The sequence below is a fragment of the Cryptosporangium phraense genome (assembly GCF_006912135.1).
In the GTDB taxonomy this organism is placed as follows: Bacteria; Actinomycetota; Actinomycetes; order Mycobacteriales; family Cryptosporangiaceae; genus Cryptosporangium; species Cryptosporangium phraense.
The window spans coordinates 56,034-169,013 of sequence record NZ_VIRS01000019.1 but is presented as its reverse complement, the minus strand read 5'-3'; the positions used below and the strand labels follow the sequence as shown (position 1 = coordinate 169,013).

The 112,980-nt window shown below is 71.3% G+C and carries 112 protein-coding genes, 1 tRNA gene and 3 pseudogenes (2 of these 116 running past the window's edge); 55 read left to right on the top strand and 61 right to left on the bottom strand.

All coding sequences use genetic code 11. The features are described from left to right. A protein-coding gene (locus FL583_RS25715) for an ATP-dependent helicase (protein ID WP_142707381.1) crosses the window boundary here: on the top strand, window positions 1–2,302 show its 3' portion. The gene continues 989 nt to the left of window position 1, outside the view; the window shows 2,302 of its 3,291 coding nt (coding positions 990–3,291); its start codon lies off the left edge, out of view; the stop codon is at window positions 2,300–2,302. Here FL583_RS25715 and FL583_RS25710 read toward each other — a convergent pair. Continuing rightward, the gene (locus tag FL583_RS25710) at window positions 2,299–3,135 is read right to left on the bottom strand and encodes a hypothetical protein (RefSeq protein WP_142707380.1); all 837 of its coding nucleotides are present in this window, start codon (window positions 3,133–3,135) and stop codon (window positions 2,299–2,301) included. The genes FL583_RS25715 and FL583_RS25710 overlap by 4 nt on opposite strands. A gap of 135 nt (window positions 3,136–3,270) precedes the next feature. Beyond that, on the bottom strand, window positions 3,271–3,516 hold the full coding sequence (locus tag FL583_RS25705; RefSeq protein WP_142707379.1) for a hypothetical protein: 246 nt from the start codon (window positions 3,514–3,516) through the stop codon (window positions 3,271–3,273). A gap of 285 nt (window positions 3,517–3,801) precedes the next feature. Between FL583_RS25705 and FL583_RS25700 the strand changes: the two genes are divergently transcribed. Both FL583_RS25700 and FL583_RS25695 read left to right on the top strand, forming a co-directional pair. Further along, window positions 3,802–4,515, top strand: a complete 714-nt coding sequence (locus tag FL583_RS25700) for a VOC family protein (protein ID WP_142707378.1) — start codon at window positions 3,802–3,804, stop codon at window positions 4,513–4,515. Beyond that, window positions 4,512–5,342, top strand: a complete 831-nt coding sequence (locus FL583_RS25695; RefSeq protein WP_142707377.1) for an alpha/beta fold hydrolase — start codon at window positions 4,512–4,514, stop codon at window positions 5,340–5,342. The genes FL583_RS25700 and FL583_RS25695 overlap by 4 nt, the downstream gene beginning before the upstream one ends. A gap of 2,256 nt (window positions 5,343–7,598) precedes the next feature. Here the strand turns inward: FL583_RS25695 and FL583_RS25685 are convergent. Further along, complete coding sequence (locus FL583_RS25685) at window positions 7,599–9,422, bottom strand: AMP-dependent synthetase/ligase (protein ID WP_142707375.1); 1,824 nt, start codon at window positions 9,420–9,422, stop codon at window positions 7,599–7,601. 163 nt (window positions 9,423–9,585) lie between these two features. Between FL583_RS25685 and FL583_RS25680 the strand changes: the two genes are divergently transcribed. The 4 genes from FL583_RS25680 to FL583_RS25665 all read left to right on the top strand — a co-directional run bounded on the left by FL583_RS25680 (window position 9,586) and on the right by FL583_RS25665 (window position 13,887). After that, complete coding sequence (locus FL583_RS25680) at window positions 9,586–10,911, top strand: M16 family metallopeptidase (RefSeq protein WP_142707374.1); 1,326 nt, start codon at window positions 9,586–9,588, stop codon at window positions 10,909–10,911. Next, on the top strand, window positions 10,908–12,245 hold the full coding sequence (locus tag FL583_RS25675) for a M16 family metallopeptidase (RefSeq protein ID WP_142707373.1): 1,338 nt from the start codon (window positions 10,908–10,910) through the stop codon (window positions 12,243–12,245). Before FL583_RS25680 ends, FL583_RS25675 begins: the two co-directional genes overlap by 4 nt. Beyond that, window positions 12,242–13,273, top strand: coding sequence for an NAD(+) diphosphatase (gene nudC / locus FL583_RS25670; RefSeq protein ID WP_205752446.1), 1,032 nt, complete (start codon window positions 12,242–12,244; stop codon window positions 13,271–13,273). Before FL583_RS25675 ends, nudC begins: the two co-directional genes overlap by 4 nt. Window positions 13,274–13,407: 134 nt before the next feature. Beyond that, window positions 13,408–13,887, top strand: a complete 480-nt coding sequence (locus FL583_RS25665) for a hypothetical protein (protein ID WP_142707372.1) — start codon at window positions 13,408–13,410, stop codon at window positions 13,885–13,887. On the opposite strand, the gene FL583_RS25660 is transcribed toward FL583_RS25665, so the two are convergent. Beyond that, window positions 13,835–14,461 carry a nucleoside/nucleotide kinase family protein gene (locus FL583_RS25660; RefSeq protein ID WP_142707371.1) on the bottom strand — a complete coding sequence of 209 codons (627 nt, stop codon included), beginning with the start codon at window positions 14,459–14,461 and terminating at the stop codon, window positions 13,835–13,837. The genes FL583_RS25665 and FL583_RS25660 overlap by 53 nt on opposite strands. 107 nt (window positions 14,462–14,568) lie before the next feature. Here FL583_RS25660 and FL583_RS25655 point away from each other — a divergent pair, with 107 nt between their 5' ends. Beyond that, window positions 14,569–15,894, top strand: a complete 1,326-nt coding sequence (locus FL583_RS25655) for an MFS transporter (RefSeq protein WP_142707370.1) — start codon at window positions 14,569–14,571, stop codon at window positions 15,892–15,894. Here FL583_RS25655 and FL583_RS25650 read toward each other — a convergent pair. Next, window positions 15,841–16,092, bottom strand: a complete 252-nt coding sequence (locus FL583_RS25650; RefSeq protein WP_142707369.1) for a mycoredoxin — start codon at window positions 16,090–16,092, stop codon at window positions 15,841–15,843. The genes FL583_RS25655 and FL583_RS25650 overlap by 54 nt on opposite strands. A gap of 102 nt (window positions 16,093–16,194) precedes the next feature. On the opposite strand from FL583_RS25650, the gene FL583_RS25645 reads away from it, so the two are divergent. The 3 genes from FL583_RS25645 to FL583_RS25635 all read left to right on the top strand — a co-directional run bounded on the left by FL583_RS25645 (window position 16,195) and on the right by FL583_RS25635 (window position 19,194). Then, window positions 16,195–18,309, top strand: coding sequence for an ATP-dependent DNA helicase UvrD2 (locus FL583_RS25645; protein WP_142707368.1), 2,115 nt, complete (start codon window positions 16,195–16,197; stop codon window positions 18,307–18,309). 193 nt (window positions 18,310–18,502) lie between these two features. Further along, window positions 18,503–18,793: a hypothetical protein gene (locus FL583_RS25640; RefSeq protein WP_142707367.1), complete on the top strand. Its 291-nt coding sequence runs from the start codon at window positions 18,503–18,505 to the stop codon at window positions 18,791–18,793. Window positions 18,794–18,906: 113 nt separating this feature from the next. Next, a complete protein-coding gene (locus FL583_RS25635) occupies window positions 18,907–19,194 on the top strand; it encodes a WhiB family transcriptional regulator (RefSeq protein WP_142707366.1) in 288 nt (95 codons plus the stop codon). Window positions 19,195–19,468: 274 nt separating this feature from the next. On the opposite strand, the gene FL583_RS25630 is transcribed toward FL583_RS25635, so the two are convergent. The 3 genes from FL583_RS25630 to FL583_RS40335 all read right to left on the bottom strand — a co-directional run bounded on the left by FL583_RS25630 (window position 19,469) and on the right by FL583_RS40335 (window position 22,254). Continuing rightward, the gene (locus FL583_RS25630) at window positions 19,469–20,806 is read right to left on the bottom strand and encodes an ABC1 kinase family protein (RefSeq protein ID WP_142707365.1); all 1,338 of its coding nucleotides are present in this window, start codon (window positions 20,804–20,806) and stop codon (window positions 19,469–19,471) included. Window positions 20,807–20,810: 4 nt separating this feature from the next. Then, window positions 20,811–21,824 (bottom strand): TOMM precursor leader peptide-binding protein, encoded by a 1,014-nt coding sequence (locus tag FL583_RS25625; RefSeq protein WP_142707364.1) that lies wholly within the window; start codon window positions 21,822–21,824, stop codon window positions 20,811–20,813. A gap of 277 nt (window positions 21,825–22,101) precedes the next feature. Continuing rightward, the gene (locus FL583_RS40335; RefSeq protein WP_169745129.1) at window positions 22,102–22,254 is read right to left on the bottom strand and encodes a DUF5679 domain-containing protein; all 153 of its coding nucleotides are present in this window, start codon (window positions 22,252–22,254) and stop codon (window positions 22,102–22,104) included. 592 nt (window positions 22,255–22,846) lie between these two features. Between FL583_RS40335 and FL583_RS25620 the strand changes: the two genes are divergently transcribed. Continuing rightward, window positions 22,847–23,398: a M48 metallopeptidase family protein gene (locus FL583_RS25620; RefSeq protein WP_142707363.1), complete on the top strand. Its 552-nt coding sequence runs from the start codon at window positions 22,847–22,849 to the stop codon at window positions 23,396–23,398. 1,180 nt (window positions 23,399–24,578) lie between these two features. Here the strand turns inward: FL583_RS25620 and FL583_RS25615 are convergent. Continuing rightward, window positions 24,579–25,787, bottom strand: coding sequence for a zinc-dependent metalloprotease (locus FL583_RS25615; protein ID WP_142707362.1), 1,209 nt, complete (start codon window positions 25,785–25,787; stop codon window positions 24,579–24,581). Between the two features lie 44 nt (window positions 25,788–25,831). Between FL583_RS25615 and FL583_RS25610 the strand changes: the two genes are divergently transcribed. Both FL583_RS25610 and FL583_RS25605 read left to right on the top strand, forming a co-directional pair. After that, a complete protein-coding gene (locus FL583_RS25610; RefSeq protein ID WP_142707361.1) occupies window positions 25,832–26,920 on the top strand; it encodes an NAD-dependent epimerase/dehydratase family protein in 1,089 nt (362 codons plus the stop codon). A 26-nt stretch (window positions 26,921–26,946) separates the two neighbouring features. Then, complete coding sequence (locus FL583_RS25605; RefSeq protein ID WP_170323866.1) at window positions 26,947–27,966, top strand: YlbL family protein; 1,020 nt, start codon at window positions 26,947–26,949, stop codon at window positions 27,964–27,966. Here FL583_RS25605 and FL583_RS25600 read toward each other — a convergent pair. Next, a complete protein-coding gene (locus tag FL583_RS25600; protein WP_142707360.1) occupies window positions 27,963–28,517 on the bottom strand; it encodes a PPA1309 family protein in 555 nt (184 codons plus the stop codon). The genes FL583_RS25605 and FL583_RS25600 overlap by 4 nt on opposite strands. Window positions 28,518–28,632: 115 nt before the next feature. On the opposite strand from FL583_RS25600, the gene FL583_RS25595 reads away from it, so the two are divergent. Continuing rightward, on the top strand, window positions 28,633–31,656 hold the full coding sequence (locus FL583_RS25595) for a UPF0182 family membrane protein (RefSeq protein WP_170323861.1): 3,024 nt from the start codon (window positions 28,633–28,635) through the stop codon (window positions 31,654–31,656). Between the two features lie 37 nt (window positions 31,657–31,693). Here the strand turns inward: FL583_RS25595 and FL583_RS25590 are convergent, their stop codons facing one another. After that, window positions 31,694–32,107: a hypothetical protein gene (locus FL583_RS25590; protein ID WP_142707359.1), complete on the bottom strand. Its 414-nt coding sequence runs from the start codon at window positions 32,105–32,107 to the stop codon at window positions 31,694–31,696. After that, window positions 32,104–32,313, bottom strand: a complete 210-nt coding sequence (locus FL583_RS25585; RefSeq protein WP_142707358.1) for a hypervirulence associated TUDOR domain-containing protein — start codon at window positions 32,311–32,313, stop codon at window positions 32,104–32,106. The genes FL583_RS25590 and FL583_RS25585 overlap by 4 nt, the downstream gene beginning before the upstream one ends. 138 nt (window positions 32,314–32,451) lie before the next feature. Here FL583_RS25585 and FL583_RS25580 point away from each other — a divergent pair. Together FL583_RS25580 and FL583_RS25575 are read left to right on the top strand one after the other, a co-directional pair. Beyond that, window positions 32,452–32,528 (top strand) — tRNA-Met (locus FL583_RS25580). A 105-nt stretch (window positions 32,529–32,633) separates the two neighbouring features. Further along, a complete protein-coding gene (locus tag FL583_RS25575) occupies window positions 32,634–33,047 on the top strand; it encodes a hypothetical protein (RefSeq protein WP_142707357.1) in 414 nt (137 codons plus the stop codon). Window positions 33,048–33,111: 64 nt separating this feature from the next. Here FL583_RS25575 and FL583_RS25570 read toward each other — a convergent pair whose 3' ends face one another. The 8 genes from FL583_RS25570 to FL583_RS25535 form a co-directional block, all read right to left on the bottom strand. After that, window positions 33,112–33,315 carry a cold-shock protein gene (locus tag FL583_RS25570; RefSeq protein ID WP_142707356.1) on the bottom strand — a complete coding sequence of 68 codons (204 nt, stop codon included), beginning with the start codon at window positions 33,313–33,315 and terminating at the stop codon, window positions 33,112–33,114. A 188-nt stretch (window positions 33,316–33,503) separates the two neighbouring features. Then, window positions 33,504–33,842, bottom strand: coding sequence for a hypothetical protein (locus FL583_RS25565; protein WP_142707355.1), 339 nt, complete (start codon window positions 33,840–33,842; stop codon window positions 33,504–33,506). An 82-nt stretch (window positions 33,843–33,924) separates the two neighbouring features. Continuing rightward, window positions 33,925–34,722: an ABC transporter permease gene (locus tag FL583_RS25560; RefSeq protein ID WP_205752443.1), complete on the bottom strand. Its 798-nt coding sequence runs from the start codon at window positions 34,720–34,722 to the stop codon at window positions 33,925–33,927. Further along, window positions 34,704–35,453: an ABC transporter permease gene (locus tag FL583_RS25555; RefSeq protein WP_142707354.1), complete on the bottom strand. Its 750-nt coding sequence runs from the start codon at window positions 35,451–35,453 to the stop codon at window positions 34,704–34,706. The genes FL583_RS25560 and FL583_RS25555 overlap by 19 nt, the downstream gene beginning before the upstream one ends. After that, window positions 35,450–36,217 (bottom strand): ABC transporter ATP-binding protein, encoded by a 768-nt coding sequence (locus FL583_RS25550; RefSeq protein WP_142707353.1) that lies wholly within the window; start codon window positions 36,215–36,217, stop codon window positions 35,450–35,452. Before FL583_RS25550 ends, FL583_RS25555 begins: the two co-directional genes overlap by 4 nt. Before the next feature lie 3 nt (window positions 36,218–36,220). Then, the gene (locus FL583_RS25545) at window positions 36,221–37,294 is read right to left on the bottom strand and encodes an ABC transporter substrate-binding protein (RefSeq protein WP_142707352.1); all 1,074 of its coding nucleotides are present in this window, start codon (window positions 37,292–37,294) and stop codon (window positions 36,221–36,223) included. Window positions 37,295–37,407: 113 nt separating this feature from the next. Then, window positions 37,408–37,590, bottom strand: coding sequence for an antitoxin (locus FL583_RS25540; RefSeq protein ID WP_142707351.1), 183 nt, complete (start codon window positions 37,588–37,590; stop codon window positions 37,408–37,410). A gap of 14 nt (window positions 37,591–37,604) precedes the next feature. Beyond that, a complete protein-coding gene (locus FL583_RS25535; RefSeq protein WP_170323860.1) occupies window positions 37,605–38,486 on the bottom strand; it encodes an SCO6745 family protein in 882 nt (293 codons plus the stop codon). Window positions 38,487–38,573: 87 nt separating this feature from the next. On the opposite strand from FL583_RS25535, the gene FL583_RS25530 reads away from it, so the two are divergent. Then, entirely contained in the window at window positions 38,574–39,065 is a 492-nt protein-coding gene (locus tag FL583_RS25530; RefSeq protein WP_240746802.1) for a winged helix-turn-helix transcriptional regulator, read from the top strand. A gap of 29 nt (window positions 39,066–39,094) precedes the next feature. After that, entirely contained in the window at window positions 39,095–39,859 is a 765-nt protein-coding gene (locus FL583_RS25525; RefSeq protein WP_142707350.1) for a GntR family transcriptional regulator, read from the top strand. Here FL583_RS25525 and FL583_RS25520 read toward each other — a convergent pair. The 5 genes from FL583_RS25520 to aroA form a co-directional block, all read right to left on the bottom strand. Then, window positions 39,848–40,825, bottom strand: coding sequence for a hypothetical protein (locus FL583_RS25520; RefSeq protein WP_205752442.1), 978 nt, complete (start codon window positions 40,823–40,825; stop codon window positions 39,848–39,850). The genes FL583_RS25525 and FL583_RS25520 overlap by 12 nt on opposite strands. Before the next feature lie 73 nt (window positions 40,826–40,898). Further along, window positions 40,899–41,684, bottom strand: a complete 786-nt coding sequence (hisN, locus tag FL583_RS25515) for a histidinol-phosphatase (protein WP_142707349.1) — start codon at window positions 41,682–41,684, stop codon at window positions 40,899–40,901. Window positions 41,685–41,702: 18 nt separating this feature from the next. Further along, a complete protein-coding gene (locus tag FL583_RS25510; RefSeq protein WP_142707348.1) occupies window positions 41,703–42,041 on the bottom strand; it encodes a hypothetical protein in 339 nt (112 codons plus the stop codon). A gap of 228 nt (window positions 42,042–42,269) precedes the next feature. Then, a complete protein-coding gene (gene rsgA / locus FL583_RS25505) occupies window positions 42,270–43,283 on the bottom strand; it encodes a ribosome small subunit-dependent GTPase A (protein ID WP_240746801.1) in 1,014 nt (337 codons plus the stop codon). Next, window positions 43,256–44,524 carry a 3-phosphoshikimate 1-carboxyvinyltransferase gene (gene aroA, locus FL583_RS25500; protein WP_142707347.1) on the bottom strand — a complete coding sequence of 423 codons (1,269 nt, stop codon included), beginning with the start codon at window positions 44,522–44,524 and terminating at the stop codon, window positions 43,256–43,258. Before aroA ends, rsgA begins: the two co-directional genes overlap by 28 nt. A gap of 49 nt (window positions 44,525–44,573) precedes the next feature. Here aroA and FL583_RS25495 point away from each other — a divergent pair, with 49 nt between their 5' ends. From FL583_RS25495 to FL583_RS25485, 3 genes are all read left to right on the top strand, one after another. Next, window positions 44,574–45,278, top strand: a complete 705-nt coding sequence (locus tag FL583_RS25495; protein ID WP_142707346.1) for an SOS response-associated peptidase — start codon at window positions 44,574–44,576, stop codon at window positions 45,276–45,278. Window positions 45,279–45,432: 154 nt separating this feature from the next. Then, window positions 45,433–45,831: a WhiB family transcriptional regulator gene (locus tag FL583_RS43105; protein ID WP_142707345.1), complete on the top strand. Its 399-nt coding sequence runs from the start codon at window positions 45,433–45,435 to the stop codon at window positions 45,829–45,831. Beyond that, window positions 45,828–46,454, top strand: coding sequence for an alpha/beta hydrolase family protein (locus FL583_RS25485; RefSeq protein WP_420843191.1), 627 nt, complete (start codon window positions 45,828–45,830; stop codon window positions 46,452–46,454). Before FL583_RS43105 ends, FL583_RS25485 begins: the two co-directional genes overlap by 4 nt. Here the strand turns inward: FL583_RS25485 and ybaK are convergent. Next, on the bottom strand, window positions 46,447–46,926 hold the full coding sequence (ybaK, locus tag FL583_RS25480) for a Cys-tRNA(Pro) deacylase (protein ID WP_142707344.1): 480 nt from the start codon (window positions 46,924–46,926) through the stop codon (window positions 46,447–46,449). The two genes, FL583_RS25485 and ybaK, sit on opposite strands and share 8 nt — an antisense overlap. 330 nt (window positions 46,927–47,256) lie before the next feature. Here ybaK and FL583_RS25475 point away from each other — a divergent pair, with 330 nt between their 5' ends. Both FL583_RS25475 and rsrA read left to right on the top strand, forming a co-directional pair. Continuing rightward, the gene (locus FL583_RS25475) at window positions 47,257–47,847 is read left to right on the top strand and encodes a sigma-70 family RNA polymerase sigma factor (protein ID WP_142707343.1); all 591 of its coding nucleotides are present in this window, start codon (window positions 47,257–47,259) and stop codon (window positions 47,845–47,847) included. Then, window positions 47,844–48,155, top strand: a complete 312-nt coding sequence (gene rsrA, locus FL583_RS25470; protein WP_142707342.1) for a mycothiol system anti-sigma-R factor — start codon at window positions 47,844–47,846, stop codon at window positions 48,153–48,155. Before FL583_RS25475 ends, rsrA begins: the two co-directional genes overlap by 4 nt. A 40-nt stretch (window positions 48,156–48,195) precedes the next feature. On the opposite strand, the gene FL583_RS43100 is transcribed toward rsrA, so the two are convergent. From FL583_RS43100 to bioD, 3 genes are all read right to left on the bottom strand, one after another. Continuing rightward, window positions 48,196–48,270, bottom strand: coding sequence for a 50S ribosomal protein bL37 (locus FL583_RS43100; RefSeq protein ID WP_376981713.1), 75 nt, complete (start codon window positions 48,268–48,270; stop codon window positions 48,196–48,198). A 33-nt stretch (window positions 48,271–48,303) separates the two neighbouring features. Further along, a complete protein-coding gene (locus FL583_RS25465) occupies window positions 48,304–48,825 on the bottom strand; it encodes a GNAT family N-acetyltransferase (RefSeq protein ID WP_142707341.1) in 522 nt (173 codons plus the stop codon). A 101-nt stretch (window positions 48,826–48,926) separates the two neighbouring features. After that, window positions 48,927–49,742, bottom strand: a complete 816-nt coding sequence (bioD, locus tag FL583_RS25460; RefSeq protein ID WP_205752440.1) for a dethiobiotin synthase — start codon at window positions 49,740–49,742, stop codon at window positions 48,927–48,929. Between the two features lie 123 nt (window positions 49,743–49,865). Between bioD and FL583_RS25455 the strand changes: the two genes are divergently transcribed. From FL583_RS25455 to FL583_RS25445, 3 genes are all read left to right on the top strand, one after another. Beyond that, window positions 49,866–50,729: a helix-turn-helix domain-containing protein gene (locus tag FL583_RS25455; RefSeq protein ID WP_142707339.1), complete on the top strand. Its 864-nt coding sequence runs from the start codon at window positions 49,866–49,868 to the stop codon at window positions 50,727–50,729. Window positions 50,730–51,477: 748 nt separating this feature from the next. Continuing rightward, window positions 51,478–51,690 (top strand): DUF397 domain-containing protein, encoded by a 213-nt coding sequence (locus FL583_RS25450; RefSeq protein ID WP_142707338.1) that lies wholly within the window; start codon window positions 51,478–51,480, stop codon window positions 51,688–51,690. 164 nt (window positions 51,691–51,854) lie between these two features. Continuing rightward, entirely contained in the window at window positions 51,855–52,058 is a 204-nt protein-coding gene (locus tag FL583_RS25445) for a DUF397 domain-containing protein (RefSeq protein WP_142707337.1), read from the top strand. Between the two features lie 95 nt (window positions 52,059–52,153). Here the strand turns inward: FL583_RS25445 and FL583_RS25440 are convergent, their stop codons facing one another. Continuing rightward, entirely contained in the window at window positions 52,154–52,783 is a 630-nt protein-coding gene (locus tag FL583_RS25440) for an SMI1/KNR4 family protein (RefSeq protein WP_142707336.1), read from the bottom strand. 269 nt (window positions 52,784–53,052) lie between these two features. Between FL583_RS25440 and FL583_RS25435 the strand changes: the two genes are divergently transcribed. Together FL583_RS25435 and FL583_RS25430 are read left to right on the top strand one after the other, a co-directional pair. Then, complete coding sequence (locus FL583_RS25435) at window positions 53,053–55,470, top strand: lysylphosphatidylglycerol synthase transmembrane domain-containing protein (protein WP_142707335.1); 2,418 nt, start codon at window positions 53,053–53,055, stop codon at window positions 55,468–55,470. A gap of 138 nt (window positions 55,471–55,608) precedes the next feature. Further along, the gene (locus tag FL583_RS25430; RefSeq protein WP_142707334.1) at window positions 55,609–56,052 is read left to right on the top strand and encodes a hypothetical protein; all 444 of its coding nucleotides are present in this window, start codon (window positions 55,609–55,611) and stop codon (window positions 56,050–56,052) included. Between the two features lie 102 nt (window positions 56,053–56,154). Here FL583_RS25430 and FL583_RS25425 read toward each other — a convergent pair whose 3' ends face one another. Beyond that, window positions 56,155–57,318, bottom strand: coding sequence for an 8-amino-7-oxononanoate synthase (locus FL583_RS25425; RefSeq protein ID WP_142707333.1), 1,164 nt, complete (start codon window positions 57,316–57,318; stop codon window positions 56,155–56,157). Between the two features lie 270 nt (window positions 57,319–57,588). Between FL583_RS25425 and FL583_RS25420 the strand changes: the two genes are divergently transcribed. Beyond that, window positions 57,589–59,064: a sensor histidine kinase gene (locus FL583_RS25420; protein ID WP_142707332.1), complete on the top strand. Its 1,476-nt coding sequence runs from the start codon at window positions 57,589–57,591 to the stop codon at window positions 59,062–59,064. 1,345 nt (window positions 59,065–60,409) lie between these two features. Here the strand turns inward: FL583_RS25420 and FL583_RS25410 are convergent. Both FL583_RS25410 and FL583_RS25405 read right to left on the bottom strand, forming a co-directional pair. Beyond that, the gene (locus FL583_RS25410) at window positions 60,410–60,658 is read right to left on the bottom strand and encodes a WhiB family transcriptional regulator (protein WP_073258619.1); all 249 of its coding nucleotides are present in this window, start codon (window positions 60,656–60,658) and stop codon (window positions 60,410–60,412) included. Window positions 60,659–61,099: 441 nt separating this feature from the next. Continuing rightward, window positions 61,100–62,035, bottom strand: coding sequence for a diacylglycerol/lipid kinase family protein (locus FL583_RS25405; RefSeq protein ID WP_142707330.1), 936 nt, complete (start codon window positions 62,033–62,035; stop codon window positions 61,100–61,102). A 33-nt stretch (window positions 62,036–62,068) separates the two neighbouring features. Here FL583_RS25405 and FL583_RS25400 point away from each other — a divergent pair, with 33 nt between their 5' ends. Further along, window positions 62,069–62,470 carry a hypothetical protein gene (locus tag FL583_RS25400; protein WP_142707329.1) on the top strand — a complete coding sequence of 134 codons (402 nt, stop codon included), beginning with the start codon at window positions 62,069–62,071 and terminating at the stop codon, window positions 62,468–62,470. A 21-nt stretch (window positions 62,471–62,491) separates the two neighbouring features. Here FL583_RS25400 and FL583_RS25395 read toward each other — a convergent pair whose 3' ends face one another. From FL583_RS25395 to sodN, 5 genes are all read right to left on the bottom strand, one after another. After that, entirely contained in the window at window positions 62,492–63,484 is a 993-nt protein-coding gene (locus FL583_RS25395) for a SigB/SigF/SigG family RNA polymerase sigma factor (protein ID WP_240746799.1), read from the bottom strand. Beyond that, a complete protein-coding gene (locus FL583_RS25390; RefSeq protein WP_142707328.1) occupies window positions 63,481–63,873 on the bottom strand; it encodes an ATP-binding protein in 393 nt (130 codons plus the stop codon). Before FL583_RS25390 ends, FL583_RS25395 begins: the two co-directional genes overlap by 4 nt. A 236-nt stretch (window positions 63,874–64,109) precedes the next feature. Continuing rightward, window positions 64,110–64,595, bottom strand: coding sequence for a GNAT family N-acetyltransferase (locus FL583_RS25385; protein ID WP_142707327.1), 486 nt, complete (start codon window positions 64,593–64,595; stop codon window positions 64,110–64,112). After that, window positions 64,586–65,209: a histidine phosphatase family protein gene (locus tag FL583_RS25380; RefSeq protein WP_240746798.1), complete on the bottom strand. Its 624-nt coding sequence runs from the start codon at window positions 65,207–65,209 to the stop codon at window positions 64,586–64,588. The genes FL583_RS25385 and FL583_RS25380 overlap by 10 nt, the downstream gene beginning before the upstream one ends. Continuing rightward, the gene (gene sodN / locus FL583_RS25375; protein WP_142707326.1) at window positions 65,206–65,610 is read right to left on the bottom strand and encodes a superoxide dismutase, Ni; all 405 of its coding nucleotides are present in this window, start codon (window positions 65,608–65,610) and stop codon (window positions 65,206–65,208) included. The genes FL583_RS25380 and sodN overlap by 4 nt, the downstream gene beginning before the upstream one ends. Before the next feature lie 23 nt (window positions 65,611–65,633). On the opposite strand from sodN, the gene FL583_RS25370 reads away from it, so the two are divergent. Both FL583_RS25370 and FL583_RS25365 read left to right on the top strand, forming a co-directional pair. Next, window positions 65,634–66,050, top strand: a complete 417-nt coding sequence (locus tag FL583_RS25370; RefSeq protein WP_142707325.1) for a S26 family signal peptidase — start codon at window positions 65,634–65,636, stop codon at window positions 66,048–66,050. Window positions 66,051–66,193: 143 nt separating this feature from the next. Then, on the top strand, window positions 66,194–67,399 hold the full coding sequence (locus tag FL583_RS25365; protein WP_420843189.1) for an NAD(P)-dependent malic enzyme: 1,206 nt from the start codon (window positions 66,194–66,196) through the stop codon (window positions 67,397–67,399). Window positions 67,400–67,518: 119 nt separating this feature from the next. Here FL583_RS25365 and FL583_RS25360 read toward each other — a convergent pair whose 3' ends face one another. After that, a complete protein-coding gene (locus FL583_RS25360) occupies window positions 67,519–67,779 on the bottom strand; it encodes a cell division protein CrgA (RefSeq protein WP_170323859.1) in 261 nt (86 codons plus the stop codon). 111 nt (window positions 67,780–67,890) lie between these two features. Between FL583_RS25360 and FL583_RS25355 the strand changes: the two genes are divergently transcribed. From FL583_RS25355 to FL583_RS25345, 3 genes are read left to right on the top strand one after another with little or no spacing between them, the layout of a single operon-like run. Beyond that, entirely contained in the window at window positions 67,891–69,033 is a 1,143-nt protein-coding gene (locus FL583_RS25355; RefSeq protein ID WP_142707323.1) for an alkane 1-monooxygenase, read from the top strand. Then, window positions 69,026–69,646, top strand: coding sequence for a TetR/AcrR family transcriptional regulator (locus FL583_RS25350; RefSeq protein WP_142707322.1), 621 nt, complete (start codon window positions 69,026–69,028; stop codon window positions 69,644–69,646). The genes FL583_RS25355 and FL583_RS25350 overlap by 8 nt, the downstream gene beginning before the upstream one ends. Before the next feature lie 9 nt (window positions 69,647–69,655). Next, on the top strand, window positions 69,656–70,603 hold the full coding sequence (locus FL583_RS25345) for a zinc-binding dehydrogenase (RefSeq protein ID WP_142707321.1): 948 nt from the start codon (window positions 69,656–69,658) through the stop codon (window positions 70,601–70,603). A 4-nt stretch (window positions 70,604–70,607) separates the two neighbouring features. Here FL583_RS25345 and FL583_RS25340 read toward each other — a convergent pair whose 3' ends face one another. The 7 genes from FL583_RS25340 to FL583_RS25310 form a co-directional block, all read right to left on the bottom strand. After that, window positions 70,608–71,312 (bottom strand): hypothetical protein, encoded by a 705-nt coding sequence (locus tag FL583_RS25340; protein ID WP_142707320.1) that lies wholly within the window; start codon window positions 71,310–71,312, stop codon window positions 70,608–70,610. Between the two features lie 99 nt (window positions 71,313–71,411). Then, window positions 71,412–72,131, bottom strand: coding sequence for a hypothetical protein (locus FL583_RS25335; protein ID WP_142707319.1), 720 nt, complete (start codon window positions 72,129–72,131; stop codon window positions 71,412–71,414). A gap of 40 nt (window positions 72,132–72,171) precedes the next feature. After that, window positions 72,172–72,351 (bottom strand): DUF6104 family protein, encoded by a 180-nt coding sequence (locus FL583_RS25330; protein WP_142707318.1) that lies wholly within the window; start codon window positions 72,349–72,351, stop codon window positions 72,172–72,174. Further along, entirely contained in the window at window positions 72,351–76,226 is a 3,876-nt protein-coding gene (locus FL583_RS25325) for a multifunctional oxoglutarate decarboxylase/oxoglutarate dehydrogenase thiamine pyrophosphate-binding subunit/dihydrolipoyllysine-residue succinyltransferase subunit (protein ID WP_142707317.1), read from the bottom strand. Before FL583_RS25325 ends, FL583_RS25330 begins: the two co-directional genes overlap by 1 nt. 179 nt (window positions 76,227–76,405) lie before the next feature. After that, window positions 76,406–77,197 (bottom strand): ABC transporter permease, encoded by a 792-nt coding sequence (locus tag FL583_RS25320; RefSeq protein WP_142707316.1) that lies wholly within the window; start codon window positions 77,195–77,197, stop codon window positions 76,406–76,408. Next, complete coding sequence (locus FL583_RS25315; protein WP_142707315.1) at window positions 77,194–78,093, bottom strand: ABC transporter ATP-binding protein; 900 nt, start codon at window positions 78,091–78,093, stop codon at window positions 77,194–77,196. Before FL583_RS25315 ends, FL583_RS25320 begins: the two co-directional genes overlap by 4 nt. Beyond that, a complete protein-coding gene (locus FL583_RS25310; protein ID WP_142707314.1) occupies window positions 78,090–78,494 on the bottom strand; it encodes a DUF3052 domain-containing protein in 405 nt (134 codons plus the stop codon). The genes FL583_RS25315 and FL583_RS25310 overlap by 4 nt, the downstream gene beginning before the upstream one ends. A 184-nt stretch (window positions 78,495–78,678) precedes the next feature. Between FL583_RS25310 and FL583_RS25305 the strand changes: the two genes are divergently transcribed. The 7 genes and pseudogenes from FL583_RS25305 to FL583_RS41120 all read left to right on the top strand — a co-directional run bounded on the left by FL583_RS25305 (window position 78,679) and on the right by FL583_RS41120 (window position 88,134). Next, window positions 78,679–79,380 carry a hypothetical protein gene (locus FL583_RS25305; protein WP_142707313.1) on the top strand — a complete coding sequence of 234 codons (702 nt, stop codon included), beginning with the start codon at window positions 78,679–78,681 and terminating at the stop codon, window positions 79,378–79,380. A 102-nt stretch (window positions 79,381–79,482) separates the two neighbouring features. Further along, window positions 79,483–81,354 carry an MFS transporter gene (locus FL583_RS25300; protein WP_142707312.1) on the top strand — a complete coding sequence of 624 codons (1,872 nt, stop codon included), beginning with the start codon at window positions 79,483–79,485 and terminating at the stop codon, window positions 81,352–81,354. Further along, the gene (locus FL583_RS25295) at window positions 81,351–81,791 is read left to right on the top strand and encodes a MarR family winged helix-turn-helix transcriptional regulator (protein ID WP_142707311.1); all 441 of its coding nucleotides are present in this window, start codon (window positions 81,351–81,353) and stop codon (window positions 81,789–81,791) included. Before FL583_RS25300 ends, FL583_RS25295 begins: the two co-directional genes overlap by 4 nt. A gap of 146 nt (window positions 81,792–81,937) precedes the next feature. Then, window positions 81,938–83,368, top strand: coding sequence for a cytochrome ubiquinol oxidase subunit I (locus FL583_RS25290; protein WP_142707310.1), 1,431 nt, complete (start codon window positions 81,938–81,940; stop codon window positions 83,366–83,368). A 9-nt stretch (window positions 83,369–83,377) separates the two neighbouring features. Then, entirely contained in the window at window positions 83,378–84,394 is a 1,017-nt protein-coding gene (cydB, locus tag FL583_RS25285; protein ID WP_142707309.1) for a cytochrome d ubiquinol oxidase subunit II, read from the top strand. Then, a pseudogene (gene cydD / locus FL583_RS43095) lies at window positions 84,391–87,733 on the top strand (thiol reductant ABC exporter subunit CydD). The gene cydB and the pseudogene cydD overlap by 4 nt, the downstream one beginning before the upstream one ends. A 5-nt stretch (window positions 87,734–87,738) precedes the next feature. Further along, the gene (locus FL583_RS41120; protein ID WP_205752437.1) at window positions 87,739–88,134 is read left to right on the top strand and encodes a hypothetical protein; all 396 of its coding nucleotides are present in this window, start codon (window positions 87,739–87,741) and stop codon (window positions 88,132–88,134) included. Here FL583_RS41120 and FL583_RS25270 read toward each other — a convergent pair. The 5 genes from FL583_RS25270 to FL583_RS25250 all read right to left on the bottom strand — a co-directional run bounded on the left by FL583_RS25270 (window position 88,094) and on the right by FL583_RS25250 (window position 94,360). Continuing rightward, window positions 88,094–91,438 (bottom strand): ATP-binding protein, encoded by a 3,345-nt coding sequence (locus FL583_RS25270; protein WP_142707308.1) that lies wholly within the window; start codon window positions 91,436–91,438, stop codon window positions 88,094–88,096. The genes FL583_RS41120 and FL583_RS25270 overlap by 41 nt on opposite strands. Before the next feature lie 96 nt (window positions 91,439–91,534). Further along, on the bottom strand, window positions 91,535–92,914 hold the full coding sequence (locus FL583_RS25265) for an FAD-binding oxidoreductase (RefSeq protein ID WP_142707307.1): 1,380 nt from the start codon (window positions 92,912–92,914) through the stop codon (window positions 91,535–91,537). A gap of 134 nt (window positions 92,915–93,048) precedes the next feature. Continuing rightward, on the bottom strand, window positions 93,049–93,498 hold the full coding sequence (locus tag FL583_RS25260) for an SRPBCC family protein (protein WP_142707306.1): 450 nt from the start codon (window positions 93,496–93,498) through the stop codon (window positions 93,049–93,051). An 11-nt stretch (window positions 93,499–93,509) separates the two neighbouring features. Continuing rightward, the gene (locus FL583_RS25255; protein ID WP_142707305.1) at window positions 93,510–93,875 is read right to left on the bottom strand and encodes an ArsR/SmtB family transcription factor; all 366 of its coding nucleotides are present in this window, start codon (window positions 93,873–93,875) and stop codon (window positions 93,510–93,512) included. A 23-nt stretch (window positions 93,876–93,898) separates the two neighbouring features. Then, the gene (locus FL583_RS25250; RefSeq protein ID WP_142707304.1) at window positions 93,899–94,360 is read right to left on the bottom strand and encodes an SRPBCC domain-containing protein; all 462 of its coding nucleotides are present in this window, start codon (window positions 94,358–94,360) and stop codon (window positions 93,899–93,901) included. A 147-nt stretch (window positions 94,361–94,507) separates the two neighbouring features. Here FL583_RS25250 and FL583_RS25245 point away from each other — a divergent pair, with 147 nt between their 5' ends. Both FL583_RS25245 and FL583_RS25240 read left to right on the top strand, forming a co-directional pair. Continuing rightward, window positions 94,508–94,921 (top strand): hypothetical protein, encoded by a 414-nt coding sequence (locus FL583_RS25245; RefSeq protein WP_142707303.1) that lies wholly within the window; start codon window positions 94,508–94,510, stop codon window positions 94,919–94,921. A 63-nt stretch (window positions 94,922–94,984) separates the two neighbouring features. After that, the gene (locus FL583_RS25240) at window positions 94,985–95,566 is read left to right on the top strand and encodes a Type 1 glutamine amidotransferase-like domain-containing protein (RefSeq protein ID WP_142707302.1); all 582 of its coding nucleotides are present in this window, start codon (window positions 94,985–94,987) and stop codon (window positions 95,564–95,566) included. Window positions 95,567–95,950: 384 nt separating this feature from the next. Here the strand turns inward: FL583_RS25240 and FL583_RS25235 are convergent, their stop codons facing one another. The 4 genes and pseudogenes from FL583_RS25235 to FL583_RS25225 form a co-directional block, all read right to left on the bottom strand. Next, window positions 95,951–96,139, bottom strand: a complete 189-nt coding sequence (locus FL583_RS25235; RefSeq protein ID WP_142707301.1) for a hypothetical protein — start codon at window positions 96,137–96,139, stop codon at window positions 95,951–95,953. A 397-nt stretch (window positions 96,140–96,536) separates the two neighbouring features. After that, a pseudogene (locus FL583_RS43090) lies at window positions 96,537–96,752 on the bottom strand (IS110 family transposase); the annotation flags it as partial. A gap of 512 nt (window positions 96,753–97,264) precedes the next feature. After that, window positions 97,265–97,453 carry a hypothetical protein gene (locus FL583_RS25230; protein ID WP_142707300.1) on the bottom strand — a complete coding sequence of 63 codons (189 nt, stop codon included), beginning with the start codon at window positions 97,451–97,453 and terminating at the stop codon, window positions 97,265–97,267. Window positions 97,454–97,492: 39 nt separating this feature from the next. Further along, window positions 97,493–98,446: a YihY/virulence factor BrkB family protein gene (locus FL583_RS25225; RefSeq protein ID WP_142707299.1), complete on the bottom strand. Its 954-nt coding sequence runs from the start codon at window positions 98,444–98,446 to the stop codon at window positions 97,493–97,495. A gap of 116 nt (window positions 98,447–98,562) precedes the next feature. Here FL583_RS25225 and FL583_RS25220 point away from each other — a divergent pair, with 116 nt between their 5' ends. Next, the gene (locus FL583_RS25220) at window positions 98,563–99,546 is read left to right on the top strand and encodes an ABC transporter ATP-binding protein (RefSeq protein ID WP_240746796.1); all 984 of its coding nucleotides are present in this window, start codon (window positions 98,563–98,565) and stop codon (window positions 99,544–99,546) included. 5 nt (window positions 99,547–99,551) lie between these two features. Then, window positions 99,552–100,328: an ABC transporter permease gene (locus FL583_RS25215; protein ID WP_142707398.1), complete on the top strand. Its 777-nt coding sequence runs from the start codon at window positions 99,552–99,554 to the stop codon at window positions 100,326–100,328. A gap of 14 nt (window positions 100,329–100,342) precedes the next feature. Here the strand turns inward: FL583_RS25215 and FL583_RS25210 are convergent, their stop codons facing one another. Beyond that, window positions 100,343–101,119 carry a helix-turn-helix transcriptional regulator gene (locus tag FL583_RS25210; protein WP_142707298.1) on the bottom strand — a complete coding sequence of 259 codons (777 nt, stop codon included), beginning with the start codon at window positions 101,117–101,119 and terminating at the stop codon, window positions 100,343–100,345. Between the two features lie 62 nt (window positions 101,120–101,181). On the opposite strand from FL583_RS25210, the gene FL583_RS25205 reads away from it, so the two are divergent. The 7 genes from FL583_RS25205 to valS all read left to right on the top strand — a co-directional run bounded on the left by FL583_RS25205 (window position 101,182) and on the right by valS (window position 108,402). Beyond that, complete coding sequence (locus FL583_RS25205) at window positions 101,182–101,817, top strand: dienelactone hydrolase family protein (protein ID WP_142707297.1); 636 nt, start codon at window positions 101,182–101,184, stop codon at window positions 101,815–101,817. 3 nt (window positions 101,818–101,820) lie between these two features. Next, window positions 101,821–102,024: a DUF3072 domain-containing protein gene (locus tag FL583_RS25200; RefSeq protein WP_142707296.1), complete on the top strand. Its 204-nt coding sequence runs from the start codon at window positions 101,821–101,823 to the stop codon at window positions 102,022–102,024. 74 nt (window positions 102,025–102,098) lie between these two features. Further along, window positions 102,099–102,803, top strand: a complete 705-nt coding sequence (locus tag FL583_RS25195; RefSeq protein WP_142707295.1) for an ABC transporter ATP-binding protein — start codon at window positions 102,099–102,101, stop codon at window positions 102,801–102,803. Beyond that, entirely contained in the window at window positions 102,800–104,083 is a 1,284-nt protein-coding gene (locus FL583_RS25190) for an FtsX-like permease family protein (RefSeq protein ID WP_142707294.1), read from the top strand. The genes FL583_RS25195 and FL583_RS25190 overlap by 4 nt, the downstream gene beginning before the upstream one ends. Further along, window positions 104,080–105,279, top strand: coding sequence for a sensor histidine kinase (locus FL583_RS25185; RefSeq protein ID WP_142707293.1), 1,200 nt, complete (start codon window positions 104,080–104,082; stop codon window positions 105,277–105,279). Before FL583_RS25190 ends, FL583_RS25185 begins: the two co-directional genes overlap by 4 nt. 3 nt (window positions 105,280–105,282) lie before the next feature. Beyond that, entirely contained in the window at window positions 105,283–105,924 is a 642-nt protein-coding gene (locus tag FL583_RS25180; protein ID WP_142707292.1) for a response regulator transcription factor, read from the top strand. Window positions 105,925–105,945: 21 nt separating this feature from the next. Beyond that, window positions 105,946–108,402: a valine--tRNA ligase gene (gene valS / locus FL583_RS25175; RefSeq protein WP_205752436.1), complete on the top strand. Its 2,457-nt coding sequence runs from the start codon at window positions 105,946–105,948 to the stop codon at window positions 108,400–108,402. Window positions 108,403–108,571: 169 nt separating this feature from the next. Here the strand turns inward: valS and FL583_RS25170 are convergent. From FL583_RS25170 to FL583_RS25155, 4 genes and pseudogenes are all read right to left on the bottom strand, one after another. Beyond that, window positions 108,572–109,194: pseudogene (locus FL583_RS25170) on the bottom strand (leucine zipper domain-containing protein). A gap of 417 nt (window positions 109,195–109,611) precedes the next feature. Next, window positions 109,612–110,169 (bottom strand): hypothetical protein, encoded by a 558-nt coding sequence (locus tag FL583_RS25165; protein WP_142707290.1) that lies wholly within the window; start codon window positions 110,167–110,169, stop codon window positions 109,612–109,614. A gap of 80 nt (window positions 110,170–110,249) precedes the next feature. Continuing rightward, entirely contained in the window at window positions 110,250–110,492 is a 243-nt protein-coding gene (locus FL583_RS25160; protein WP_142707289.1) for a DUF3253 domain-containing protein, read from the bottom strand. Continuing rightward, on the bottom strand, window positions 110,492–111,292 hold the full coding sequence (locus FL583_RS25155) for a DNA-formamidopyrimidine glycosylase family protein (protein ID WP_205752435.1): 801 nt from the start codon (window positions 111,290–111,292) through the stop codon (window positions 110,492–110,494). Before FL583_RS25155 ends, FL583_RS25160 begins: the two co-directional genes overlap by 1 nt. Window positions 111,293–111,444: 152 nt before the next feature. On the opposite strand from FL583_RS25155, the gene FL583_RS25150 reads away from it, so the two are divergent. Continuing rightward, the gene (locus tag FL583_RS25150) at window positions 111,445–112,605 is read left to right on the top strand and encodes an FAD-dependent monooxygenase (protein ID WP_170323858.1); all 1,161 of its coding nucleotides are present in this window, start codon (window positions 111,445–111,447) and stop codon (window positions 112,603–112,605) included. Between the two features lie 16 nt (window positions 112,606–112,621). Here FL583_RS25150 and FL583_RS25145 read toward each other — a convergent pair whose 3' ends face one another. Beyond that, window positions 112,622–112,980, bottom strand: the 3' portion of a protein-coding gene (locus tag FL583_RS25145) for a response regulator (protein WP_142707287.1). It continues 316 nt past the right edge of the window; 359 of the gene's 675 nt are visible here — the last part of the coding sequence; the start codon falls outside the window, past its right edge; its stop codon occupies window positions 112,622–112,624.

Sequence of the window (112,980 nt, the reverse complement as noted above, 5' to 3'; positions counted from 1 at the left end):
GGCGGGCAACCTGACCCGATTCCCCGAACACTTCCCCCGGAGGGGGATCAATCACAGCAGCCCGCGCCGCTCCGGTGACACCCCGGTGCTGCCGCTCACCACGAGCTGGCGCAACGGCCCACGGATCCTCGACCTGGCCAACGCGCTCTCGGCCCCGCTGCGCGGCACCCCCGGCCCGCGCGCCTGGGTCACCGACGCGATCGTCGGCACCCCGGTGCCCGAGCTGCAGGCCGCACCGCACCGCACCGACCCGGGCGAGCTGCTCTGCGCGCTGCACGAGACCGTGGTGCAGGAGGCGGAGTGGATCGCGGCCCAGATCGCGACCCGGTGGCGGGCCGGGGGTGCCGAGCCGCCCACGGTGGCGGTCCTGGCCCGGACCCGCAACCAGTTCGAGCGGCTGGCCGACGCGCTGCGCGCCGCCGGTCTGCCGGTCGAGGTCGTCGGCCTCGGCGGTCTGCTGGCCACCCCCGAGGTCCGCGACCTCGTCGCGACGCTGAACGTCCTCATCGATCCGACGGCCGGGGCCGCGCTGATCCGGTTGCTCTCCGGGGCCCGCTGGCGTCTCGGTCCCCGCGATCTGGACGCCCTGGGGCGGCGCGCCCGCGAGCTCGTACAGGTCGCGGGTGGGCCGCCGGAAGACATGCCGATCGAGAAGGCCGAGGAGCGCAGCATCATCGAGGCGCTCGACGACCTCGGCGCCGAGGAGGCGTACTCGCCGGTCGGCTACGAACGGCTCACCCGGTTCGCCCGGGAGCTGCGGGCGCTGCGGCTGCGCGTCAACCAGCCGGTGCCCGACCTGGTCGCCGAGGTCGAGCTCGCGCTCGGACTCGACATCGAGGTCGGCAGCCGCACGCTCGATGCCGCCGCGCCCGGCACCGCGTCGCTGGCCCGCGCTCACCTCGACGCGTTCGCCGACGTCGCCGCCGACTTCACCGAGGCCGCCGAGCAGCCGACGTTGTCCGCGTTCCTCTCGTACCTGAGCGCCGCCGACGAGCGCGAACGTGGGCTGGCCCCGGGCCAGGTCGACGTCCGGCCCGGGGCCGTGCAGGTGCTCACCGTGCACGCCGCCAAGGGCCTGGAGTGGGACGTCGTGGCCGTGCCGGGTCTGTCGGAGAAGGTGTTCCCGGGTCAGGCGAAGATGTCCGACACCTGGAGCCGCGGGCTCGGCGTTCTGCCGTTCGAGCTGCGCGGTGACGCCGCCGACCTGCCGTCGCTGGTGCTCACCGGGGTCACCGATCAGGGCGAGGCCAAGGCCGCGCTGGCCCGGTTCGGCGACGCCTGGAAGGCCAGGGCCACCGCGGACGAGCGTCGGCTGGTGTACGTCGCGGTGACCCGGGCCCGGCACGCGCTGCTGGTCTCCGGGGCCTGGTGGGACGCCGGGATCGAGAAGCGGGGCCCGTCCCAGTTCCTGCTCGAGATGCACGAACACTGCGTCGACGACGGCGGCGTGGTCGACGAGTGGTTCGAAGAGCCCGCGCCCGGGCTGGAGAACCCGCTGCTGGCCGCGGGGAGGGTCGCGGCGTGGCCGTTCGACCCGCTCGGCGCCCGCCGGGACGAGGTCGAGGAGGCCGCCGCGCTCGTCGTCGCGTCCGCGACCGCGGACGAGACCGAGGGCGAGCGGGAGGCCGGGGAGGCCTGGGCCGAGGAGGCCGCGATGCTGCTGGCCGAGCGCGAGGCCGCGCGCCCCGGCGATCTCGTCGAGGTCACGCTGCCCGATCAGCTGACCGTCTCGCAGCTGGTGCTGCTCCGTCGGGATCCGGACGAGTTGGCGCGCGTGCTGCGGAGGCCGGTGCCGTCGCCCCCGGCGCCGCTGGCCCGCCGGGGTACCGCGTTCCACGCCTGGCTCGAGCGCCGGTTCGGCGCCGACCGCCTGCTCGACCTGGACGAGCTGCCGGGTGCGGCCGACGCCGGCGAGTCCCCGGACGACGAGTTGCCCGCGCTCCAGGAGGCGTTCCTGCGCAGCGAGTGGGCCGACCGCGTGCCGCAGCACGTCGAGGTGCCGTTCGCCACGCTGCTGGGCTCGGTGGTGCTCCGGGGCCGGATCGACGCGGTGTTCCGGACCACCGACGGCTGGGAGGTCGTCGACTGGAAGACCGGCCGCCCGCCGTCCGGGGCCGCGGCGGACGCCGCCCAGGTGCAGCTGGCCGCGTACCGGCTGGCCTGGGCCGCGCTGGCCGGATGCGACGTCGACGAGGTGAGCGCGGCGTTCCACTACGTCCGCGCGGTACGCACCGATCGCCCGGCCGACCTGCTCGACGAGGCCGGCCTGATCGGCCTGATCACCGCGCTACCGCGGGTCTAGGCGTGCTGGATCGACGCGATCACCTTGTCGATCTCGGGGTCCAGCTGTTTGTGGGTGTCGGGGATCGAGATGTACAGCACGGCGGCGTCCGGGCGGCCGACGTCCACCAGCACGACCGCCACCTGTTCGCCGCGGGCCTCCAGGCCGTTGGCGCTGAACGTGAGGTGGAACGTCGACACCCAGGCCGGCCGTCCGCCTACTACGACCTGCTCGTCGCGGGTCTGCTCCTTGACGTTCGGCTGCGGGTAGTACGCCCGCCGGACGTCCTCGGCGACCTGACGACCGGCGCAGGGCAGGTTCAGCGTGAGGCTGTCGCCGACCGTGGCCGGCACCTTCCCCGACAGCACCGACGCCAGATAATCGCCCTGGGAGTACGTCTCGGTGACGAAGTAGTACCCGGTCTGGAAGTCGACGCCGAGCGTGCCCTGCGACCAGGCGCCCCGGTCCCACAGCAGCCACGGGTCCCCGAGCCGCAGGTAGGAGATGCCGGAGTCGCGGTCGTCGATACGGGGCCCTTCGACCGGCGCGGGCTGCTCGCCGCCGGGCGGCGGCGGATCGTCGGAGGCCGGCGGGCAGAGCTGGGCCAAAGGCGGCTTCGACGGCTCCGGGTCACCACCCGCGAACGGCCCGAAGAGCGACGACCGGTCGCCCCGGAACACGCCGGTCAACGCGAGCACGAGCACCACGACCAGCACGAGCACGAGAGCGACACCGCCGCCGACGAGCCACCGCAGCGTTCCGGACGACGACGGGGGAGGCGGCGGGGGAGGCGCCGGAGCCGGGCGGTACGAGGGCGTCACCGGCGCCCCCGTCGTCGGGGAAACCCAGGTCACGCCGGACGGCCGACCGCCTTCGGCAGGGCGAGCCCACGGGCTCGGCTCTCCGGGGGTAGTCATACTCACCGCTCCCGTGTGTTCGTCCCGGCCCGGGTGCGGCGTTCCGCGCCGGCTAGCGCCGGTTAGCGCCGGTTAACGCAGCAGCGCGGACCAGCCCGCACCTTGATCGACCCGGAACACGGTGAAGAAGCTCCGCACTTCCTCGCCACGCTCGACGGTCTGATTCTCCCTCACGGATTGCACCCGGTCACGCGCACCGGGGAGGTCGGGCACCCGCCAGGGTGTCAGCGCGACCAGAGCGGCCACCGCCAGGCCCGCGGTGGCGCTGAGCACCACCGTCGACCATCCGGCAGCGTTGGCTCGCCGGTACAAGCGCATTCTCGACACCTCCCGGTCGGCTCCGGACGTCGCGCTGCCCGGAGTGAAAGTCCCTCACGCCGTCAGACGCTCCGAAACCGTCTGCGGTTGCATTCACGAGCTAGTCTCTTGCCTCCGCGGTCGGCCAACTGTCAGCGGGCTTACGTACTAATGTCGCGATCCGGTCACTCCGGCGTCCTGGGTTCGTGACATTCGGTGCGAGTCGGGCCCAGGGTGTGATGCACATCTCACGCCTCACTGGTAACAGCTCGGCGACCATGTCCGGGCTGGGGCACAGTGACTGATATGCCGAACGCTGAGTTTCGCGATCTAGTTGTGGACGCGCCCGAGAACGGCGCCGAGGAGCTCAGCCGGTTCTGGGCGCGGGTTCTGAGCACGGCGTTCACGAAGGTGCCCAGCGGCTGGCTCGTGGAGGCGCGATCCGACCAGCCGCACGCCACGCAGATCTGGGTCAACCCGGTGTCCGAGCCTCGCGTCGGCAAGACCCGCGTGCATCTCGACCTGCGGCTCCCGGAACCCGACCCGTCTCCGCTGGTCGTGCTCGGCGCGCGGATCGTCACCGAGCCGGACGTCGACCCCTGGTGGGTCCTCACCGACCCCGACGGCAACGTCTTCTGCGGGTTCCCCCCGCGGGAGACGCCCCCGGCGCGGATCGCGCCGTTCGAGCTGATCGTCGACTGCCGCGACGCGGCCGCGCAGGCGTCCTGGTGGGCCGCTCAGGTCGGAGGCACGGTCCACGAGGCGAAGGAGAAGGGTTACGCCTGGATCGAGGGCGCGTCCGGCTTTCCCTGGGACGACTGGGTCTTCGACCCCGTCCCGGAGGGCAAGACGGTCAAGAACCGCCTGCACTGGGACGTCACGCTGGCCGGCACCGACCCGGAACCGCTGATCGCCGCCGGGGCGACGCTCCTGCGCAGCCCGGACGACGACATCTACTGGTGGATCCTCCAGGACCCGGAGGGCAACGAGTTCTGCGCGTTCCCGCGAGAATCGGCATGACCCGGTACACGTCCGACGGGCTGACGTTCGACGTCCGGACCGGCGGCCCGCCCGACGGCGAGCCGATCGTCCTGCTCCACGGTTTCCCCCAGAACGCCGGCGAGTGGGACGCGGTGACCGCGCGCCTGAACGAGGCCGGCTACCGCACGTTCGCGCCCGACCAGCGCGGCTACTCGCCCGACGCCCGCCCGAAGGCCGTCGAGCAGTACCGCACCGACCACCTGGTGAACGACGTGATCGCGCTGCTCGACGCGTTCGATCTGGAGTCCGCGCACGTCGTCGGCCACGACTGGGGTGCGGTCGTCGCCTGGCACCTGGCCGGGCGTCACCCGCACCGCGTCCGGACGCTGACCGCGCTCTCGGTGCCGCACCCGCGGGCCTTCCGGGCCGCGCTGAAGACCGACGCCGAGCAGCGTCGCAAGTCGACGTACATGCTGTTCTTCCAGCGGCCGTGGATCGCCGAGCGGGTTCTGCTGGCGTTCGGTGCCCGGTCGCTGCGGGGCGTGTTCCGGGGTGCCGGCCTGTCCCGCGACGAGGTCGACGCGTACGTCCGGCCGCTGCGGAAGCGTGGTGCGCTGACCGCGGCGCTCAACTGGTACCGGGCGATGTCCGGCCGGGACGCCGCCGAGGCCGCGCCGATCCGGGTTCCGACGACGTACATCTGGAGCGACCGGGATCAGGCCCTCGGCCGGGCCGGGGCCGAGAACTGCGGCACGTATGTCGAGAGTGATTACGAGTTCGTGGAGCTTGGGGGGCTGTCTCATTGGCTTCCCGACCAGGCCCCCGACCGAATAGCCGACCTGATCCTCACCCGCGCCGCGTCGTAGCGCCCGCCGAGGCCGGCGCGCCGGCGCGCCGGCCCACGTCCGGCCCTGCGCTGGGCGGCGGCGCCCGGCCCTGCGCTGGGCCGCTGCGCCCGGCGCTCGGCGACCGGCGCTCGGCGCCGGGCCTGCTGCGTGCGCCGCCGCCCCGATCTGCGCTTCCGCCGTACGGGCCGTCTCCGACGCAAAAGGCCGTTTCCAGCCCTGAGCGCCTGGCGCCTGGCCCCTGGCGCCTGGCCCCTGTCGCCGGGCGCCGGTCTCCTCTGCGGGTTCGCCGCGTGCGGTGCAGCTCCAACCTGCGCTTCTTGCGCCGGGGTCGCCTCTGGCGCGAGAGGCCGCCCCGAGCCCCTGGCACTTGACGTCTGGCGCATGGCTCCGGATGCCGGGCGCCGGTCTCCTCTGCGGGTTCGCTGCGTGTATTGCAGCTCCGAGCTGCGCTTCTGCCGCCGGGGTCGCCTCCGGGCGAGAGGCCGCCCCCGGCCCCGAGCCCATGGCTCCTCGATGAGTGGTTCCGGAGGCATTGGCCGCGCCGGGGACCGCCTAGGTGTTCGGCAATCTGTCCGGGGTTACGAGAGATGGGGGACGCCCGGATCCGGGGGACCCTCGAACAGGCGGCTGTCCTGCGATTCCGGCTTGTGGCAACGGCACCTCTGTGGCTGGCGCGCTCTCGCCGATTCGCCTGCTGCTTTCTCGGATTGGTCAACTTACCTGACCAAGTAGTCAGGAAAGTTGACTAATTCGCAGAACCTCACGGTCGGTTAGCGCACCCGGGGCCGCGCTGAGAATCGGGGCAGTTGGTCGGCCTTGTCGTTGTGTCCGATCGCTGCGGTCAGTGCGACAAGGCGTGGGGACGCGTCCGGTAAGGGTCCGCGCCTTTCAAGGGGTCGCAGGCCGGAACGGGTCGCCGCGCCGCTAGGAATCAACCATCTGGTCCCCGATCTCCTGATGGCTCGCGGCGTGCGCCGCCGTTCCAGGCTGTACTTCCGTCGTCGGGCCGTCTCCGACGCGAGACGCCGCCCCGACCCCCCGCCAACCGGTGCCCGCCAACCGGTGCCCGCCAACCGGTGCCCGGTGCTCGCCAACCGCCACCCGGTGCCCGCCATCCGGTCGCGCGGTGTGTGGTGTGCGGTGCCCGCCATCTTGCACGCGGTGCGCGGTGCGCGGTGCCCGGTGCGCGGTGCCCGCCATCTTGCACGCGGTGCGCGGTGCGCGGTGCCCGGTGCCCGGTCCCGCCATCCAGTGCGCGGGGCCCGGCGTCCGGTGCCCGTTGCGTGGTGCACATGCGCGGTGCACGTGCGCGGTGCCCGGCTTCCGGTGCCTGGGCCCCGGGCCCGCCTGGGCTCCTGCGCGGCCTGGCGCGCGCTGCTGGCCCGGGCTGCGCTCTGTTGCTGGGGCGCTTGATCGCCGGTGGTCGGGCTCCGAAGGGAAACGACGAGGTTTGGCACCGGCCACCGATTTCGGGTGCTGCGACTTCGCGGCCTGCCGGGCGGTCCTGACTAACCGTCTCCGGCGATGGCCGTCCTGAGCGCTGGGCGCGCCGGTTCGCGGGCTGCGGCAGCGCCGATCGGGCATTCTCGGAGCTGCCAGCGAGACGGAACCTTTGTCGCGGGATTTCTACCCGCGGATTGGCGGGATTTCGGGGTCTCAGGGGATGTGAGAACCCCGGAAAGTCGCCAAGCTGCGGGCACGCCCTGGGGTGCCGAGCGGGGCCGGGCTTCGGTCTGTCTGCGACCGCCTTGTCTCGTTCGGGACGGCGGAGCGCCTGGGCCTCGGGTGGGCGCAGGCGGAGATCGATGACCCCGTTGGTGCTGATCGTGCTTTCCGGCGCCTGCTGGCGGCTGGAGCGCCGACCGCCGAGGACGCGCCTCGTTGGGGCCTCGGACCTCCAGCTGCGCCTCGGCTTGGGCTGCTCCTCGGCTCGGGCTGCTCCTCGGCTCGGGCTGGCCTCGGACCTCCAGCTGCGCCTCGGCTCGGGCTGCGCCTCGGCTCGGGCTGGCCTCGGACCTGCGGCCGCTTCTCGGCTCGGGCTGCGCCTCAGGCCGCGACGCGCTCAGGGGAACGCGCATCGGCGATCGATGAGAAGGCCTCTACGCCGGGCGCCCGCGGCGGGGAGCTGCGGGGGCGGGGCAAACCCCTGGCCATGCACACCCCCAGCAACTGAGGGTGGGCGGGAAACCACGCACGGGCCGGCGGAACGGCCGGCGCTCGACCCCGCGCGCGCCGGTCGCGGGAGCGGCTGGCGCGCGCCAGGCAGGCGTAGATCTAATACAGAGAGTCCAAATCCGACGAGTACTTCTCCTCGACGAACTTGCGGCGGACCTTCAACGACGGGGTGATCTCACCGTTGTCGACCGACAGGTCCTGCGGCAGGATCACGAACCCCTTGATCGACTCCCACCGGTTGATCTGTCCGTTGAGCTGATCGACCCCGGCCTGAACGTGAGCCCGCACCTGCGGGTGACCGGCGAGCTCAGCGCCGCTGAGCGACTCCAGGCCTGCGCCCTGGGCCCAGGTGCGCATCTCGTCCTCGTCCAGCGTGATGAGCATCGTGCAGTAGTTCCGGGTGTGGACGAGTACCTGGCTCACCTGCGGGACGATCGTCTTGAACAGGCCCTCGATGTACGACGGGGCCACATACTTCCCGCCCGACGTCTTGACCAGGTCCTTCTTGCGGTCGGTGATGCGCAGGAAGCCGTCCTCGAGCTCGCCGATGTCGCCGGTGTGGAACCAGCCGTCGTCGTCGAGGACCTCCTCGGTCTCCTCCGGGAGGTGGTGGTAGCCGCGCATGACGTTGCCGCCGCGGAGGAGGATCTCGCCGTCCTCGGCGATCTTGACGTCGAGGTCGCCCAGGGGCAGGCCGACGGTGCCGAGGCGGAAGCGCTCCGGCAGATTGACGAACGCGCCGGCCGCGGTCTCGGTGAGTCCGTAGCCCTCGTAGATCGGGATGCCGGCCGCGTGGAAGAACTCGTTGACCTCGCGGGAGAGCGGCGCCGCGCCCGAGATCATCCCGCGCATCCTGCCGCCGAAGCGCTCCTGCAGCTTGCTGAAGACCAGCTTGGTGGCGATCGCGTACTTCAGCGCCAGGAATCCCGACGGCTGCTTGCCCTGCTCGCGCAGCGCTACGACCTGCTTGCCGACGCCGAGCGCCCAGTTGAAGATCTTCCAGGTCGCGCCGCCCTTGTCTTGGGCCATGCCGCGGACGCGGTTGTAGACCTTCTCGTAGATGCGGGGCACGCCGGCCATGACCGTGGGCTTGACGTGCGGCAGGCTCTCGACGATCTTGTCGACCCGGCCGTCGACGTAGCTCTCGAAGCCGAGCGTGAGCTGTGCACAGAGCAGCACCTTGCCGAACGAGTGGGCCATCGGCAGCCACAGGTACTGCAGGTCGTGCTGCTCGATGATGCCGAGGCTGGCCTGGGCCTCGGACTCCCAGATCCAGTTCGCGTGCACCAGGCGGACGCCCTTGGGCCGGCCGGTGGTGCCGGACGTGTAGATCAGCGTGGCCAGGTCCTCCGGGCCGATGCCGGCGATGCGCTCCTCGACCAGCGTGGGCTCGGCGATCAGCCGCTCGCTGCCCCGGTCGAGCAGGTCGGCCAGGCTGAGCACGCCGTCCGACTCGTCTTCCACCGGCTCGAACGTGACGATCGCCCGGAGGTCCGGCAGATCGTCGATGCGCTCCTGGAACTTCGCCAGCTGGGCCGCGTCCTCGGCGAACAGGACGACGCTGCCCGAGTCGGCCAGGATGAACGCCGCGTCGCCGGCCTCGGTGGTGGGGTAGATCGTCGTCGTCGCGCCGCCCGCGCACATCACCGCCAGGTCGGCGAGGATCCACTCGACCCGGGTGCCGGAGGCGATGCCGACCCGGTCGCCCGGGTTGACCCCCAGCTCGACCAGGCCGGCGGCGAGCGCGAACACCTGGTCGGCGGTCTCCTGCCAGGTGAGGCTCGTGGTTCCGATGGCCCCGTCGGCGGTCGTGGTGGTGATCGGCGCCGGCCCCGAGAACGCCCGCCCGGTCGGGTTCTTCGCCACTTGTGCGACGAAAAGTTGGCCGATCGAACGATGTCCGGTGTCAACGGTGACGGTCATGCTCGCGCCCCCTTGGAGTGTGATGTCGCACACGGTACGGGGGGACGTACGCACGTGTGCCGTGATTGCCGAGGTGGGGGAACTGCATCGATCCGGGTAACGGCCCGGATACCACACTGGCCGTCGCCGACGCCGGGCGCGACAGGCGGCTAGGGTCGGTGACGTGTCCGCACCTACCTCTGCCGGCGCGCCGGTCACGATTCCCGCCACCGGCTTCCCGGTCGAGCGGTTCACGTTGCCCAACGGCCTCCGGGTCGTCCTCACGCCGGACCGCTCCGCCCCGGTCATCGCGGTCGGCGTCGTCTACGACGTCGGCATCCGCTCGGAGCCCCAGGGCCGTACCGGGTTCGCGCACCTGTTCGAGCACCTGATGTTCCAGGGCTCGGAGAACCTGGAGAAACTCGCGCACTTCCGGTACGTGCAGGCGTCCGGTGGCGTGTTCAACGGGAGCACGCACCTCGATTACACCGACTACTACGAGACGCTGCCCAGCAACGCGCTGGAGCGGGCGCTCTTCCTCGAGGCCGACCGGATGCGCCGGCCCGAGCTCACCGAGGAGAACCTCGCCAACCAGATCGCGGTGGTGAAGGAAGAGATCAGGGTCAACGTCAAGAACCGGCCCTACGGCGGGTTCCCCTGGCTGCTCCTGCCGCCGGTCATGTTCGACACGTTCGCCAACGCCCACGACGGCTACGGCTCGTTCGAGGACCTGGAGTCCGCGACCGTCGAGGACGCTGAAAGCTTCTTTTCGACGTATTACGCGCCGGGAAATGCCGTGCTGGCGGTCGGCGGCGATCTGGACGTGGCCCGGGCCACCGAGCTGATCGAAGTGCACTTCGGAGACGTCGAGGCCCGGCCGGTGCCGGTGCGGCCGTCGTTCGCCGAGCCCGATCTGACGTCCGAGCGTCGGGCCGAACACCACGACGCGATGGCCCCGCTGCCCGCGGTCGCGATGGCCTGGCGGGTGCCCGACCCGGTCAACGACCTGAACGCGTACCTGGCGTACGTCGTGCTGGCCGAAGTACTCACCGACGGTGATGCGTCCCGGCTGGTGGAGCGGCTGGTCCTGAAAGACGCGATCGCGACCTCCGTCTCCGGGTACCTCGGCTTCATGGGTGACCCGTTCGACGTCCGCGACCCCACCGCGTTCCTGCTCCAGGCGCACTTCCCGCCCGCGGTGAAGTCCGAGACCGTCATCACCGCGGTCGACGAGGAACTCGACCGGCTGGCCAACTCCGGCCTTCAGCCGGGTGAGCTCTCCCGGGTGCAGGCCCGTCTGGCCGCTCACCTCCTGCGTGAGGTGGACGCCGTCCTCGGCCGCACTCTCACCACGGCCGTGCTCGAGCAGCAGCGCGGCCGGGCGGAGCTGATCAACGACCTGCCGCACCTACTGGCCGAGGTCACCGCCGAGCAGGTCGTGGCCGCGGCCCAGACGCTGCGCCCGGCCCGCCGTGCCCTGCTCGAGCTCGTTCCCGGAGGCGCCCAGTGAGCCCGTCGCACGCCGCTGTCAACCGGCCGGTCCCCGATCTCGAGGAGCCGCGGGCGCTGCCGGAGCCGGAGGTCGCCGAGCGGACGCTGTCCAGCGGCCTGAAGGTCGTCGCGGTCCGCCGGGGCACGGTTCCGCTGGTCGAACTGCGGCTGCGCGTGCCGTTCGCGGGCGCTGACGACGACGTCTCCGTCGCCGCCGTGCTCGCCAACACGCTGCTGTCGGGTACGTCGGCCCACACGAACGTGCAACTGGCCGCGGAGCTGCAGACGATCGGCGGTGGCCTGTCGGTCGGCGTCGACCCCGACCGCCTGGTGGTGTCCGGCAACACGCTCGCCGACGGGCTCGGGCGCCTGCTCGAGATGCTGAACGAGGTGCTGACGACCGCGACCTACCCGGAGCGGGAGGTCCGCACCGAGCGCGACCGGCTCGCCGACCGGATCCAGATCGCGTTCTCGCAGCCCGCCCAGGCGGTCCGCCGGGCGCTGCTGCGTCGCGTCTACGGCAGCCACCCGTACGCGATCGAGACGCCCGAGCCCGACCAGGTGCGGGCCATCGAGTCGCCGTCGCTGCAGGCCCTGCACGCCGAGCGCGTGCTGCCGGCCGGGAGCGTGCTGGTGCTCGTCGGCAGCATCGACCCGGCGGCGACGCTCGACCTCGTCGAGCGGACGCTGGGCGACTGGGCGCCGACCGGCTCCGCGCACCGCACGCCACCGGCCCCGGCGCTGACGACCGGGCCGCTGCTGCTCGTCGACCGTCCGGGCTCGGTGCAGTCGTCGCTGCGGGTGGCGCTGCCCGCGCTGCCCCGCGCGAACCCCGAGTACGCGGCGTTCCAGCTGGCCAACCTGATCTTCGGCGGCTATTTCTCGTCCCGGCTGGTCGAGAACATCCGCGAGGACAAGGGCTACACGTACTCGCCGCACTCGAGCGTCGACCACTCGGCGGCCGGCTCGATGACGCTGGTCGGGGCCGACGTCGCCACCGAGGTGACCGCGCCCGCGCTGCTCGAGATCGAGTACGAGCTGGGCCGCATCGCCACGCTGCCGCCGACCGCCGAGGAGCTCGAGCAGGCCCGCCAGTACGCGATCGGGACGCTCGCGCTGTCCGTGTCGTCGCAGGCCGGGCTGGCCGGGATGCTGATCGCGCTGGCCGGCACCGGGCTCGACCTGAACTGGCTGGCCGAGCATCCGATCCGGCTGGCCAAGGTGACGCTGGAGGAGGTCGCCGCGGCGGCGTCCGCGTATCTGGCTCCGTCCGGCGGGGTGACGGTCGTGCTGGGCGACGCCGGCGTGGTGGCCGGCCCACTCGGCGCTCTGGGTGCGGTCGACCGGTCGTGACGAGTCCCGAGGGAACCGAGGGTTCCGAGGGCGTGCCGATCGACCACGAGCGCACCGCGTCGTGGTCAACGAGCGCAGACAGCGAGTCGGCGGCGGTTGATCCCGTGGCGCCGGTGTGGCAGCGGCTGGCGCTCGGCCGGGCCATGCCCGAGCGGGCCGCCTACCACCGCCTGGACGGCCCCTGGCTCGAGGAGGCCTGGGAGCGGGCCCGGATCGTGCTGCTCGACGAGCGCGGCCGGGTCGCTGCCGAGGGCCCTACCGAAGCGCCCCGGCTGGTCTGGTTCACGGCCGCCGAGGTGGTGGCCCCCGACGCCGAGCGGCTGTTCCTGGCCGAGGAGGACGGGATCCCGTACTTCGCCGTCCTGGCCGAGCTCCCCGAGAAGCCGGCCGACGGGTGGCGGTCGGTATCGCTGCGTGAGGTCGGCGCCGAGCTCGTCCCGTTCGAGTCGTCGCTGCTCACCGAGGCGATCGGGCTGGCCAACTGGCACCGCGACTACCGCTTCGGGCCGCGCACCGGCACCCGGCTGGGCTGGCGGAACGGCGGCTGGGAGGCCGAGGCGGTCGACGGCTCGGAGGTCGTCTACCCGCGCACCAACCCGGCGATCATCGTGCTCGTGCACGACGGCGTGGCCGGTGACGAGGGCCGCTGCCTGCTCACCCGGGGCCTGACCTGGCCGGAGGGCCGCTACTCCTGCGTCGCCGGGTTCGTCGAGCCGGGCGAAGCCGCCGAGGCGGCCGTGTTCCGCGAGGTCGCCGAGGAGACCGGCGTCCGGATCCGCGAGGTCCGCTACCTGGCCAGCCAGGCCTGGCCGCTGCCCGCGTCGCTGATGCTCGGCTTCTACGCGCTGGCCGAGTCCGACCAGCCGGTCACGGTCGAGGAGGTCGAGCTCGCCGACGCCCGCTGGTTCACCCGCGGGCAGCTGCGCGGACACGGGCCGGGGGAGGCGCCGATCGTCCCGCCGCCGCTCTCGATCGCTCACGAACTGCTCACGGCCTGGCGCGACGAGCGCATCGAAAATCCGTTCTGACCTCTTCGTATCACCGGCGGCGGCCGCGGCTCTGTGCAAGTGAGGCCGCCCCGGTGAACCCCTCTCTTACCGGGGCGGCCCAGTTCATCCAGGGCTAGCGGAGGTCGGTCATGTCCAGTGTTTCGAGTCGGCGTATGCCGGCGCAGGTCGTCCCGCCGCGGCCCCGGCCGATTCCGGTCGCGGCCGCGCGTACCCCCTCGTCGAACCGGGTCACGCGACGGATCGCGGCCGGCGCGCTGCTCGCCGCCGTCTTCGTGGGCGGCACGGCCGGCAGCGCTCTGGCCGACGTGCGGAGCGTCCAGTTACCGATGATCCACACCGACGGGATGCTGCCCGCGGTGGCGACCGACGTCGCTCGCAACGTCGGGACGATGGTCGTGACCTGGCCCAGCGCGTCGACGAAGTCGACGGCGGCACCGCTGGGCGACCCCGACCAGGGCGTCGTGCGCCGGCAGGGAACCGCGACCCGGCTCGCGGTCGTCTGGGCGGCCGCCGCCACCGTCGCGATGGCGGGCATCCTGGCCGGTTCGCTGTACCGGCGGCGCGAGCTGCGTCTGGCGCTCAGCCGCCCCGCACCAGTACGGCTGGATGCCTGGCGTCGTCAGCACGGATGACGACGTCGGCGAGCGCGGTCGGGTCGACTTCGTCCTCGTAGCGTTCGAAGGCAGGCAGGGTCCAGGCCTCGTCCGGAGAGGTCCGGCGGCGGAGCGCGCCGCCGGACAGCCGGACGTGGACCGCGAGATCGAACGGCAGGCCGCGGCCGAGGAGCAGCGGCCCGTCGACGAGCAGCACCCCGCGGGCCGGCACCGGTTCGTAGGCCGCGCGTACCGCCCGGTCGGTGACGGCGTCCCAGAGCGCGGGCAGGTACCGGCCGCCCACGCCCCACGGGGTCAGGACCTCCCGGGTGAGCCCGTTGGCGTCGAGCCAGAGGTCGTAGAACGAGTCCGGGTCGGTCTTGCCGTACTCGAAGCGCACCGACGCACCCCGGAGGAAGTCGTTCGCGTGGACGCGGGCGACGGCGAAGCCGGCCGCCCGCAGCGGCACCACCAGGCTGTCGGCCAGACGGCCCGGGTCGGCCGCGTCGGCGCCGTCGATCGCGACCCGGAGCCGGGTCTCGTTTCGTCCCACGATCAGCTCGCTGAGCAGTTCGGACAGCGCTTCCGGGGACACCGGGACCGGGTGGCTCACCCGTACGAACGTACTCCGCGCCGTTTGAAGCTGACCTTTCTGACGGCTATGTTCCGGTAAGTGGGCGGTCGTGGCTGACCGGGTTGCCGCCACGACCGGGGGTGACAATGGCGCTCGCCAGGCTGTTACACCGACGGGACTTCCGGCTGTTGTTCGCCGGGCAGGCGCTGTCGATGTTCGGCGACTCGGCGATGCTTCTCGTGCTGGCGATCTGGGTGAAGTCGCTGACCGGCAGCAGCGGTAAGGCCGGGCTCACGCTGGTGTTCGTCGCCGCGCCGTCGTTGATCGGGCCGCTGGGCGGCTGGCTGGTCGACCGGGTCCGGCGACGCTCGTTCCTGGTCGTCACGAACCTCTGCTCGGCCGCGTCGGTGGTGCCGCTGCTGTTCGTGCGGTCGTCGGCGCACATCTGGATCATCTACGGGGTCGCGACGGTCTACGGGACCCTGCTCGTCCTGCACATGGCCGCATTGAACGCGCTGCTCAAGACCATGCTGCCGGACAGTTCGCTGGGCGAGGCGAACGCGGTGCTGCAGACCGTGAAGGAGGCACTCCGGCTGATCGCGCCGCTCACCGGGGCGGCGCTCTACGCGGTGATCGGCGGGAGCGGGGTCGCGCTGCTGGACGCGTTGACGTTCGTCGGGGCGGCGGTGGCACTCGGGGCGCTGCGGGTCCGGGAGGAGCCGGTCCCGACCCGGGACTCGATCCGGGCCGAGCTCGCGGCCGGGCTGCGGTTCCTCTGGCGGGCCCGTCCGCTGCTGCACGTGACCGTGGCGCTGGCGCTCGCGCTGCTGGTGATCGGCATCGCCGAGTCGGTCGTCTTCGCGATCGTCGACTGGCTGGGCCGGCCCCCGGAGTTCGTCGGGGTCGTCGTCGCGGTGCAGGGGATCGGGGCCGTGCTCGGCGGCTTCGCCGCCACCTGGCTGATCCGGGTGGCGGGCGAGGTGCGGACGGTGATCGTCGGCCTGGGTACGTTCTCGGCCGGCACGCTGACGATGATCGTGAGCTGGTTACCGGCGGTCGTCGGCGGCGTCGTGCTGGCCGGGTTCGGGCTGCCGCTGGTGCTGGTGGGGTTCGTCACCAGCCTGCAGCGCAGCACCTCGGGGGCGTTGATCGGCCGGGTGACGACGGCCGCCTACCTGGTGATCGGGGTGCCGCAGACCGTGTCGGTGGCGCTGGGCGCGCTGCTGGTCGCGGTGATCGACTACCGGATCCTGCTGGCGGTGATGGCCGCCGGGACGTTGCTGGCGGTGCTGTACCTGGTCGTGACGACCCGCGGGGTCCGCTCCGCCGGGGAGTCCGGGCCGGTGCCGGGGCCGATGTCGGCGAGCGGGGCGATGGGGTGGGCACTCCCACCCGCGCCCGCGCCCGCCGAGGACGCCTTACCGGCCGAGCTTGGCGCGGACGTCGGCGATGGACGGGTTCGTCAGCGCTGAGCCGTCCGGGAACTGCACGGTCGGCACGGTCTGGTTCCCGCCGTTGACGCTCATCACGAATTCGGCCGCCGTCGGGTCCTGCTCGATGTCGACCTCGGTGTACTCGATGCCCTCGCGCGCGAACTGGCTCTTCAGCCGTCGGCAGTAGCCGCACCAGGTCGTGGAGTACATCGTCAGCGTTGTGGCCGGCGCGCTCATTCGAACGTCCTCTCTGTGGAAAACACCGCAGTCATAACGCGGCCTGGGGACGGAGGCTTCCCTCGGCGCCAGGTTTGCGCGAGGTTTGGCAGTATCGAACATGTGACCGCGTCTGTTGATACCGATGTTCTGGCTGAGCTCGACGATGAACAGCGCGCGGCGGTGTTGGCCCCCCGGGGTCCGGTGTGCATCCTGGCCGGCGCCGGGACGGGTAAGACCCGGGCGATCACCCATCGGATCGCCCACGGAGTGCTAACCCAGGCAACGGCCCCTAATCACGTTCTCGCCGTCACTTTCACCGCGCGGGCCGCCGGCGAGATGCGTGGGCGGCTGCGCGAGCTGGGCGTCACCGGCGTCCAGGCCCGGACGTTCCACGCGGCCGCGCTCCGGCAGCTGCGGTACTTCGCGCCCCGGGTGTTCGACGGCCGGGCGATGCCCGAGCTGATCGAGTCCAAGGCCCGGGTGGTCGGCCAGGCCGCGGCCGCGCTCCGGCTGAAGCTCGATCGCACCGGGGTCCGCGACCTCACCGGCGAGATCGAGTGGGCGAAGGCGGCGATGGTGGAGCCCGACGGGTACGTCGTCGCGGCCGCCTCCCGCGATACGCCGCTCCCGCCGGACCAGGTCGCCGAGGTGTACGCCGGCTACGAGCGGCTCAAGCGCCGGGCCGGCGTCATCGATTTCGAAGACCTGCTGCGGGCCACGATCTGGGCGATCGAAGACCACCGCGACGTCGGCGACCAGATCCGGGCCCAGTACCGGCACTTCGTCGTCGACGAGTACCAGGACGTCAACCCGCTCCAGCAGCGGCTGCTCGAGGCCTGGTGCGGTGGGCGCGACGACCTCACGGTGGTCGGCGACGCCAGCCAGACGATCTACTCGTTCACCGGGGCCTCGGCGTCGTACCTGATCGAGTTCCCGCGGCGGCACCAGGGCGCGGTGGTGGTCCGGCTGGAGCGCGACTACCGGTCGACTCCGCAGGTCGTCGGGCTGGCCAACGACGTCATCGCGGCCGGCAGCGGCGTCGAGGCGTCGGTGCGGTTGCGGCTGGTCGGGCAGCGTCGCGGGGGGCCGAAGCCGCGCGTCTCGCACCACCCGGACGAGCCGGCCGAGGCGTCCGCGGTCGCCGCGCGGTGCCGCGAGCTGATCCGGTCCGGTGTGCCCGCGGCCGAGATCGCGGTGCTGTTCCGCACGAACGCCCAGTCGGAGACGTACGAGTCGGCTCTCTCCGACGCCGGCGTCCCCTACGTCGTGCGTGGCGGCGAACGCTTCTTCGAGCGGCCCGAGGTCCGCGAAGCGATGATGCTGCTGCGTGGTGCGGCCCGCGCGGCTTCGCCGGACGACACTGCGGTGGACGCCGTGATCGGCGCGCTGTCCGGGCTCGATTGGCGTCCCGACGCCCCGCCCGCCGGTGGGGCGGCCCGGGAGCGGTGGGAGGCGCTGGCCGCGCTGCACCGGCTGGCGACGGAGACGGTGGGGTCCTCGTCGGCGGTGGACGGTCTCCCGGCGTTCGTCGACGAGCTGGCGGCGCGGGCCGCGGCCCAGCACGTCCCGACCGTGGACGGCGTGACGCTGGCGTCGCTGCACGCGGCCAAGGGCCTGGAGTGGGACGCGGTGTTCCTGGTCGGGCTGGCCGAGGGCACGCTGCCGATCTCGTACGCCAAGACGCCGCACCAGCTCGAGGAGGAACGGCGGCTGCTCTACGTCGGGGTCACCCGGGCCCGGGAGCACCTGTGGCTGTCGTGGGCGGCGGCCCGGTCGCCGGGCGGGCGCGGGGGCCGTCGGCCGTGCCGGTTCCTGCCCGCCGGTGCGCTGCCGGTCGGGGTGCCGGGGACGTCCGCCGCCCCGACGTCGCCGCGGCCGGCCGCGCGCTCGGGGAACCGGTCGCTGCCGACGTGCCGGGTCTGCGGCGTCGCGCTGTTCGACCCGACGCACCGCAAGCTGCGCCGCTGCGGCAACTGCCCGGCCGACTACGACGAGGAGCTGTTCGACCGTCTGAAGACCTGGCGCGGTGTGCTGGCCAAGGAGCAGAAGCTGCCCCCGTACGTCATCTTCACCGACGCGACGCTCACCGCGGTCGCCGAGGCGCAGCCGAGCAGCGAGGTCCAGCTGGCCGAGATCCCCGGGGTCGGGCCACGCAAATTGACGCTCTACGGAGCCGCGCTGCTGGCCATCGTCGGGGGCGCCGATCCGGCCGAATTGATTTCTTCGACCGATTGATTTAGGCCGGTTTTGACGGCGTGTCGGGCCGGGCGCGCCGGGCGAAGTGTCGGGTGGCAGACATCTGCCGAGAAGTGACCGGAAAATAGGTTGGCCCGGGACCCGGCGCGGGCTTAACCTGCCTGTGCGCCGGGAGACCGGCGCCTAGTCCGAGAGAACTCTGTCTACCAGTTGATCGAGGGGAGTGGCCGCAGTGATCAAGAACCTGATGTCGACGCCGACGGCTACCGCCATGCCCTCGATCTGGTCGGGCAAAGCCGTGCCGTTGACCGCGCGCGAGCGGGTTGCCCTCACGGCGCATGCGTACTGCGCAGAAGTTCACGTGTCCCAGGTCTCGAAGGACAAGTCCGTCCTTCAGGCGGCCAAGGCCGGCTACGTCGGCAATGGCATCACCTTCGGTACCCCGGTTCAGGCCCAGCTGAGCGTCGATGCACTGCGCGTCGACGGTCGAGCGGGATCTCCGCCTCGAGGTAAACCGGCCTAAAAGGCCGGCGGCTCACCTCGAGGCCGTGGATCCCGAACCGGGATCCACGGCCTTTTTGTTTGCCCTCTCACCCGCAACGAATGCCACCGCACGACGGAAGAGGAGATCCGGTCATGACGGCAATCGATCTAGCCCCGATCGACTTCGGGGTGATCGACCCGGACGAGGCGCTGCCCTGCCGGCGGGAAGACCCCGAGCTCTGGTTCGCGGAGACCCCCGCTGACCTGGAGCTGGCCAAGGCCCACTGCCAGGAGTGCCCGCTCCGTGAGGCGTGCCTGCAGGGCGCGATCGAGCGGCGCGAGCCCTGGGGTGTCTGGGGCGGAGAAATCTTCGAGCGCGGAACTGTCATCGCGCGCAAGCGGCCCCGTGGCCGTCCGCGCAAGAACACGGTTGCCGCCTGATGTCCGCCCGACACCTCGAAATGAGCACTCAGTTGAACCGCGAACAGACCTGGAGCACGGAAATGTTACTGCTGAACGAAGCCCTGGCCCGATCCCGAATGCAACAGGCCGCGCCGCGTCGCGCCCGCCAGGGTGCGCGTCGGCCGGCCCGCGTAGTGGCCGCTGCTGCTGCCCGTCTTCGAGACCGCGTTTGATCGACGGCCCCGGCCGTGCCGGGGGCTGATGCCCCGGCTTCGGCCGGGGTTGGGTGCCCCGGCTTCGGCCGGGGCATTTTCTATTCTTCGACGTTTTCTTCGACGTGTTTTTCGACGAAGCCGGGTTGCCATTGTTCGACGACCGCGCGGTAGTGCGCCTTGGCTTCGAGCTGGCAGAGCACGCCGATCGAACCGAGCGTCACCCGGTGGATCAGCAGGTACGACGGCGGCAGGTTGAGCTGGCGCCCGAGCTGGTAGGCCGGGCTGCGCGGGTCGCCGAGCCGGGTGGCCTCCTTGCGCAGCCAGGCCCGGGAGAACTGGAACTCCTCGACCGCGAGCGGATCGAGCATGGGGCGCACGTAGGCCAGCAGGTCGTCGGCGTCGATCTCGGCGTCGGCCTTGACGAAGCCCTCGTCGCGGAGGCCGGCGAGCACGGCCTTCGCGTCGCCGGCGATCGCCTGGCGGGCGAGCCGCCCGACGGGCTCGGGCAGACCCTGCGGGAGGCGGGCGACGGCGCCGAAGTCGAGGACGCCGAGGCGGCCGTCCGGCAGCAGCCGGAAGTTCCCCGGGTGGGGGTCGGCGTGCAGCATCTTCGTGCGGGCCGGGGCCGAGAAGTGGAGCAGCGCCATCCGCTCGCCGGCCAGGTTCCGCTGCTCGGGGGAGCCGCTCGCGATGATCTCGGAGAGCGGGGTGCCCTCGATCCAGTCGGTCACCAGGACGCGCTCGGTGCCGGCCAGCACGCGGGGGACCGCGATGTCGGGATCGTCGCGGAACTCCTTCGCGAAGACCCGGGTGGCCTTGGCTTCGAGCTTGTAGTCGAGCTCCTCGGCCACCCGGGCCTTGAGCTCGGCGACCAGCGGCTTGATGTCGAGCCCGGGTTGCACGACGTTGAACAGCCGGGCCATCCGGGCGAGCTGGTTGAGGTCGGCCATCAGCGCGGGCCCGGCGCCGGGGTACTGGATCTTGACCGCGACCGGCCGGCCCGAGGACCAGACCGCGCGGTGCACCTGGCCGATGCTCGCCGCGGCCGCCGGGGCGTCGTCGAACTCGCGGAATTTCGTCCGCCAGTCCGGCCCCAGTTCCTCGGCGAGGACGCCGTGGACCTGAGCCACCGGGAGCGGCGGAGCCGCCTCCTGGAGCTTGGTGAGCGCCGCCCGGTAGGGCTTGGCGAGTTCTTCCGGGAACGCGGCTTCGAAGATGCTCAGCGCCTGGCCGAACTTCATCGCGCCGCCCTTGAGCTGCCCGAGAACGGTGAAGAGCTGCTCGGCCGTGCGCTGCTGCACCTCGCGGGCGACAGCTTCGGCCGGCGCGCCACCGAGACGCTTTCCGAGTCCGAGGGTGGCGCGGCCCGCCATTCCCAACGGCAGCGCCGCAAGCTTGGCCGTGCGGGTGAGCGCACGCCGGGGGATGTCGGTCACCTCTCTATTGTCGCGCGCCCGCGGCAGAACTGCCGGGGAGACATCCGCAGCGCGGGTGCGGAGGCCACGGACGCTGCCTCAGCGGGACGCCCGGCGGCCCCGCCTCGAGCGAGACGCCGAGCGCGGCGGTGGGCACTCCTTCCAGGTGACCGGTGGTCTCGGCCGCGGCGAGTGCGGCCCCGATGCTGACGACCGACGCGTCGGCGAGCTCGGGCTTCCGCTCGGTCGCCAATTGAGCGGCGAGTACCGGCCAGGCCGGGTCGCGGTCGCGCCGGTGAGCCTCGACACAGCTCAGGCAGGCCGTGCGGCCCGGGACGACCAGCGGCCCGACGATCGCCACGCCGTCCCGGAGGAGGACCGGCAGGTGCGGCACGCCGCTCGACGTCCAGCGCACCTGGTCGGCCGGGAGCGGCAGGGGGCCGGCGGCGAGCACGACGAAGTCCGGCGTGCTGTTGGCGCTGGTGTCGACGGTCGGTGCGGCCTTTCTGATCGCGTCGATCGTGGCGAGGACGTACGGCCGGCCGACGTCGTCCGGCCCCAGGCCGCCGACCGTGACGTCGTCCGGGGCGACGACGCCGGATCCGGTGACCGTCACCCGGCCGACGCCGCCCGCGGCGAGCAGTGCGGCGACCAGCGGCCCGACGCGTCCTTTGCAGCGGACCAGGACGTGGGCCCGGCGGCGGGCGGTGACCCGGTCGGCGGCCTCGGGACCGTGGGTGAGCAGCGCCGAGGCGAGGTGGGCCGCTATGGCGGTGTCGGCGCTGGGGGTCAGCGTGGCGGCGTCGACGATCGCGCCGCGGGCCAGCAGGCGGCCGATCAGCTCGGCGGCCTGGATGCCGGGTGGAGCGGCGGCGAGGACGGCGTCGAGCGTTCTCCGGCCGTCGAGGGAGGTGAGGAACGTGGCCAGCGGCGGGTCGACGGCGGTGAGCACGACGGCGCGCTCGGGATCGACGCCGAGCTGGAGGGTGGTGGCGTCCCGCCAGAGCCGGGAGAGCGCGGGGACGAGGAGAGGGCGCATGCCGAAGAGGGTGCCGCGATCGGGCGGGTGCGCGTGTTGGTCGTCCACAGGGGGCGGGGGTTGTGGCGGGCTCGTTCGGAGGCCGGTTGCGGCGCTCGTTCGGGAGCGCAGGCTGGCGGCGCGGTCGTTCGGGGACCGGCTGGCGGCGGCCTCGTTCGGGGGAGCGGGCTGGCGGCGGGCTCGCTTGAGGGAGCGGGCCGGCGGCGCGGTCGTTCGGGGGAGCTGGCGGCGGCCCGCTCGAAGGAGCGGGCCGCCATCGACGCGAGGCGCGGGAGACTCAGGCCTTGCCGAGGATGCGGTTCATCTTGGTACCGCATACCGGGCAGGATCCCTTCGCCATCCGGCGCCCGGATTCACTCGTGGTGACCTCACCTTCGAAGTCACGCTTCTCTTTGCACTTCACGCAGTAGCCGTTGTAAGTGTCGGCCACAGTGCCTCCTCGGCTGGACAGGGTCGGCCGACGGTGACAGCTCCGTCGGATCGCCCGACCTTATCCGGCAAAACGGGCATAACTGTTAAGGGGCTCGCCGGGATAATTCACCGTGTCGACCCTTGAAATGCGCTGTGAGGCGGGTTGGCGCGTCCGGGCGGGTCCGGCGCTCGGCGAGCGCCGAAGAGGGCGCCGAGGCGGTCGCTCGAGCGGCGTGGCCGCGGGCGGGCGACGCTGGCCGTGCTGCGCGGCGATGCCACGCGCCGCACGGCGGTAGTCGCGGTGTGGGGGTGGCCGCGGGCTGGGTGGCGGTGGCCGCGGGCTGCGCGGCGGTGGCCGCGCGTGGGCGCAGAAGGGCCCCTGGACGGCGCCCGTCCCGTCACCTTCCCCACGTGCCGGGGCGGACGGTCGCCACAGGGGCCCTTACGCTATTCGGGACCGGCCCGGACGTCAACGCCGGGAGCGATCCAAGGGTGTGTAACGGGCCTCCTGTGAGGGGCGTCGCGGAGGACATCCACCCTGTGGAGGAGGCTTGTCCACAGGATTCACGACACGGCAGACGGACCGCCATGTCGGGGGCTAGCGTGCCTCTATGGACCCCGGTCACCCGCTCACCGTGCAGGTCCGGCGCAGCGCGCGTCGGCGCCGCACCGTCGCCGCGTATCGAGACGGTGACACGGTTGTCGTGCTGATCCCGGCCCGCTTCAGCGCCGTCGAAGAGCGCGAGTGGGTCAAGAAGATGCTCGCGCGCCTGGACGCCCGAGACCGCCGTTCCCGCCGCCCGCGCGGAGACGCCGAACTAGAGGCCCGAGCGCTCCGCCTGGCGCACCTGTACCTGGACGACGAGGTCCGTCCGGTGAGCGTCCGGTGGGTCAGCAACCAACGCGGCCGCTGGGGCTCCTGCACCCCGGCCGAGGGCACGATCCGCCTCTCGTCCCGTCTGCGAGGGATGCCCGATTGGGTGATCGACTACGTCCTGGTCCACGAGCTGGTGCACTTGCGGATCCCGGGCCACGGCGCTGATTTCTGGGAGCTGGTGGAGAGGTACCCACGGGCCCAGCGGGCACGGGGCTACCTGGAGGGCGTAGCTGCCGCAGCGTCCCTAGACCTCTCAGACGAGGCCGATCCGGCCCTGGGCGCGTAGCCGAGCGGCGTGTTCGGCCCGGCGGGTTCCGGCCCGGCCGGGCGGGCGCAGGACCGGGCGGGCGCAGGACCGGGCGGGCCGGGCGCAGGACCGGGCGGGCCGGGGTGGGCCGGGCGCGGGGCCGGGTCGGGCGGGTGGCTGGCGGGCGCGGGCCGGTTCGGCAGGCCGGGGACGGCGAGTCAGGGCCCGCAGGGGGTTGGGTGGGCGAGGTTTTGCCTGGCTTAGGTCTTGCCGCCGCTGGCGGTCGTGCCCGGCTTCGGTCTCACCGGCCACCGTGGGTGCGTCCGCGTCGTATCCGGCGAGCGCACCACCACCGCGGCGGTGAGCCGCCCCGCGGGTACGCCGACCACCACCTCGCTCCGCGGCCACCATGTCGCTCCGCGGCCACCATGTCGCTCCGCGGCCACCATGTCGCTCCGCGGCCACCATGTCGCTCCGCGGCCACCATGTCGCTCCGCGGCCACCATGTCGCTCCGCGGCCACCACGTCGCTCCGCGGCCACCTCCGACGCTGCCGGACTCCAGCGAGTCGTTTCGCCCGGCCCTTGAGCGCTGGGCGTGTCCGGATCAATAGGGCGCATCGCCGCGGGCCCTGAGCCGCCCAAACGCACCGATTTGCGCCAACGCGCCCAGCCAGCCGCGGCCCACTCGAACAAGCGACCGCGCCGCCACCCAGCACACGGCCACCCGGCTCAGCCCCCGGCCACAGCCCGCCGGCCGCACGTTGCTGCGTCATGAGCCGCCCGGCCACGTGCCGTCTGGTCACGGGCCGCCCAGCCTCAAGCCGCCTGGTCGCGGATCGCGCGGTCGCGGATCGCGCGGTCGCGGATCGCCCGGCCGTGGGCCGCCTCATCGCGGGTCGCCCGGTGACGGGTCGGTCGGTCGCGGGCCGCCCGGCCGCGGGCAACCCGGTCGCGGGCAACCCAGCCGCGGGCAACCCGGCCTACGCCCGAACCACCTCTCGGCCGCGCGGCCCCTTCTCTATCCGCGGAGCCACTTTCGTACGCCGAAACTCCCCCGAACCACTTCCCTGGGCCCACCGCCACCCGGACGCATCCAGGCCTCTTAGGCGACTACACCGCCCGGCCGGGGCACCCGGCGGCCGAAGGTCACCCCACTTCGCGGCAAAACCCGCTCCGCTACCGCGCCCGCTCCCCCCGCTGCCCAAGAAACCCGAACCCCTACTCCAACTCGCTGATATCGAAATCCGGGCCATCGTCCTGGCGGGCGAACGCCTCCGGGTCATCCAGATCCGACGACGTCGGCACCAGGTCAGGGTGCGCCCACACCGCGTCGCGCCCCTCCGCACCCCGATGCTCCAGCAGCGCGCTCCACAGCGTCGCGGCATCCCGCAGCCTCCGCGGACGCAACTCCAGGCCCACCAGCGTCGCGAACGTCTGCTCGGCCGGGCCACCCTCGGCGCGGCGGCGGCGGAACGTCTCGGTGAGCGCGGCCGCGCCCGGGAGGCGCTCGGCGGCGACGCGATCGACCACGTGCGAGACCCAGCCCTCGATCAGCGCCAGCGCGGTCTCCAGGCGAGCCAGCGCGGCCTGCTGCGCGGGCGTGTCCTCGGGCGTGAACATCCCGCCGGTCAGCGCCTGCTGCATCGACTCCGGATCCTGCGGGTCGATCTCCCGAACCGCCCGCTCGATCGTCTCCGGGTCGACCGTGATGCCCCGCGCGTAGGCGTCGACCGCATCCAGGACGTGCGCCCGGATCCAGGTCACGTGCCCGAACAACCGAGCGTGCGCCGCCTCGCGCAGCGCGACGTAGAGCCGCACCTGGTCGGCCGGCTGCCCCAGTCCTTCGCTGAACGCCGCCAGGTTCGCCGGCAACAGGGCCGCGGTGCCGGCCGGCCCCAGCGGCAGCCCGATGTCGGACGACGTGAGCACCTCGCCGGAGAGCTGGCCGATACCCTGCCCGACCTGACCGCCGAACATCATGCCGCCGATGCCGGCCAGCATCCCGGTCATCGGACCGAGCTGCGCGGCCGCCTCGGCCGGCAGCATCTTGCTCATCGCGCCGACGACCCGTTCGGCCAGCGGGTCACAGAGCCGCTTCCAGGTCGGGATCGTCGCGTCGATCCACTCGAGCTGGCTCCACCCCACCGCATGGGAGACGCCAGAAGGCAGACTGGTGACCAGGTCGAGCCAGACATCGGCGAGCCGGAGCGCGTCCACCGCTTCGGTGCGCTCGGCGGCGGTGAGCGAACGGTCGCTCTCCCGCGCCAGCCCGGTGGCGACCTGTTTGGCGAGGTCCCAGTTGACCGTTCCGTCAGACTGAGACGACGAGAGGATCTGCTGCAGTTGAGCCATCATCGCTGCCCACTGCGGGTCATTGGGGTTGGGTTGGCCCCCCGGAAGCGCGAAGCCGAACGGGATGTCGGTCATGACTGGCTCACCATGCTGTCAACCGTAGCTCTGGTAGGCCCGTCATGACCCGCCCCCTCCGGGCGGCACGGGCCGCCGCGGCCCCGTCAGCGGGCCTGACGGTCGCGGTGACCGGCGCCGCGTCCCCGATCGGCCAGGCCGTGTGCCGACGGTTGGCCGGTGCCGACGGCATCCGGCAGGTGATCGCGCTCGACACGAAGAAGCCCGGCGTGCCCACCGTCCGCTGGCGCAAGGCCGACCCGACCGACCCCGGGCTGTCGTCCGCGCTGCACCGGGTCGACACGCTGGTGCACGTCGCCAACGCCGACGACCCGGCCCTCGACCGCGCTGAGCAGCGCCGACGCACGGTCACCGGGGCCTCGGTGGCGCTGACCGCAGCGGCCGCGACGGGTGTCCGGCACGTCGTGCTCCTGTCGAGTGCGAAGGTCTACGGCGCGCGGGCCGACAACCCGGTCCCGATCCCTGACGACCACGAGAAGCGCGCCCACCCCGACGGCAGCGCGCTCGACGATCTCCTCGCGGTCGAGGAGTTCGCTGTTCGCGCAGGGCGTATGTATCCACAGGTGGAAACCGCGCTCCTGCGGCCGGCGACCGTCGTCGGGCGGGGCATCGACCACCCGGCCGGCGGCGCGCTCGACGGGCCCCGCCTGCTGGTCGTCAAGGGCACCAAGCCGATCTGGCAGTTCTGCCACTCCGAAGACCTCGCCGGCGCCGTGCTCACGACCGTGCTGGCCCGGCTCACCGGTCCGCTCAACGTCGGCTCGGAGGGGTGGCTCGAGCAGACCGAGGTCGAGCGGATCCTCGGCCGTCGCCGGGTGGAGCTCCCGGCCGACGCTGCCGTCGGCACCGCCACCCGGTTGCACGCCCAGGGCGTCAGCGGCGACCCGGCCAGTCAGCTCGACTACCTCATGCACCCCTGGGCGGTCGACGCCGAGCGGCTGCGCGCGGCGGGCTGGGAACCCGCGTACACGAACGAGGAGGCGTTGAACAGCTGGGCTCAGGGACGCCCGCTGCGGATCACGGTCAAGGGCGCGGCGGTGGCCGGCGGGGCGGCCGCCGGCGTCTCGGTCGCCCTGGTCGGCACCGCGGCGCTCGTCCGTCGGGCCAGACGCAACCGCAAGAACCGCCGATAGAGAACGCGGATACTCTGACGCCCATGATGTTGCGGCGCGGCTTGACGGTGTTCGTGGGCGCCATTCTCGCGCTGATCCTCTCGCTGGGAATGGCGCTGCTCCCCGTGCCGTACGTCGCCCTCGGCCCCGGCCCGACGGTCAACACGCTCGGTGAGCGCGATGGCAAAGAGATCATCACGATCACCGGCACGAAGACCAGCACGTCCAAGGGCCACCTGAACCTGACCACGGTCTCGGTCAGCCCCGACCTCAACCTCGGGAACGCGCTGGTCGGCTGGTTCGACGGCAGCGTCGCCGTGGTGCCCAGGGACGTCGTCTACCCGCCGGGGGAGAGCCGGGAGAAGGTCAACCAGGAGAACGCGCAGGCGTTCAAGCAGTCCCAGACCTCGGCCGAGACCTCCGCGCTGCGCGAGCTCGGCTACCCGGTGAAGGTGACGGTCAGCACCGTCCAGCCCGACTCCCCGTCGACCGGCAAGCTCGCCGCCCAGGACATTCTGACGTCGGTCGACGGCGCGGCGGTCACCAGCGGCCAGAAGCTGCGCGAGCTGCTCGGCACCAAGAAGGCCGGTCAGGACGTCAAGATCGGCTACCAGCGCGGCACCACCAAGGGCACCGCGACCGTCACGCTCGCCCCGGGCGGCCAGGACGGGCGTCCGCTGCTCAAGATCGAGACGAAGGACGAGCAGCCGCACCCGTTCCAGGTGTCGTTCGACCTGGACAAGATCGGCGGCCCGTCGGCCGGCCTGATGTTCGCGCTGGCGGTGATCGACAAGATCGAGCCCGAGGACCTCACCGGCGGCATCTTCATCGCGGGCACGGGTGAGATCGACGACGAGGGCAACGTCGGCGCGATCGGCGGCATCTCACAGAAGATGTTCGCCGCCCGCCGGGCCGGCGCCACCGTGTTCCTGGTGCCGGCCGACAACTGCCTCGAGGCCAAGGGTTCGGCCCCCCAGGGCCTCGAGCTGGTCCGGGTGCAGAGCCTGGACGGCGCGCTGGGCGCGCTCACCCAGGTCCGCGCCGGGAAGCACCCTCAGGGCTGCTAATCCAGCGTCGCCCGCAACGCCACCACGAGGTTCGGCGCCAGATCCGCGCCGTAGACGACCTCGGTCTGCTCGTCGGCGTCCGCAGGTCGCATTCGGAGCGCGCACGCGCTCGTGCCGTCACGCAGGACGCCGGCCACCATCCGGACCTCACGGCGGTCGGCGTGGGCCGCGGCCCAGTCGACCGGGTCGGCGTCGTCCGGACGCTCGTCCTCGGCGTCCGGGGGGAGCACCAGCACCTCCTGCACCAGCGCGCAACCGAGCACGGACTCGGGCCAGGCGATCCGGGCCAGCGTCTCGTCGAGCGGGGCGTCGCCGAGCGACTCCTGTTCCACCGGGGTGATCGAACCCGGCTCGATCTCGGTGGCGGAGATGCCCACCTGATCGGCCAGGCCGGGCTCGGCGGCGAGCAGCTCCGCGGTGTCGACCAGGGCATAGAGCGTCGGTGGCTGATCCCAGCCACCGGCCGCCGCGTGCCGTTCGAGTTCGAGGACGACGGCGTGCAGGGGATCGGGGAGCGGAACCCCGTTCACGCCGGAGTGGACGTCGGTCATGGCCCCATGCTGGCACGGAGCTGAGAGCAGCGGTGTCCGCGGCCGGTCCGCTGGTCCACGCAGGGTAGGTTTGGCCCACGCCACCCCAGATCCACACCGGGAGATGCCCGTGGTCATGCGTTCGCCGCTGCCGTCGGTGAGCCGACGCGCCCGGCGTGTCGTCATCCTTCTCGTTTCGGCCGTCGTGCTGCTGTTCGTGCTCACGGCCGGGAGCAGTCTGTACGCGGACTGGCTCTGGTACGACGAGGTCGGCCTCACCCGGGTCCTGTCGACTCAGCTGCAGACGCGTCTGCTGCTGTTCGTCCTCTTCGGCGTGGTCACCGGGGCGATAGTCGCGATCAACCTCTACGTGGCCTACCGGCTGCGGCCGATCTTCGCGCCGATGTCGCTCGAGCAGCAGAATCTCGAGCGGTACCGGATGGCGATCGCACCCCGCTTCGGCCTGCTGACGGTCGCGGCCGGCGCGGTCGTGGGCGTGATCACCGGGTTGTCGGCGCAGGGGCAGTGGAAGACCTGGCTGCTGTTCGTCAACTCGACGCCGTTCGGCCAGACCGACGCCCAGTACGGCCGGGACATCTCGTTCTACGTCTTCGAGTACCCGTTCTGGCGCTACATCCTGAGCGTCTCGTTCACCGCGATCGTGCTGTCGGTGATCGGCGCGCTCGTCGTCCACTACCTGTTCGGTGGCATCCGGCTGCAGGCCGGCTCGGGCGGGCGCCTGGGCACCGCGGTCATCGGCCACCTGTCGGTGCTGCTCGGCCTGTTCGTCGCGCTCAAGGCGGTCGCGTACTACTTCGACCGCTTCGGGATGCTGTTCGGCTACAACGACGCGACGAAGACCCACGGCGCGTCGGCGGCCGACATCGAGTTCCTGCTACCGGCCAAGAACATCCTGTTGTGGATCGCCGCGTTGTGCGCGCTGGTGTTCTTCGCGAACCTCGGCTTCCGCCGGGTGTTGCCACCGGCGATGGCGCTGATCCTGCTCGGCATCTCGGCCATCGTCATCGGTGGTGCGGTGCCCGCGCTGGCCGAGCAGTTCACGATCAAGCCGAACGCGGCCGACCGCGAGGCCGACTACATCGAGCGCAGCATCACCGCGACCCGCGACGCGTACGACATCGCCGACGTCCAGCGTCAGCAGTACACGCCGAGCACCAGCGCGACCGCGTCCCAGGTCTCCGAGGAGGCCGGCACGGTCCGCAACGCCCGCCTGCTCGACCCGAACGTCCTCTCCGACACGTTCACCCAGCTCCAGCAGGTCCGGACGTTCTACCGGTTCAACTCCAGCCTCGACATCGACCAGTACACGGTCGACAACCAGCTGCAGGACTACATCGTCGCGGTGCGCGAGATGGACACCAGCCGCCTGGACGAGGGCCAGAAGAACTGGATCAACCTGCACACCGCCTACACCCACGGCTACGGCCTGGTGGCCGCGCCGGCCAACCAGGTGACCGAGGGCGGTCAGCCGTACTTCGTGTCGGGCCAGCTGGGTGACGCGGCCCCGGCGAGCGACAGCGAGGAGTCCGAGCAGCAGGCGGCCAAGCTCGAGGCGGCGTTCAACGCCGACAACCCGGTGAAGCAGCCCCGCATCTACTACGGCGAGCTGGCCAGCGACTACGCGGTCGTCGGCAAGGCGCCCGGGGGCAGCGACCGCGAGTTCGACCGGCCCACCAGCCAGGGCGGCGACCAGAGCGAACAGGTCAGCTTCACCTACGACGGCAAGGGCGGCGTCGCGGTCGACTCGCTGACCCGGCGGGCGCTGTTCGCGCTGTACTTTCGCGAGCGGAACTTCCTGCTCTCCAGCCGGCTCAACGAGAACTCCAAGGTCATGTACGTCCGGAACCCGCGCGAGCGGGTCGAGAAGGTCGCCCCCTTCCTCACGCTGGACGCCGACCCGTACCCCGCGGTGGTCAACGGCCGGATCCAGTGGATCATCGACGGCTACACGACCAGCAACTACTACCCGTACTCCCAGCGCGAGACGCTCGGCGCGACCGCCGTCGACTCGCGGACCGGAGCCGGGACGGCCGCGCAGCCGAACGACCAGATCAACTACATTCGGAACTCGGTGAAGGCCACCGTCGACGCGTACGACGGCACGGTCACGCTCTACCAGTTCGACGACACCGACCCGGTGCTGAAGGCCTGGAACAAGGCCTTCGACGGGATCATCAAGCCGAAGAAAGACATTCCGGCCGACCTCGCGTCGCACTTCCGGTATCCGGAGGACCAGTTCAAGGTCCAGCGCTCGCTGCTGGCGAAGTACCACGTCAGCGCGGCCGGCGACTTCTTCACCGGGCAGGACTTCTGGCAGGTGCCCGACGATCCGACGCCGGGCCGCGGTGGCAAACAACCACCGTTCTACGTCGTCGCCCAATGGCCGCAGCAAGACAAGGCCACGTTCCAGATCACGACCCCGATGGTCGCCAATCAACGGAACAACCTGACCGCGTTGATCAGCGCCCATTACGACGACAACTACAAACCGGTGATCCAGATGCTGGAGCTACCGGGTGATTCGCAGATCGCCGGGCCGACGCAGGCGCAGAACAAGATGCGCAGCGAGGACACGGTCCGCGACAATCTGAACGTGCTCGACCTGGGTGACTCCCAGGTGGTCTACGGCAACCTGCTGACGTTGCCGGTGGCCGGCGGATTGTTGTACGTCGAACCGATCTATCAGAGAGCCAGCGGGCAGGATTCGATCCCGCTGTTCCAGAACGTGCTGATGCTGTACGGCGAGAAGGTCGCGTACCAATCGACGCTCGGCGGGGCGCTCGACAACCTGTTCGGGGCCGGAGCCTCCCAGGATGCTCCCGAGGGCCAGCAACCCGGCGACAGACCGAGCACCACGCCGTCGACCGGGGCGACACCCTCGCCGGGAGCAACACCCAGCCCGTCGACGTCGGCCAGTCCACGACCGTCGACGAGCGCGACGCCGAACGCGCCACCGGCCGGCAGCAACGTCGACCAGGCCGCGGCCGCGGTCGACAAGGCGGCGGCCGACCTCAAGACCGCTCAGCGCAGCGGTGACCTGGCGGCGATCGGTAAGGCGTCGCAGGATCTCCAGAACGCCGTGAACGCCTGGCAGGCGGCCAGGGCGAGATCGAGCGCCAGTCCGTCACCAGGCGGATGACGACGAAGGGCCCCGCCGGGAGGCGGGGCCCTTCGTGTCAGGGGCGAGCTTCGTGATGGCGGCGGCCGTGGGTCCGCCGCCGTTCCTTCATCTCCGACTCGAAGACGTGCCGACGCCCACCCAGCAACTCGTCGCGAGCGTCCTTCTCCAGCCCGCGGAAGGCCGCGTAGTAGCCGTCGTCGAACTCCTCGACGATCTGGAACGTCCAGCGCCCCTCCAGCACGTTCCGGCCGATCAGCTCGGTCTCGACGCGGTCGGCCAGCGTGTCGTGGCCCGCTTTGCGGAGCAGGTCCGCGGCCTCGTCGAGCATCAGGTCGGCGTGGCCGGTCAGCTGGTGCAGCGCGTACAGGTGCCCGCGGGCCCGCTCGATCGTCTCCAGCGCCTCGCTCAGCTTCCCGGTCGCGGCGACGGTCTCGTCGTCCACGCCCTCCGGGCGTTCGTGCGTGGTCATTCCTCGTGCAGGGCCGACGGCTTGTGCACGGCCGTCCCGCCGCTCTTCTCGCTCTTGACGACGTATTGCGGGTCGTCGGAGCTCGCCCGGACCGTGCGGCCGGCCTCTTCGGTGTCGCTGGTGAGCTTCTTCTGGACGGTGCCGACCGCTTCGCCGCCGTGGCTCTTCCAGCTGACCTTGTCGCCCTTGCTGAACTCTGTGCTCATGGGCGGGGTGTGCCCGGGACACGCGGGGACAAACTCCCGCGAATGTGCGGTGGCGGGCGTCACGGGGGGCCGTTTTGCAGTTCTGGTGATGACCGCGCTATGGTTATGGAGCAACAAGGAAACACCGCAACAACACGGCGCGGGGTGGAGCAGCTCGGTAGCTCGCTGGGCTCATAACCCAGAGGTCGCAGGTTCAAATCCTGCCCCCGCTACCACGGAAAGGGCCCGGACTTCGGTTCGGGCCCTTTCGCTTTCTGCTCACCGGCGGCCGGGTACAAGTGCTCAGGCCCGGAGCGGATCCGGTCGGCACTCTGTGAGGCATGACGACGACCCACGCTCCCGCGCCGTTCCCGCGCGTCGCCCTCGGGCTGCTCCTGACCCTGCTGGCCGGGGCCGGCCTCGCCTGGGTGGCGCTGGCCGCCGCCGACGGCGCGGTCGCGATCACCGACATCGACTACCGCACCGAGTTCGTCGACGACCGCTGGTGGTCGGCCGGCCTCCTGCTCGTCGTCCCGGTCTTTCTGCTTTCGCGGACGTGGGGCGGGCTGGGCGTCGCGGTGACGGCCTATCTCGGTGCGATCCAGTTCGTGGTCGCCGCGGTCACCGTGCACCGGTACCAGGTGAGCGGCTGGAGCGACGGCCTCGAATCGTTCGCGTACCTGGAGGCGTTCCTGTTCACCGCCGCCTTCGCCGCCGCCGCGTTCCTGGGCTGGCGGCGGAAAAAGGCCCGATAAATCAAAAAGCGGAGGCCGGCACCGACGGTGCTGGCCTCCGCCCTAGTCAGCGGATGTGGTCGTTTCAGACCGGGCGAATGTTCGCCGCCTGCGGGCCCTTCTGGCCCTGCGTCACGTCGAACTCGACCTGCTGCCCGTCGGACAGCTCCTTGTAACCCTGGGTCTGAATCGCTGAGTAGTGGGCGAAGACATCGGGGCCTCCACCGTCCGGCGCGATGAAGCCGTAACCCTTTTCGGCGTTGAACCACTTGACGGTGCCGGTTGCCATGCACGTTCTCCCTCTGGCGGGCCTTGTCGAGCCCACACTTCGTGGGCCCCGTGTCGCGGTCGTGCTCGCCCAGCTCCAAAGGGGCCAGAACAAACAAGAGCGCCTGGATTACAACCCAGGCGCTCTTTTCATGCGAACCAAAGACTGCAACGGCGGTAACCGTAGCACGCGTTCAGGCGTCTAGCTCGTCACCGGTCAGAAGGATCTCCCTCGCGTCTGCGCGCCGCCAACGGGGCCCCGGCCAGGTCTTCCTCGTTACAAAGAAGCTTGACCTCGTAATAGGGGGCGCCGTCGTCATCGTCGTAGTCCAGGTGGATGGCGATGACGTCCACCGGCTCCGCGAGCCAAGTCTCGGTTTCCCGGAGCCAGGCGGCCGCACGTTCCAGAGCGGCGGGTAGATCGTCGTCGCGAAACTGGACCGGACGGTAAGGCACCCCCTCGACGCGGTCATTCGGGTGCGCCGGAGCAGGAAGGTCGACTGCCAGGCCGGACTCGTCGAGCCGGAGCTCGATCGTCTCCTCGATCACCTGACCGAGTTTTCGCCATTCCGCGCCGGTACACAAGCCACGAGGGCCTGTGAACACGCAGAAGCCCTCGATTCGCGGGCGCTCAGAGCGTACGATCCCGGTCCGGCGCATAACGGGCCAGCGCCAATTGTTCGGCCGCGCTGATCGCGCCGTAGAGCACGATCGACGCGACGGTCACGATCGTCACCGCGGCCCACATCCGGTCGAGCTCGAACGTGGTGACCGACTGCAGCATCAGGTACCCGAGGCCCTGCCCGGTCGTCAGCCACTCGGCCAGCAGCGCGCCGACGAGCGCCAGCGGCGCGGCGATCCGCAGCGCGGCGAACAGCGACGGCAGCGCCGACGGGAACTGCACCTTCCACAGCGTGGCCGACGTCGAAGCGCCGTAGGCCCGCATCAGGTCGAACGACGACGCCGGCACCGCACGCAGGGCCAACACGACGTTGACCAGCACCGGGAAGAACGTCACGATCCCGGCGATCACGGTGACCGACAGCAGGCCCCGGCCGAACACGAGCGCGATCAGCGGCGTCATCGCGACCAGCGGAACCGCCCGCAGGGCCATCGCGATCGGCATCACCGCCTGCTCGACGCCCCGGTAGAGCACGAACACGATCGACGCGACCAGCCCGGCGACGGTCCCGGAGACCATGCCGATCACCGCGTCCCGCCCGGTGACGACGCTCGCGTCGAGCAGCAGGTGCCGCTCGGCCGAATCGCCCGACGTGAGGTAGCGCCACACGTCCAGCGGGCCGCGGGTGATGAACGGATCGAGCCCGAAGCCGCTGATCAGCCCCTGCCAGACCAGACAGATCACCAGGACCGACAGCACGGCCCCGCCGGCCGATATCGCCAGCCGCTTCACGAGCGGGCCGCCCACGGCGTGAGGAGCCGGCCGGCCAGCGCGGTCAGCCCGTACGCGGCGCCGGACAGCGCGGTGGCCACCAGCGCGATGCCCCACGTCCGTTCGACCAGAAACGCCTGCTGGGCGTTGATCATCGCCACCCCTAGTCCGTTCTCCGCGCCCAGGTACTCGCCGATGATCGCGCCGAGCATCGCGGCCGGCGCGGCGATCCGCAGGCCCGCGAACAAGCTCGGCAGCGACGCCCGCAGCCGGACCCGCCACAACTGCGTCCAGGACCCGCCGCCGTAGGCGCGGATCAGGTCCAGGCTCGTCCGGTCCGCGCTGCGCAGCCCGACGACCATGCTGATCAGCGTCGTGAACAGCACCGACAGCGCGGCGATGATGATCTTCGGCTTGTCGCCGGAGAACAGCACCACGAGCACGGTCCCGATCGCGACGATCGGCAGGCAGTAGCTGGCCAGCGCCAGCTGCAGCAGCGCCCGCTCGACCAGCGGCACCTGGACGAACGCCACCGCCAGCACGATCGCGATGCCGTTGCCCCAGAGCCAGCCCCAGGCCGCTTCGCGCAGCGTCGTCCGGGCGTTGTTCCAGTAGAACTCCCAGCCGTCGCGGCCGTACTGACCGAGGATCGCCGTCGGCGGCGGGACGCTCTTGGCGTCCGCGAAAACGGTGCGGCCGAGGATCTCCCACAGGATCAGCAGCACGACGACGCCGACCGCGCCGGGGATCCAGCGCGACCGGGTCATTCGGCGTCCCGGCCGAACAACAGAGCCGACAGCTGATCCTCCAGCGCGTGGAATTCCGGGGTGCGCATCATCTCTGGCGTCCGGGGCCGGGGCAGGTCGATGTCGACCTGCGCCACGATCCGGCCCGGCCGCGGGCTCATCACCGCGACCGTGTCGGCCAGGAACACCGCCTCGGCGATCGAGTGGGTGACGAGCAGCGTCGTCGTGGCCCGCTCGGTCCAGATCCGTTGCAGCTCCAGGTTCAGCCGCTGCCTGGTCATCTCGTCGAGCGCGCCGAACGGCTCGTCGAGCAGCAGGATCTGCGGTTCGACGACCAGCGCGCGGGCGATCGCCACCCGCTGACGCATGCCGCCGGAGAGCTGGGCCGGCCGGGCGGACTCGAAGCCCTCCAGCCCGACCAGCTTGATCAGGTCGGTGACCGCGGACGCGGGCACCGAGACCCCGCTCACCTCCAGCGGCAGCCGGATGTTGGCGGTCACCGAACGCCAGGGCAGCAGCGCCGCGTCCTGGAACGCGATGCCCAGGTGGTGGTTGCGGCGCGTGGCCGACGGCGCCTCGCCGTGCACCAGCGCCTCGCCGGACGTCGGCTGTTCGAGGTCGGCGAGGATCCGCAGGATCGTCGACTTCCCGCAGCCGGACGGGCCGAGCAGCGCCACGAAGGCGCCACTCGACGTCTCCAGATCCACCCGGTCCAGCGCCGTCACCGTCGACCGCCGGATCCGGAACTCCTTGGTCAGCCGGGAAAGCCGGATTCCGGCCGTCACTCCTCAGACCGCTTTCTTGAGGTCGGGGTTCTCCTCGTAGACCTCCTTGAGCACCGACAGGTCGAAGAGCTTGTCCTTGGCGATGTCGATGCCGCCGAGCTTCAGCGTCGCGATCGTCTCGTCGAGGAGTTCGTCGGTGATCGTGAACAGGCCGTTGGCCTTCGTGTCGGCGGTGGACACGACCGTGTTCTGGGCGGCCGACTCCAGGCCCTGCTCCTTCTCGTCCAGGCCCAGGTCCTTGCCGTACTTCGTGGCGGCCAGCTTGGCCCCGAGCGAGGGGTCCTTGACCGACTCGGTCCAGCCCTTGATGTCACCGATGAGCATGGCCTTCAGCGCGTCGCGCTTCTTGGTCAGCGAGTCGCGGCGGACGACGTAGATCTCCGAGACCAGCGGGTAGCCGTGGTCGTTGAGCAGCATCACCGCGGTGTCGATGCCCTTGGTCTTGAGCAGGTTCGGCTCGTTGGTGAAGAACGAGAACCAGCCGTCGACCTCTTTGTTGATGATCGGCGTCGGGTCGAACTGGGCCGGGACCTTCGTGATCTTGCCCGGGTCGATCTTGTTCGCCTTGAGGAACGCGTTCCACACCGGCTCGTTCGTGGCCTGGACGCCGATCTTCTTGCCGATCAGGTCCTGCGGGGTGTTGATCGGCTTCTCGGCCAGGCTCATGATCGCGAACGGGTTCTTCTGGTACTGCGCACCCAGGATGACCAGCGGCGCTCCCTTGAGGATGGCCGCCGACGTGATGTCGGGCCCGGAGATGCCGACCAGCGCCTTGCCGGCCGCGACGACCGAGTCCTGGCTGATGTTCGGGCCGCCGGCCATCAGGTTCACCGCGCTGAAGCCCGCGGCTTTGTAGTACCCGTTGGTGTCGGCGATGTACTGCCCGGCGAACTCGACGTTCTTGATCCAGGACAGCTGGTAGTTCAGCGTCCCGAGATCGCTGCCGGAACCGGAGGAATCGTCGTCGTCGCCACCGCAGGCGGCGAGCACGCTCGCGCCCGCGCCGAGGACCGCGATGCCCGCGGCGGCTCGAGCGCTGCGCCCGAGGAACGCACGCCGGTCGAAGGATTTGCTCACTGGCGACTCCTGCCGCTCGTTGGAACGGCCCGACGCTAACGAGCAACGGTTTCCTGGCTATTTCCCGCAGGAAACGAGCGCGGCGGGCCCGGAAACGGGCCCGCCGCAATAGGTCACTTTCTCGTCGTATCGCCGTCGCCGGTGTACTTCTGGGCGGCGTCCACGGCCTTGTCGATGTTGGCGCTGTGCTTGTGGCCGGTCTTCTCGTCGATGAAGTCGCCGGCCTTGTCGAGCCCCTGGTCGATCTTCTCGTCGTTCTTGTCGATGAAGTCCTTGGCCTTGTCGAGGAATCCCATGCGTGCCTCCTGTGTCACTCGGGGGCGGGGACCCCGACCGGATTGGGGAACGGGAGTACCCCCGCCGCCACGATTGTCCTTGCCAGCGGCGTGAGCAACTCGGTCAGCTCGACGGTCTTGTCCGTGCCGATCGCGCGGTACGGGCCCGCGGCCAGCCGATCCGTGTCGTCCTCGAGCGTTTCGCGGGCCACTTCGCCGTCCGGGGTGAGCGTCCAGTCGTCGCGGAGCCAACCCTGGGCGACGAGGTTCTCGACCCCGGCGTCCCAGTCGTCGTCGGACCACTTGCGCGCGGAGCGCAGCAGCTCGGCCGAGGACCGGCCGGACGCGATCGACAGGATGTGCGCTTCGACCGGACCGATCTCGCCGGCCACCAGCAGCGCGACGTGACCGTCGCCACGGTGCTCGCGGAGCACGGTCAGCGCGTGCCAGAGGGCCAGGTGCGGCAGGTCCGGTGCCGGGAGCGCCGCGTTCGCGGCGGCCAGCGGACGACCGGAGACCTCCCGGCCGTCGACCGCGGACGCGGCCTCGAGGGCCAGGTCGGCGGCCCGGCGGACGACGGCCTCGTCGGTCAGCCACTCGCCGGCGATCCGCCGGAGCGACCGGTCGATCGCGGTCAGCCGGGCCTCGATCAGCTGCTCGGGCGACGCGTAGGTCCAGACGTCGGGCACCGCACGCTGCACCATCACCGGGTTGAAGTTGTGGAACGTGGCCGTGACGGTGGCGGCCGAGACCTTGCCCAGGGGAGCCGCGCGGCAGCCGAAATACCCCATCCAGTAGCCCTTGAGGCCCAGCGCGTCGGTCTCTTCCCGGGTCTCCGGAGTGAAGTAGCTCAGGATGTGCACGGGCTCGAGCGCCTGCCAGGCATGGCGCGCCAGAGTGGCGTACGAATCGGTCACGAAGGCTCCCGGGCGGAGGAGGGACGGGCGCACCCAGCCTGCCATAGGTAGTGGGCAATGTCGGTTTGACATGGCAACCTCGTGAACGTGAGTGACGACGTATTGGAGTTCGACGCCACGACGCTGCCCGGTAGACCGTGCTCGATGGCCGCCGCGCTCTCGCTGGTGGGCGAGAAGTGGGCGCTGCTGGCCGTCCGCGAGATCTTCTGGGGGAACCACCGGTTCGACGAGATCGCCCGCAACACCGGCGCGCCCCGCGACCGGCTGGCGGCCCGGCTGCGGTCCCTCGAAGGGGTGGGTGTGGTCGAGCGCCGGCCGTACTCGGAGCGTCCGCCGCGGTACGAGTACCACCTGACTCCGGCCGGCCGTGATCTGTCGACCGTGATGCACGCGCTCCGGAGCTGGGGCGACCGCTGGCTGGAGGGCGAGCCGCCGTCGGCCGTCGCGCACAGCTGCGGAGAAGACCTCGATGGGCTGTACGTCTGCCGTCACTGCGGGGACGAGGTTCGCAACCGGGACCTCGAACTCCAGATGAGGACCCCCGAATGGGACCGCACCGGCCCTACTATTGAGGGTTAGTGTACCCACAATAGGGGTGGAGGCCGGGAATGGCAGCCGCGCACGATGACCAGTCGCCGCGGTACCAGGCGATCGCCAACGACCTGCGGACCCAGATCCACCGGCGGGAACTCGCGCCGGGCGACCAGGTGCCGACCGAGAAGGACCTGGCCGCGGAGTACGACTGCTCCCGGAACACGGTCCGGATGGCGCTGCTCGCGCTGGCCAACGAGGGCCTGATCTCGGCCGGCCGGGCCCGGGCCGGGCGTACCGTCCGGCGCCGCGAGCAGTTCGTGCTGGCCCACCGGGTCGAGAACGACCTGGGCGCCACCCGGCTGCGTGGGCCGGACAGCTTCTCCGACCAGGCGTTCCGCATCGGCCGCACGCCCAGCCAGACGATCCGGGTGGCGATCTACGCGGCTGGCCCGGAGATCGCGAACCGGCTGGAGATCGCGCCGACCGAGCAGGTCGTGGCTCGCCGCCGGGTCCGCTACCTCGACGGGGTGCCGTCGCACCTGTCGGAGTCGTTCTACCCGCGGGGCCTGGTGGCGGGCACGCCGATCGAGCAGCCGGCCGAGATCGTGCCGAGCGTCGTGCCGTTGCTGGCCGCGCTCGGGCACCGCCAGGTCCGGTACACCGACGAGATCGTCAGCCGGATGCCCGATCCGGACGAGTCACGGATGCTGGAGATCGGCGTCGGGATCCCGGTGATCGAGCACCACCGGACCGGTTGGAGCGAGGAGCGTCCGGTGCGTCTGACCCGGACCGTCCTGCCCAGCGACCGGCATCAGCTCCGGTACGAACTACCGAGCTGAAGCTCGGCCGGTGCGCACGTGCTGGTTCTTGGGGACGTTTCGGGTGGCGCTTAACGGGTGGGCGTCACCGGGGTCTAGCGAGCGGGGCGCCTCCGGAGCGCACCGGCGCCGTTCCCGGCCCTCGTACTTCTCGCGGACGTGGTGCTGCGGTTCCGCGTAGCGGCTGAGCAGCAGCACCGAGCCGAGTGCGAGCACGAAGCCGACCGCGGCCAGCCACCCGCGCCCGGGCGCGATCCGGTCGCCCAGCAGCAGCAGGCCGACCAGCGCGGGCGGGATCGCCGCGGCCGCGTCCATCGACGCGACGGCCGCGGTCGTGGAGCCGCGCTGCATCGCCAGCCCGAGCAGCAACTGCCCGACGACCGTGTGCGCGAGCAGGATGTAGAGCAGCGGGTCGGTGACGAACGCGCCCAGCGAGTGCGCGCCGGCCAGCGGACGCGACGCGATCGCCACCGCACCGAACGAGAGCCCGGAGAGCGCCCCGAGTGCCACCGAACCAGGTGCGCCGTGCAACTTCACGGCCAGGCGTCCGAGCAGACCGACGATCGGCACGGTGAGGGCGAGGGCGGCCACCTCGACCGGGTTGAGCGGCCGGGACTGGCTCACCTCGGCCGAGATGATCAGCGCGGTCAGCCCCAGGACGAGCGTCCCGAGAAGCACGACCTCGCTGACCGGGTGCCGCCAGTGCAGGAGCGCGACCCCGAGCAGCACGGTGACGCCCAGCCCGGCCGCGACCGCGGTCTGGACCAGGAACAACGGCAGGTCACGCCGGGCGAAGAACGCGAACGCGAACGCGGCCAGCTGACAGAGCAGGCCGGCGACGTAGATGCGGTGGCCGGCCAGCTTGAGCAACAGCCCCGGATCGAGTTTCGAGTGCACGCTGACGCGAGCCGCGGCGACCGACTGCAGGAAGTTCGCTACGCCGTAGCCGGCCACCGAGGCGCCCAGGAAAACCCATCCGAAGGACACTCCTGCGAGGATAAGCCCCCACCTCACCAGCCGCGCGCGGAGGCGTCTGCACCAGCCGTTCGGGCCATCAGAACTACACTCCGACGATTTTCAGGGTCGCTTCATGGAGTAGCCCGTTCGTCGCCACGGCACTCCCACCTGCGGGTCCGGGTTGCCCGGACAGATCGGTGAATCGCCCGCCGGCCTCGGTGACGATCGCCGCCAGCGCGGCGAGATCCCAGAGCGAGACTTCCGGTTCGCAGGCGACGTCCACCGCGCCCTCGGCCAGGAGCACGTAGCTGTAGAAGTCGCCGTAGGCGCGGGTGCGCCAGACCGAGCGGGTCAGGTCGACGAAGTCGCCGAGCGCGCCGCGCTCCTCCCAGCCCGAGAGCGAGGAGTAGGAGAGCGACGCGTCGGACAGCTCGGCGACCGAGGAGACCCGGATCGCCGCACCCGCGGTCGGACGCCGCCCGGCGTACGCGCCGCAGTCCTTGGCCGCCCACCAGCGCCGGCCCAGCGCCGGGGCGCTGACCATGCCGGCCACCGGCTCGTCGTTCTCGAGCAGCGCGATCAGCGTCGCCCAGACCGGGACGCCACGGACGAAGTTCTTGGTTCCGTCGATCGGGTCGATCACCCAGCGGCGTACCCCGTGACCAGCGACTTCGCCGAACTCCTCGCCGATGACGCCGTCGCGCGGCCGAGCCCGGGACAGCGTCGCGCGCAGGGCCTGCTCGACCGCCGTGTCGGCGTCGGTCACCGGCGTCATGTCGGGCTTCGACGAGACCCGCAGGTCCTGCGCCTTGAAGCGGGCCGTCGTGATCCGGTCGGCCGTGTCGGCCAGGACGTGCGCGAACGCGAGATCGTCGGAGTAGCGGGACATGGGGTGGAGGCTACCGCTCTACAGACGGACGAGCTGTTCTGCCGCGTTCGGGTCGTCGTACGCGCCGTAGTGCAGCAACACCGACGCGGGCCGGGCCGGGAACGAGCGCAGGGCCGGTTCCATCGCCGCGAACAGCCGGTTGGCGTCCGGGCCGTAGGCGGAGAGCACGAGCTCGTTCTCGCCGGACTCGTCGCGACCGAACTGCGGTTGCTCGAACTCGCCCGCGCCTGCGGTCTCGATGGCCGACGCCAGTTGCTCCTCGAGCTGGTACACGTTGGCCAGGTTGGTCGCCGTGCCGCTGGGACCGGGCGCCAGGCGGTAGCGAGCCACCACCACGTGCTCGGCGACGTCTGCCATCGCGAAAGGGTGCTTGCGGGAGAAGAAGCCCAATGTCTGTCCCTAGTTATGGGTGGCACCGCGAAGCGGGCCCACCACTGCGACCCCCCGTAGGCCGCACTGTATCGCTCCCGCTAATTCGGTCGCGCGAGGCACGAACACATCGGACCGGGCGGTTGGGACGGCATCATCCGGACGGCGGATAGCGACCGTATTAGCCCTTACCCGCACCTTTCGCGCGCCTTACGGCTAACCCAAATCGCTGCGGCTCTCTAGGAGCCGGCGGTACGACGCGAGGCGTTCCGGGCTGGCGTGTCCGGCCTCGACCCAGGCGTCCAGCGCACAACCTTCCTCGGCCGACCGATGCTCGCAGTTGGGCGGGCAGTCGGCGGCACCGGGAGCCAGATCAGGGAACCCGGCCAGCACGCTGGCCGGCGAGACGTGCGCGAGCCCGAACGACCGGACGCCCGGCGTGTCGATCACCCAGCCGCCGCCCGGCAGCGCCAGCGCGACCGCGGACGTCGACGTGTGCCTGCCCTTGCCGATCGCGCTCAGCCCGCCGGTCGCGCGTTCGGCGTCCGGCACCAGGCGGTTGACCAACGTCGACTTGCCGACGCCGGAGTGGCCGATCAGGACGGACATCCGCCCGGTGAGGCGTTCCTCGAGTTCGGTCGGCTCCTCGTCGCGGCGGGTGGTGACCACCGGGAGGTCGAGCGCGGCCCAGTGCTGCCGGAACTCGTCCGCCGCGTCCTTCGGGGCGAGGTCGGCCTTGGTGAGGCAGAGCAGCGGGTCGACCTGGGCGTCGAACGCGGCGACCAGGCACCGGTCGACGAAGCCGGTGCGGGGCGGCGGGTCCACCAGCGCGGTGACGACGACGAGCTGGTCGGCGTTGGCGACGATCACCCGCTCGTACGGGTCGTCGTCGTCCGCGGTGCGCCGCAGCACGCTGCGCCGCTCGGCGATCCGGACGATCCGCGCCAGCGCGTCCGGGCCGCCGGAGACGTCGCCGACCAGCGCGACCCGGTCTCCGACGACGACCGACTTGCGGCCGAGCTCGCGGGCCCGCATCGCGGTGACCTCGCGGTCGTCGAGCCAGCACGTGTACCGGCCCCGGTCGACGCCGACGACGAGCGCTTCGCGAGCGTCGGCATGGGTCGGGCGGGTCCGGGTCCGGGGACGGGAACCGGGCCGCGCGCGGACCCGGACGTCGTCCTCGTCGAGATCTCTCCGCGGGCTCAGTGGACACTCACCAGATCGGTCCACACCGTGGTGAACGTCGGCATGGTCTTGCCGGTGGTGGCGACGTTCTCCACCGCGATCCCGTCGACGACCAGCCCGAGCAGGACGCCGGCCTGGGCCATCCGGTGGTCGGAGTAGCTGCCGAAGACCCCGCCGTGCAGCGGGCGGGGTTCGATGGCCAGCCCGTCCTCGGTCTCGGTGACCTGGCCGCCGAGGTTGTTCAGCTCGGTGGCCAGCGCGGCCAGCCGGTCGGTCTCGTGCCCACGCAGGTGCGCGACCCCACGCAGCCGGGACGGGGTCTCGGCCAGGGCGGCCAGCGCGGCCAGCACCGGCGTCAGCTCGCCGACGTCGTGCAGGTCGGCGTCCAGACCCAGCAGACGGTCACCGGCCGCGACCGTGAGCCCGCGCGCGTCGAGGGTGACCTCGGCACCCATCCGGGCGAGGAGGTCGCGGAGCGCGTCCCCGGCCTGGGTCGTGCGGACCGGCCAGCCGGTCACCGTGACGCGCCCGCCGGTCGCGAGCGCGGCGGCCAGGAACGGCGCGGCGTTGGAGAGGTCGGGCTCGATGTCGAGGTCGAGGCCGGCGATCGGGCCCGGCTCGACCCGCCAAGTGTTGGCCTCGCTGTCGTCGACCGTGACCCCGGCGGCGCGCAGCATCGCCACCGACATGTCGATGTGCGGGAGGCTGGGGACGGGCTTGCCGTCATGGTGGACGGTGACGCCCTTCTCGTACCGGGCGCCCGACAGCAGCAGCCCGGAGACGAACTGCGAGGACGCCGACGCGTCGATCGTGACCTCGCCGCCGGGCAGCGTCCCGGTACCGGCCACGGTGAACGGGAGCGACGCGCGGCCGCCGTCGTCGATGTCGGCCCCGAGCGCGCGAAGCGCGTCGAGCAGGCGGCCCATCGGCCGCACCCGGGCCTGTTCGTCGCCGTCGAGGGTCACCGGGCCCTCGGCCAGGACCGCGGCCGGCGGGAGGAACCGCATCACGGTGCCGGCCAGACCGCAGTCGACCGTGGCCGGCCCGCGGAGCTTCTGCGGGGTCACCTGCCACGCTTCGGTGCCCTCGATACCGACGCCGAGCGCGCGCAGCGCGGCGGCCATCAGCTCGGTGTCGCGGCTGCGGAGGGGCGCCCGCAGCATCGACGGCCCGTCCGCGAGCGCGGCCAGGACGAGGGCCCGGTTGGTCACGGACTTGGAACCGGGCATCGTGACCGTGCCGGTGACGGGCCGGTCGGCTCGGGGGGCGGGCCAGGGATTCTGCATGGTGTTCAGTCTGCCGGAAGTGTCGGGGGTGCTGGCTAACCTGGCTGGTATGTGCGGTCGGTATGCCTCTTCCCGTAGCGCCGAAGACCTCGTGGCGGAGTTCGACGCGATCAGCCTCGACGAGTCGCTCCGGCCGAACTACAACGTGGCGCCCACCGACACGGTGCCGGTCGTCCGGGTCTCGAAGTCCCAGGGCGGCCGGGTGGTCGACGCCGTGCGCTGGGGGCTGGTGCCGTCCTGGGCCAAGGATCTCTCCGGCGGGTCGCGGATGATGAACGCCCGCTCCGAGTCGATCGCCGAGAAGCCCGCGTTCCGGTCGGCGTTCGCCCGGCGCCGCTGCCTGGTGCCCGCCGACGGCTGGTACGAGTGGTCGCCCAAGCCCGACGGGCCCGGTAAGCAGGCCTGGTACCTCACCAGGGCCGACGGCGGGCTGTGCGTGTTCGCGGGGCTGTGGGAGGTCTGGGGTTCGGGCGAGGAGCGGGTCGTGACCTGCTCGATCGTCACGACGGCCGCGCTCGCCCCGCTGGACGGCGTCCACAGTCGGATGCCGTTGCAGTTGCCGCGCGAGCGGTGGAGCGCCTGGCTGGGGGAGACCCCGGCCGACGCCGACGTGCTGTTGGCTCCGCCGCCCGGCGACCTGCTGGCGGGCATGGAGCTGCGGCCGGTCGGGCCGGCCGTCGGAAACGTGCGGAACACCGGTCCGTCGCTGCGGAAGGCGGTCGTACCGGAGGCAGCACCGGTGACCCTCTTTTAAAGACGGGGCGAAACCCCGTAACGCCCCCTTCCCCTCCTCGTTGTGCTGACGTAGCGAGTTCGGCCCGTGGCATTCAGTGCGCTTCCTCCGGGGGTTGCGCGCGGTGACACGGGGACACCGGAAGCACGCACCGTGCAGGAAGGAGAGCAGACACGTGACTCGGGCCAGGCTGCCGAGGCCACACGAGGTGCTCGCGGCGAGCCGCGATCCCCGGTTGCTGGCGGCGAGGTCGGCGCGCCCCGGCGACCCGACGTGGCGCACCCGCGGACGCTGTCGCACCGTCGACCCGGAGACGTTCTTCCCGCTTCCCACCGAACCGGCCGACCCGGCGCTCAGCTTCTGCCATTCCTGCGACGTCCAGGCGGACTGCCTCGCGGCCGCGCTGAACGCCGGTGACTGTGAAGGCGTCTGGGGCGGTACGACTCCGCGGGAGCGACGGGCCATGCTGGTGGCATGGCGGAATCGGACCGGAGTGGCGGGCGCGCCGACGTCGTTCTCGGCCGGCGTGCGGACGCGGACGGAGCGCGCGGAGAGCGCTCGGCGCGAGAGTTGACGCCCGAGGAGCCCGCCGGGGGGCTCCTCGTTCCCACCCGGCGCGGCCCGGCGCGCTTGCAGCTGGACCTGCCTCCCTCGGGGACGCGGTCGCTGCTGATCCTCGGCCACGGCGCCGGGGGCGACGTTCTCGCGCCCGATCTCGTGGCCGTGACGTCGGCGGTCGTCGCTGCCGGGGTGGCCGTCGCGCGGGTGACCCAGCCCTACCGGGTGGCCGGCCGCCGGGCGCCGGCGCCGGCGAATCACCTGGACGAGGCGTGGACGGACGTCGTCGCTGTCGTGCGCGCGGGGGTGCGGGACGTTCCGCTGCTCTTCGGGGGACGCTCCAGCGGGGCCCGGGTGGCCTGCCGGACGGCCGAGGCGTTGGGCGCGTCCGGGGTGATCGCGCTGGCGTTTCCGACGCACCCGCCGGGCAAGCCGGAGCGCTCCCGGGTGGACGAGATCCCGCTTTCGCTGCCGGTGCTCGTCGTCAACGGGGATCGCGATCCGTTCGGCGTCCCACCGGTGGTGGGGGAGGCGACCGTCGTGGTGCTGCCGGGCGCGGACCACGGGTTTAAGAAGGTGTCGGCCGCCGTAGGCGGCGCGGCCGTCGACTGGCTGCGGGCGCGCGGGTGGGCTAGCTAGCCGCGATCGGGGCGACCACCGCGTTCGTGAGGCGGGTCAGGTCGGTCGGGGACACCTCGACCTCCAGCCCGCGACGGCCGGCCGAGACGAAGACGGTCTCGTGGCCCGCAGCGCTCGCGTCGACTACGGTCGGGAGTCGTTTCCGCTGCCCCAGCGGGCTGATCCCGCCGCGGACGTAGCCGGTCGTGCGCTCGGCCAGCGTCGGGTCGGCCATCGCGGCCTTCTTCTTCCCCACCGCGGACGCGAGGGCCTTGAGGTCGAGTTCGCCGGTGACCGGCACCACGGCGACGTGCAGCGCGCCGTCGATCTGGGCGACCAGCGTCTTGAACACCCGCGCGGCCGGAACGCCCAGCGCCCGGGCCGCTTCCTCGCCGTACGAGCCGGACGCCGGGTCGTGCTCGTACTCGTGGACGGTGAACGGCGCCTTCGCCTTCGTCAGTGCTTGCGTCGCGGGAGTCCCTCGGCCGGCCATGGGCGGAACATACCTCCCGCGGTCCGTGTTGAGCCGGGTGTGTGGGATGAGAGAGGTTTGCCCATGGAGCTGATGGGAACCCGGGGCTGGACGCCGCGCGTTGTCCTGGGTGACGTGTCCGATCCGAAAGCGTTGGACAGCGTAGTTACCGTCGCCGGTGATGCGGGTTACGGCAGTGGGGGCGTGATCGACCTATCCTCTCTGGCGAGGCCGGTATCGGCGCTCCGGTCGGGTTCGGTCCCGACGCCCATCCATCCGGGAGAAGACTTGCCCACAGCCCCTCAGCCTGACGAGGTCGCATCGGCCGAGCCGGTCGCGCCGGCTGCGTCCGTGGAGACGGCGGCTGAGCGTAATGCCCGGTTCGAGCGGGACGCGCTGCCGTACCTCGACCAGCTCTATGCTGCCGCACTGCGGATGACGCGGAACCCGGCCGATGCCGAGGACCTCGTCCAAGAAGCGTTCGTGAAGGCCTACGCGGCGTTCCACCAGTTCCAAGAGGGCACCAACCTCAAGGCCTGGCTGTACCGCATCCTCACGAACACCTTCATCAACAACTACCGCAAGCGTCAGCGGCAGCCGCAGCAGAGCCCGACCGAGCAGATCGAAGACTGGCAGCTGGCCGCGGCCGAGTCGCACTCGTCCTCCGGCCTCCGCTCCGCGGAGGTCGAGGCCCTCGACCGACTGCCGGATTCCGACGTCAAGGACGCGCTGCAGGCGCTGCCGGAGGAGTTCCGCCTCGCCGTGTACCTCGCCGACGTCGAAGGCTTCTCGTACAAGGAGATCGCCGACATCATGGGGACGCCGATCGGCACCGTGATGTCGCGACTGCACCGTGGGCGTCGCAACCTGCGCAGGCAGCTCGAGCAGTACGCGCTGGACCGCGGAATCGTCCGCGTCGCACCCGAGGAGGTGTCGTCGTGAGCTGCGGTGGACCGCACGAGATCGATTGCGCCGAGGTGCTGGCCGAGGTGTGGATGTACCTCGACGCCGAGACCGGCTCGACCGAGCGAGGAAAGATCGCCGAGCACCTGGACGAGTGCGGGCCGTGCCTGCGCGAGTACGGGATCGAGCAGGAGGTCAAGGCGCTGGTGGCCCGCTGCTGCGGCGGTGAGGTCGCGCCGGATTCGCTGCGGACGCGGTTGATCACGACCATTCGCGAGGCCGTGGTGACCGAGGACGGGACGACCGTGTACTCGGAGACGTCCGTCGAGGTTCGTCGCGAGGCCTGAAATTCTTCGCCCCCGCCGATTCGTCGGCGGGGGCGTTTCACTAGCTGTTGGGGCGACGGCCGTGGTTCGCCTTCTTGTTCTTACGGGCCTTCTTCTTGCGTGCGCGCCGAGCCATGTCGACTCCTCTCCGTAGACGTTGGTACCGAGTCTAGAGGGGCTTCGCGTAGGCCAGGAGTTCGACGTCGGGCGTCGGGGACCAGTCGAGCTGCTCGGTGCGGTGGAAGCCGAAGCGCTCGTAGAGGCGCTGCGCGGTGTGCATCTGCTTCTTGGTCGAGAGCACGATGCTGGTCGCGTGGTGCTTCGTCGCCAGGTCGAGGCACTCGCGGACGAGGCGGGCGCCGACACCGCGGCCTCGGTGCTCGGGTGCGACCGCCAGCATCCGGAACTCGGCCTGGCCCTCGGAGGAGAGCTCGGCGTACGGGGAGCCCGGGAGGCAGAACGTCACGGTGCCGAGGAGGCGGCCTCGTTCGTCGGCGGCGACCAGGAGGTCGCAGTGGTTCGCGCGGTGCTCGGCGTCGCGGAGCTCGTCGGCGTAACCGGAATCATTGGCCAGCAGGCCGTCGCTCGCATAAGCGTTGTACGTGAGGGCACCGATCTCCGCGAACTCGGCCGGCAGGGCCTTACGGATGGTGATCACGCCGACGGGCGGCGGATGGGACGACGTTGTCACACCGCTTGTCTACCAGAGCCGTGGTAGCGATCTCATCGGCTCACTGGGGGACTGACCGCCACAATGTAGCCAAGAACACCGTCATCAGCGCTTTTTCTGGCTCAGCCGGCGCAGGTTCCGGCCGGCTCGGGCGTGTTGTCGTCACGGAACGTGGATCCGTCGAAGGTTCCGCCGAACGCGGGGGAGAGGCCGGCCCGGGCGGTGGCCTCGAAGGGGGCTGAACGCTCTCGGCGACGGCCGGCCATCTCGAGCAGGCGGGCGAGGCTGGCGCCGGCGTCGGGGAAGCCGGGAGACTTGATCGGGCCGGCCGCGTTCTCCGGGAGGGCGCCGTCGAGGGGGCGGCCCGACAGGGCCTCGAGGTCGGCGAGGTTGGAGCGGGCGGTGAGGTCGGGCTCGTCGGGCCAGCGACCGATCATCAGCCCGGCGAGCGGAATCCCGCGGGCCCGGAGAGCCTCGAGGGTGAGCGCGGTGTGGTTGAGCGTGCCCCGCCCGGCCGCCGTGACGACGACGGCCGGAGCCTGCATCGACCACGCGAGCTCGGCCATCGTCCACCCGTCGGGCCCGAAGCGGGTCAGCACGCCTCCGGTGCCCTCGACCAGCACGAGGTCGAACTCGGTATCGAGGGCGGCGAGGCTCTTGGCGACCGTGGTGAGCCGCAGCGGCCGGTCGCCCGCGTACCGGGCCGCGGCCTCGGGCGAGAGCACGTCGGGATAGCGGGCGTATTCATAGGTGGCGACGCCGGGCACGAGCCGTTCGATCGTGGCCAGGTCACCGGGTTCGCCGGGCCGGAGGCCGATTTGAGCCGGCTTCACGACGGCCACCCGCTGGCCGCGTGCTTGCGCCAAGGCCGCGACGGCCGCGGTGACGACGGTCTTTCCTACTCCGGTCGACGTGCCGACGATGGCGAAAATGCCCACACATCCCACCCTACGTCGGCGGCTGTGTGCCTGCCGCATTCATCCCCCAGTTTGGTACCAACCATACTGGACTTTGGATATACCATCAGGGATGTTCGGCTCGGACAATTGCAGGAGCGCGCCATGCCTCGAACCAGTCCCACCGTGCGTCGCCGTCGCTTGGGACAGGAGCTGCGGGCGCTGCGTGAAAGCAAGAGCATGACGGTCGAGCACGTGGCGAAGGAGCTCGACTGGTCGCCGTCAAAGGTGAGCCGCATTGAGACGACCGCGATCAAAGTGGGCACCGTAGACCTGAGGGCGCTCTTGGACGTCTACGGGGTCACCGACGATGAAGCTCGAAAGGGAATGCTCGAGCTCGGTAAGGAGTCGCGGGAGGTCGGCTGGTGGATGCGAATCAGCGACCCCGGACCGGTCCGATCCTTCAAGGACTACATCGGGTTCGAAGCCGAGGCTCGTCAGATCTTGACTTACGAACAGTCGATGATCCCTGGTCTGCTGCAAACCGAGTCCTACGCTCGGGCGATGATGCGCGCGCTCTACGTCGACGACCGAAACTTCGAAGATGGCATCCAGGCGCGCCTCACTCGGCAGGAATTGCTCACGCGGTCGGACGACCCGGTGAAATTCGTTGCGATCGTCGATGAAGCCGCGCTTCGCCGACCGGCGGGTGGAGTGAGGCGTCGGGAAGTCATGCGGGAGCAGATCGAAAGATTGATCGAGCTTTCGGACCGGCCGAACATCGCCATTCGTGTATTGCCATTCGACAACGGATTGCATCCTGGCATGAGTGGAGCATTCACCATTCTCGAGTTGCCTCACCCGGACGACCCCAATGTCGTCTACGTCGAAGCGGCCACCGTCGGCGTTCTGCTCAACGATCCGGAAGACGTACGCCTGTACAACCGGATTTTCGACGGCGTCCAGCAGGAGGCCCTCGGCCGCCAGCCGTCGGAGCAGTACCTGCACGACTCCTTGAAGATGTACTGAGCCGGCAGGGCTACCCGTGAGTAACAGCGCGTAGGCCGGCGTCCACGATGGTGCAACTCGTGTTGACAACTGTGCGCTTCGCGCCCAAATGTACGTTTACCCTCGGTCATCGAGACCACTTCGATCACATCCACACAACATGCAGTCGTGGAGTTGCGTCGTGCGAGTTGCATGACTACCATGCAACGAGTCGACGGGTGTGCTGCTTAGAAGGCGGCACAGGTACCCGTCAGGGTCTTCGCTGCGCCAAAACCGTGGCTGTCGGCTCTGGGTCAGCCCGCCGTCGAGCACCTTTCGGGGGCGCTGAGTGATAACGCGGCGGAGTGCCATGACATCAAGATTTGCGATGCTGGAGTCTGACTCCCTCGCGCGCGCGAGTCGGGCTCGAACGGCGGTATCGCAGCCCTATGCTAACGCTTGTCGGTCACCCCGCAGATCTTCTGTCTTTGTGAGCCTGTTACCGAATCTCGAGTCGGTCCGAGTCCTAGGTGGGCGTGCGGCCGAGAGTTGGGCGACGGGTTTTCGGTAGACTGTACGAATGTATCGCCATCTCGGCGGGCCGTCGTTGATGACGGATCCGGAGCCGCCGAGGCGCACCTGGTTAACCGCTTCAGGCGGGTGTTGTGCTGCCTTATTGGTCTTTCAACATAACCTGCGCGGATCTTCGTTTTTCCCACCCCTGAGGCCCGCGCGACTCCATATAGCCCCGCTAGCCGCGGTGGCGATCTCCGGGAAGGTACAGCCCAATATGAGTAAGTCGATCGAGCGGGCGCAGCTGATTGCCGACAACTCCTGGCGCAAGAGCCGGCAGAGTGGTTACGGCAACTGCGTCGAGGTGGGAGCCGGCGGCGGCTGGGTGGGAATTCGGGACACGAAGGATCGCGCTCAGACGCCCGTGATCGTCGCCGCTGGTGTGTGGGTGTCTTTCCTGGAGGGCGTCAAGCGGGGTGAGCTCAGCTAGCTGACTTACACCCGAGTCGTAGCGAGGTTGATGAAACATCCCGTAAACCTGCCTTTCGGGCACCCGGTTCTGCATACTGAGGGAACCGTGGTGACTTGTCCGTGCAAGTCGGTCACTTTAGGTGACCAGCTCGGCCGAGTCCATGGGGAAGGAAGGAGCGGGGTGTGGCGGAGAAAGACGGAGTATTCCGGAAGTCGACCTTCAGTGCCTATGGCAACTGTGTCGAAGTCGCCCTTTCCGAGGACGACGTCCGGGTACGGGACTCCAAGCAGGTTCCGGGTGGAGCGGTCTTAGCTTTCTCCACGTCGGTGTGGCGCGACTTCACTGAGGGGGTGAAGGCGGGTCGCTTCGGCCTACCGGCTGAGTAACTCAGCGCTGAACACAGGACTGTCCCCTCTGCGCAAGGCCAAGATGCGCAGAGGGGACAGTCTTTTCTCGGCCCCCCACCCCTTTGGGCCGAGGCTCACCCCGTGATCAACGTCGGAACCTGCGGTCCCGGCAACCGCGCCAGCAAGTAGCCCGTTGTCGTGACCTCGTGCAGCACCAGTGCGTCCAGCTCGGCGGAGAGCTCCACCACCGGCCAGGTGTCGGGATCGGCGGACGTCACGGCCCAGCCGACTATCTGGCCTCCGTTCACCGAGCCCCAGGGCAGAACCCCGGTGGGCTCGGGGTGGAAGGCGAGCGGGAAATAGTCTCGGCAGATCTGGCGGATCGACTCGATCAGGCGGTGGATGCCTTCGTTCCACGCGACCAGGTCGAGTGGGCTGCCTTTTTCCGGGCCGTAGACGACCACATCGGCGACGATGCCTGGGCCGCGGTCGTCGATCAGGCTGCGGTAGTCCTTCGGCAGGGCCGTGCCGAGCGTGCGTTCCACGCCGAACCAGTCGGCCGAAGTGATGATGTCCCGCTGCGGCGGGGCGACTCGCCGCAGTAGTTGGGCGGCTTGCGCCGGCGCGGGGGCGGCGGTCCGCCCGCGTAAGTCCGGCCACTCCGCCGAGCGGCCCCCAGCCGCTCCGTGCTGCATGCCATCGCGCAGGCCGTGCTGCATCCCGCGCATCCCGCTCATGTAGTGATAGTCGGGATAGTCGGCCACGACCCAGACCTTCGTCCTCCGGATCCTCGGCGGAGCCCCGAGGAGCCGGTGGGTCAGCCGGCCAAATGTCCCTGTCCATTCGACTTCCATCGCTACCCCCTTGACGGTTTCGATCTTGCTACCCGTCCAAGAGCAGTCTGCAACATGCACGGTGACTTTGGCAACACGCAAACGTGAACCAGCAAGGTCCGCCGCGCAAACCTTCACGAAGCAAATGTATCCCCGAGGTCACGAACCACGCCTCGACGGCAGATGACACCATCCACCTCATGACGACGTCGGGGCGGTCCGAGTCACCGGCCATAGAAGAGCCCGTACAGCCCGAGATCACCCCGATCATCGAGGCCCCTGAGCCGCCCCGTCGCGTCCACCGCCCCCTCGACCTGGTCCGACTCCTCGTCTCCGCGGTCAGCCTGGCGATCGCCATGCTCGTCGGCGCCTTCACCACCAACACGGTGGCCGGCATCGACAAGGACGTCACCAACGCCACCGAGCCGCTGCCGGCCGCCCTGGGCGTCCTGATCACGACCGGCTCCGGCCTGCTCATGCTGGCGCTCCCGGCCGTCATCGTGTTCGACCTGCTGATCCGCCGTCGGATCCGGATCCTGGCCGACGGTGCGCTCGCGTTCCTCGCCTGCCTGGCCTGGGTCGCCGCCCTCCAGTCGGTGCTCCGGCAGCTCGCCAACGCCGACGCGCTGGCCGCCTCGCTCACCGCGGCCCAGGCCGCCGACCCCGGCATCACCGGCTTCAGCGCCGGGGTGGCGGCGATCGCGACCGTCGCCCAGGTCGGGCGTCAGCCCCGGTTGCGGGTGCTGGCCACCGTCGTCTTCGTCCTGTTCGGTCTGGCCCAGGTGACGCTGGGCGCGACGGCCGTCGCGGTCCTGATCTCGTTCCTGATCGGCCGCGTCGTCGGCATGTTCGTGCGCTGGGCCGCGGGTACCAACCCGTCCCGTCCGAGTCCGCGCGCGGTGGTGGCCGAGCTCCGCCGGGCCGGCGTCGACCTCGTCTCGCTCCGGCCGCGGCACCTCGACACGGAGGACCCGGTCTTCTTCGACGCCGTCGACACGAACGGCCGCGCGCTCGTCGTCCATGTGCTCGACCGCGACCACGAGGGCGCGGGGGTCCTGCAGGCGTTCTGGCGAACGCTGCGGTTTCGCGAGCCCGCGGGCCGCAAGGCCCTGGTCTCGCTCCGGCGCGCGGTCGAGCACGAGGCCTTGATCAGCGCGGTCATGGCCGCGACCGGCGCGCGGGTGCAGGCCATGGTCGCCGCCGTCCCGGTGGAACCCGATGCGGTCGTCCTCGCCTACGAGGACGTCCCCGGTCCCTCGTTGGACGAGATCGACGAACTGGACGACGCCCGCCTGGACGCGACCTGGGCCCAAGTGCTGCTCCTGCACCGGCGGGCGATCGCGCACCGGGCCCTGACCGGCTCGAACATCGTCTTCCCCCCGGACGGCGGCGCCGGGCTCCGGTTCAGCGGCGCGGCCGGGCTCATCGCCGCGCCGGTGGCCGCACTCCGCATCGACCTGGCCCAGCTGCTGGTGACGCTCGCGCTCAAGGTCGGCGTCGACCGGGCCGTCGACAGTGCACTGCGCGCGCTCGGCACCGGCCGGCTGGCCGAGGCGGTCTCGGCCCTGCAGCCGGTCGCGCTCGGCCGCACCAGCAGGCAGGCGCTCCGTCGCGACAAGACGCTGCTCGACACGCTCCGCGACCGGATCCTCGACCTCCTCGGCACGGTTCCGCCTGCGCAACCGGTCCGGCTGGAGCGACTCCGGCCGCGGACGATCATCTCGGTCGTCGCGCTCACCGCGGCCGCGTACGTGCTGCTCGACCAGATCGCCGGCCTCGATCTGGTCGAGGTCATCACGAGCGCGAACTGGCTCTGGCTGGGGATCGCGATCGTCCTGGCCTGCATCCGGTTCGTCGGGGCCGGCATCGCGCTCACCGGGTTCGTCGCCGAGCGACTGCGGTTCGCCCGCACGCTGATCGTCCAGGTGGCCTCGTCGTTCCTCGGGCTGGTCGCGCCGGCCGGCGTCGGCGGGGCGGCGCTCAACGTCCGCTACCTGCAGCAGGCCGGGGTGCCGGCGGCGGCCGCGGTCGCGGCCGTGGCGCTGTGGCAGATCGGGACCGTCGGGGTCACCGTGCTGCTGCTCGTCGTGGTCGGCCTGGTCGCGGGCAACGACCGGGCCCGTTCGCTGGAGGTTCCGGACGCCGCGTTCTACACGCTCGGCGTCGTCGTGGCGGTCGTCGCGATCGTGTTCATGATCCCGGTCGGGCGGCGGTTCCTGCTGGCCCGGCTGCGTCCGTACCTGGCCCAGATCACGCCCCGGCTGGCCACCGTCTTCACCCGACCGGCCCGGCTCGGGGCGGGGGTCTTCGGCACGATCCTGCAGTCGGTGGCGACCGTCCTGGTGATGAGCGCCTGCATCGAGGGTTTCGGCGGGTCGCTGTCGTGGTCGGTCGTCGCGGTCGTGGTGCTGGCCGGGACCGCGCTCGGGTCCGCGGCGCCCACGCCCGGCGGCCTCGGTGCGGTCGAGGCCGTGCTCTCGGCCGGCCTCACGGCCGGCGGTCTCGACGGCGCGACCGCCGTCTCGTCGGTCCTGCTGTTCCGCCTGCTGACGTTCTGGCTGCCGGTGCTGCCCGGGTGGCTCGCCTTCACCTGGCTGAGCCGCAAAGAACTCGTTTAGCGGACGTCCACTCGCGCGCCGAAGCGAGCCTGGATCAGCTTCGTGCCTTGTGCATGATGCAGATCTCAGTCATGCTTTCTGCAATCACTCCGACGCATAACTATCGCTGCGGTTTGCGGGCCGATGGAGGTGTTCGATGTGGACGCGGAAGCGTGGATCGGCCTGCTCACCGTAGTGATCGCTCTGTTCACCATCGCAGTGATGTACCAGCTTGCCCGGCGCGAGCGGGACGAGCCGACGTTCACCGTCTTACGGATGCCGACGGCCACCGGCTGGGTGCTGACCGCTCACAACGTGGGTCGCTCCGAGGCGCTGCTGGCCTGGTTCGAGCTGGTGCCCGATGTGTACGGACGGGCGACCGAGGTGCGCCCGGGCACCGCGACCCGGGTGCCGGCCGGCGGGCACATCCGCACCGAGGTGGTCCGGGCCGGACGGACGCCGGGGATGGGCATCGACCTGTGCTGGGTCGATCGCAGCCGCGGTGAGCACCGCCTGCCGATTCCGCTGCCCGAGCGGGTGACGATCGAGCCGGCTCCGCCGTCCGGTCCGCCCCGGCGCAAGCGTCGCCGGCGCCCGTCGTGACCGGACCGTCGGACCCGGCCGGGCGCACGGGAACGCCCGGCTCGAAGGGCGGCCGCCCCGGGAAGCGCGACCCGGGGCGGCCCGCCCGACCCGTCGAGGCGTTCATCGGCGGCTCGGGGTGTGGAGCATCCGGGCGACGGCGGCGAAGGCCCGGCCGGCCAGCGCGACCTCCGCGTCGGTGAGCGTCGCCCGGGCGGTCAGGCGCAGACACGAGCGCCCCTCGGGTACCGACGGCGGCCGGATGCACCCCACCTTCACCCCGAACTCCGCACACACCGCCTGCGCGTGCAGGGCCGCGTGCGGGTCCCCGATCGTCACCGAGAGCACGGCCGCGTCCGGCCGGGTCACCGGAAGACCGGCCTGCCGAGCCGCCCAGGCCAGCTCCCCGGCCCGGGCCCGCACCGCCCCGACCAGGTCCGGCGTCGACGACAGGATCCGCAGCGCGGTCAGCGCGGACGCCACCGACCCGGGCGCCAGCCCGGTGTCGACCAGGAACGGCCGGGCCCGGTCGATCAATTCCTGGATCACGTCCGGAGCCCCCACCACGGCCCCGCCCTGCGACCCGAGCGACTTGGCCAGCGACATCGTCCGGACGACGGCCGGCTCGCCGGCCAGCCCGGCCGCGTACACCGCACCGCGTCCCCGCTCACCGAGCACGCCCAGCGCGTTCGCCTCGTCGACGACGAGCAGCGCGTCGTACCGGCGGCACGCCTCGGCCAGCTCGGGCAGCGGCGCCAGGTCTCCGGCGACCGCGAACACCGCGTCGGTGACGACCACCGCGTGCTCTTCCGGACGCCCGGCCAGCGCCCGTTCGACTGCCCCTACGTCCCGATGGGGAACGACGGTCACCCGCGAACGCGACAGCCGGCAGGCGTCCACCAGGGCAGGGTGGTTCTGTTCGTCGGAGACGACGAGGACCTCGGGCCCGCCGAGGGCCGCCAGGACGCCGAGGTCGGCCAGGTACCCGGACGAGAAGACCAGCGCGTCGGGCGCGCCGGAGAACCGGGCGAGCGCGGCCTCGAGCTCGGCGTGCAGCGCGGTCGTACCGCTCAGCAGACGTGAGCCGGTCGCGCCGGCGCCCCAGGTGAGCGCGGCCGCCGCGGCGGCCGACACCACCCGCTCGTCGGAGCTGAGCCCCAGGAAGTCGCTGCCGGCCAGGTCGACCAGGCCGTCACCACCGACTGGGCGTGGCCGGAGCCGCCGGGTGAGCCCGGCGACGGTCCGGACCGAGTACGCGTCACGCAGACGCTGCAGCGGATCCCTCACCAAACGAGCCTCGACTGTCTCTTGTGTCCCGTCCCTCACACCCGCAACCTGCGGTGATGCCCCGTGGCCGGAGTGTGGCACACGAACCTGAGCCGCCGGTACGAGTCTGGACGATCCCTATACCGGCCGGTAGCCGGTCCGGAACCCCGATTGCGTACCGCGACCAGCGCAGCACCCTCCGAAGGGAGGATCACGCTGCGCGTTAGCGAATCCACCCGTTCGGCGGATCAGCTCACAAGTTCGAAAACTCCCCGTGCAACGATCGGAGTCGTGTCGACACTGCGGGACCTCGTTGAAGAACACACGTCGTTGTCCGGCGAGGACCTCGACCACCTCCACCGCCTGGCCGGCGACTGGCAGCTGCTGGCCGACCTGAGCTTCGCCGACCTCCTGCTCTGGCTCCCGGTCGCGGAGAGCGGCTTCCTCTGCGCCGCGCAGGTGCGTCCGACGACCGCGCCCACCGCGTACCACGACGACATGGTCGGCAAGATGGCGACGGGATCGGTCGTCGAGCAGCTCACGACCGCGATGATCGAGCGGCGGATCTGGCGGGAGGGCGACCCGGTCTGGCACGACGGGGTCCCGGCCCGGCAGGAGGCGGTCCCGGTGCGCCGGGAGGATCGGGTGATCGCGGTGGTCGGCCGGGTGACGAACCTGGCCGCGACGCGCGTCCCGAGCCAGCTCGAGCTCAGCTACCTGCAGGCGGCCGACGACCTCTGCCTGATGGTGGCGGGCGGGTCGTTCCCGCCGCCGCCGACCGAGGAGAAGACCGCGTCCGCGCCCCGGGTGGGGGACGGGCTGGTGCGGCTCAACTCGCTGGGGATCGTGACCTACGCCAGCCCGAACGCGCAGTCGGCCTACCGGCGGCTGGGGCTGGCCGGTGACCTGGTGGGGGAGGACCTGGCGACGCTGACCCGGGGGCTGGCGACCGACCCGCTCGACGGCGGCGAGGTGTGTTCGCGGATCCTGGCCGCGGTGCGGGGCGAGGTGAAGGGGCGGACCGAGGTCGAGGCCCGGGGGGCGACCGTGCTGATCCGGGCGCTGCCGCTGCTGCCCGACGGGGTGCCGATCGGGGCGCTGGTGCTGGTGCGTGACGTGACCGACGTCCGGCGCCGTGACAAGGCGTTGGTGACCAAGGACGCGACGATCCGGGAGATCCACCACCGGGTCAAGAACAACCTCCAGACGGTGGCCGCGCTGCTGAGGCTGCAGGCCCGCCGGGTCGGGACGGCCGACGCCCGGGCGGCGCTGGAGGAGTCGGTGCGACGGGTCGCGTCGATCGCGATGGTGCACGAGACGCTGGCGTCGTCGCTGGACGAGACCGTGGACTTCGACTCGATCGTCGACCGGGTGATCTCGATGGTCGCGGATGTCGCGGCGCCGGAGTCGCGGGTGCGGGTGCGGCGGGTCGGGTCGTTCGGGGTGCTGGCGGCGCAGATCGCGACGCCGTTGGTGACCGTGTCGACCGAGCTCGTGCAGAACGCGGTGGAGCACGCGTACGGGCCGGGGCAGGCGGGCGAGGTGACGGTGGCCGCTCATCGCTGGCGCGGGCGGCTGCATGTGCGGATCACTGACGATGGGATGGGGTTGCCGGAGAATTTCGAGCTGGACAGCTCGGAGCGGTTGGGGCTGCAGATCGTTCGGACGTTGGTGACGGGGGAGTTGAACGGGACTCTGGAATTGCGGCCGCGGCCGGAGGGGGGGACTGAGGCGGTTTTGGTCGTGCCGTTGATTCCTTCGCGCTAGGCCGCGGGCCGCGGGGTCGCGGGTCGCCGGGTCGCGGGTTGCCGGGCCGAGGTCCCGGGCCGTGGAGGTTGCGGGCCTCCAGTGGCAGTGCCCCGTGCAGCTGCGGGTGCCGAGAGCCGGGCGCCGCGGGGCAGGGTGCCGCGGGCGGGGTGCCGCGGGCGGGGTGCCGCGGGCGGGGTGCCGCAAGGCGAGGGGCTGCAAGGCGAGGGGCTGCGGGGCGGGGTGCCGCGCGGGGCGAGGGTGCGGTCTTGGTGCGAGGGCGCGCACTTGGGGTGGGCACGGTCTTGGGGTGGGGCGCGGTCGCTAGCGCTGCTCGGGGTTTCCGTCCGCGCCGTGCGGTGCAGCAGGCGGCGGCGGCGCTGCATGAGCGAGGGCGCCGTATGGGCGGGGCGCCGTATGGGCGCCAACTCCGGCTTGCCTCGGCCCCAGCGGCTCGTCTCCGGCGGCTCGATCCCGGTGGCTCGGCTCGGCCTCGGCGGTGCTGCCTCGGACCCTGGCTGCTTTGCCCCGGCGAGCCCGCCCGGCCCCCGCCCTGGGTCCCGGCCCCCGCCCTGAGTCCCGGCCCCCGCCCCGGAGCCCGGCCCCCAGCCCTGGAGCCCGGCCCCGCTCTGGAGCCTGGCCTCCGCTCTGGAGCCTGGCGCCCCGCTCTGGAGCCTGGCCTCCGCTCTGGAGCCTGGCCTCCGCTCTGGAGCCTGGCCTCCGCTCTGGAGCCTGGCCCCCGCCTTGGAGCCTGGCCCGGCGCGGCCCGCGCCAGGTGTCTAGCGCGGGATGCCACGCACCGGTACTGCGACCGCTGTTGGTGCGGCCGTGGCGCCGACAGCGCGGATCGGCGGCCGATTTCCGCTACGTTCCCGGATGCGCTCTGCGGTTTGACGCTAAATCGGGGTTATTCCGGGCTGTTTGAGCCCGGAAAGCCCGCAATCTGCGCGCCGGGCCCTGCGGACACGCGGAAATCGGTGACTGCCATGGCAGTACTAAGCGCCAAGCTCGGGCGCCCCGCCAGGCAGGTGCCCGGGCAGGCCCCTCGCCCCGGTCGCATCACACCAGGGCTCCCAGCGCCCGGCTCGGCCGCAGCGCCCGGCGCGGCCCCAGCGCCCGGCTCGGCCCCAGCGCCCGGCTTGGTCGCAGCGCCCGGCTTGGTCGCAGCGCCCGGCTTGGTCGCAGCGCCCGGCGCGGCCCCAGCGTCCGGCTCGGCCCCAGCGCCCGGCGCCAGCGCCCGGCCCCAGCGCCCGGCCCCAGCGGCAAGTCCCAGCGGCAAGTCCCAGCGCCGGATCCCCTACAACATGAACGGCCCGGTCACTCCTTTGAGAAGGAGTGCCGGGCCGGTCAGGCTCGTGCGAAGGTTTCAGGCGGTGCGGGCGCGCTGCCGGTTGCGGCGCTTGAGCGCCCGGCGTTCGTCCTCGCTCATGCCGCCCCACACGCCGGCGTCCTGACCCGACTCGATCGCCCACTGGAGACACGACTCCGTGACCGAACAGCGGCGGCAGACAGCCTTCGCCTCTTCCACCTGCAACAGCGCCGGGCCGGTCGTCCCGATCGGGAAGAACAGCTCGGGGTCCTCGTCGCGGCAGAGGGCGCGGTGGCGCCAGTCCATGCCAATTCTCCTCGTATTGATCTGCGGGTCGCCGTCCATGCCCACACCGAGCCGGACGGCGGCTGCGAGCTCATGTGTGGTGTTGCTTGTGAATGCTTTCACGAACAGCTGCTATGTCAAGGGGTTGTGAACCTTATTTAAGACGGCGGTGAGCCGACTCACCTGCGGTTAGATCGGACAATACGCTAGTAACGGTGTACTTCACCCTCATATCAGGCACAAGATGCCCGGAGAGTTACGCTCCGCAGCCACCGTCGTGGTCCGAACCGCAGGGGTGCGCCGACTGAGCCGACTAAAGCCGGTTCGGTGGGTAACGCCCCTCACTGTCATGAACGCTCATGCGGCGGTGGGTTCCGCGCTTCTTAACGCCTAAAACGCGTCTACACGAGGAATTTTTAAGGGAGTTCCGGGAGTGTGCCCGAAAATTACTGAGTGGCGGACTCAGACCACGACGCGCAGTGCCTCGGGAACGGCGGTAAATCGCATCTCGGTCAGTTCACCGAGATAGTCGCCGTCCACCTGAGCGGCCAGTGGCCGGTCGGAACGCAGCACGAACCCGGAGAGGTCGTGGCGCCTCAGAACCTGCCGTCCGTGCGGATCGGGCGCGGGCGAAAGGATCTGCCAGACGGTCCGGAGCGTGCTCGGCAGTCGGAGCGCCCGGAGCGCCAACAAATCCAAACCGGTCTCGAACGACGCCTCCGGGCACGGATTCACCGGACGCGCCCCCAAATAGGTCCACGGCGAACAGTTCTGCACGATCACCGCGCCGAAGCGGCCACTCGGCTCGGGCTCCCGATCATCCGATTCGACTTTTAGTTCGACACTTGTCGACCGCCGTTCCGGGCCACCCAGGTACTGCGCGACGGCCGAACGGACGTAGAGCCCCGGCGTCGCCGTGCGTCCGTTACCGCGCGCCCGCTCCACCCGGCTGACGACGGCCGCGTCGAGGCCGTAGCCCGCGCAGAAGATGAACCAGCGGTCGTTGGCCCGCCCGAGCCCGATCGACCGCCTACGGCCCTCTCGGAGGGCCTCCAGCAGCAGCCCGGTGGCGTCCACCGGATCGCGCGGCGCCCCGAGCGCGCGGATGAAGACGTTGGCGGACCCACCAGGCACGACGCCGAGCGCGGGCAGGTCGGGCCGGGGCCCGTCGGCCAGCATTCCGTTGACGACCTCGTTCACGGTGCCGTCGCCGCCGAGTGCCACGACGACGTCGTACGACTCCCGGGAGGCCCGGGTGCCGAGTTCGATCGCGTGGCCGCGATGGGTGGTCTCCACGATCTCCAGATCGAGCTGGCCCGAGAGGGCCGAGACCAACACCTGACGAGTGCGGGGTCGCGTGGTCGTGGCGGTAGGGTTGACCACCAGAAGTGCACGCATGGTGGCGACTCTACTTGTCGGTAGGCTGGGGCTGTGACTGACGCAAGCGTCGACCAGGGGCCTCTCACGCTCCGCTGGGGCGTCCTCGTCCTCTGGATCCAGGCCGCGCTGGTCACCGTGCTCGCGGTCGTCGAGATCGTTCAGCTGATCCGCAACGGCGCCGACCGGTTCGAGACGGCGGCCTGGATCATCGCCGGGCCGCTGGTCGCGGCGGCCGCGCTGTTCTTCGCCGGTCGCCTGCTGGTCAACCGCAAACCCGCTGGTCGGGGCCTCGCCGTGGCCATCCAGCTGTCGGCCGTCCCGGTCGTGTTCTTCATGATCACCGGAGACAGCGACGCCTGGGTGAAGGTGCTCGGCGCCGTGATCGGTGTCTCGGTGATCGCGTGCGTCGCACTGGTGGTCGCCCCAGCCTCCCGCAAAGCAATAGGCCTCTGACGCTCCGTCACCGCAGGCGAACTACTCAGGGTGTTCGAGACCCTCACGCAAGTGTGCCAACGTCCGGCTGAGTAGTCGGGACACGTGCATCTGCGACACCCCGATCTCCGCGGCGATCTCCGACTGCGTCATGTTCGCGAAGAACCGCAGGGCCAGGATCTGCCGCTCGCGCGACGTCAACCGGCTCAGCAGCGGACGCAGCGACGCCCGGTGCTCGACGTTCTCCAGTGCGGCCTGGGCGTCGCCCGCGGCCGGATGAGCGGCGCCCCCGGGGGCGTCGTCGGCCAGTTCGACGTCCAGCGAAACGGTGGTGTACGCGTGCGCGGACCCGATCGCCTCGAGGACCTCCTCCTCGGTGAGCTGGGTGTAGCCGGCGAGCTCGGCGATCGTGGGGGACCGGGAGAGGCGGCCGAACAGGTCGCCGGTGGCCCGGGAGACGGCGAGCGTGTGCTCCTGCATCCGCCGGGGGACGCGGATGGCCCAGCCGCGGTCGCGGAAGTGGCGTTTGACTTCACCAACCACCGTAGGTGTTGCATATGTGGAGAATTCGACCCCGCGTTCGAGATCGAAGCGGTCCACCGCCTTGATCAAGCCGATGGTCGCGACCTGCACCAGGTCGTCCATCGGCTCGCCCCGGCCGGCGAACCGCCGCACCAGGTAGTGGGCCAGCGGCAGGTGCCGCCGGACGAGCTCGTCGCGGTGCGTCCGCCACTCCGGAGTGCCCGGCGCGCAGGCCTGCAACTGCCGGAACAGCTCGTGGGAGGCGTGCCGGTCGCGCTCGGCCGCGGTGAGCACGAGGTCGGGCGTGTCGGACTCGGCCGGCGCCTGACGGCGCATCGGGGCGCGGCGCAGTGGGGCGCTCGCCTCGGCGTGCCCTTCGTCGTCGGACGCCTGGTCGTCACCCGGCCCGGCCGGTACCGGGACCCGGGAGGACTCGTGCTCGCTGCGGCCCGGACGGCGGCCCGCCGGACGCACCGCCGGGTCGGAGGAGCCCGGACGTCGAGCGCTGCTCACGAGGTCCGGCTCCGCCGCTTGACCAGCCCGATGGTGAGCTGATCGTTGCTGACCTCGGCGTCCACCTCGCCGGTCAGGGCCGTGAGGACCTGCCAGGCGAACGTGTTCTGCGGGGGCAAGCTGCGGCGGACGCCGGGAAGGGTGACGGTGACGGCGATCTCGTCGGGCGTGAGGGTGAAGCGGCAGTGCAGCTCGGAGTCGGGAAGCTCCTCGCCGGCCAGCAGCATGGCGCAGGCCTCGTCGACCGCGATCCGCAGATCCTCGATCTCGTCCAGCGTGAAGTGCAAGCGGGCCGCGAGGCCGGCCGTGGCGGTGCGGAGCACCGAGAGGTAAACGCTGTTCGCGGGAAGAGTCAGCAGAACGATGTCCGCATCCGGATCGCCGTCCACACTCTGTCCCTCCGAGATGCGGCCTCCGGCCCTCGGCGCTGCCGAGAGACCGGCGGTGGCGTCTCCCGGTGCCCGGGAGCCGGGTACGTATGCTGCAGTCGCCTCCACGCCACCCCTCCCCGTGTGCCGTCGCGCTGTCTTTGTCTCGCTATGCGGTGTTCCCCCGCCCGCACTTTACGGCTCAGCCGGTTCTCAGGGGAGTCCACACGCGAGTCGCTCGGGTGATAGCTGTCGACTCAGCGCTCGGCCAGGCGTGGGAGGGCCTCTCCGTCGACCCGGTAGGGCACCCACTCGGTCAGCGCCCGGGCGCCCATCGCCGCGTACGCGTCCCGGGCCGGGGCGTTCCAGTCGAGCACCCACCACTCGAGGCGCGCGTAGCCGCGCTCGGTGCAGATCCGGGCCAGCCGGGACAGCAGCGCCCGGGCCGCGCCGCCGCGGCGCGCCTCCGGGCGCACGTAGAGGTCCTCGAGGTAGATCCCGTGGACGCCCCGCCAGGTGGAGAAGTTCAGGAACCAGAGCGCGAAGCCCACGACCTCACCGCCACGAGCGACGACGTGCGCGAACACCGCCGGGGAAGGCCCGAACAGAGCGGCTTCCAGCTGGGAGATCGTCAGCGTGCACTCCGCCGGCGCCTTCTCGTACGAGGCCAGCTCGTGCACCATCTCGACGATGTCCGCGAGGTCGTCGGGGGTCGCCTCGCGAACGTCCCAGCTCACTCCCATGCCGCCGGCGCATTCCAGCGCCGGATCACCGGGAGGTCGTGCTCGGTGCCGAGCACGCTGATCGTCGCCGTGTCGAGCGCCAGGAGGCGTCCCTCGGACGCGGGCAGCCCGAGCCAGCGCGCGCCGAGCACGCGCAGGATGTGGCCGTGGGCGAACAGCACGACGTTGCCCTCGGGAAGCGCCTTGCGCACCCGGTCGAGCACGTGGTCGGTGCGCTCACCGGCCTGATCGATGGTCTCGCCGCCGGGGTTCGGCGCGGTCCAGACCGACCAGTCGGGGTCGCGTTCCCGGATCTGGGGCGTCGTGATGCCCTCGTAGTCCCCGTAGTCGACCTCGCGGAGGTTCTCGTCGAGTTCGACCGGGACGCCGGCCAGCTCCGCGGTGCGGCGGGCACGCTGCAGCGGGCTGGAGAGGGCCAGGACCGGGTGCACCCCGGCGAGCAGCGGCTTCAACGCCAGCGCCACGGCTTCGCCGGTGGGCGTCAACGGCAGGTCGGTGCGGCTGGTGTGCTGGCCCGACTTCGACCACTCGGTTTCGCCGTGCCGCACCAGGAACACGGCAGCGCCGGCCGCCCCCACTCGGGCGGGGGCGGCCGGCGCGCTGTCGTGCGTCACGCCTTCTTGGTCTCCCAGAAGATCTCGGCGATCTCGTCGATCTTGCCGAGAAGCTGGTCGGCGACCGCGACGTCCAGCGTGCCCTTGCCGCCGGCCGCACCGGCGAGCTTCGTGGCCTCGTTGAACAGCGTGTGCAGCTGCGGGTACTTCTCGAAGTGCGGCGGCTTGAAGTAGTCGGTCCACAGCACCCACAGGTGGTGCTTGACCAGCTCGGACCGCTGCTCCTTGATGATGATCGCCCGGGTGCGGAACACCGGGTCCTCGTTCCCCTGGTACTTCTCGATGATGGCCTTGACCGACTGCGCCTCGATCCGGGCCTGAGCCGGGTCGTAGACGCCGCAGGGAAGGTCGCAGTGGGCATGTGCGACAGTGCGCGGCGCGAGGAATCGCGGGAACCGCATGGTCTCAGTCCTCCGGTGGGATGATGCAATGTCCGACGAACGACTACCTGTCTGACCCTACTCCCGGGTGCGTCTTGCCTCCTCTTACCCCTGCCGAGCGATCACTCGGCCGATCGCGCTGGGTGCACATCCTGGTGAGCGGGCCCTCGATGGTCCCTACCCTCAAGCACGGCGATCATGTGCTGGTCCGCCGGACGACTCGGGTGCGACCCGGTGACGTCGTCGTCGGCTCGTTCCCGGCCCGGCCCGATCTGCTGGTCGTCAAGCGGGCGGTGCGGCCGATGGCCGACGGCTGGTGGCTGGCGTCCGACAACGGGGCGGTGGCCGACGACTCGCGCCGGTACGGTCCGGCCGCCGTCTACGGGCGGGTCCTCGTCCGCTGCTGGCCGCCGCGCCGGATCGGTATCCTGAGCAGGACGGATCTCGCTGGGGCGCAGTGACTTACCGCACCCGTCCCAATACGTGGTACACCTGATCGATCCACCCGTGCGAGAATCCTGTGTCTATCTCCGGGCGACCCCCGGGTGACGCGACCGCCGCACCCACGACCGTGGGGTCCTGCCGCACCGTCCGCCGCGCCCGAATTCAGGAGCCCCTTGTGAGCGCCGTTTCCATCAATCCCTCCGAACTCAAAGCCGAGCCCGACCCGGTCTTCGCCGCCCATCGCGGCGGCAAGATGGAGATCGCCGCGACGATCCCGCTGGAGAACCGGGACGACCTGTCGATCGCCTACACGCCCGGTGTCGCCCGCGTGTGCAGCGCGATCGCGGCCGAGCCGGCCCTGTTCGACGAGTACACCTGGGCGTCCCGCACGGTCGCCGTGGTCACCGACGGCACCGCCGTGCTCGGTCTCGGCAACATCGGCCCCAGGGCCGCGATGCCGGTCATGGAGGGCAAGGCCGTCCTGTTCAAGCAGTTCGGCGGCATCGACGCGGTCCCGATCTGCCTGGACACGACCGACCCCGACGAGATCGTCGAGACCGTCGCCCGGCTCGCGCCGTCGTTCGGCGGCATCAACCTCGAAGACATCAGCGCCCCGCGCTGCTTCGCCATCGAGGCGATGCTGGCCGAGCGGCTCGACATCCCGGTCTTCCACGACGACCAGCACGGCACCGCGGTCGTCGCCACCGCCGCGCTCGAGAACGCGGCCCGGCTGACCGGTCGCGACCTCGCCGACCTGCGGGTCGTCGTCTCGGGCGCCGGTGCGGCCGGCGTCGCGGTGACGAAGATGCTGCTCGCCGCCGGGGTCGGTGACATCGCGGTGGCCGACTCACGGGGCATCATCCACCTCGGCCGCGAGAACCTGACGCTGGTGAAGAGCGAGCTGGCCACGCTCACGAACCGGGCCGGGCTCACCGGTTCGATCGAGGACGCGCTCGAGGGCGCGGACGTGTTCGTCGGGCTCTCGTCGGGCCAGGTCCCGGAGTCGGCGGTGGCCACGATGGCGCCGGACTCGTTCATCTTCGCGATGGCTAACCCCGACCCCGAGGTGCACCCGGACGTCGCGCACAAGTACGCCGCCGTCGTGGCGACCGGCCGGAGCGACTACCCGAACCAGATCAACAACGTGCTCGCGTTCCCGGGCATCTTCCGCGGCGCGCTGGACGTCCGCGCCACGTCGATCACCGAGGGCATGAAGCTGGCCGCCGCGGACGCGCTCGCCGCCGTCGTGGCCGACGAACTGCGCGCCGACCACATCATCCCGAGCCCGTTCGACCCGCGGGTCGCTCCCGCCGTCGCGTCCGCGGTCTCGTCCGCGGCCCGCGCCGAGGGTGTCGCACGAGCCTGATTACGCCTGCCTGGTGACGGCCGGTCGCTTCCGCGGCCGGCCGTCGTGGTGTCCGCGGGTGACGTCCCGCTCCGCCGTAGGCGGTTGCGGTCCCGTCCTCGCCGGCCGGGGGTGTGCAACTACACGCGCGACGTGTTGGTGGGGCGGACGTAGTCGGCGCCGCGCCAGAGCTTGCCGAGCAGGGCGTCGACCACGACGATGCCGACCACCCCGACGTAGTTCCACGGCCCCAGCGCCTCCACCGGAGGCAGGTCGAACAGCGTGTAGGCGAGCAGCCAGGCGGCGCCGAGGAACGTCAGCGAGCTGAGCAGCGCGCCAACCCACGGGCGGGACGGCGTGCGGCCGGACGCGGTGTAGGCGGTCTTCTCCGATTCAGACACGGCCCCTCCGAATGACAGTGGCGCTGACATCTGCTGGCCTCTTGTCAGCGCAGTATCTCGGATGCCATCGTTCGTTGTCGAGGTTTCACCTCTACTGGGAGGACCGAGTCGATGACGACTTCGTGGCGAGACGGGCGACGCTATCTCTGGCCTTCGGCGATCGTGGTGCCGATCCTGCCGTTCCTGAGCTACGGCATCGTGTCGCAGACCGGCGTCCAGGGCTGGTGGTGGTTGACCCCGCTGCTGGTCTTCGTGGTGATCCCGCTCGTCGACATGATCGGCGGCGACGACGTGGGGAACCCGCCGGAGGATGCGGCGGGCGGGTTACAGGCCGACCGGTACTACCGCTGGCTGACGTTCCTGTACCTCCCGCTGCAGTTCGGCGGGCTGGTGCTGGGGTCGTGGCAGTGGGTCGACGGCGGCCTGGGGTGGGCGGGCAAGCTCGGGGTGCTCGTGTCGGTGGGGACCGTGAACGGCATCGCGATCAACGCGGCCCACGAGCTCGGGCACAAGCGCGAGAGCCTGGAGCGCTGGCTGTCGAAGATCGCGCTGGCGCCGACCGCGTACGGCCACTTCTACGTCGAACACAACCGGGGTCACCACACCCGGGTCGCGACGCCGGAGGATCCGGCGAGCTCGCGGCTCGGCGAGGGGTTCTGGCGGTTCTGGCCGCGGACCGTGTGGGGGAGCCTGGTCTCGGCCTGGCGGCTGGAGTCCTCCCGGCTCGCGCTGCGCCGGCGGAGCCGGTGGACCTGGCGGAACGACGTGCTCAACGCGTGGGCGATGACGCTGGTGCTGTTCGTCGGGCTGGCTCTGTGGTTCGGCCCGGGCGTGCTTCCGTTCCTGGCCGCCCAGGCCGTGCTCGGGTTCTCGTTCCTCGAGGTCGTGAACTACCTGGAGCACTACGGGCTGAAGCGTTCGCACAACGGGACCCGCTACGAGCGGGTCGACGAGCAGCACAGCTGGAACTCCAACCGGCTGGTCACGAACATGTTCCTGTACCAGTTGCAGCGGCACAGCGACCACCACGCGAACCCGGTCCGCCGGTACCAGATCCTGCGCACGTACGACACGTCTCCGCAGCTTCCGGCGGGCTATGCCACGATGATCGTCGTGGCGCTCTTCCCGCCGCTGTGGCGCCGGATCATGGATCCGAAGGTCATCGCCCACTACGGCGGCGACCTCGACCGGGCCAACCTGCACGAGCCCGCGCGGGCGTCGCTGGAGGCGCGTGGGGAGCTCGTACTTGAGTAGACGCAGCTACGTCGAACGGGTCCGGGCCGGGATGCGCGACGCCGTGTTCGACGCGGTGGAGCAGCTGATCCGCGACCGGGGCTGGCAACAGACCCGGATGGCCGACGTCGCCGACGCGGCCGGCATCAGCAGGCAGACCGTGTACCAGCTGTTCGGCTCCCGGGAGGAGCTGGCCCAGCAGTACGTGCTGTGGGAGGCCGACCGGTTCCTGGGCACGGTCTCGGACGCGGTGGCCGCACACGCGGACGACCCGTACCAGGCGATCGAAGCCGCGCTGGACGCGTTCCTGACCGGGGCCGCCGACAACCCGATGGTGAAGGCGATCCTCGGCGGCGACGACCTGTTGCCGCTGGTCACGACCCAGAGCTGGCCGGTGATCGAGGTCGCGCGGGAGCGGCTGGTCGCGGTGATCGGGGTCTACTGGCCGCAGCTGGAGGCCGGGGACGTGCGGCTGTTCGCCGAGACCGTCGTCCGGCTGGCGATCAGCCACGTGACGGTGGCCGGCGGGGACGCGCTCGGGGACATCACGCGGGTGCTGCGTCCGTTCATCACCGAGGTGTTCCACCGTGCGTCGGTTCACACTTTCGGCGACGGGGGCGCGGCCCGCGGATAGTGTCGGAAGATGTTCGCCGCCTACGCCGCCCGCTTCGACGACGCCGATCCGCTGTCCGCGCTCGAGACCGGCGACGTGCCGGATCCGACCCCGCCCGACGGCTGGGTCGTCGTCGACATCGTGGCCAGTGCCCTGAACCACCACGACCTCTGGTCGCTGCGGGGCGTCGGTCTCGCGGCCGAGCAGCTGCCGATGATCCTCGGCTGCGACGCGGCCGGACGCGACCCGGAGGGCAACGAGGTCGTCGTCTACTCGGTGGTGGCCGACCCGGAGTCGGGCAAGACCTCGATCCTGTCGGAGAAGTTCCCGGGGACGTTGGCCCAGAAGGTCGCGGTGCCGCGTTCGTCGCTGGTGCCGAAGCCGGCCGAGCTGTCGTTCGCCGAGGCCGCGTGCCTGCCGACCGCGTGGCTCACCGCGTACCGGATGCTCGTCTCGTGCGGGCAGGTCACCGCCGGATCGTCGGTGCTGGTGCAGGGGGCGGGTGGTGGCGTGGCCACCGCGGCCGTCGCGATCGGCACCGCGCTCGGGGCCACCGTGTACGCGACCAGCCGGGACGCGTCCAAGCGGGAGCGGGCCGAGAAGCTCGGGGCGATCCCGTTGGAGAGCGGGGCCCGGGTGCCGAAACGCGTCGACTGCGTGATCGAGACCGTGGGCGAGGCGACGTTCGACCACTCGCTGAAGTCGCTGAAGCCGGGCGGAAGGCTGGTCGTCTCGGGGGCGACGTCGGGGCACCTGCCGCGGGTCGACCTGCGGCGGGTGTTCTTCCTCGACATCTCGATCCTGGGGACGTCGATGGGGTCGGCGGAGGAGTTGGCGGCCTTGATGGAGCTGTGCGCCCGCACCGGCCTCCGCCCGATCATCGACTCGACGTTCCCGCTCTCCCGGGCCCGGGACGCGTTCGCCCACCTGCAGAGCGGGGACGTCTTCGGCAAGGTCGTCCTGGAGAACGACCTGTAAGGAGTCACGTGGTTCCGAGGCGCCTCAGCATGTGCTGGATCAGGGGTGCGAACGACTGCTGCGGGTCGCCCGGTTCGGTGCCTCCCTGCGCCACCGCGATCAGGTTGTGGCCGACCACCGCCTCGAAGACCGTGAGGTAGATCGTGGTGCCCTGCTCCTGACTGGTGAGCTGCACCGCGATCCGCTTCTCCCCGATCGCGAGCGGTTTCAGCTTCGTCGCCGTCATGTCGTCCGTGCCGTCGGCGTCGGTGACCGTGAACGAGGGGCACCGGTCCACCAGTGCCCCGGCCGCGAGCGGCAGGCCGGCGTCGGGGGCCTGCGTCCAGGACGACACCTCGTACACCGTCTGGGTGTTGCTCGACTCGTTCGAGAACGTGACGCTCTCCTTGGCCGCCAGCTTGGGCCGGTAGCCGGCGAAGTCCGTCGGGAACTGCACGTACAGCGGCTTGCAGGACGCCGGCTCGACCGTCGGGTCGGACTCGTCCAGGGGCGTCTCGCCGGCCGTCCAGCCGTCACCGGAGAGTTCGGAGACGGCGGGGAGCGCGGCCTTGGCTTCGGCGGGGGTGAGCAGCCGTCCCTCGGGGGCCTCGGATGGCGACGGGGCCGGGTTGGTCTTCTCGACGATGGGCTCGGGATTGCTGCTGCATCCGGCCAGCGTGACGCCGAGAACGAGGGCGGTGGCGAGGAGTGAGGGTGCGCGTGTGAACACTCGGGCACCCTAGTAGTGACTGTCCACAGCAGATACACAGCCTGGCGCAACCAAGTCCCGCCTCGGCGGCCGCCGGTCAGGGTTGAAGCGCCGGCGGGATCACTTGGCCAGGTCGGCCAGGATGCCCTTGATCAAGGGCTCGAACGCCTTCTGGAGATCGTCGGGGGACCTGGTGGTCTGGGAAACGGTGATCAGGTTGTGGCCGATCGTCGCTTCGAAGATCGTCAGGTAGAACTTCACCCCGTGGTTGGAGGCGCTGAACTGCATCGCGACCTGCTTGTCGCCGATCGGTAACGCCGGGAGGCGCTTCGGGGTGAACGTCTGCACCGTGCCGTCGGGAAGCGAGACGGTCAGAGTCGACGTGCAGCGGTCGACGACCTGGGCGGCGTCGATCGGCAGCGCGCTGTCGGCGGCGTTCGTCCAGGACGCGATCTCGTACGTGGCGGCGGTGTAGCTGCCGGTCTCGTTCGTGAACGTGCGGGATTCGTTCGCCGCCAGCTTCGACTTGTACGCCGGGAAGTCGGTCGCAATGGCGGTCACCAACGGCGCGCAGCGGGCCGGCATGACGGTCGGCTGGGCGTCGTCGGTGCTGCTCGGGCCGGCGGTCCAACCGGTGCCGCCCAGGTCGGAGACGGTGGGAAGCGCGGCCTCGGCCTCGGCCGGGGTCAGCAGGCGACGTTCGCGGGCCTCGGCCGGCGACGCGGAGGCGGACGGCGATGCCGATTCGGCGTCGATCTCGTCGTTGATGGCATCGCAACCGGTCAGGACGGCGAACAAGGCGATCGCGGTCGCGAGGCGGAAACCGATTCGGAGGAGCACCCGGGCACCATAGTGGATGGTGCCCGGGCGGCCTCACGGGCTATTCGTCGTCGTCTTCGTCGCTGCGGGCGATGAACGTGGCCAGGCGCTCGATCGGGATCTCGAAATCGGGGTTGAGATCGACGAACGTGCGCAGCTGATCGGCGAGCCAGCCGAGCGTCACGGTCTCCTCCCCGCGACGCTCGACCAGCTCCTCGATGCCCTTGTCGGTGAAGTACATCAGGCGCCGCTCGGCAGAGCGGCCTCGATCAGCGCCTTCTGCTCCTGCTCGTGCACCTTGGCCGACCCGACGGCCGGCGACGCCGCCGCCTTGCGGGAGACCCGGCGCAGCCGGACGCCCTCGAGCTGCTCGAGCAGGTTCAGCGCGACGAAGCTCCAGGCGCCCTGGTTCGCGGCCTCCTCCTGCACCCAGACGTGGTCCTCGGCGTTCGGGTAACGGCCGAGAACCTCGCGCGCCTCGGTGACCGGCAGCGGGTAGAGCTGCTCGAGCCGGACGATCGCGACGTCGTCGAGCTTGCGCTGCGCCCGGGCCGCGGCCAGGTCGTAGTAGAGCTTGCCCGAGCAGAGCAGGACCCGCTTGACCTTGGCCGGGTCGGGCTTGACGCCGTCGATGCCCGGGTCGTCGATGACCGGCTGGAACTTGCTGCCCTCGGTGAACTCCTCCAGCGACGACACGGCGGCCCGGTGCCGGAGCAGCGACTTCGGCGTGAACGCGACCAGCGGACGGTGGATGCCCGACAGCGCCTGGCGACGCAGCAGGTGGAACCAGTTCGCCGGCGTCGTGCAGTCGACGACCGTCATGTTGTCTTCCGCGCACATCTGCAGGAAGCGCTCGATGCGGCCGGACGAGTGGTCGGGGCCCTGACCCTCCTGGCCGTGCGGCAGCAGCAGGCCGACGCCGGAGCGCTGGCCCCACTTCGCCTCACCGGACGAGACGAACTCGTCGATCACGGTCTGGGCGCCGTTCACGAAGTCGCCGAACTGCGCCTCCCAGAGCACCAGCGCGTCCGGCATGGCCAGTGAGTAGCCGTACTCGAAGCCCATCGCCGCGTACTCGCTGAGCAGCGAGTCGTGGACGAAGAACCGGCCGGTGCCCTGGTTGTTGCGGGCGCCGAGCAGGTCGAGCGGCGTGAACTCCGACCCGTTCTCCTTGTCGATCAGCACCGAGTGGCGCTGGACGAACGTCCCGCGGCGGGAGTCCTGCCCGGCCAGCCGGACGATCTTGCCCTCGGCGACCAGCGTGCCGAGCGCGAGGATCTCGCCGAACGCCCAGTCGACGTTGCCCTCGTAGGCCATCTTCCGGCGCTTCTCCATCAGCGGCTTGACCCGCGGGTGGGGGTGGAAGCCCTCCGGGTAGTCCACGTGCGCGTCGCCGACCCGGTGCAGCAGGTCGAGCGACACCGCGGTCTCGACGACCTGCGAGGACGGGTTCGACTGCAGCGTCGGCTCGCGCCGGGACGTCTGGGTCGAGTCCTTCGTCGCGCGGAAGACCTGCTCGAGCTTGCCCTGGAAGTCCTTGAGGGCTTCCTCGGCCTCGTCGACCGTGATGTCGCCGCGGCCGATCAGCGCCTCGGTGTAGAGCTTCCGGACGCTCCGCTTGTTGTCGATGATCGCGTACATCTCCGGGTTGCTCATCGAAGGGTCGTCGCCCTCGTTGTGCCCCCGGCGGCGGTAGCAGACCAGGTCGATGACGACGTCCTTGTGGAACGCCTGGCGGTAGTCGAACGCGAGCCGGGCCACCCGGATGCAGGCCTCGGGGTCGTCGCCGTTCACGTGGAAGATCGGCGCCTGGATCATCCGGGCCACGTCGGTCGAGTAGAAGCTCGACCGCGAGTACGCCGGTGCGGTGGTGAAGCCGACCTGGTTGTTGACGACGACGTGCACGGTGCCGCCGGTGCGGTACCCACGCAGCTGGGAGAGGTTCAGCGTCTCGGCGACCACGCCCTGACCGGCGAACGCGGCGTCGCCGTGCAGCAGGACCGGCAGCACGGTGAAGCCCTCGAGGCCCTTGTCGAGCACGTCCTGCTTGGCCCGGACGATGCCCTCGAGCACCGGGTTGACCGCCTCCAGGTGCGAGGGGTTGCTGGTCAGCGACACCTTGATCGTGTGTTGGCCGTCCGGCGTCGTGTACTTCGACTCCGCGCCGAGGTGGTACTTCACGTCGCCCGAGCCCTGGGTGGACTCCGGGTCCATGTTGCCCTCGAACTCGTTGAACACCTTCTCGTACGGCTTGCCGACGATGTTCGTGAGCACGTTCAGGCGTCCGCGGTGGGCCATGCCGATGACCAGCTCGTCCAGGTCGTCCTCGGCCGACGCCTGCAGCACCTCGTCGAGCAGCGGGATGACCGCCTCGGCGCCCTCCAGCGAGAACCGCTTCTGGCCGACGAACTTCGTCTGCAGGAACGTCTCGAAGGCCTCGGCCTCGTTCAGCTTCGACAGGATGCGCTTCTGCGTCTCGGTGTCGGGCTTGGCGTGCTTCACCTCGACGCGCTTGGCGATCCAGGCCCGCTCGGCCGGGTCCTGGATGTGCATGTACTCGACGCCGATGCGGCGGCAGTACGAGTCGCGCAGCACGCCGAGGATCTCGCGCAGCTTCATCGTCCGGTTGCCGGCGAAACCGCCGACCGGGAACGACCGGTCGAGGTCCCAGAGCGTCAGGCCGTGCTCGAGAATGTCGAGGTCGGCGTGGCGGCGCTGGCGGTACTCGAGCGGGTCGGTGTCGGCCATCAGGTGGCCGCGGACCCGGTAGGAGTGGATCAGCTCGAGGATGCGCGAGGTCTTGTCGATCTCGCCCTCGTGCACGGTCGTGACGTCGCGGACCCAGCGCACCGGCTCGTACGGGATGCGCAGCGACGCGAAGATCTCGTCGTAGAACCCGTCCGAGCCCAGCAGCAGCTGGTGCATCCGCTTGAGGAACTCGCCCGACTGCGCACCCTGGATGATGCGGTGGTCGTACGTGCTGGTCAGCGTGATGACCTTGCTGATCGCGTTGTTGGCCAGCTGCTCCTCGGAGAGCCCGGAGAACTCGGCCGGGTACTCCATCGCGCCGACGCCGATGATCGCGCCCTGGCCCTTGGTGAGCCGGGGCATCGAGTGGACGGTGCCGATGCCGCCGGGGTTCGTCAGGCTGATCGTGGTGCCGGCGAAGTCGTCGGTGGTGAGCTTGCCGTTCCGGGCCCGGCGGACGATGTCCTCATAGGCCTGCCAGAACTGCTGGAAGTCGAGCGTCTCGCACTTCTTGATGCTGGCGACGACGAGCGACCGGCTGCCGTCCTTCTGCTGCAGGTCGATGGCCAGGCCGAGGTTGATGTGGTCGGGGATGACCAGCGCGGGCTTGCCGTCGACCTCGGTGTAGGAGTTGTTCATCTCCGGGTGGTCGATCGCGGCCTTGACCTGGGCCCACCCGATCAGGTGGGTGAAGCTGACCTTCCCGCCGCGCGAGCGCGCCAGGTTCGAGTTGATCACGATGCGGTTGTCGGCCAGCAGCTTGGCCGGGACCGCCCGCACGCTGGTGGCGGTCGGGACCTCGAGCGAGGCCTCCATGTTCTGCACGATCCGAGCCGCGGCGCCGCGGATCGTCCTCGTCTCCGGACCGGTCTTCTCGGCCGGAGCCTCGGCCGGCTTCGCCGACGCCTCGGCCTTCGCCGCCGGGGCCGGCTTGGCCGGCGCGGGTTTCACCGGCGCGGCCGTCGCACCCTTCGGCGGCGCGGGCTTCGCGACCGGGGTCGGGACGACGCCGGCCGACGGCCCGGGCTTGGGGCCGGGCTTGGGCGGAGCCGGCTTCGGGGCCGTCTTGTTCGCGAGCTCAGCAGGCGTGGGCACCGAGCCGTTCGACGACGACGTCGAGCCTCCGGCGCGACCGTCGGCGCGGTCCTTGGTCGGCGCGGACGCGGCGGCGCCGTTCCCGGACGGACCGCTCGTCGGACCGGCGCCACCGGTCGGCTTGTAGTCGGCGAAAAACTCGTGCCAGGCCGGATCGACGCTGGCCGGGTCGGCGAGGTACTGCTGGTAGATCTCCTCGACCACCCATTCGTTGGCCCCGAAGGCCGCCAGGGAGTCCTCGGTCTGTGGGCTGGTGCTGCTCTGCGTCGACACGGCCGCGTGTTCGCCTTCTTCTCAGCTACTCGTGCGTACGGTTCGTAATTGTGCGGCCCTAGCCGCAACTGCCCAGGCTACGCCGAGAGCAAGTTCAGTGCCGAGCGCCCAGCACGCGTTACGGACCTCGAGTGCACTATGACACTCGATTCCCGCTACGTTCCGGAACCCTTATCGGTTCAGCTCACGTCGCGCGCCGCGGTGACCAGCGTTCCGTACGCGGTCGTCAGAATTCCGTAGGCCAGCAGCACCAGCGCGGCCACCCACCAGTGCGGGACGCCGTCGGCCGGAACCAGCGACGTCATCGCCCGGGACGCCCCACCCGGCAGGTAGTACTGCAGATCGGAGATCCAGTCGCGTTCGAACGCGGAGGCGAGCTGCGAGAACACCAGCTGCCCGCCGAGTTCTCCGAGGTAGAGCACGATCGCGACGACGACCGCGGCCACCTGGTTGCGCAGCAGCGTCCCCAGCCCGACGCCGAAGATCACCCAGACGAAGTAGGCCAGCGCGTTGAGCGCGACCGCCCCCAGTCCGGTGCCCAGCCCGGCCCGGAGCGGGACGTCGAGCGAGACCAGGATCGCGCTGCCCGCGCCCACCGCCAGCACCGTGCTGATCGCGAAGAACAGAAATGCGCAGAACAGCCCGGCGGCGATTTTCGCCAGCACCACCCGGCTGCGTTTCGGCGTGGCGAGGAATGTCGCGGTGATCGTCTGGTGCGAATATTCGCTGGTCACGATCGTGACGCCGAAGATCATCGTCAGGAGCAGGCCGAAATACTGCCCGGACGTGAACACCGTTTCGGCGAGATCGGGCGCGCTGCCTTCCCGATCCGTGCCCGGCCCGATCTGCGACTGCAGGATCAAATACCAGAACAACAGCGCCACGACGGTCACCAGCAGCGTGCCCAGGGCGGTCGTCCAGCCGATCGAGAGCGACCGGATCTTCAACAGCTCCGACCGGATCGTGTTCATCGGACGCCCGCCTGGCTGCCGGTGAGGGCCAGGAACAGGTCCTGCAGGTCGGACTGGACCGGCGTCAGCTCGTGCAGCTCGACGCCGACGGCCAGCGCGATGCGTCCGATGTCGGCGGCCGGCATCCGCTCGACCAGCACGACCCCCGGCTCCGGGCCGGGCCGCACCGTGACCCCCGGCAACGCCTGCACCAGCCGGTCCGGGCTCGGCGTCCGGACCCGGACGGCCGACTGGGCCTGCGCCTTCAGGTCGGACACCCGCCCCTGCCGCACGCTCCGGCCGGCCGCGATGATGACGACGTCGTCGACGGTCTGCTCGACCTCGCTGAGCAGGTGCGACGAGACGAGCACGGTCTTGCCCGCGGCGGCCAGCGAGCGCAGCAGCTCCCGGAGCCAGTGGATGCCGGCCGGGTCGAGGCCGTTCGCCGGCTCGTCGAGGATCAGTACCTGCGGGTCGCCGAGCAGCGCCTGGGCCAGCCCGAGCCGCTGACGCATGCCCATCGAGTAGCCGCCGACCCGCCGTCCGGCCGCCGGCGTCATGCCGACGAGTTCCAGCACCTCGTCGGCGCGCCGGGCCGGGAGGCCGGCGGCCGCACAGAGGATCCGCAGGTGGGCGCGGCCGGTGCGGCGCTTGTGGAAGCCAGAGGCCTCGAGCGCGGCGCCCACTACGGCGAGGGGCCGGGGCAGGTCGGCGTAGCGGAGGCCGCCGATCGTCGCGCTGCCCGCGGTGGGCGCGACCAGCCCGAGAAGCATCCGGAGGGTCGTGGTCTTGCCGGCGCCGTTCGGCCCGAGGAATCCGGTGACCGTGCCTGGCTCGACCGTGAACGAGAGGTCGTCGACGGCCCGGATCGCGCCGAACTGCTTGGTGAGCCCACTGACGACGATCCGACCGGTCACCGATCGGCCACCCGGATCACGAACTTCAGCCCCGACCAGGTCGCGTCGATCGCGCAGACCTTCGTGTCGACCCGCCCGTGGGTCAGCCCGTACTCGCGGACGGCGTTCTCCCCGAACTCCCGGCGCCCCTTCGGCCAGGCGACCCAGAGCGCTCCCGCGCTCGTCGTCCGCGGGTGCACGACCGGCCAGCGCGCCTGCAGCGCGTCCGCGTCCGGACAGAAGACCAGGGCGACGTCGTAGGGCTCGCCGTCGGCGGGCCCGCGGTCGACGCTGACGTCGTCCGGAAGGGGCTCCAGCGCGAACGACGGAGGTGCGCCGTCGAGCAGGACACGGTGGCCGGATTTCACCCCCAGCTTGCGAGGCAACGGCGTGCCACTGTAGCCCGAGTAGCCGGAGGTCACGCGGACACGCTAGTGGGCCGACGTCCTGTGACGGAAGAACACTTCTGTTTCCAGCGCATTTCTGTGCTCAGCCGGGCAGAAGCGGACTCCTCAGAAGTAGCTCAGATATGCGGCCTCCCGGACTGCCGACGCGGATGCTCTTCGCCAACGGAGAACACGGGACCTGATGGGCTGGGAGGTCACCATGATCCGCTCGGAGGTGGACGCGCTGCGCGCAGCGATGGTCCGCGCACCGCTCGATCCCGCGTGGGCGCCGTTCGAGGCGGCCATGCTGGTTCGTTCGGCCGCGCGGCCCGGAGTGTGCCGTTCGCCCAGTACCCGACCCACCGTCCACCACAACCGGCCGGAGCGGGTCGCGCCCGAGCCGGGGCTGCTCGCCGAGTTCGACACCGACGCCGCCGCCCGCCGGCTGGTCGCCGCGCTGAGCGCGATCGCGCCGCTGGCCGCGGTCGAGTCGGGGTACCAGGGCGGGCGTCACCGCTACGAGATCCACCGGGTCACGGTTCCCCGCGAATCCGGCGGCCAGGTGCAGGAGGTGCTGGCCCGATCGGCGTCGGCCGGGGCCACCGCGCTGCGCTCGGTCGGGCCGGCGGTCGGGCCGGGACGGCGCCGGCGGGAGCTCGTCGTCGCGGCGGCGGCCTGGCGGGCCGCGCTGCTGGCCGTGGGGCCCGGGCGCGGTGGGCCGGACGGGCTCGCGGTGCGCGTCGGCGACCCGTGGTCGGCCACGACGCTGGTGCGCGCGGCCGACCTGCTGCAGGTGCCGGTCCGGGCGGTGCGCCGGCCGGGCGGCCAGCTGCTGACCGTGGACGGGCGGGCCGCGCTGACCGCGCTGGCCCAGATCGTGACCAGCGGAGTGCCGGCCGGCACGCTGGCCGCCGCGGTCTGACCGGACGATTCGAGTGACCGGCTCCACGGGGGGAGCCGGTCACTTGTGTTAAGCCGGTCACTCGAAAAGATTAGTAGGCGTCAAGCAACTAATCTGGGAACCATGCCACCTCGCTCGACCACGCCCGAAGCGTCCACCGCCCGGCGCTTCGACCGCGACCACCCGCGCTACAAGTGGATCGCGCTCTCCAACACCACCGTCGGCATGCTGCTGGCCACGGTGAACTCGTCGATCGTGCTGATCTCGCTGCCGGCGATCTTCCGTGGGATCGAGCTCAACCCGCTGGACCAGAACAACGTCAGCTACCTGCTGTGGATGATCATGGGCTTCCTGCTCGTGTCCGCGGTGCTGGTCGTGACGTTCGGCCGGCTCGGCGACATGTACGGCCGGGTGAAGCTCTACAACCTGGGCTTCGTCGTCTTCACGGTCTCGTCGATCGCGCTCTCGCTCGACCCGGCGATGGGCGGGGCCGGTGCGCTCTGGCTGATCGGCTGGCGGGTCGTCCAGGGTGTCGGCGGCGCGATGATCATGGCGAACTCGACCGCGATCCTCACCGACGCGTTCCCGGGCAACCAGCGGGGCATGGCGCTGGGCATCAACCAGGTGGCGGCGATCGCCGGGTCGTTCATCGGCCTGGTGCTCGGTGGCCTGCTCTCCGAGTGGCACTGGCGAGCGGTGTTCTGGGTCAGCGTCCCGCTCGGGATCATCGGCACGATCTGGTCGTACCGGTCGCTGCACGAGCTCTCGAAGCGCGAGACCGACCCGGTGGACTGGTTGGGCAACATCACGTTCGGCGTCGGGCTGGGCGTGCTGCTGGCCGCGATCACGTACGGCATCCAGCCCTACGGCGACCACTCGACCGGCTGGACGAACCCGTGGGTGCTGGCCGGGCTGATCGGCGGCGTCGTGTTGCTGGCGGCGTTCGTGGTGATCGAGACCCGGGTGAAGTACCCGATGTTCCACGTCGGGCTGTTCCGCAACAAGGTGTTCGCGGCCGGGAACTTCGCCGGGCTGCTGTCGGCGATCGGCCGCGGCGGCATGCAGTTCATGCTGATCATCTGGCTGCAGGGCATCTGGCTCCCGCGACACGGCTACGCCTACGAGTCGACGCCGCTGTGGGCCGGTATCTACCTGCTGCCGGTGACGATCGGCTTCCTGGTGGCCGGGCCGGTCTCGGGCTGGCTGTCCGACCGGTACGGCTCGAAGCAGTTCGCGGTGGGCGGGCTGCTGATCGTCGCGGCCTCGTTCGTGGGGCTGCTGCTGATCCCCGTTAACTTCCCGTACTGGCTGTTCGCGCTGCTGACGTTCGCCAACGGCGTCGGGTCGGGGCTGTTCAGCTCACCGAACACCGCGGCGGTGATGGGGGCGGTGCCGGCCGATCAGCGCGGGGTCGCGTCCGGGATGCGGGGCATGTTCCTCAACGCCGGCTCGGCGCTGTCGATCGGCGTGTTCTTCTCGCTGATGATCGCCGGGCTCTCGTCGCACCTGCCGCAGACGCTCGACCAGGGGCTGCAGTCGCAGGGCGTCTCGCCGGAGATCGCCGGGCAGGTCGCCCAGCTGCCGCCGGTCGGGACGCTGTTCGCCGCGTTCCTCGGGTTCAACCCGCTGGCCTCGCTGCTCGGCCCGACCGGTGCGCTCGACCAGATCCCGGCGGCCAACGCGGCCACGCTGACCGGCAAGGAGTACTTCCCGGCGCTGATCTCCGAGCCGTTCCACAACGGGTTGGTCGTCGTGTTCGTGACCGCGGCCGTCATGATGGTGGTGGCGGCGCTCGCGTCGCTGGTCGGCGGAAGCACCGGCTCCCGCCGCGAAGCCGCGGCCGCGGCCGCGGCCGCTCCGGCCGCGACGGCTGACGACCGCGAGGTCGCCGACGAACTCGAAGCCGATGTGGAGGGCGCCGTGCCGCTGACCCCGGTGGTCCCCGAGGAAGAGACGGCAGCGGCCGGAGTGTCGCGCCCGGACGGCACGTCGTGACCGCCGTCGAGGTCCAGGACCAGGTCACGATGCGGCTGCCGAGTGCGCTGGCGCGGCTGTCGCGCGCGCTGCGCCGGACCGAGCCGAGCGAGCTCGGGCCCGGGTCGGTCGCGGCGCTCGGCACCGTGCGCCGGGAGGGGCCGATTCGCCCCGGCGACCTGGCGATCCGCGAGGGAGTCACCCCGTCGACGATGACCCGGATCGTCGCGCTGCTGGAGAACAACGGCTACCTGGCCCGGGAGAGCGACCCGGCCGACCGTCGGGCCTACCTGGTGCGGATCACCGACGAGGGCGAGGAGTTCCTGACCCGGCTGGCCGGCGTCCGCGCGAAGGCCCTGCAGGCGCAGCTGGACCTGCTGACCCCGGAGGAGCGGGCCGCGATCGACGCGGCCCTGCCGGTGCTGGAGACCCTCGCCGCGCGGCTCTGCACCACCTGACTTCCGCCGTCCCGACAGCGCCCCGGCCCTCGGCCGGGGCGCTGTCGTTCGTGTGCGGCACGCCATGTTGTCGGTCGATCGTCTACGTGGTGTAGTCATAAGTAAGACGTCTACGACGTGTAGACACCTCCCTCGACGGGGACGACATGGATCAGCTGGACCTCGCGCGCTGGCAGTTCGGGATCACGACCGTCTACCACTACGTCTTCGTGCCGATGTCGATCGGGCTCTCGTTCCTGGTCGCGATCCTGGAGACCGCGTACGTCCGCACCGGTAGGGACCCTTACCGGCGGGCGGCCAAGTTCTGGGGCAAGCTCCTGCTGATCAACTTCGCGATCGGGATCGCGACCGGGCTGGTGCAGGAGTTCCAGTTCGGCATGGCCTGGAGCGACTACTCGCGCTACGTCGGCGACATCTTCGGCGCGCCGCTGGCCATCGAGGCCCTGCTCGCGTTCTTCCTCGAGTCGACGTTCCTCGGGCTGTGGATCTTCGGCTGGGACAAGCTGCCGAAGTGGGCGCACGCGGCCTGCATGTGGGTGGTGTCGATCGGGACGATGCTCTCCGCCTACTTCATCCTGGCCGCGAACTCGTGGATGCAGCACCCGGTCGGGTACCGGATCGACGGGGGACGGGCCGAGCTCACCGACTTCGGCGCGGTCCTCACGAACTCGACCCTCCTCTCCGCCTTCCCACACGTGCTGTTCGCCTGCTTCATGACCGGGTCGGCGCTGCTGATCGGGGTCTCGGCCTGGCACCTCGCGCGCGGGCGGCACCTCGACGTCATGCGGCCGTCGCTGCGGCTGGCGTCCTGGGTGATGCTGTTCGCCGCGGTCGGCGTCGCGATCAGCGGCGACATGCAGGCCCGGATCATGACCCAGCAGCAGCCGATGAAGATGGCGGCGGCCGAGGCGCTGTACGACACGGTCGCGCCGGCGTCGTTCTCGGTGTTCACGATCGGGTCGCTGAACGGGGACGACGAGATCTTCAGCATCCGGATCCCGCGGGTCCTGTCGTTCCTGGCCACCGGCACGTTCGACGGTGAGGTCGAGGGGATCAACGACGTCCAGCGGGCCGAGCAGGCTCGCTACGGCGAGGGCGACTACCGCCCGATCGTCCCGGTCACCTACTGGACGTTCCGGCTGATGATCGGCGTCGGCATGGCGGCGGCCGCGGTCGCGGCCGGCCTGCTGGCGCTCTCCGGCGCGCCCGGCCGGTGGCTGGGGCGGCTGCGTCGCCGGGGCGGTGGCGCGACCGTACCCCGCTGGGTGTGGCGGGCCGCCGTGTGGGTGATCCCGCTGCCGATCCTGGCCAACTCGTTCGGGTGGATCTTCACCGAGATGGGCCGTCAGCCCTGGGTGGTCTACGGCATGCTCCGCACCGCCGACGGCGTCTCGCCGAGCATGTCCACCGGTACCGTCGCGATCTCTCTGACCGTGTTCACGCTGCTCTACGCGGTCCTCTTCGTCGTCGAGACCCGGCTCCTGCTGACCTACGCCAAGGCCGGGCCCGAGGCGCCTGCGGCGCCGGTCGAAGAGTCGGAGTCCGACGCCGAGCGCCAGCTCGCCTTCGCCTACTAGGGGGACGTCATGGAGCTCACCACCGTCTGGTTCGTCGTGCTGGCGTTCCTCTGGACGGGCTACTTCTTCCTGGAGGGGTTCGATTTCGGGGTCGGCACGCTGCTGCCGGTACTGGGCCGGGACGACACCGAGCGCCGGGTGCTGATCAACACGATCGGCCCGGTGTGGGACGGCAACGAGGTCTGGGTGGTCGCGGCGGTCGGGGCGACGTTCGCCGCGTTCCCGGAGTGGTATGCGACGCTGCTGTCGGCCTTCTACCTGCCGATGGTGCTGCTGCTGGTGGCGCTGATCCTGCGGGCGCTCGCGTTCGAGTACCGCGGCAAGCGCACCGACCCGGGCTGGCAGCGTCGCTGGGACCGGTGCATCGTGTTCGGCTCGGTCGTTCCGGCGTTCGTCTGGGGGTTCGTGTTCGGGAACCTGCTCGGCGGGCTCCCGATCGACGCCGACGGCGAGTTCACCGGGTCGGTGTTCGGCCTGTTCACGGTGGCCGGGCTGCTCGGGGGCCTGACCACGCTGACGCTGTCGGTGCTGCACGGGGCCGCGTTCGTCGCGCTGAAGACGCACGGGGAGATCCGGGAGCGGGCCCGGGCGCTGGCCGGCCGGGTGCTGGTCGTCGCGGTGGTCGTCGTCGTGGGCGCGTTGCTGTTCGCCCCGCACGGGGACGCGGTGACGGAGGGTACCGCGGGTGGATCGGTGGTCGCGCTGGTGGCGGCCGGGATGGCCAACGCGCGGGGGCGGGAGGGCTGGGCGTTCCTGGGTACCGGGGCGGCGATCGTGCTGGTGGCGGTCACGCTGTTCACGCTGTTGTTCCCGGCCGTCGTGCCGTCGACGCTGGCTTCCGCGAACAGCCTGACGACGACGAACGCGGCCGCGACGCCGTACACGCTGCGGATTCTGTCGTGGGCCGCGCTGGCGTTCACGCCGCTGGTGCTGCTGTACCAGAGCTGGACGTACTGGGTGTTCCGGAAGCGGATCGGGGTGCGTGACATCCCGCCGTCGTCCGGCGCCGCTCTGGTCTCGCCGTGAGGCCGCTCGACCCGCGGCTGCTCCGGTACGCGAAGGCGACGCGCTGGTTCCTCGTCGCGAGCGTGGCGCTCGGGGTGACGTCGGCCGGGTTGTTGATCGCGCAGGCGACGCTGCTGGCCTCGGCCATCGCCGGGGTCGTCGCCGGAGGCGACTCGGTGCGGGCCGAGCTGGCCGGCCTGGCGGTGGTGACGGTCGTGCGCGCCGCCGTGGCCTGGGCGCAGGACGCGGCCGCGCACCGGACCGGTGCGGCCGTGGTCTCCACGCTGCGTCGCGCGCTCCTCGCGAAGGCGGTCGCGCTCGGTGGGGGAGCGCCGGGCGCGGGCGCCGGCGGGGGCGCAGGGGACCTGGGGACGCTGGCTGGGCGGGGGGTCGATGCGCTGACCGGGTACTTCGCCCGGTACCTGCCGCAGCTGGTGCTGGCGGTCGTGGTGCCGGTGCTGGTCGGGGCCCGGCTGCTGGCGGCCGACTGGCTGACCGCGGTGGTGCTCGCGGTGACCGTTCCGCTGATCCCGATCTTCATGGCCCTGGTCGGTTGGTACACCCAGGGCCGCACGAAGCGGCAGTGGGACGCGCTGTCCCGGCTGTCCGGGCACTTCCTCGACGTCGTGGCCGGGCTGCCGACGCTGATCGTGTTCGGGCGGGCGAAAGCGCAGGTCGCGACCGTCCGCCGGATCACCGACGACTACCGGCGCACGACGATGGGCGTGTTGCGGGCCGCGTTCCTGTCGTCGCTGGTGCTGGAGCTGCTGGCCACGCTCTCGGTCGCGCTGGTCGCCGTGTCGGTGGGGCTGCGGCTGGTCGACGGCTCGCTGACGCTGGAGACCGCGCTGCTGGTGCTGATCCTCGCGCCCGAGGTGTACCTGCCGCTGCGCCAGGTCGGCGCCCAGTTCCACGCCAGCACCGAGGGCCTGGAGGCGGCGAACGCGGTGTTCGCGGTGCTCGAGACGCCGGTGCCCACGGCCGGGACGCGGACGTCGGTACCGGACGGCGCGCTGGTGCTGGACGACGTCACCGTGCGATATCCGGGCCGTACCGAGCCGGCCCTCGACGGCGCGTCGCTCGTCGTCCGGAAAGGGACCGTCACCGCGTTGATCGGGCCCAGCGGGACCGGGAAGTCGACGGTGCTGGCCGTGCTGCTCGGGTTCGTGCGGCCGGAGGCCGGACGCGTGCGGATCGGCGACGTGGACCTGTCCGACCTGGAGCCGGAGGCCTGGCGCGCGCGGGTGGCGTGGGTGCCGCAGCGGCCGACGCTGGTGGCCGGGACGATCGCGGCGAACATCCGGCTGGGACGGCCCGGCGCGTCCGACGAGGACGTGGCCCGGGCCGCGACCGCGGCCGATCTGGACGGGGTGCTGGCCGCGCGCCCGTCCGGGCTGCAGACCGTGCTCGGGGAGGACGGGTCCGGGCTGTCGGCGGGGGAGCGGCAGCGGGTCGGGCTGGCCCGGGCGTTCCTGCGGGACGCCGCCGTCGTGCTGCTGGACGAGCCGACCGCGAACCTGGACGGGGAGTCCGAGGAGCGGGTGCTGGCCGCGTTGCGGCGGCTGGTCGAGGGCCGGACCGCGGTGATCGTCGCGCATCGACCGGCGCTGCTGACGCTGGCCGATCACGTGGTGCGGATGGGCGGTGTGCGTGTTCTCTAGGTTGTGGGCCGCGGGAGCTCTGGGGGCCGGGGCGCTGGGGTGCGGGGTCGCGCTGCTGGCGACCTCGGGGTGGCTGATCAGCCGGGCGTCGGAGCAGCCGCCGGTGCTGGAGCTGGCGGTCGCGGTGACCGCGGTGCGGGCGTTCGGGCTCGGGCGCGGGGTGCTGCGGTACGCGGAACGGCTGGTCGGGCACGACGCGACGTTCCGGATTCTGGCCTCGTTGCGGTCGCGGGTGTACGCGCGGCTGGAGAGCGTCGGGCCGGCCGGGCTGACGTTCTTCCGGCGAGGGGATCTGCTGGCCCGGTTCGTGGACGACGTGGACCAGGTGCAGGACCGGTACCTGCGGGTGCGGTTGCCGGTGTTCGTCGGGGCCGTGGTCGGGGCGTTGGCGGTGCTCGGGACCGGGGTGCTGCTGCCGGTGGCCGGGGTCGCGCTGGCGGTGGCGTTGCTGGTCGGCGGGGTGCTGGTGCCGTGGGTGTCGGTGCTGACCGCGGCTCGGGCCGAGCGGGAGACGGTAGGGGACCGGGCCGCGCTGACGACGTCGGTCGTGGAGTTGGTGCAGGGGCTGCCGGAGTGGGTCGCGTACGGGTCGGGGGCCGAGCGGCTGGAGGTCGTGTCGGCGATCGATCGGCGGTTGGCGCGGGCGCGGGCCCGGTCGGCGGTCGGGGCCGGAGTGGGAGCGGGGTTGACCGCGCTGGCGACCGGCGGGGCGGTGATCGCGGCTCTGGCCGCGGGGGCGTCCGCGGTTCGGGGTGGGTCGTTGTCGCCGGTGCTGCTGGCCGTCGTGGTGCTGTTGCCGCTGGCCGCGTTCGAGGCCGTGTCGGGGCTGCCGGCGGCGGCGCTGGCGGCCGCCCGGGTGCGCGTCTCGGAGTCGCGCCTGCGCGAGGTCTTCGACACCGAGCCGCCGACCGCGCCGCCGCCGGCGGGCGGCTCGGCGGCGGTGGCCGAGGTGTTCCCGGTCGAGCTGGCCGGCGTCTCGGCGGGGTGGCCTCGGGCCGGGATGAACGCGCTGGAGGGGATCGATCTGCGGTTGGAGCGGGGGCGGCGGGTGGCCGTGGTGGGGGCGTCGGGGGCGGGGAAGAGCACGTTGGCGGCGGTGCTCGTGCGGTTCCTGGACCCGTCGGCCGGGACGTTCACGCTGGCCGGGGTGCCGGTCCGGGCGTTCGACCCGGACGACGTCCGTCGGCACATCGGGTGGTGCGCGCAGGACGCGCACCTGTTCGACACGACGATCCGGGAGAACCTGATGGTCGCCGACCCGGCCGCGAGCGTGGACGAGCTGTGGGCGGCGCTGCGCTCGGCCCGGCTCGACGACTGGGTGCGGACGCTGCCCGACGGGCTCGACGCCCGGGTCGGCGCGCGGGTCTCCGGCGGCCAGCGTCAGCGGCTGGCGCTGGCCCGGATGGTGCTCGCGGACTTCCCGGTCGTCGTCTGGGACGAACCGGGCGCCGGCCTCGACCCGGCCACCGCCGACGCGCTGACCGCGGACCTGCTGGCGACCGGGCGCGCGTCCGTGCTGATCACCCACCGGCTCGCCGGGTGCGAAGAGGTGGACGAGATTCTCGTGCTGGACGGGGGACGAGTGGTCCAGCGCGGAACGCACGACGCCCTGCTGTCCGTTGACGGTCCGTACCGTACGGCGTGGGAGCGCGAGCTTCTGGCCGGGGCAGCCGTCGAACCCGAGCGAGTGGGAGACTGACAACCGTGTCCGGAGAACGCAACCTCCATCTCGTCGGCGGCTCGGGCGAGCCCGAGCCGGGCGACCCGGGTGCGACGGAGACGTCGCTGACCGCCCGCACGTCGGTCCGCTCGAAGGCCTCGATCGGCTCGGCCGGCAGCATCTTCTCGTTCGGCAGCGCGGGCTCGATCGCCAGCGTCGGCTCGGCCGGCAGCATCGCCTCGATCGGGTCGGCGGGCAGCATCGCGTCGATCGGCAGCCTGGGCTCGATCGCCAGCATCGGCTCGGCCTGGAGCATCGCGTCGGTCGGCTCGTTCGGGTCGATCGCCTCGAAGGGCGGCTTCGGGACGGTCTTCGGGCTCCCCGTCGCCGACTGGTGGCTCAACTGGTACGGCCGCCCGAAGAAGCGGAAGAAGCACTAGCTTCGGCCTCGAGCCGTCGGCACTGCTCGAGGGCCAGCGCGCCTCCGGTGCGCTCGGCCAGCGCCCGGGCCGACGCCAGCGCGTCCCGGGCGGCGGTGACGTTCCCGGCCAGCAGGTGCAGGCGGGCCAGCGCGAGGTCGATCGGGCCGAGCGCGCCGACCTGGCCGATGTTCGCGATCCTGCCGGCCAGCGGCGTCAGCCGGTCGAGCAGCGCCGGTACGTGCCGGGCCAGGCCGGCGTCCACGGCCAGGTGCCCCAGCAGCGTCAGCTTGCTGTGCGTCGTCCAGGTGCGGGTGTTGCGGCCGAGCGCGGACGCGATCAGCTCGTCCAGCTCGTCGACCCGGCCGTTCGCCGCGGCCACCGCGGCCCGGGTGAAGTCGAGGACGTCCGGGTTCGCCTCGGTGTCCTCGGTCCACTCCTCCGGCGGTGACGCTTCGGCCAGCCGCCCCTGCGCGAACAGCACCGACAGCTGGGACAGGTACTGCGCCCCGCCGATGTACAGCTCGGTCTGCCGGTGCAACTGGTACGCGTGGTCGTAGATCGAGCGGGCCGTGGTCAGGTCGCCCCGCCAGGCCGCCATCGTCCCCTCGGCCCAGCGGAACTGCACCCGGCTGACCGGCAGCCGCAGCAGGTCGCTGCCCTGGGAGCCGACGCGGTGGTGCTCCTCGGCCGCGTCCAGGTTCCCGCGCAGGAATTCGACGAGCCAGAGCATGCCGTGCCGGAGGACGTCGTCCACCGGGGCCTGCGTGTGCGGCAGGTCGGCGAGCCGGTCCAGCACTCCGATCGACTCCTCGGCCCGGGCGCCGATCGACGAGATCACCAGCCCGCGGGCCAGCAGGGCGTCGGCCAGCGCGTCCGGGTCGCCGGTGCGTTCGGCCAGCTCCAGCGCCCGGGTGCTGAGCAGGTCGGGCACCGAGAAGTCCGGGTCGTAGAAGCTGCCCACGGCCAGCGCCGACAGCACCTGGACGTGCGCGACCGGGTCGTCGGCCAACCGGCGCTCCACCCCGGCCAGCCGGGACAGCAGCGGGCCCGGATCGGCGCCGTACGTCGCCCAGGGCCAGGACCCGGTGGTCCGGAGCAGGGTGCCGGCCAGCCGTCCGGCCGAGCGGGTGCGGCCCTCGCGGACGGCGTCGAGCAGGGCTTCGTCGACCACGTCGAGGACGGTCTGGCCGCGGCCGGCCCGGGCCAGCGCGGTGACCCGGGCGATCACCAGGTCGTCCCGGGTCTCCTCCGTGCGGGCCTCGGCCGGTAGCCCGGCGAACGCGGTGAGCGCCGCGCCCCACCATTGCGCGGCCGAGTCCGACTGCCAGCGCTGTTCGGCGTCGAGAGCGGCCGCTCGGCAGGCGTCGAACGCGTCGGTGACGTCGACCATCGGGACCGCGGCCACCAGGTGCGCGGCCCGGCGGACCAGGCGTTCGGTCGGCCCGCCGGGGCCGAGAGCGGCGGCCGCGCGGGCGTGCAGCCGCTGGAGGCGGACCGGGGACAGGCCGGCCAGCACCTCGTCGCGGAGCAGGCCGTGCGCGAACGCGTAGCTCCCGGACGACGGGACGATGATCCGCTCGTCGGCGGCCTCGTCCAGACGGTCGGCCAGGTCGTCGGCGTCGAGGCGGGTCACCGCCCGGAGCAGGCCGAGGTCGAGCGGATCGCCGACGACGGCGGCAGCGCGGAGCACCTCGACCACCGACGGGTCGAGGCCGGCCAGCCGCCGTCCGAGCACCGACCGGACCGCGAGCGGCAGCTCACCGGTCGCGCGCTCCTCGCGCGGGAGCCGCGCGTACTCGCTGACGAAGAACGGGTTGCCGCCGGTGCGGTCGGTCAGTTCGCGGGCCTCGCGACCGGCCACGGTCTCGCCGCTGACGGTGCTGACCAGCTCGGCGACCTCGTCCGGGCCCAGCGGCGGCACCGGGAGCCGGCGGGCGCCGGTGCGCCGGGCGGCCGCGGCCAGCAGCCGGGGGAGGTCGGCGTTCCCGGCCGCCGAGTCCCGCACCGTGACGACGACCGCCAGCCGGTGCGGGTCCGGCGTGGACGCGAGGTGGGTCAGGAATCGCAGCGACGTGGCGTCCGCCCATTGGACGTCGTCGATGAACGCGAGTACCGGGGCGGCGGCGGTCGCATCGACGAGCAGGGTCTGAATTCGTTCGTAGACCGCGTAGCGGGCGGCGTCCGCGTCGACGTCGGGCGGGAGCGCGAGGACGGTGTCCGGGTCGGCGCCGAGGCTGCGGAGCAGCTGGCGGATCGGCCACCACGGCGGGACGCCGTCGTCGTCGGGGCAGGAGGCCCGGGTGACCGGGCCGTTCCAGCGCGCGACCGCCTCCTCGGCGAGGCGGGTCTTGCCGATCCCGGCCGGTCCGGTGATCAGCAACCAGCGGCCGGCACCCGCGCGGAGGTCGGTCAGCAGGGCGTCGACCTCGGAGAGCTCGCGGGTGCGTCCGACGATGGGTTCGCCGGTGACGACCGCGGCCGGTCGATCGCTGCTGGAGGCGATCGGGGGGACGAGGCCGGGAGTGGCGGGGGCTCGGTTCGGTTCGGCGGGCCAGGCGAGGAGGTCGGGGTCCTGGCGGAGGATCGCGGCCTGGAGGTCGCGGAGGGTGGGGCCGGGGTCCAGGCCGAGCTCGGTGTCGAGCACCCGGAAGTGCTCGCGGAGGACGTCAAGGGCCTCGCTGGTGCGGCCGGCCCGGTACCGCGTCACGGCCGCGAGCCAGCAGGCCCGCTCGCGCAGGGGCTGGGCCTCGTGGAGCTCGCGGGCCAGGGTCAGCGCGGCCGTGCCCCGGCCGGCCCCCAGTAACGCGGTGACCAGGTCCTCGGTGCACTCGGTGCGACGCTCGTCGAGCGCGGTCGCGGCCTGGCGCACCCACTGCTCGTCCTCGAGCTCGGCGAGCACCTCACCGCGCCAGCGCCCCAGGGCCCGCTCGGCCGCCTCGGCGGCGGCGGTCCACTCGCCGGCCCGGACGAACGCCTGGGCGGCGTCGGCGTCGGCCCGGAAGAGCGTGAGGTCGATCTGGTCGGGGTGGACGTCGAGCAGGTAGCCGGGGACGCGCCGGACGATCGGGGAGGTGACCGCGTTGCCGTCGCGGAGGATCCGGCGCAGGTTCGAGATGTAGGCCTGCAGGCTGGCGACCGCGCTCGGCGGGTGGTCGTCGCCCCAGACCGCGTCGAGCAGGCGGTCGGCCGAGACGACGCGACCGGCGTCGAGCAAGAGCATGGCCAGGACCGTGCGTTGCTTGGGGGCGCCGAGGTCGAGGGCGGTGCCGTTGCGGTCGACTTCGAGCGGACCCAGGACGCGGTACTCCACGGGCTCGATCATCACCCGGACGTTCGCGTCGTACCGAGGGCAAGTCGGGAATCTGTCGGCACGTCGGAGGTCCCTCCCAGCCGTGTGGCCAGGAGGGACCTCGATCGATCAGCGGCTCAGCAGGCAGGCCGCGTGGATCGGGTGGGCGGCGGCGATGACGCCGTGCGGGTCGTACGTCGTGGCGAGCGTCGCCAGGCGGGTGAGGGTCTCGTCGTCGTACTTGCGGCGGACGATCGACGGGTCGGCCGAGGCGGTGAAGTTCGGCAGGCAGCCGCCGGTGGTCCAGGGGCCGAGGGCGGCGAGGAGCGCGGTGCCGTGCGCGGCGGCGGCGGCGACGACCGGAGGGACGCCGAGGCCGATCGTGACGAGGTTGTAGGCCGCGTCGCGATGCCCGAAGGCGCTCGGAGCGTGGTCGTTCGCGCGGGCGAAGGCGCCGCCGAGGTGGCGGAGTTCGACGATGATCTGGGGGGAGTCGGCCAGGAGCCCCATCAGGGCTTCGATGGCCTCGGCGGGAAGCTCGCGGAGCAGGCCGCTCTCCTCGTGGGTCGGCATCGGGTCGACCGGGTCGGCGTGGATCGCGCCGATCGCCGAGTACGGCAGAACACCCATCCCGCCCAGGACGATCGTCCCCAGGCCGAGCATCGGCTCGACGACCCGCGACCCCTCGGCCGGGTCGCCGACCCAGGCGAAGCGCAGCGCGACCGTGGTCCGGCCGGCTAGCGGCTCGGGGACGCCCGGCATGGCCGGCATCTGCACGATCGCCAGCGACGAGGACGCGGCCTCGGGCAGGTCGTCGGTCCACCGGGCCCAGGCGTGGGCGATGGCCTCGGCGTCCCGGCCCTCGAAGTACACGCAACCGCCGAAGAGTTCGGCCACCTCGACCAGCTGGAATTCGACCGCGGTGACGATGCCCAGCGCGCCCTTGCCGCCACGCAGGCCCCAGAACAGCGCGGGGTTCTCGTCGGCGGTGACCCGGCGGAACTCGCCGTCGCCGGTCACGACCTCGAACGCGGTCACCAGGTCGGACGAGACGCCGAACGTCCGGACGACCGGCCCGATGCCCCCGCCGGTGAGAAAACCGACCACGCCGACGTTCGGCGCCGAGCCGGCCAGGCCGGCCAGCCCGCGCGGGGCGCCCGCCTCGAGCACCTGCCCCCAGCGGACGCCGGCCCCGGCCCGGGCGATCCCGTCGGCGTCGATCGTGAGGTCGGTGAGCCGACCGGTGTGGACGAGCAACGTCGGACGTTCGGTGCGGACCGCGCCGTGGCCGGTGGCCTGGACCGAGACCTCGAGACCGTGGGCGGCCGCGAACCGGACGGTCGCGACGACGTCGGCCGCGTCGAGGACCTCGACGACCGCGATCGGTTCGTTGACGACGGCGACGTTCCACGGCGTGGCGAGCTCGGCGTAGCCGGGTCGGCCGGGGAGGAGGACGCGGCCGGCGATGGAGAGTTCGTGCAGGGGGGCGGCGGTGGTCAGCTCGGTCATGGTGGTGCTCCCTGGTGTCGTTGTGGTGGCACCACCATGGGAGGAGAGGGTTGGCGGGAGCTTGGCTCAGGCTTGGGCTGCTCGGGAGGCGGCTTGGGGGGCGGCTTGGGGGGCTTGGCGTCGGCTTGGCTCGGTCACCACGGATCGGGGAGGCCGGTTCCGGTGGTGATCAGGCTGTGCAGGCTGCCGTTGACGTAATGCAGCCAGGCCGTGGAGCAGGCGTCGTAGCACTCCACGTCCGGGACCAGACCGACGTGGGTGAACCGCAGTTCGGTGCCGTCCGCCACCGGGGCGATCTCGAACATGATCGTGCTGCCGGTCCATTCGGCCGGCTCGGATACGAACGCGAGCCGGCTGTCGGTGACGCGCCACACCACGCGGTGTCCCGGTTCGAGCTCGACGACGCGCTGGCGACTGTAGTGCTGCGGTGGGTGGCGGTAGGTGAATTCGGCTCCCACTTCGTCGGTCGGTCCGTCGATCTGACCGGTCCACCAATTGCGGACGTCGAGAACCGCGGCGGTGACCTCCTCCGGGGACTGGTGGACGACGTAGGACGTGGAGTAACCGCGCTCGGTGCTCACCATGGGTTGTCCCTTCAGTTCTGGGCGTCGCGCTGGATGCGCTCGGCGATGCGCTTGATGCGTCCGAGCCGGGCGTCCCAGGTCGCGCCGACGGAGGACAGCTGGGCGACCGCCCGGGCGAATTGCGCGTGGTCGATCTCGTAGCGGCGTTCCCGCCCGGCCGACGTCATCCGCACCAGGCCGACGCCGTCGAGCACGCCGAGGTGTTTGGCCACCGCCTGCCGGGTGACCGGCAGCCGCTGGCTGAGCGTGGTCGCGGTGGCTACGCCGTCGGCGAGGAGGAGGTCGAGCATGCGCCTCCGGGTCGGGTCGCCGATCGCCGACCAGAGGGCGTCGTCGAATTCTGTGGTCGTCGCCGGGTGACCGGCGTTGGGGGTCATGGGCGGGTGACCGGCGTTGGGGGTCATGGGCGGGTGACCAGGCGGTCGGCGCGGGTGACCAGGCGGGGGAGGAAGTGGTCCCAGCCGCGGACGTGGTCGAGGTAGGCCTCCTCCAGCACGGCGGCCTCCCAACCGATCTCGCGGAAGCCCGTCTCGGTGAAGCGGAGCCGGGTGCCGCCCTCGGACGGGGTGAGGTCGAAGGTGACCAGCAGCGAGTTGGTCTCGGTGGCCGGGGCCTGGTCGTAGACCCAGCGGAACGAGAACCGCCGGGGCGGGTCGGCGTCCACGACCGTGAGCTCCTCGACCTTCGCGTCCGGCGAGGCCGGGTCGCCGAACGTGACCGACCCGGTGGCGCCGGGGACGGGCTCGAGCTCGGCCTCGTCCGGCCACCATTCGCGCAGGTGCTCGGGGGAGCTGATCACCTGGTAGACGATCTCGGGGGTGGCGTCGATGTGTAGTTCGCGCTCGATGCTTCCGTATTCCATGGGTGCCTCCCGGCTGGGTATCCGCAACCTCTGGTTGCAGGACGACGGTAACCGAGGGGGCGGGCTGATGCAACCTTCGGTTGCGCTTGCGGTGTTCGGGAGTATGGTCGGGCGGGCTTGAGTTGTCGACCGAATGCGGGAGCGGGAATGAAGAATGTCGGCATGAAAAAGTCGGGCGCGGTGATGTCCGGGCTGGGGTTGGTCGCGGCCCTGAATGTGTTAGTCCAGACGCCTGCGGCGGCTGACAGTGCGGACAGGCATTCGCCGGACGGCGGCGCGTGGGGCCGATTTTCCGACAACATCAACGCCGAGGGATTCTATGTAGACGACGAAATCTGTGACGGCATGGTGCCTCGCGTCCAGTACAAAAAGGGCAATAGCTCGGTGGTTACCACTATTGAGAATCACGCCGGCTGCGGCAGCATCGAGGCTTATTTTCCCAAGACCTGGCCCGAAGGAACCGTCTATCATTTCCGAGTCTGCAACGTCAGTGCCAACAGCACGAACTGCAGCGTCTACTACACCTATACGGTGCACATTCACGGGACGCCCGTCAGCTGAGTCGATCATTCCTGATGGCCGCGCACGTCGTGGCCGGCAGCGGGGGCGGGTGACTCTTCCCGGGTGGAGATCTTCCTCGGCAGCCACGGGCTCGGCGCGCTGCCGGCCTGGTTGCGTCAGCTCCCACGCCGGGCCGGGCGCGCGGTGCTGGTGCCGACCGCCGGCAACCCGATGCCGTCGACGCCGTGGGTCGGTGTCGCTCACGCCGCTCTGCTTTCCGAAGGCCTGGCCGTTCGCCGGCTCGATCTCGAGCCGGCGTCGATCGACGAGGTATCGACGGCGCTGGAGTGGGCCGATCTGGTCTTCGTGACCGGCGGTTTCCCGATCTATCTACTGCAACAGGCGCAGCGGACCGGGTTCGTGACCGCGGTTGCTCGGAGCGTCCGAGCCGGGCGCCTGGCCTACGCGGGCGTGTCGTCCGGCGCCTCGCTCGCGGCGGCCGACTTGACGTTCTATCGCGGCGACGACGACCCCGGCGAGGTCGCGAACACCGCGGGGCTGGGGCTCGTCCCGTTCTATCCGCTCGCCCACGCCGACCGAGGCCGCGAGGAGCGCTACGCCCGCCTGATCGCCGAACTCGGCGACCGCTACCAATTCGTACCGATCCGCGACGACGAAGCCGTGCTAGTCAGGGGTCAGCACTGAACGAAGCTACCCAGCCAGATTTGAACGACGTGAGGAAGGCCCACGAATTCTGCCGTGTTCAGCTGCACGCGCGCTGCGGTAGCCGTAAAGCGAAGACGAATGCGCCATAATTGAGCCCGACGGATTACCTGCTCCTGCCGCATCACAAAGCAGGCGCGCGATCCCGGAGTCTGGTCCACGACGGCCCCGACGGCAATCGTCGGTGTGGTCAGCGCCGCACTGGTACTCGTGGGCCTTTCACCACCCACTGGCTCACTCGGCGCCGCGAGCAGCAGGCTCGTCAGGCAGAAGTCCCAGATCCTCCGAGTTGCGGCTACAGAGCTGGGTCGATCTATCTCAACTCTGAACTCCTCAGCCGAAGCGCACCACACCGCGCCGCCCGTCTTAGGGGTTCACGAGGTCGGCGGCGCCTCCTGCGCGGCCTCGGGCGATTTGGTGCCCGTTCACCTCGACCGTCCGTTCGATCTCGGCGCCGATGCAGAAATGCAGCGTCAATTGGGCGCCGAAAAGGAAGTGCAGATTGCCGGCGCGCCAGAGCCGGCGAGGCAAGCTGTCGAGCACCCAGCGAATCATGATCGGAGCTTAAGACGATCCCGGGCTCGCGCCCGGCGGGCTCGGTACACGGCTGAGGGCCGGGCAGCTGTCGCTTCCCGGCCCTCGAGCCTTGGCTGGCGAGTCGGGTCGGCAGTGAGGAGCACCGATTTGAGGCTGACCATCGCGGCGGCGCGGGCCTTGACCGCGGCGTCTTTGGCGAGTTTGACCTGGCGGAGCATTTCCATGAGGCCGTCGCTGGTTTTCGGCGTGCCGGTGGCGGTCCCGGCCGAAGCGGCCCGGGCGGCGTTCTCCGCATGCAGGGCGTCGTCTTCGCCGCGCAGACGCCGGACCCGCCGGTTGGGCCGGGATACCTCCACCACCGTGGTGCGCCGGTGCCCGGCCTGGCGGATCGTCGCGACCAGACCGCGCCGTAGCTGCCGGTGCCCTCGATGCCGAACAGCAGCTCCGCGTCGTTCATCCCCGTCTGGAAGCTGGTCGCCCACTCCAGGAGCTGCTGATAGCCGGCCCGGTCAGCCGGAAACGAGCGGTGGTCCAGTCGTCCGCCGATCGCGTCCAGCGCAACCGCGACATGGGCCTGTTTGTGAGTGTCGACGTCGATCACGACTCGACGCCGCCGTGGATCCTCGGTCATGGTGGTCACGCGCGGTCCTCCGCCTTCGGCGGCAAACGGGTCGCGACGCCGGTCGGGCGGGTGGACGAGACTGAGACGGGACCTGCTGCGATCAGGCTCCTATGAGGTCACTACCCTCCCGGCCGGCACCGCAAGGGTGCTGCCCGCGAGCCGACGACGGATCTGCAGCAAGACACCCGAAACCCCCCGGTACGAACCATCCGCGCGAGGGGTCGATCGAGGCCAGTAAGAGTATGAGTCAGGCCGCTCACGGACGAGCGTGAGTCTCTCAGTACGAGTAGTCCCAGCAGTCGTTGTGGTGACGACGCTTGTGGTGACGCCGACGCGGGCGGCAGTAGTCGTAGTCGTCGCCGCAGTAGTCGTACTCGTACTCGTAGCAACCGCTCATGATGTCCAGCCTCCAGAAAATGTGTTGTCCCGTCCTGGAAACAGGTTCACCCGAAACACCGCCGCGCTCGATCGGCCCGGCTACGCCGGGAACGTTCGGCTCGCAACACTCGCCAGCAGCGCGGTCAGCTGCACCAGTACTGGATGTAGAGCATCACCCGGCCGTCGTGATCCTCGAACTCGTATCCCTCGTAGGCCAGCTCGCCGAGAGCGAAGTCCGAGCCGTAGTGCGCATCCCAGCCGCTCTCCACCGACGCACGCTCCTCGGCCGGCACCGAACGCCGGGGGCCGAACAGTCGCGGGTCCACGATCATCGCGTCGATCGACGGAATCAGCTTCGCAGCGGCTCGCCGTCACGCGGCCGGTGACGGTTCCCAGCGATCCGGTTCCGCCGGGTCGGCGGCCCCCACCCTCAACGCCTCCAACTGTGCCGCAAAAGCCAACCCCAAGAACAACGCGATCGACGTCAACTGCGCCCACAGCAGCAGCGCGATGATGGCGGTCAACGGCCCGTACGTCGCCCCGAACGAGCCGCTTCCCTGTACGTACAGCGCCAACCCCAACGACGCGATCAACCAGAGCACCGTCGCGACCCCGGCGCCGAACACCAGCCACGACATCCCCGGCTGCCGCCGCCTCGGCGACTGCTCGAACAGCAGCGCGATCGACACCACGGTCAGCACCAACCCGAGCGGCCACCGGACCACGTCCCACGTCGTCTCGATCCACCCCGCCCACCCGTACTCCGACACGACCGCGTCCCCGAACGGCTCACCGGCGACCAGCACCAGGAACCCACCGAACGCCGGCAGCCCGGCCACCACCGAGAGCACCGCCGCCCGCACGTACTTGCGCAGCGCCGGCCGATCGCGCTCCACCCCGTACATCCGGTTCGCACCCCGCTCGACCTGCGCCATCGCGGTCGTCAGCGCGACCATCCCGGTGATCAGGCCCAGCACCAGCGCGAACTCGCCGGTCTCGTCCTCACCCAGCGTCTGCTCGACCAGCTGGTCGCTGCTGCCGGGCGTCAGCTCCAGCACGGTCTTCGCGACGATCTGGCCGCCCTCCTCCGCGCCCAGATCCGCGGCCAGACCGGTCAGCGCGATCAGGAACGGCACCGCGGCCAGGCAGAGCTGGAACGCCAGCGCCCGGGAGTGGCTGAAACCGTCGCCGTAGCGGAACCGGACGAACGCGTCGCGCAGCAGGTGCCACCGACCGTACTGGCGCAGCGTCTCCCACGCGTCGTCGGCCGAGAGCTCCTCGTCGCCCATCAGCCTGGTTTCCGGAACCCGGTTGGTGCTGCTCACCCGTCCATCGTCCTGCACCTGAACGAGTCCTCCGCCACCGACGTGCCCCTGATGTGACGCGGTACGCGGTAGCTCGACGCACCGGCGCGAGCAACGGGCGCCTACACTCTGTCGACGTGACCTCCTCCGCCCGCGTGCGCCCCCTCGCCGCCGCGGAGAAGCGTGGCGCGCCGGCCGTCGAAGTGAGCGGTCTGGTCAAGCGCTACGGCGAGAAGGTCGCGGTCGACGACCTCAGCTTCGCGGTTCCGCGCGGGTCCGTCTTCGCGATCCTCGGCCCCAACGGGGCCGGCAAGACCAGCACGGTCGAGACCTGCGAGGGCTTCCGGCGCGCCGACGGCGGCACCGCCCGCGTCCTCGGCCTCGACCCGGTGCGCGACGCCACCGCGCTCCGCCCCCGGGTCGGCGTGATGCTGCAGGCCGGAGGCGGTGCCTATCCGGGTGCCCGCACGGCCGAGATGTTGCACCTGGTCGCGTCCTACAGCCGGAACCCGATCGACCCCGGCCTGCTGCTCGACCTGCTCGGCCTCACCCCGGTCGCCCGGACGACCGTCAAGAGGCTCTCCGGCGGTCAGCAGCAACGTCTGTCGCTCGCGATGGCCGTCGTCGGCCGTCCGGAATTGGTGTTTCTGGACGAGCCGACCGCGGGCCTCGACCCGCAGGCGCGCCATGTCGTCTGGCAGATCGTGGAGGCGCTCCGCGCCGACGGGGTCACGACCGTGCTGACGACCCACTACATGGACGAGGCGGAACGCCTCGCCGACGAGGTCCTGATCATCGACGCCGGTCAGGCCGTCGCCCAGGGGACGCCGGCCGCGCTGACCCGGGGCGAGCAGCCGACGCTGCGCTTCCGGGCCGACGCCGAGCTCGACGCCGAGGCGCTGCTGACGCTCACCGCCACGCTGCCATCCGGCTGCGTGGCCACCAGCGCGGGCGACGGCGGCTACCAGGTGACCGGGCCGCCGTCCGCGATCGGGCCGCAGCTGCTGGCCGCGGTGACCGCGTGGTGCGCGGACCGGGCCGTGATGCCGAGCGACCTGCAGGTCGGGCGGCGGACCCTGGAGGACGTGTTCCTCGACCTCACCGGCCGGGAGCTGCGGTGACCGCGCTGGAGCCCGGGCTCTTCACGCCCGACCCCGGTCCGGCGTCCTGGCCCCGGATGCTGCTCTCGCAGACCGCGATCGAGCTCAAGCTGACGCTGCGCCACGGCGAGCAACTGCTGCTCAACCTGATCATTCCGGTGCTGCTCACGGTGGTGCTGGTCACCCAGCCGTTCGTCGAGATCGACACGACGAGCGGGCTGTCGAAGGTCGACTTCCTGGTGCCGGGCATCCTGGCGCTGGCCGTGATGTCGGCCGCGTTCACCGGGCTGGCCATCGCGACCGGGTTCGAGCGTCGGTACGGGGTGCTGAAGCGGCTCGGAGCGACGCCGCTGCCGCGCTGGGGGTTGCTCGGCGGGAAGACGCTAGCGGTCGCCGGCCTGGAGGTCATCCAGATCGCGGTGATCAGCGGGGTGGGGGTGGCGCTGGGGTGGCGTCCGCGGGGGAACCCGCTGACGGTGGCGGTGCTGGTGATCCTGGGGACGGCCGCGTTCGCCGGGCTCGGGTTGCTGATGGCCGGGTCGCTGCGGGCCGAGGCGACGCTGGCGGCGGCGAACGTCGTCTGGTTCCTGCTGCTGTTCGCCGGCGGCATCATCTTTCCGTTGTCGTCGCTGCCGGGTGGGGTCGCCGACGTGCTCGGCCTCCTGCCGAGCGCGGCGCTCGCCGACGGGTTGCGGTCCGTGCTGGGCGAAGGCGAGGCCTTTCCGGTCGGCGACGCGTTGACGCTGGCCGCCTGGGCGGCCGCTTCGCTCGCCGCCGCCAGCCGCTACTTCCGCTGGGAGTGACCCTCCCGAGAACATCAGACGGACGACGTCGCCAAGGTTCTCAGCTGATCCTCCGGTCCGCGGAACGTCACCACCTTCTGATCCGGGGCATCGGCCACCACCAGAACCACATGCTCCAGCCGCACTTCCCCGACCGACGGGTGCCGGAGCAGCTTGGACCCCGCCGACAGCGGCGCCACGTCCGGTGACGCCCACCACCGGGCGGCCTCGTCGCTGGCGTCACGGAGACGCGAAACCAGCGCGACCACGTCCGACGCTTCCCGCCGGTGGGCGGAGGCGGCCCGGAAGCGGGCCAGCTGGGCGGCGGCCTCCCGCTCCCACTCGACGTAGACGTACCGGGCCCGCGGGTCGGTGAACATGAAGACCAGCAGGTTGTCGAAGACGCCGAACAGCGCCCGCGCGGCCCGGTTCGCGGCCAGCACGTCCCAGTTCCGGCCGGTGACGTACGTCGGACAGGGGTCGAGCCGCGCGACGAGGTCCACCACCCCGGCGCTGACGACCTCCGGGCCGGACCCGGCCGGCGGATCGGCGCCGGCCAGCCGATAGAGCAGCGCGTGCTCGGGCGGGGGCAGCCGCAGCGCCCGGGCCAGCGCGTCCAGCACCCCCGCCGACGGCCGCACCTCGCGGCCCTGCTCCAGCAGCGCGTAGTACGGAACCGAGACGTCGGCGAGCAGCGCCACCTCTTCCCGGCGCAGCCCCCGGACCCGCCGCCGGGAACCGGCCGGCAGCCCGACCTGAGCCGGCCGCACCCGCTCGCGCCGCGAGCGCAGAAAAACCCCCAGCTCGCTCACGCCCCGATCCTAGTAACGACGTGCGGTGGCTGGGCCGGCCGGAACCGCGCAGGCTGAGCGTCATGACGACGACGGGCGTGATCATCGGGTTCGAGATGTTCGGGGTCACCGGCTACGTCCGCCGGGTCGCCGACCGGATCGCCGCCCTGGGCCACGAGGTGGTGATCCCCGACTTCTACCGCCGCTTCGGCGACGACATCGCGCTCCCGGCCACGCCGGAGGGCCGAGAACGAGGGCTGGAACTCCTCGGCCGCCTCGACCGGCCGGCGATCCTCGACGACACCGCAGCCGCGATCGACACGCTGACGAGCCGTGGAGCCACCCGGATCGCCGCATTCGGGATGTCGGCCGGCGGCCACCTCCTCTACTACGCCGCCACCCAACTCCCGCTGGACCTGCTGATCGCGCTCTACCCCGGCTGGCTGACCGGCGGCCCGTTCCCGTTCGCGGGCCCGGAACCCACGGTCTCCCTTCCACTCCGAGCGAAACGCGCGCTGGTCTTCACCGGCGCCGACGACCACCTGGTGGACCCCGAAACACTCCCGGTGGAGACGATCGTCTACCCCGACACTCCGCACGGCTACTTCTGCGACGAACGCGACTCCTACCGCCCAGGACCAGCCGAAGACACCTGGGCGCGTGTGACGGATGAGTTCGCGGGTATGTCCAGTGCCGTACATACGTGCGAAGGGAGCTAACCCGTGGCTGACACCGACATCCAGCAGCAGCGCAGCCTGGAGAAGGACCCCAGCGACTGGGTGACCGGCGACGAACCGGCCACCGGCGCGCAGGACTCCTACCTCCACACGCTGGCCCGCCAGGCGGGCGAGGAGGTCCCGGACGACCTCACCAAGGCCGAGGCTTCGGAGAAGATCGACGAGCTCCGCCAGGAGCTCGACCGCTAGGTGCGGTTGTCCGCACCTCGTCCCGGCGGTCGGCCCGGCTGTGCGCCGGTGTCGTTCCGACGACGCTGAGGTGCATGAACGCACTCGAACTCGAGCAGGTCGTCCGGCGGTACGGCCGCGTCACCGCGCTGGCCGGGGTGTGCCTGAGCATCCCGGCCGGCGCGTTCGTCGCGGTCATGGGCGCCACCGGATCCGGCAAGAGCACGCTGCTGCAGTGCGCGGCAGGCCTCGACCGGCCCACGTCCGGACGGGTCCACCTCGCCGGGCACGACATCACCCACCTGCCCGAACGTCGGCTCACCCGGCTGCGCCGGGATCGGGTCGGGTTCGTCTTCCAGTCGTACAACCTGCTGTCCGAGCTCACGGTCCGACAGAACGTGCTCCTGCCGGTCCGCCTCGGCGCCTCCCGCCGTCGTTCCGCCGAGAACGCTCTGGACGCCGTTGGGCTGGGCGATCTGGGCCGGCGAAAGGTCGGCGAGCTGTCCGGAGGTCAGCGTCAACGGGTCGCGCTGGCCCGGGCCCTGATCACCGGGCCCACCGTGGTCTTCGCCGACGAGCCGACCGGCGCGCTCGATCCGACGACCGGCGGCCAGGTCCTCGGCCTGCTCCGGGAGGCCTGCGACCGGGACGGCACGACGGTCGTGATCGTGACCCACGACCCGATCGCCGCGGCCTGGAGCGACCGGCTCGTGCTGCTACGCTCCGGGTCGATCGTCGCGGACGTCCCGACGCCGGGCACCCCGGAGATCGCCGAACGGCTCCGGGCGGTCGCCGCGTGAAGGCCGGGCTGGTCCGCCAGGCGCTGCGTGCCCATCCGTGGTCGTTCGCCGGGCCGTTCGTCGTCCAGTGCCTGGCGGCCGCGCTGATCGCGGGTGCGCTCGGGGCCCTGCGGTCGTTGCCGGCGGGCACCGACCTGCACGAATTCGCCGGGGTACTCGTCGGAATCGCGGTCTATCTCTGCGCGATCCTCGTCGGCGTCACGATGAGCTCGACGATCGCCCGGCAGGCGCGGGACATCGCGCTGGTCCGGGCGGTCGGAGCGACGCCGGGCCTGGTCCGGCGGGCCGCCGCCGGGCAGGCCGCGGTGATCGCGGTCCCGGCGACGCTGATCGGCGTCCCGCTCGGCCTGGCCGGTGGCCGGGCCTGGGTGGAGAGCCTGGTCAGCCACGGCGCCGCACCTCTCGGAACCAGGTTCGTCGGGTCCGGAGCGGCACTGCCGGTCGCGTTCGGCATCGTGCTGGGCACGTCGGTGATCGGCGCGCTGGTCGCGGCGATCCGCCCGTCCCGGGTGCGGCCCGCGGTCGCGCTCACCGACACGGCGGCGCCCCGGCGGCCGATCAGCCCGGTCCGCGCCCTGCTCGGCGTGCTGTTCGTCGCCGGTGGGCTGGCGGGTTCGGTGGCGGCGTCCGGCACCGACGGAGCCGAGCAGTCCGTGTTCTTCGTCCTGCTGGCGATGTGCCTGGGCGCCGGCCTGCTCGCTCCGGCGCTGCTGTGGCTGACCGCCCCGTTCGCCCGGGCGCTCGGCCGCACCGGGACGCTGGCCGCCGACAACCTCGCCGTCCGGGCCAAGGCGTACTCGGGGGCGTTCGTGCCGCTGGTGCTGGCCGTCGCGTTCGCGACGATCAAGGTCACCGTGCACACGACCGCCGCGCACGCCAGCGGCCACCCCGAGCCGGCGTCCGACCTCTGGCTGGACTACTCCGGCACCGCGGTCTACACGGTGTTCGCCGCGGTGGCCGCGCTGACCACGTTGATCACCGTGGTGCTCGGCCGCCGCCGGGAGCTGGCGCTGCTGCGGCTGGCCGGGGCCACCCGATCCGGCGCGCTCGGCGTCATCGTCTGCGAGGCTCTGCTCGTGACGGTCACCGGTCTGCTCGTCGCCGCGGGCGCGGCCGCCGCGACGCTGCTGCCGATGCTGCCCGGGACGCCCTATCTGCCGGCCTCGGTCGTCGTGGCCGGGGTCGGCGGGGTCGCGCTGGTCGTGGCGGCCGGCACCGTGGGGCCCGCGCTCGGCGTCACGCGCCGGCCGGCGATCGCGTCGCTCGGGGACGGTCCGTGATCCTGCTCCGGGCCCCGTTCGCGGCGCGGACCTGGCGGGAGCTGGGCTACGCGTTCGTCGGCCTGTTCTTCGCGGTGCCGGTGTTCGTCGTCGCGGTGGCCGGGGCCGCCGGCGCGGTCTACTCGCTGCTCACCGTGGGTCTGCCGGTGCTGATCGGCGCGCTCTGGGTGCTCCGGCACACCGTGGTGTGGTTTCGCTTACCGGCCCGCTGGTTCCTCGGCCTCGACTGGCCGGAACCGCCGGAGCGGGCCCGGCGGCCGGGCTTCGCCGGATTCGTCGTCGCCACGCTGACCGACGGCACGGCCTGGCGGGCGTTGCTCTACGGCATCGTGCGGCTCCCGCTGGCGCTGGCGACCGTCTACCTCGGGGGCGGTCCGGTCGTCGCCGCCGTCGCCGGGATCACGTACCCGGCCTGGTGGTTCGTCCTTCCGCTGGACAGCAGCTGGGCCGGTTCGTGGCTGCTGGCGCTGGAGAGCCTCGGGTACGTGCTGGTGTTCCCGTGGGTGGTGAGGATCCTCGTCGGGCTGGACCGGCTGCTGATCCGGGCTCTGCTGGCCCCGACCCCAGACCGGCTCCGGATCGCCGCGCTGGAGGCCGGCCAGGCCGCGCTGCGGGCCGACTCGGCCGCGCTGCTGCGCCGGGTCGAGCGGAACCTGCACGACGGCACCCAGGCCCGCCTGGTCGGACTGGGCGTGACGCTCTCCCGGATCGAGGCCCGGGTCGACGACGCCACCGTCCGAGGTCTGGTGACCGACGCTCAGGACTCGGTCGTCGAAGCGCTCGCCGAGCTGCGCGACATCGTCCGCGGGCTGCACCCGCCCGCGTTGGACGACGGGCTCCCGACGGCGATCGAGACGTTGGCGGGCCGCGGCTCGGTGCCCGTCGACGTCCGTATCGACATGGTGCGGCAGCCTACGGACGTGGTCGCGTCCGCGGTGTACTTCACGGTCGGGGAGCTGCTGACGAACGTGTCGCGGCACGCCGGAGCCACCCGGGCCCGGGTGGACCTGCGCAGCGCGGACGGGTCCGTACGGCTGACCGTCACCGACGACGGTCGCGGCGGAGCCCGGGCCGGGAGCGGGACCGGGCTGGCCGGGCTGCACCGGCGCGCGGTCGCGCTCGGCGGGACGTTCGCGATCGACAGCCCGGCCGGCGGACCCACGACCGTCACGATGACGCTCCCACCGGAGGGCTGAGGCGTGCGTGTGGTCATCGCCGAGGACAACCCGCTGCTCCGCGACGGGGTGCGGCTGCTGCTGTCCGACCACGACATCGAGGTGGTGGCCGCGGTCGACAACGCCGAGGACCTGCTCGCCGCGGTGGCCGCGTCGGCCCCGGACGCGGCGATCGTCGACGTCCGGATGCCGCCGACCCACACCGACGAAGGTCTGCGGGCCGCGGTGACGATCCGCGGTGGTGGCACCCCCGTGCTGGTCTTCTCGCAGTGGGTCGAGACGGGCTACGCCCGCCAGCTGCTCGCCGAGCATCCGACCGGCATCGGCTACCTGCTGAAGGACCGCATCGTCCGGACCCGCGATTTTCTGGACGCGCTGCGGCGCGTCACCGAGGGCGGGACCGCGCTCGACCCCGAGGTGGTCCGGCAGTTGATCGCGGTGCGGCCGACGGACGCGGGCCTGGAGCGGCTGTCGGCGCGGGAGCACGAGATCCTGGGCCTGCTGGCCGAGGGGCGCTCGAACATCGCGATCGCCGAGCGGTTGCACCTGGCCGCGCGGAGCGTCGAGAAGCACGTGACCGCGATCTTCACCAAGCTCGACCTGCCCCAGGACCGCACCGACCACCGCCGGGTCCTGGCCGTGCTCCGCTACCTGGAAAGTCGTTGACCGGCCGGGTTGACTGTTTTCGTGAACACGCTGCCGCCGGAGAAGCCCTCGCTGGAGGGGTTGGACACGAAGTGGTCGGACGCCTGGGAGGCGGCCGGCCTGTACCGCTTCTCCGGGGCGGTAGCGCGGTCGGACGTGTACTCGATCGACACGCCGCCGCCGACCGTGAGCGGGTCGCTGCACGTGGGGCACGTGTTCAGCTACACCCACACCGACGTGATCGCCCGTTACCAAAGGATGCGCGGCAAGGCCGTGTTCTACCCGATGGGCTGGGACGACAACGGGCTGCCGACCGAGCGCCGGGTGCAGAACTACTACGGGGTGACGTGCGACCCGTCGCTGCCGTACTCGCCGTCGGAGGAAGGGCCCCGGGTCTCCCGGCGGAGGTTCGTCGAGCTGTGCGAGGAACTGACCGCCACCGACGAGAAGGCGTTCGAGCGGATGTGGCGGCGGCTGGGGCTGTCCGTCGACTGGTCGATGACCTACACGACGGTGGGCGCGGCCGCCCAGCGGATCTCGCAGGCCGCGTTCCTGCGGAACGTGGCCCGGGGCGAGGCGTACCAGGCCGAGGCGCCGACGATGTGGGACGTGACGTTCCGGACCGCGGTGGCGAACGCCGAGGTGGTCGATAAGGAGGTCAGCGGGTCGTACTACACGCTGGCGTTCGGGGACGTGCTGATCGAGACGACCCGGCCCGAGCTCCTGCCGGCCTGCGTGGCGCTGGTGGCGCACCCGTCCGACGACCGGTACCGCGACCTGGTGGGGACTACCGTGGCCACCCCGTTGTTCGACGTGGAGGTGCCGGTCGTCGCGCACCCGGCGGCCGATCCCGACAAGGGCACCGGGATCGCGATGGTGTGCACGTTCGGCGACGTCACCGACGTGCTCTGGTGGCGGGAAGCGCAGCTGCCGACGCGGCCGATCGTCGGCCGGGACGGGCGGATCCTTCCGCTCGACTTCCCGACGCCGTCGGCGCAGAAGCTCATGGACGAACTCGTCGGGAAGACGCTGTTCTCGGCCCGGGAGCTCCTCCTCGACCGGTTGCGTGAGGCCGGCGCGCTGCGGGGCGACCCGCGGCCGACGACGAGGGCGGTGAAGTTCTACGAGAAGGGCGACCGGCCGCTCGAGATCGTGACGAGCCGGCAGTGGTTCATCCGGACGCTGGCTTCGCGGGACGCGCTGCTGGCGCGGGGCGCGGAGCTCGAGTGGGTGCCCGCGTACATGAAGTCGCGGTACGACGACTGGGTGCGCGGGCTGAACGCGGACTGGCTGATCAGCCGGCAGCGGTTCTTCGGCGTGCCGTTCCCGGTGTGGTACCCGGTCTCGGCCGACGGGGCCACCGACTACGGGAGCCCGATCTTCGCGTCGGAGGCGTCGCTCCCGGTGGACCCGGCCTCGTCGTGCCCGCCGGGGTTCGTGGAGTCGCAGCGCGGCGAGCCGGGCGGGTTCGTCGGCGACCCCGACGTGATGGACACCTGGGCGACGTCGTCGTTGACGCCGTTGCTGGTGAGCGGCTGGCTCACCGACTCCGACCGGTTCGCGTCGACGTTCCCGATGGATCTGCGTCCGCAGGCCCACGACATCATCCGGACGTGGCTGTTCGACACCGTGGTGCGGGCGCAGCTGGAGCACGGCGTGCTGCCCTGGAAGGCGACGGCGCTGTCCGGGTGGATCCTCGATCCCGACCGCAAGAAGATGTCGAAGTCGCAGGGCAACGTGGTGACGCCGACCCATCTGCTGGACGAGTACGGCGCGGACGCGGTGCGGTACTGGGCGGCGAGTGGGCGTCCGGGCACGGATACGGCGTTCGACGTGAAGCAGATGAAGATCGGTCGTCGGTTGGCGACGAAGATCCTGAACGCGAGTCGGTTCGTGCTGCTGGTGCCTGTGCCGTCTTCTCCGACGGTCACCGAGCCGCTGGACCTGGCGTTGCTGGCGGCGCTGGACGAGGTGGTGGCGTCGTGCACCTCGGCGCTGGAGGCGCTCGACTACGCGGCCGCGCTCGGGCGCGCCGAACGGTTCTTCTGGATGTTCTGTGACGACTACCTGGAGCTGGTGAAGGCGCGCGCGTACGGCGGGTCGGACTCGGCCCGGGTGGCGCTGCGGCGGGCTCTGGACGTGGTGTTGCGGCTGCTGGCACCGATGCTGCCGTACGTCACCGAGGAGACGTGGTCCTGGAGCCACGAGGGGTCGATCCACCGGGCGCCGTGGCCGTCGTCGGCGGAGTTGCCGTTCGCGGGCGGGGGTGATGCGGGTGTGATGGCGGCGGCGTCGCAGGCGATAGCCGCGATCCGAAAGGAGAAGTCCGCGGCGCGCCTGTCGCCTCGCGCCGAGGTGGGGCGTATCGAGGTGGCCGCGCCGCCGGAGCTGGCCGAGGCGATCCGCGCGGTCGCGGCGGATCTCCAGGACGCGTCCCACGCGGCCGAGCTCGTGGTGACGGGGTCGAGCACCGAGCTGACGGTCACCCTGCATCCTTGAGCGACTCGGAAGTTCCACGTGAGGAGCTCGATGATGGCTGACCAACCCCACAGTGGCCGCGCTCGGTTGGATTGCTACCAGCAATCGAGATCTTCATCCCGCATGGGCGAGGGCGACGTCGCTGTGGTTGCTCGCGTTATCCGCGACCTTCGGCATATTGGCGCTGGCTCTAGTTGTGCTGTCCAGGCAGGTTGGTCAACCGAGTGATGGGTGGTCGGCCTGAGATCGCGGAGTGGGGTCGGTGTTGGTTGTAGTGGTGCAGCCAGGACGGTAGTGCTTTGCGGCGGTCGTTTTCTGAGGTGTAGAGCTGGCGGCCCAGATAGCGGTGGCCGCCGCCGTCGGGAATGTTGCCGAGTTTCTTCACATCGACTTCTTCACATCGACGTGGATCAACGCGCCGGGCCGGTCGTGTTCGTAGCGGCGAATCGGCTCATCGGTGACGCGGTCGAGGTGCCAGAGCCGATGCAGCCGGCAGCGGGTCAGCACGGCGTGGACCGTGGAGGCCGGCATCCCGAGCCGGGCGCCGATCGCTACTGGGGACAGACGCTGTTTCCAGCGGAGATGCACGATTACAGGCAGCGGAGTGCGCGAGGGACTGCGATGCGGCCGTGAGGACCGGTCCTGCATTCCGGCCTCGCCGATAGCTGCCTAGCGATCGGCCCAGCGTTTCGCCGTGCGCCAGGCGACTCGGAAATACTCGGCTGCCCGCGCCACCGACCATCCCTCCTCGACGACCAGCCGACCGAGTTTCAGGCGTGCGCGAGGAGTCAGTGCGGCATTAGCGTGGGACACGAAGGCCTCCCGGTTTCGTGGAACTGGTTCTCAGCAGCTCCACTCCACGACCAGGAGACCCTCGCCGTCCATCACCACCTACAGCGTGTCGTCACAACTGTGCCAATGTCCTTGGACAGCACATCTAGTGCCGTTGCTGGCGGAGCAGCAGCCGCGCGAAATGACGTCGATCTAAAGGTGCGGATTCGCGTCTACGGCGGCGCGGCCGCCGGGATGCCGTGGATGGGCCTCGCGATAGCGGGGGCGCCGGCCGCACACGCTTTGATCTCCCGGCCTCGCGAGACCGTTCGCTGGGGCAAGTCCCGCCGTCCGGACCAGCGGCCGGCCGCGTAAGCGGCCGGACTGGGTCGTGTCCGAAGACCGGCCGCCGGCAGAGGGCTTTGCCGGCTAGGAAGCTGGCGAGCGCGGCCGGGGCGCTCACCCAGCCAGGACGACGGTCGAGCGGGGGACCTCCAGGTGGGCGCCCTCCGAGGTCAGCCGGGCGGCCCCCTCGAGCATGTTGACGCCGACCCGGTCGGCGAACCCGCGGTCGTGTTCGACGACGGTGCCGGTGAAGCTGACGTGCTGACCCGACTGGACGACGAAGCCGGACTCGCCCGGGCCGGACATCTGCACCCAGATCCGGTCGAGCGGGCCGCTGCCCACCCAGAAGCCCTCGTCGGCCGGCACCGAGAGCACCAGCACCTGCTGGCCCTCGGCCTGCTGGCCACGGTAGGAACGCAGGTCGCCGCCGTCGTCGGCCGGGTGGGGCACGATGACGGTGGAGCCGATCGTCACCTGCCCGTCGCCGTCCACCGGCCGGTCGCCGGCCCCCTGGGCCGGCGCCAACGGTTGCGCGGTTCCGGACGCCGAGCCGGTGTCGTCGTCCTTGGTGGCCCCGCGGACGAGCAGCATCGCCACGACCAGCACGACGATGATCGCCGCCGTTCGCGCCGGGCCGGAGCGGAAGAGCGAGCGGAGGTCGGGAGCGGCCATCGAATGACCCTTCGCTGCTGCGGACGATTCCTTCGTGGAGATACCCATCCACCGCGTGACGAACCGAACGTGTTGGTCATCTAGCTCTGAGTGCGACGAATCCGAATCGGGCCCTTGGCCGTTTCCGGGTCGACCACCTCGCCGGACTGGGTGATCTCGACCTCCCCGGCCGCGACCAGACGCCGGGCGGCGGCGCGCACCGGTTCCATCATCGGCCGCCAGTCCTTGCCGCCCAGTTGCCGGGCGACTTCGGAGGGACAGATCGTCGCCTCCGGAGCGCGCTGGGCCAGCAGGTCGATGATGGCCGCCTCGATTCGCGTCATCAGCCGGGCCCGGGTCCGGGCTGGCAGCGCGGGCACCACCAGGTACGCCGGCGTTCGGGGTCACCGCTGACCTCGGCCACCACCTCGATCCGGGTGCCACAGCGCCGGCACGGACGCCCGGCCCGTCCGGAGACCCAGTGGGAGTTCCCGGGCCGCGGGTCGCCGGTCGTGACCTGGGTGGCGCCCGGCGTGCTGACCGAGAACCGCAGCAGCCGGGTGGCCAGGTCGACCAGCGCGGGCACGTCGACGTTCCGTATCGGGGTCCAGGGCGAGATCCCGCGCAGGTAACACACCTCGTTGACCCAGAGGTTGCCCAGGCCGGCCATCCGCGTCTGGTCGAGCAGCGTGGCGCTGACCGGCCGGTCCGCGTCCGCGGTCAGCCGGGCGATCGCCAGGTCGCGGTCCCAGTCGTCGCGCAGCGGGTCGGGGCCGAGGTGAGCGGTCAGCCGTCCCTCGTCGGCCGTCTTCACCAGTTCGACGACGGGAAGCTTGAGACCGGCCGCGCTGCGGCCGTCGGCGAAGTCCAAGAGGATCCGGACGTCCGGCAGGAGCCGGCGGGGCAGTCGCTTACCCGGGCCGAGCACCGTCCAGGAACCGTCCATCCGCAGGTGGGTGTGCAGGGTGAGCGGCCCGCTGCGGGGGTCGTCGAACCTGGTCAGCAAGTGTTTGCCGTGGGTGTCGGTGGCCAGCAGCGTGGCGCCGCGCAGGTCGGCGGTGGCGTGGCGGGGTACGCGGAAGTCCGAGCGTTGCACGAGCTGGCCGCGCAGCCGGTCGTTCAGGCGGCGCGCGAGCAGGAACACGGTGTCTCCCTCGGGCACCGGCTCGTCAGCCTTCGCGCTGCGCGGCGGGGTTCGAACTCACGCGCTAGTCGTTGCCCCGCGGGACGGCTGAGAAACCCGTCGGCCGGACCGTACGATCGGCCGGGTGGCTCGGTCGGCGGAGCGGGAGCGTCATGAGTAACGCACGGGTGTTGGTGGCCGGGGCGAGCATTGCCGGGCCGGCCCTGGCCCACTGGCTACGCCGACGCGGCGCCGACGTGACGGTGGTGGAGCGGGCGCCCGAACTGCGTCCGGGTGGGCAAGCGGTGGACGCGCGCGGGGTGGCCCGGGAGGTCGTCCGGCGGATGGGCCTGGACGAGGCCGTCCGCGCGGCCCGCACCGACACCGCGGGGGCCTACATCGTCGACGCGGACGGACAGGTGCTGGAGACCTTCCGCGCGGACGACGACGGCGGCGACGGCTTCATCGCCGAGATCGAGATCCTGCGCGGGGACCTGTCCCGGGTGCTGTACGAGGACACCCACGACGGCGTCGAATACGTCTTCGGTGACCGGATCGCCGAGCTCGGTCAGGACGCCGACGGGGTCGACGTGGTTCTGGCCGGCGGCGACCGCCGCCGCTTCGACCTGGTCATCGGGGCCGACGGGCTGCACTCCTCGCTGCGGGCGATGGTCTTCGGGCCGCGGGAGCGGTTCGTCCGCCATCTGGGCCGCATGATGGCGTTCTACACGGTGCCCAACGAGTTCGGGCTGGACCGCTGGCTGATCGACTACCAGGAGGCCGAGACCGGCCGGTCGGCCGGCCTGCGGCCGATCCAGGACGCCACCCGCGCGATGGCGATGTTCTCGTTCCTCTCCGACGCCAGCGAGATCGACTATCGGGACGTCCCGGCGCAGAAGCGTCTGCTGCGCGATCAGACGGCCGGGCTGGGCTGGCTGGCTCCGCGGATCCTCGCGCACTTGGACGACACCCCGGACTTCTATCTGGACCAGGTCGCCCAGGTGGTGATGGATCGCTGGTCGTCGGGCCGGGTCGGCCTGCTCGGCGACGCGGCGTTCTGTTCGTCGCCGTTGTCGGGGGCGGGGACCGGGCTGGCGCTGGTGGGGGCCTATCTGCTGGCCGGGGAGCTGGCCGCCGCCGGGTGGGACGCGGAGAAGGGGTTCGCCGCCTACGAACAGCGGATGCGCCCGTTCGTCGAGGCCAACCAGGAGATCGGGCGGCTGCACGCCCGCAGTCTCGACGTCTCCCGCTCGGACGCGCTCGGCCCGGAGGAGTGGGACATGGACCTGATCGACCGAGCGATCAATGGCCTCGAACTCCCCGACTACGCCTGACCGACGACGGACACCGCTAGCAGGTTTCTGAGCCGGGGCGGACGAGGCCGCACTCGTAGGCGAAGACCACGGCTTGCACCCGGTCGCGCAGGCCCAGTTTCGCCAGAATCCGGGTGACGTGCGTCTTGACGGTCGGCTCGCTGAGGAACAGCACCGCCGCGATCTCCGCGTTGGAGCGGCCGCCGGCGATCAGGCCGAGCACCTCCCGCTCGCGCGAAGTCAGCCGATCCAGGGCCCGCTCGACGTCCGGGCGGGTGCCGGGACGCGGCCGGCGCACGTACTCCTCGATCATCCGTCGGGTGATCTCCGGGGCGAGCAGCGAGTCGCCGGCCGCGACGGTCCGGATCGCGCCGGCCAACTCCCGCGGTGGCGCGC

Coding starts and splice junctions, on each gene's coding strand:
- FL583_RS25705 (WP_142707379.1), bottom strand. CDS start 3,516: ATGCGCTTGTACCGGCGAGCCAACGCTGCCGGATGGTCGACGGTGGTG.
- FL583_RS25700 (WP_142707378.1), top strand. CDS start 3,802: ATGCCGAACGCTGAGTTTCGCGATCTAGTTGTGGACGCGCCCGAGAAC.
- FL583_RS25695 (WP_142707377.1), top strand. CDS start 4,512: ATGACCCGGTACACGTCCGACGGGCTGACGTTCGACGTCCGGACCGGC.
- FL583_RS25685 (WP_142707375.1), bottom strand. CDS start 9,422: ATGACCGTCACCGTTGACACCGGACATCGTTCGATCGGCCAACTTTTC.
- FL583_RS25665 (WP_142707372.1), top strand. CDS start 13,408: ATGCCGGCGCAGGTCGTCCCGCCGCGGCCCCGGCCGATTCCGGTCGCG.
- FL583_RS25655 (WP_142707370.1), top strand. CDS start 14,569: ATGGCGCTCGCCAGGCTGTTACACCGACGGGACTTCCGGCTGTTGTTC.
- FL583_RS25650 (WP_142707369.1), bottom strand. CDS start 16,092: ATGAGCGCGCCGGCCACAACGCTGACGATGTACTCCACGACCTGGTGC.
- FL583_RS25635 (WP_142707366.1), top strand. CDS start 18,907: ATGACGGCAATCGATCTAGCCCCGATCGACTTCGGGGTGATCGACCCG.
- FL583_RS25625 (WP_142707364.1), bottom strand. CDS start 21,824: ATGCGCCCTCTCCTCGTCCCCGCGCTCTCCCGGCTCTGGCGGGACGCC.
- FL583_RS25620 (WP_142707363.1), top strand. CDS start 22,847: ATGGACCCCGGTCACCCGCTCACCGTGCAGGTCCGGCGCAGCGCGCGT.
- FL583_RS25615 (WP_142707362.1), bottom strand. CDS start 25,787: ATGACCGACATCCCGTTCGGCTTCGCGCTTCCGGGGGGCCAACCCAAC.
- FL583_RS25610 (WP_142707361.1), top strand. CDS start 25,832: ATGACCCGCCCCCTCCGGGCGGCACGGGCCGCCGCGGCCCCGTCAGCG.
- FL583_RS25605 (WP_170323866.1), top strand. CDS start 26,947: ATGTTGCGGCGCGGCTTGACGGTGTTCGTGGGCGCCATTCTCGCGCTG.
- FL583_RS25600 (WP_142707360.1), bottom strand. CDS start 28,517: ATGACCGACGTCCACTCCGGCGTGAACGGGGTTCCGCTCCCCGATCCC.
- FL583_RS25595 (WP_170323861.1), top strand. CDS start 28,633: ATGCGTTCGCCGCTGCCGTCGGTGAGCCGACGCGCCCGGCGTGTCGTC.
- FL583_RS25590 (WP_142707359.1), bottom strand. CDS start 32,107: ATGACCACGCACGAACGCCCGGAGGGCGTGGACGACGAGACCGTCGCC.
- FL583_RS25585 (WP_142707358.1), bottom strand. CDS start 32,313: ATGAGCACAGAGTTCAGCAAGGGCGACAAGGTCAGCTGGAAGAGCCAC.
- FL583_RS25575 (WP_142707357.1), top strand. CDS start 32,634: ATGACGACGACCCACGCTCCCGCGCCGTTCCCGCGCGTCGCCCTCGGG.
- FL583_RS25570 (WP_142707356.1), bottom strand. CDS start 33,315: ATGGCAACCGGCACCGTCAAGTGGTTCAACGCCGAAAAGGGTTACGGC.
- FL583_RS25555 (WP_142707354.1), bottom strand. CDS start 35,453: ATGACCCGGTCGCGCTGGATCCCCGGCGCGGTCGGCGTCGTCGTGCTG.
- FL583_RS25540 (WP_142707351.1), bottom strand. CDS start 37,590: ATGGGATTCCTCGACAAGGCCAAGGACTTCATCGACAAGAACGACGAG.
- FL583_RS25525 (WP_142707350.1), top strand. CDS start 39,095: ATGGCAGCCGCGCACGATGACCAGTCGCCGCGGTACCAGGCGATCGCC.
- hisN (WP_142707349.1), bottom strand. CDS start 41,684: ATGTCCCGCTACTCCGACGATCTCGCGTTCGCGCACGTCCTGGCCGAC.
- FL583_RS25510 (WP_142707348.1), bottom strand. CDS start 42,041: ATGGCAGACGTCGCCGAGCACGTGGTGGTGGCTCGCTACCGCCTGGCG.
- aroA (WP_142707347.1), bottom strand. CDS start 44,524: ATGCAGAATCCCTGGCCCGCCCCCCGAGCCGACCGGCCCGTCACCGGC.
- FL583_RS25495 (WP_142707346.1), top strand. CDS start 44,574: ATGTGCGGTCGGTATGCCTCTTCCCGTAGCGCCGAAGACCTCGTGGCG.
- ybaK (WP_142707344.1), bottom strand. CDS start 46,926: ATGGCCGGCCGAGGGACTCCCGCGACGCAAGCACTGACGAAGGCGAAG.
- FL583_RS25455 (WP_142707339.1), top strand. CDS start 49,866: ATGCCTCGAACCAGTCCCACCGTGCGTCGCCGTCGCTTGGGACAGGAG.
- FL583_RS25450 (WP_142707338.1), top strand. CDS start 51,478: ATGAGTAAGTCGATCGAGCGGGCGCAGCTGATTGCCGACAACTCCTGG.
- FL583_RS25435 (WP_142707335.1), top strand. CDS start 53,053: ATGACGACGTCGGGGCGGTCCGAGTCACCGGCCATAGAAGAGCCCGTA.
- FL583_RS25410 (WP_073258619.1), bottom strand. CDS start 60,658: ATGGACTGGCGCCACCGCGCCCTCTGCCGCGACGAGGACCCCGAGCTG.
- FL583_RS25405 (WP_142707330.1), bottom strand. CDS start 62,035: ATGCGTGCACTTCTGGTGGTCAACCCTACCGCCACGACCACGCGACCC.
- FL583_RS25385 (WP_142707327.1), bottom strand. CDS start 64,595: ATGGGAGTGAGCTGGGACGTTCGCGAGGCGACCCCCGACGACCTCGCG.
- sodN (WP_142707326.1), bottom strand. CDS start 65,610: ATGCGGTTCCCGCGATTCCTCGCGCCGCGCACTGTCGCACATGCCCAC.
- FL583_RS25370 (WP_142707325.1), top strand. CDS start 65,634: ATGCAATGTCCGACGAACGACTACCTGTCTGACCCTACTCCCGGGTGC.
- FL583_RS25355 (WP_142707323.1), top strand. CDS start 67,891: ATGACGACTTCGTGGCGAGACGGGCGACGCTATCTCTGGCCTTCGGCG.
- FL583_RS25345 (WP_142707321.1), top strand. CDS start 69,656: ATGTTCGCCGCCTACGCCGCCCGCTTCGACGACGCCGATCCGCTGTCC.
- FL583_RS25330 (WP_142707318.1), bottom strand. CDS start 72,351: ATGTACTTCACCGACAAGGGCATCGAGGAGCTGGTCGAGCGTCGCGGG.
- FL583_RS25320 (WP_142707316.1), bottom strand. CDS start 77,197: ATGAACACGATCCGGTCGGAGCTGTTGAAGATCCGGTCGCTCTCGATC.
- FL583_RS25305 (WP_142707313.1), top strand. CDS start 78,679: ATGATCCGCTCGGAGGTGGACGCGCTGCGCGCAGCGATGGTCCGCGCA.
- FL583_RS25300 (WP_142707312.1), top strand. CDS start 79,483: ATGCCACCTCGCTCGACCACGCCCGAAGCGTCCACCGCCCGGCGCTTC.
- FL583_RS25290 (WP_142707310.1), top strand. CDS start 81,938: ATGGATCAGCTGGACCTCGCGCGCTGGCAGTTCGGGATCACGACCGTC.
- cydB (WP_142707309.1), top strand. CDS start 83,378: ATGGAGCTCACCACCGTCTGGTTCGTCGTGCTGGCGTTCCTCTGGACG.
- FL583_RS25270 (WP_142707308.1), bottom strand. CDS start 91,438: ATGATCGAGCCCGTGGAGTACCGCGTCCTGGGTCCGCTCGAAGTCGAC.
- FL583_RS25265 (WP_142707307.1), bottom strand. CDS start 92,914: ATGACCGAGCTGACCACCGCCGCCCCCCTGCACGAACTCTCCATCGCC.
- FL583_RS25260 (WP_142707306.1), bottom strand. CDS start 93,498: ATGGTGAGCACCGAGCGCGGTTACTCCACGTCCTACGTCGTCCACCAG.
- FL583_RS25255 (WP_142707305.1), bottom strand. CDS start 93,875: ATGACCCCCAACGCCGGTCACCCGGCGACGACCACAGAATTCGACGAC.
- FL583_RS25250 (WP_142707304.1), bottom strand. CDS start 94,360: ATGGAATACGGAAGCATCGAGCGCGAACTACACATCGACGCCACCCCC.
- FL583_RS25245 (WP_142707303.1), top strand. CDS start 94,508: ATGAAGAATGTCGGCATGAAAAAGTCGGGCGCGGTGATGTCCGGGCTG.
- FL583_RS25235 (WP_142707301.1), bottom strand. CDS start 96,139: ATGATTCGCTGGGTGCTCGACAGCTTGCCTCGCCGGCTCTGGCGCGCC.
- FL583_RS25230 (WP_142707300.1), bottom strand. CDS start 97,453: ATGATCGTGGACCCGCGACTGTTCGGCCCCCGGCGTTCGGTGCCGGCC.
- FL583_RS25205 (WP_142707297.1), top strand. CDS start 101,182: ATGACGACGACGGGCGTGATCATCGGGTTCGAGATGTTCGGGGTCACC.
- FL583_RS25195 (WP_142707295.1), top strand. CDS start 102,099: ATGAACGCACTCGAACTCGAGCAGGTCGTCCGGCGGTACGGCCGCGTC.
- FL583_RS25165 (WP_142707290.1), bottom strand. CDS start 110,169: ATGGCCGCTCCCGACCTCCGCTCGCTCTTCCGCTCCGGCCCGGCGCGA.
- FL583_RS25160 (WP_142707289.1), bottom strand. CDS start 110,492: ATGACGCGAATCGAGGCGGCCATCATCGACCTGCTGGCCCAGCGCGCT.
- FL583_RS25150 (WP_170323858.1), top strand. CDS start 111,445: ATGAGTAACGCACGGGTGTTGGTGGCCGGGGCGAGCATTGCCGGGCCG.